Annotated in this window: 113 protein-coding genes, 3 tRNA genes and 3 pseudogenes (1 of these 119 only partly in view); 71 read left to right on the top strand and 48 right to left on the bottom strand. The window is 61.2% G+C overall.

Annotated elements, in window-relative coordinates; genetic code table 11:
• Positions 1 to 720, top strand: the 3' portion of a protein-coding gene (locus tag F3H96_RS16205) for an acyltransferase (protein ID WP_149802725.1). The gene continues 303 nt to the left of window position 1, outside the view; the window shows 720 of its 1,023 coding nt (coding positions 304–1,023); the start codon falls outside the window, past its left edge; it ends in the stop codon at positions 718 to 720.
• 42 nt (positions 721 to 762) lie between these two features.
• On the opposite strand, the gene F3H96_RS16200 is transcribed toward F3H96_RS16205, so the two are convergent.
• From F3H96_RS16200 to F3H96_RS16190, 3 genes are read right to left on the bottom strand one after another with little or no spacing between them, the layout of a single operon-like run.
• The gene (locus F3H96_RS16200) at positions 763 to 1,296 is read right to left on the bottom strand and encodes an SRPBCC family protein (protein WP_244620038.1); all 534 of its coding nucleotides are present in this window, start codon (positions 1,294 to 1,296) and stop codon (positions 763 to 765) included.
• 38 nt (positions 1,297 to 1,334) lie between these two features.
• Positions 1,335 to 1,844, bottom strand: a complete 510-nt coding sequence (locus tag F3H96_RS16195; protein WP_244620037.1) for a GNAT family N-acetyltransferase — start codon at positions 1,842 to 1,844, stop codon at positions 1,335 to 1,337.
• Entirely contained in the window at positions 1,844 to 2,641 is a 798-nt protein-coding gene (locus tag F3H96_RS16190) for a copper homeostasis protein CutC (protein WP_149802724.1), read from the bottom strand. Before F3H96_RS16190 ends, F3H96_RS16195 begins: the two co-directional genes overlap by 1 nt.
• Before the next feature lie 149 nt (positions 2,642 to 2,790).
• Between F3H96_RS16190 and F3H96_RS16185 the strand changes: the two genes are divergently transcribed.
• Positions 2,791 to 3,246 carry a carboxymuconolactone decarboxylase family protein gene (locus tag F3H96_RS16185; protein WP_149802723.1) on the top strand — a complete coding sequence of 152 codons (456 nt, stop codon included), beginning with the start codon at positions 2,791 to 2,793 and terminating at the stop codon, positions 3,244 to 3,246.
• A gap of 154 nt (positions 3,247 to 3,400) precedes the next feature.
• Here F3H96_RS16185 and F3H96_RS16180 read toward each other — a convergent pair whose 3' ends face one another.
• From F3H96_RS16180 to F3H96_RS16170, 3 genes are all read right to left on the bottom strand, one after another.
• A complete protein-coding gene (locus F3H96_RS16180; protein WP_149802722.1) occupies positions 3,401 to 3,832 on the bottom strand; it encodes a cupin domain-containing protein in 432 nt (143 codons plus the stop codon).
• A 69-nt stretch (positions 3,833 to 3,901) separates the two neighbouring features.
• On the bottom strand, positions 3,902 to 5,500 hold the full coding sequence (locus F3H96_RS16175) for a DHA2 family efflux MFS transporter permease subunit (protein WP_149802721.1): 1,599 nt from the start codon (positions 5,498 to 5,500) through the stop codon (positions 3,902 to 3,904).
• Entirely contained in the window at positions 5,497 to 6,579 is a 1,083-nt protein-coding gene (locus F3H96_RS16170) for an HlyD family secretion protein (protein ID WP_244620036.1), read from the bottom strand. The genes F3H96_RS16175 and F3H96_RS16170 overlap by 4 nt, the downstream gene beginning before the upstream one ends.
• A gap of 445 nt (positions 6,580 to 7,024) precedes the next feature.
• Here F3H96_RS16170 and F3H96_RS16165 point away from each other — a divergent pair, with 445 nt between their 5' ends.
• A complete protein-coding gene (locus F3H96_RS16165; protein WP_188131423.1) occupies positions 7,025 to 7,534 on the top strand; it encodes a MarR family transcriptional regulator in 510 nt (169 codons plus the stop codon).
• A complete protein-coding gene (locus F3H96_RS16160; RefSeq protein ID WP_149802718.1) occupies positions 7,518 to 8,120 on the top strand; it encodes a gamma carbonic anhydrase family protein in 603 nt (200 codons plus the stop codon). The genes F3H96_RS16165 and F3H96_RS16160 overlap by 17 nt, the downstream gene beginning before the upstream one ends.
• A gap of 281 nt (positions 8,121 to 8,401) precedes the next feature.
• Here F3H96_RS16160 and F3H96_RS31520 read toward each other — a convergent pair whose 3' ends face one another.
• Positions 8,402 to 8,536 (bottom strand): hypothetical protein, encoded by a 135-nt coding sequence (locus tag F3H96_RS31520; RefSeq protein WP_280177779.1) that lies wholly within the window; start codon positions 8,534 to 8,536, stop codon positions 8,402 to 8,404.
• A gap of 116 nt (positions 8,537 to 8,652) precedes the next feature.
• On the opposite strand from F3H96_RS31520, the gene F3H96_RS16155 reads away from it, so the two are divergent.
• The 4 genes from F3H96_RS16155 (at position 8,653) to F3H96_RS30585 (ending at position 11,550) form a co-directional block, all read left to right on the top strand.
• Positions 8,653 to 8,973, top strand: a complete 321-nt coding sequence (locus F3H96_RS16155; RefSeq protein WP_149802717.1) for a putative quinol monooxygenase — start codon at positions 8,653 to 8,655, stop codon at positions 8,971 to 8,973.
• 77 nt (positions 8,974 to 9,050) lie between these two features.
• Entirely contained in the window at positions 9,051 to 9,926 is an 876-nt protein-coding gene (locus tag F3H96_RS16150; protein ID WP_149802716.1) for an NAD(P)-dependent oxidoreductase, read from the top strand.
• Between the two features lie 67 nt (positions 9,927 to 9,993).
• Positions 9,994 to 10,809 carry a helix-turn-helix domain-containing protein gene (locus F3H96_RS16145; protein WP_149802715.1) on the top strand — a complete coding sequence of 272 codons (816 nt, stop codon included), beginning with the start codon at positions 9,994 to 9,996 and terminating at the stop codon, positions 10,807 to 10,809.
• Positions 10,810 to 11,391: 582 nt separating this feature from the next.
• On the top strand, positions 11,392 to 11,550 hold the full coding sequence (locus tag F3H96_RS30585) for a hypothetical protein (RefSeq protein WP_188131422.1): 159 nt from the start codon (positions 11,392 to 11,394) through the stop codon (positions 11,548 to 11,550).
• Positions 11,551 to 11,598: 48 nt separating this feature from the next.
• Here the strand turns inward: F3H96_RS30585 and F3H96_RS16140 are convergent, their stop codons facing one another.
• The 3 genes from F3H96_RS16140 to F3H96_RS16130 all read right to left on the bottom strand — a co-directional run bounded on the left by F3H96_RS16140 (position 11,599) and on the right by F3H96_RS16130 (position 12,945).
• The gene (locus F3H96_RS16140; RefSeq protein WP_149802714.1) at positions 11,599 to 11,898 is read right to left on the bottom strand and encodes a hypothetical protein; all 300 of its coding nucleotides are present in this window, start codon (positions 11,896 to 11,898) and stop codon (positions 11,599 to 11,601) included.
• Between the two features lie 6 nt (positions 11,899 to 11,904).
• Positions 11,905 to 12,408, bottom strand: coding sequence for a hypothetical protein (locus F3H96_RS16135; RefSeq protein ID WP_149802713.1), 504 nt, complete (start codon positions 12,406 to 12,408; stop codon positions 11,905 to 11,907).
• 207 nt (positions 12,409 to 12,615) lie between these two features.
• Complete coding sequence (locus F3H96_RS16130; RefSeq protein ID WP_149802712.1) at positions 12,616 to 12,945, bottom strand: hypothetical protein; 330 nt, start codon at positions 12,943 to 12,945, stop codon at positions 12,616 to 12,618.
• 597 nt (positions 12,946 to 13,542) lie between these two features.
• On the opposite strand from F3H96_RS16130, the gene F3H96_RS16125 reads away from it, so the two are divergent.
• The 4 genes from F3H96_RS16125 to F3H96_RS16105 all read left to right on the top strand — a co-directional run bounded on the left by F3H96_RS16125 (position 13,543) and on the right by F3H96_RS16105 (position 16,446).
• Positions 13,543 to 14,454, top strand: coding sequence for an ankyrin repeat domain-containing protein (locus tag F3H96_RS16125; protein WP_149802711.1), 912 nt, complete (start codon positions 13,543 to 13,545; stop codon positions 14,452 to 14,454).
• A 29-nt stretch (positions 14,455 to 14,483) separates the two neighbouring features.
• Positions 14,484 to 14,903, top strand: coding sequence for a thermonuclease family protein (locus F3H96_RS16120; RefSeq protein WP_188131421.1), 420 nt, complete (start codon positions 14,484 to 14,486; stop codon positions 14,901 to 14,903).
• A gap of 895 nt (positions 14,904 to 15,798) precedes the next feature.
• Positions 15,799 to 16,035, top strand: a complete 237-nt coding sequence (locus tag F3H96_RS31135; protein WP_244620035.1) for a hypothetical protein — start codon at positions 15,799 to 15,801, stop codon at positions 16,033 to 16,035.
• Between the two features lie 174 nt (positions 16,036 to 16,209).
• Complete coding sequence (locus F3H96_RS16105) at positions 16,210 to 16,446, top strand: hypothetical protein (protein WP_244620034.1); 237 nt, start codon at positions 16,210 to 16,212, stop codon at positions 16,444 to 16,446.
• A 298-nt stretch (positions 16,447 to 16,744) separates the two neighbouring features.
• Here F3H96_RS16105 and F3H96_RS16100 read toward each other — a convergent pair whose 3' ends face one another.
• A complete protein-coding gene (locus F3H96_RS16100; protein ID WP_244620033.1) occupies positions 16,745 to 17,281 on the bottom strand; it encodes a cupin domain-containing protein in 537 nt (178 codons plus the stop codon).
• A 417-nt stretch (positions 17,282 to 17,698) separates the two neighbouring features.
• Here F3H96_RS16100 and F3H96_RS16095 point away from each other — a divergent pair, with 417 nt between their 5' ends.
• The 4 genes from F3H96_RS16095 to F3H96_RS16080 all read left to right on the top strand — a co-directional run bounded on the left by F3H96_RS16095 (position 17,699) and on the right by F3H96_RS16080 (position 19,702).
• Positions 17,699 to 18,097 (top strand): hypothetical protein, encoded by a 399-nt coding sequence (locus F3H96_RS16095; RefSeq protein ID WP_149802707.1) that lies wholly within the window; start codon positions 17,699 to 17,701, stop codon positions 18,095 to 18,097.
• Between the two features lie 132 nt (positions 18,098 to 18,229).
• Positions 18,230 to 18,490, top strand: a complete 261-nt coding sequence (locus F3H96_RS16090) for a hypothetical protein (RefSeq protein ID WP_149802706.1) — start codon at positions 18,230 to 18,232, stop codon at positions 18,488 to 18,490.
• Between the two features lie 248 nt (positions 18,491 to 18,738).
• Entirely contained in the window at positions 18,739 to 19,110 is a 372-nt protein-coding gene (locus F3H96_RS16085) for a hypothetical protein (RefSeq protein ID WP_149802705.1), read from the top strand.
• Between the two features lie 310 nt (positions 19,111 to 19,420).
• Complete coding sequence (locus tag F3H96_RS16080) at positions 19,421 to 19,702, top strand: GYD domain-containing protein (RefSeq protein ID WP_244620032.1); 282 nt, start codon at positions 19,421 to 19,423, stop codon at positions 19,700 to 19,702.
• 166 nt (positions 19,703 to 19,868) lie between these two features.
• On the opposite strand, the gene F3H96_RS16075 is transcribed toward F3H96_RS16080, so the two are convergent.
• A tRNA-Asn gene (locus F3H96_RS16075) sits at positions 19,869 to 19,943 on the bottom strand.
• A gap of 208 nt (positions 19,944 to 20,151) precedes the next feature.
• On the opposite strand from F3H96_RS16075, the gene F3H96_RS16070 reads away from it, so the two are divergent.
• The 6 genes from F3H96_RS16070 to F3H96_RS16045 all read left to right on the top strand — a co-directional run bounded on the left by F3H96_RS16070 (position 20,152) and on the right by F3H96_RS16045 (position 27,183).
• A complete protein-coding gene (locus F3H96_RS16070) occupies positions 20,152 to 20,412 on the top strand; it encodes a hypothetical protein (protein ID WP_149802704.1) in 261 nt (86 codons plus the stop codon).
• Positions 20,413 to 20,589: 177 nt separating this feature from the next.
• Positions 20,590 to 20,663, top strand: a tRNA-Cys gene (locus F3H96_RS16065).
• 89 nt (positions 20,664 to 20,752) lie between these two features.
• The gene (locus F3H96_RS16060; RefSeq protein ID WP_149802703.1) at positions 20,753 to 21,427 is read left to right on the top strand and encodes a protein-L-isoaspartate O-methyltransferase; all 675 of its coding nucleotides are present in this window, start codon (positions 20,753 to 20,755) and stop codon (positions 21,425 to 21,427) included.
• Between the two features lie 187 nt (positions 21,428 to 21,614).
• Positions 21,615 to 22,994: a TolC family outer membrane protein gene (locus F3H96_RS16055; RefSeq protein ID WP_149802702.1), complete on the top strand. Its 1,380-nt coding sequence runs from the start codon at positions 21,615 to 21,617 to the stop codon at positions 22,992 to 22,994.
• 263 nt (positions 22,995 to 23,257) lie between these two features.
• Positions 23,258 to 24,082, top strand: coding sequence for a PopZ family protein (locus tag F3H96_RS16050; RefSeq protein ID WP_149802701.1), 825 nt, complete (start codon positions 23,258 to 23,260; stop codon positions 24,080 to 24,082).
• 317 nt (positions 24,083 to 24,399) lie between these two features.
• Entirely contained in the window at positions 24,400 to 27,183 is a 2,784-nt protein-coding gene (locus tag F3H96_RS16045) for a valine--tRNA ligase (protein WP_149802700.1), read from the top strand.
• A 72-nt stretch (positions 27,184 to 27,255) separates the two neighbouring features.
• On the opposite strand, the gene F3H96_RS16040 is transcribed toward F3H96_RS16045, so the two are convergent.
• Positions 27,256 to 27,462, bottom strand: a complete 207-nt coding sequence (locus tag F3H96_RS16040) for a hypothetical protein (protein ID WP_149802699.1) — start codon at positions 27,460 to 27,462, stop codon at positions 27,256 to 27,258.
• An 80-nt stretch (positions 27,463 to 27,542) separates the two neighbouring features.
• Between F3H96_RS16040 and F3H96_RS16035 the strand changes: the two genes are divergently transcribed.
• The 3 genes from F3H96_RS16035 (at position 27,543) to F3H96_RS16025 (ending at position 31,628) form a co-directional block, all read left to right on the top strand.
• Positions 27,543 to 28,799 carry an OmpP1/FadL family transporter gene (locus F3H96_RS16035; RefSeq protein ID WP_149802698.1) on the top strand — a complete coding sequence of 419 codons (1,257 nt, stop codon included), beginning with the start codon at positions 27,543 to 27,545 and terminating at the stop codon, positions 28,797 to 28,799.
• Positions 28,800 to 29,089: 290 nt separating this feature from the next.
• Positions 29,090 to 30,814, top strand: coding sequence for a dihydroxy-acid dehydratase (gene ilvD, locus F3H96_RS16030; protein WP_149802697.1), 1,725 nt, complete (start codon positions 29,090 to 29,092; stop codon positions 30,812 to 30,814).
• Entirely contained in the window at positions 30,801 to 31,628 is an 828-nt protein-coding gene (locus F3H96_RS16025; RefSeq protein ID WP_149802696.1) for a tetratricopeptide repeat protein, read from the top strand. Before ilvD ends, F3H96_RS16025 begins: the two co-directional genes overlap by 14 nt.
• A 161-nt stretch (positions 31,629 to 31,789) precedes the next feature.
• Here F3H96_RS16025 and F3H96_RS16020 read toward each other — a convergent pair whose 3' ends face one another.
• From F3H96_RS16020 to erpA, 3 genes are all read right to left on the bottom strand, one after another.
• Positions 31,790 to 32,080 (bottom strand): hypothetical protein, encoded by a 291-nt coding sequence (locus F3H96_RS16020; RefSeq protein WP_149802695.1) that lies wholly within the window; start codon positions 32,078 to 32,080, stop codon positions 31,790 to 31,792.
• Positions 32,081 to 32,155: 75 nt separating this feature from the next.
• Positions 32,156 to 32,950, bottom strand: a complete 795-nt coding sequence (xth, locus tag F3H96_RS16015; RefSeq protein ID WP_149802694.1) for an exodeoxyribonuclease III — start codon at positions 32,948 to 32,950, stop codon at positions 32,156 to 32,158.
• 151 nt (positions 32,951 to 33,101) lie between these two features.
• Positions 33,102 to 33,449 (bottom strand): iron-sulfur cluster insertion protein ErpA, encoded by a 348-nt coding sequence (gene erpA / locus F3H96_RS16010; RefSeq protein ID WP_149802693.1) that lies wholly within the window; start codon positions 33,447 to 33,449, stop codon positions 33,102 to 33,104.
• A 70-nt stretch (positions 33,450 to 33,519) separates the two neighbouring features.
• Here erpA and F3H96_RS16005 point away from each other — a divergent pair, with 70 nt between their 5' ends.
• From F3H96_RS16005 to F3H96_RS15945, 13 genes are all read left to right on the top strand, one after another.
• On the top strand, positions 33,520 to 34,749 hold the full coding sequence (locus tag F3H96_RS16005) for a deoxyguanosinetriphosphate triphosphohydrolase (protein WP_149802692.1): 1,230 nt from the start codon (positions 33,520 to 33,522) through the stop codon (positions 34,747 to 34,749).
• Positions 34,750 to 34,809: 60 nt separating this feature from the next.
• Positions 34,810 to 36,567 (top strand): arginine--tRNA ligase, encoded by a 1,758-nt coding sequence (gene argS / locus F3H96_RS16000; protein WP_149802691.1) that lies wholly within the window; start codon positions 34,810 to 34,812, stop codon positions 36,565 to 36,567.
• Between the two features lie 103 nt (positions 36,568 to 36,670).
• On the top strand, positions 36,671 to 40,096 hold the full coding sequence (locus F3H96_RS15995) for an SPOR domain-containing protein (protein WP_149802690.1): 3,426 nt from the start codon (positions 36,671 to 36,673) through the stop codon (positions 40,094 to 40,096).
• A gap of 134 nt (positions 40,097 to 40,230) precedes the next feature.
• Positions 40,231 to 41,250 carry a beta-N-acetylhexosaminidase gene (gene nagZ, locus F3H96_RS15990; RefSeq protein ID WP_149802689.1) on the top strand — a complete coding sequence of 340 codons (1,020 nt, stop codon included), beginning with the start codon at positions 40,231 to 40,233 and terminating at the stop codon, positions 41,248 to 41,250.
• A gap of 63 nt (positions 41,251 to 41,313) precedes the next feature.
• Entirely contained in the window at positions 41,314 to 42,114 is an 801-nt protein-coding gene (locus tag F3H96_RS15985; protein WP_149802853.1) for a ScpA family protein, read from the top strand.
• Positions 42,111 to 42,866, top strand: coding sequence for an SMC-Scp complex subunit ScpB (scpB, locus tag F3H96_RS15980; protein ID WP_149802688.1), 756 nt, complete (start codon positions 42,111 to 42,113; stop codon positions 42,864 to 42,866). Before F3H96_RS15985 ends, scpB begins: the two co-directional genes overlap by 4 nt.
• Before the next feature lie 179 nt (positions 42,867 to 43,045).
• Positions 43,046 to 43,267 carry a twin-arginine translocase TatA/TatE family subunit gene (locus tag F3H96_RS15975; RefSeq protein WP_010909892.1) on the top strand — a complete coding sequence of 74 codons (222 nt, stop codon included), beginning with the start codon at positions 43,046 to 43,048 and terminating at the stop codon, positions 43,265 to 43,267.
• 29 nt (positions 43,268 to 43,296) lie between these two features.
• Entirely contained in the window at positions 43,297 to 43,980 is a 684-nt protein-coding gene (gene tatB / locus F3H96_RS15970; RefSeq protein WP_149802687.1) for a Sec-independent protein translocase protein TatB, read from the top strand.
• Positions 43,977 to 44,840: a twin-arginine translocase subunit TatC gene (gene tatC / locus F3H96_RS15965; RefSeq protein ID WP_149802686.1), complete on the top strand. Its 864-nt coding sequence runs from the start codon at positions 43,977 to 43,979 to the stop codon at positions 44,838 to 44,840. The genes tatB and tatC overlap by 4 nt, the downstream gene beginning before the upstream one ends.
• A gap of 141 nt (positions 44,841 to 44,981) precedes the next feature.
• Positions 44,982 to 46,286, top strand: a complete 1,305-nt coding sequence (gene serS, locus F3H96_RS15960; RefSeq protein ID WP_149802685.1) for a serine--tRNA ligase — start codon at positions 44,982 to 44,984, stop codon at positions 46,284 to 46,286.
• A gap of 3 nt (positions 46,287 to 46,289) precedes the next feature.
• Positions 46,290 to 47,048, top strand: coding sequence for a 5'/3'-nucleotidase SurE (surE, locus tag F3H96_RS15955; protein ID WP_149802684.1), 759 nt, complete (start codon positions 46,290 to 46,292; stop codon positions 47,046 to 47,048).
• 13 nt (positions 47,049 to 47,061) lie between these two features.
• Positions 47,062 to 47,715: a protein-L-isoaspartate(D-aspartate) O-methyltransferase gene (locus F3H96_RS15950; protein ID WP_149802683.1), complete on the top strand. Its 654-nt coding sequence runs from the start codon at positions 47,062 to 47,064 to the stop codon at positions 47,713 to 47,715.
• A 315-nt stretch (positions 47,716 to 48,030) separates the two neighbouring features.
• Positions 48,031 to 49,560 carry a peptidoglycan DD-metalloendopeptidase family protein gene (locus F3H96_RS15945; RefSeq protein WP_149802682.1) on the top strand — a complete coding sequence of 510 codons (1,530 nt, stop codon included), beginning with the start codon at positions 48,031 to 48,033 and terminating at the stop codon, positions 49,558 to 49,560.
• A gap of 93 nt (positions 49,561 to 49,653) precedes the next feature.
• Here the strand turns inward: F3H96_RS15945 and F3H96_RS15940 are convergent, their stop codons facing one another.
• On the bottom strand, positions 49,654 to 50,526 hold the full coding sequence (locus F3H96_RS15940) for an ATP-binding protein (protein ID WP_149802681.1): 873 nt from the start codon (positions 50,524 to 50,526) through the stop codon (positions 49,654 to 49,656).
• A complete protein-coding gene (locus F3H96_RS30580; protein ID WP_188131429.1) occupies positions 50,523 to 50,882 on the bottom strand; it encodes a hypothetical protein in 360 nt (119 codons plus the stop codon). Before F3H96_RS30580 ends, F3H96_RS15940 begins: the two co-directional genes overlap by 4 nt.
• On the opposite strand from F3H96_RS30580, the gene yajC reads away from it, so the two are divergent.
• The 5 genes from yajC (at position 50,791) to F3H96_RS15915 (ending at position 56,191) form a co-directional block, all read left to right on the top strand.
• The gene (gene yajC, locus F3H96_RS15935) at positions 50,791 to 51,129 is read left to right on the top strand and encodes a preprotein translocase subunit YajC (protein ID WP_149802852.1); all 339 of its coding nucleotides are present in this window, start codon (positions 50,791 to 50,793) and stop codon (positions 51,127 to 51,129) included. The two genes, F3H96_RS30580 and yajC, sit on opposite strands and share 92 nt — an antisense overlap.
• A 52-nt stretch (positions 51,130 to 51,181) precedes the next feature.
• Positions 51,182 to 52,186: a hypothetical protein gene (locus F3H96_RS15930; RefSeq protein ID WP_149802680.1), complete on the top strand. Its 1,005-nt coding sequence runs from the start codon at positions 51,182 to 51,184 to the stop codon at positions 52,184 to 52,186.
• 89 nt (positions 52,187 to 52,275) lie between these two features.
• Positions 52,276 to 54,825: a protein translocase subunit SecDF gene (gene secDF / locus F3H96_RS15925; protein WP_149802679.1), complete on the top strand. Its 2,550-nt coding sequence runs from the start codon at positions 52,276 to 52,278 to the stop codon at positions 54,823 to 54,825.
• Positions 54,826 to 54,952: 127 nt separating this feature from the next.
• Positions 54,953 to 55,342 (top strand): Mth938-like domain-containing protein, encoded by a 390-nt coding sequence (locus F3H96_RS15920; RefSeq protein WP_149802678.1) that lies wholly within the window; start codon positions 54,953 to 54,955, stop codon positions 55,340 to 55,342.
• Entirely contained in the window at positions 55,343 to 56,191 is an 849-nt protein-coding gene (locus F3H96_RS15915; RefSeq protein ID WP_149802677.1) for a phytoene/squalene synthase family protein, read from the top strand.
• Between the two features lie 12 nt (positions 56,192 to 56,203).
• On the opposite strand, the gene F3H96_RS15910 is transcribed toward F3H96_RS15915, so the two are convergent.
• The 4 genes from F3H96_RS15910 to F3H96_RS15895 form a co-directional block, all read right to left on the bottom strand.
• The gene (locus tag F3H96_RS15910) at positions 56,204 to 56,386 is read right to left on the bottom strand and encodes a hypothetical protein (RefSeq protein WP_188131419.1); all 183 of its coding nucleotides are present in this window, start codon (positions 56,384 to 56,386) and stop codon (positions 56,204 to 56,206) included.
• Positions 56,387 to 56,388: 2 nt separating this feature from the next.
• Positions 56,389 to 57,798: a methylenetetrahydrofolate--tRNA-(uracil(54)-C(5))-methyltransferase (FADH(2)-oxidizing) TrmFO gene (gene trmFO / locus F3H96_RS15905; protein WP_149802676.1), complete on the bottom strand. Its 1,410-nt coding sequence runs from the start codon at positions 57,796 to 57,798 to the stop codon at positions 56,389 to 56,391.
• A 384-nt stretch (positions 57,799 to 58,182) separates the two neighbouring features.
• Positions 58,183 to 58,323, bottom strand: a complete 141-nt coding sequence (locus F3H96_RS15900) for a DUF1127 domain-containing protein (protein WP_084508100.1) — start codon at positions 58,321 to 58,323, stop codon at positions 58,183 to 58,185.
• 51 nt (positions 58,324 to 58,374) lie between these two features.
• The gene (locus F3H96_RS15895) at positions 58,375 to 58,515 is read right to left on the bottom strand and encodes a DUF1127 domain-containing protein (protein ID WP_006335194.1); all 141 of its coding nucleotides are present in this window, start codon (positions 58,513 to 58,515) and stop codon (positions 58,375 to 58,377) included.
• 233 nt (positions 58,516 to 58,748) lie between these two features.
• On the opposite strand from F3H96_RS15895, the gene F3H96_RS15890 reads away from it, so the two are divergent.
• Both F3H96_RS15890 and F3H96_RS15885 read left to right on the top strand, forming a co-directional pair.
• Positions 58,749 to 59,867: a DUF2157 domain-containing protein gene (locus F3H96_RS15890; protein ID WP_149802675.1), complete on the top strand. Its 1,119-nt coding sequence runs from the start codon at positions 58,749 to 58,751 to the stop codon at positions 59,865 to 59,867.
• Complete coding sequence (locus F3H96_RS15885; protein WP_149802674.1) at positions 59,864 to 60,445, top strand: GDYXXLXY domain-containing protein; 582 nt, start codon at positions 59,864 to 59,866, stop codon at positions 60,443 to 60,445. Before F3H96_RS15890 ends, F3H96_RS15885 begins: the two co-directional genes overlap by 4 nt.
• 32 nt (positions 60,446 to 60,477) lie before the next feature.
• Here the strand turns inward: F3H96_RS15885 and F3H96_RS15880 are convergent, their stop codons facing one another.
• A complete protein-coding gene (locus F3H96_RS15880) occupies positions 60,478 to 61,410 on the bottom strand; it encodes a hypothetical protein (RefSeq protein ID WP_149802673.1) in 933 nt (310 codons plus the stop codon).
• Positions 61,411 to 61,741: 331 nt separating this feature from the next.
• Positions 61,742 to 61,826: transfer RNA gene (locus tag F3H96_RS15875), tRNA-Leu, on the bottom strand.
• A 445-nt stretch (positions 61,827 to 62,271) separates the two neighbouring features.
• Between F3H96_RS15875 and tig the strand changes: the two genes are divergently transcribed.
• The 4 genes from tig (at position 62,272) to F3H96_RS15855 (ending at position 66,385) form a co-directional block, all read left to right on the top strand.
• A complete protein-coding gene (tig, locus tag F3H96_RS15870) occupies positions 62,272 to 63,771 on the top strand; it encodes a trigger factor (RefSeq protein ID WP_149802672.1) in 1,500 nt (499 codons plus the stop codon).
• Positions 63,772 to 63,963: 192 nt separating this feature from the next.
• Complete coding sequence (locus F3H96_RS15865) at positions 63,964 to 64,476, top strand: hypothetical protein (RefSeq protein ID WP_149802671.1); 513 nt, start codon at positions 63,964 to 63,966, stop codon at positions 64,474 to 64,476.
• 225 nt (positions 64,477 to 64,701) lie between these two features.
• A complete protein-coding gene (locus F3H96_RS15860) occupies positions 64,702 to 65,082 on the top strand; it encodes a cytochrome c family protein (protein ID WP_149802670.1) in 381 nt (126 codons plus the stop codon).
• 484 nt (positions 65,083 to 65,566) lie between these two features.
• A complete protein-coding gene (locus F3H96_RS15855; protein WP_149802669.1) occupies positions 65,567 to 66,385 on the top strand; it encodes a DUF2189 domain-containing protein in 819 nt (272 codons plus the stop codon).
• 39 nt (positions 66,386 to 66,424) lie between these two features.
• On the opposite strand, the gene F3H96_RS15850 is transcribed toward F3H96_RS15855, so the two are convergent.
• From F3H96_RS15850 to F3H96_RS15820, 7 genes and pseudogenes are all read right to left on the bottom strand, one after another.
• The gene (locus tag F3H96_RS15850; protein WP_149802668.1) at positions 66,425 to 66,898 is read right to left on the bottom strand and encodes an aminoacyl-tRNA deacylase; all 474 of its coding nucleotides are present in this window, start codon (positions 66,896 to 66,898) and stop codon (positions 66,425 to 66,427) included.
• 117 nt (positions 66,899 to 67,015) lie between these two features.
• A complete protein-coding gene (locus F3H96_RS15845) occupies positions 67,016 to 67,420 on the bottom strand; it encodes a cytochrome C oxidase subunit IV family protein (protein ID WP_149802667.1) in 405 nt (134 codons plus the stop codon).
• Positions 67,421 to 67,429: 9 nt separating this feature from the next.
• Positions 67,430 to 68,149 (bottom strand): heme-copper oxidase subunit III family protein, encoded by a 720-nt coding sequence (locus F3H96_RS15840; RefSeq protein WP_149802666.1) that lies wholly within the window; start codon positions 68,147 to 68,149, stop codon positions 67,430 to 67,432.
• Positions 68,150 to 68,159: 10 nt separating this feature from the next.
• Positions 68,160 to 68,864 carry a cytochrome c oxidase subunit 3 gene (locus F3H96_RS15835; RefSeq protein ID WP_149802665.1) on the bottom strand — a complete coding sequence of 235 codons (705 nt, stop codon included), beginning with the start codon at positions 68,862 to 68,864 and terminating at the stop codon, positions 68,160 to 68,162.
• Positions 68,861 to 70,630, bottom strand: a complete 1,770-nt coding sequence (gene ctaD, locus F3H96_RS15830; protein WP_149802664.1) for a cytochrome c oxidase subunit I — start codon at positions 70,628 to 70,630, stop codon at positions 68,861 to 68,863. Before ctaD ends, F3H96_RS15835 begins: the two co-directional genes overlap by 4 nt.
• 24 nt (positions 70,631 to 70,654) lie before the next feature.
• Positions 70,655 to 71,539, bottom strand: coding sequence for a cytochrome c oxidase subunit II (locus F3H96_RS15825; protein WP_149802663.1), 885 nt, complete (start codon positions 71,537 to 71,539; stop codon positions 70,655 to 70,657).
• Positions 71,540 to 71,793: 254 nt separating this feature from the next.
• Positions 71,794 to 71,955, bottom strand: a pseudogene (locus F3H96_RS15820) (JAB domain-containing protein); the annotation flags it as partial.
• A 319-nt stretch (positions 71,956 to 72,274) separates the two neighbouring features.
• On the opposite strand from F3H96_RS15820, the gene F3H96_RS15815 reads away from it, so the two are divergent.
• On the top strand, positions 72,275 to 72,991 hold the full coding sequence (locus tag F3H96_RS15815; protein ID WP_149802851.1) for a pentapeptide repeat-containing protein: 717 nt from the start codon (positions 72,275 to 72,277) through the stop codon (positions 72,989 to 72,991).
• Between the two features lie 160 nt (positions 72,992 to 73,151).
• On the opposite strand, the gene F3H96_RS15810 is transcribed toward F3H96_RS15815, so the two are convergent.
• On the bottom strand, positions 73,152 to 73,367 hold the full coding sequence (locus F3H96_RS15810; RefSeq protein WP_149802661.1) for a helix-turn-helix domain-containing protein: 216 nt from the start codon (positions 73,365 to 73,367) through the stop codon (positions 73,152 to 73,154).
• Between the two features lie 698 nt (positions 73,368 to 74,065).
• On the opposite strand from F3H96_RS15810, the gene F3H96_RS15805 reads away from it, so the two are divergent.
• Entirely contained in the window at positions 74,066 to 74,683 is a 618-nt protein-coding gene (locus F3H96_RS15805) for a hypothetical protein (protein ID WP_244620031.1), read from the top strand.
• Positions 74,684 to 75,107: 424 nt separating this feature from the next.
• Here the strand turns inward: F3H96_RS15805 and F3H96_RS15800 are convergent, their stop codons facing one another.
• The gene (locus F3H96_RS15800; protein WP_244620030.1) at positions 75,108 to 76,754 is read right to left on the bottom strand and encodes a hypothetical protein; all 1,647 of its coding nucleotides are present in this window, start codon (positions 76,752 to 76,754) and stop codon (positions 75,108 to 75,110) included.
• Between the two features lie 642 nt (positions 76,755 to 77,396).
• On the opposite strand from F3H96_RS15800, the gene F3H96_RS15790 reads away from it, so the two are divergent.
• From F3H96_RS15790 to F3H96_RS31125, 8 genes are all read left to right on the top strand, one after another.
• Complete coding sequence (locus F3H96_RS15790; protein ID WP_149802658.1) at positions 77,397 to 77,723, top strand: hypothetical protein; 327 nt, start codon at positions 77,397 to 77,399, stop codon at positions 77,721 to 77,723.
• A 77-nt stretch (positions 77,724 to 77,800) separates the two neighbouring features.
• Positions 77,801 to 79,060 carry an alpha/beta hydrolase gene (locus tag F3H96_RS15785; protein ID WP_244620049.1) on the top strand — a complete coding sequence of 420 codons (1,260 nt, stop codon included), beginning with the start codon at positions 77,801 to 77,803 and terminating at the stop codon, positions 79,058 to 79,060.
• A 46-nt stretch (positions 79,061 to 79,106) separates the two neighbouring features.
• Positions 79,107 to 80,519 (top strand): DUF1254 domain-containing protein, encoded by a 1,413-nt coding sequence (locus F3H96_RS15780; protein WP_149802657.1) that lies wholly within the window; start codon positions 79,107 to 79,109, stop codon positions 80,517 to 80,519.
• A gap of 54 nt (positions 80,520 to 80,573) precedes the next feature.
• Positions 80,574 to 81,008, top strand: a complete 435-nt coding sequence (locus F3H96_RS15775; protein ID WP_149802656.1) for a hypothetical protein — start codon at positions 80,574 to 80,576, stop codon at positions 81,006 to 81,008.
• 267 nt (positions 81,009 to 81,275) lie between these two features.
• Complete coding sequence (locus tag F3H96_RS15770) at positions 81,276 to 83,702, top strand: arylsulfatase (RefSeq protein WP_149802655.1); 2,427 nt, start codon at positions 81,276 to 81,278, stop codon at positions 83,700 to 83,702.
• A 234-nt stretch (positions 83,703 to 83,936) separates the two neighbouring features.
• A complete protein-coding gene (locus tag F3H96_RS15765) occupies positions 83,937 to 84,887 on the top strand; it encodes a formylglycine-generating enzyme family protein (RefSeq protein ID WP_244620048.1) in 951 nt (316 codons plus the stop codon).
• Positions 84,888 to 84,997: 110 nt separating this feature from the next.
• Positions 84,998 to 85,597, top strand: coding sequence for a hypothetical protein (locus tag F3H96_RS15760; RefSeq protein ID WP_149802653.1), 600 nt, complete (start codon positions 84,998 to 85,000; stop codon positions 85,595 to 85,597).
• 416 nt (positions 85,598 to 86,013) lie between these two features.
• Positions 86,014 to 86,424 (top strand): hypothetical protein, encoded by a 411-nt coding sequence (locus F3H96_RS31125; protein ID WP_244620029.1) that lies wholly within the window; start codon positions 86,014 to 86,016, stop codon positions 86,422 to 86,424.
• 696 nt (positions 86,425 to 87,120) lie between these two features.
• On the opposite strand, the gene F3H96_RS15750 is transcribed toward F3H96_RS31125, so the two are convergent.
• Positions 87,121 to 88,965, bottom strand: a complete 1,845-nt coding sequence (locus F3H96_RS15750) for a mechanosensitive ion channel domain-containing protein (protein ID WP_244620028.1) — start codon at positions 88,963 to 88,965, stop codon at positions 87,121 to 87,123.
• A gap of 1,171 nt (positions 88,966 to 90,136) precedes the next feature.
• Between F3H96_RS15750 and F3H96_RS31120 the strand changes: the two genes are divergently transcribed.
• Positions 90,137 to 90,475 carry a tyrosine-type recombinase/integrase gene (locus tag F3H96_RS31120; RefSeq protein ID WP_244620047.1) on the top strand — a complete coding sequence of 113 codons (339 nt, stop codon included), beginning with the start codon at positions 90,137 to 90,139 and terminating at the stop codon, positions 90,473 to 90,475.
• A pseudogene (locus F3H96_RS31115) lies at positions 90,474 to 90,778 on the top strand (IS110 family transposase); the annotation flags it as partial. The gene F3H96_RS31120 and the pseudogene F3H96_RS31115, both read left to right, overlap by 2 nt.
• Positions 90,779 to 91,355: 577 nt before the next feature.
• On the opposite strand, the gene F3H96_RS15735 reads toward F3H96_RS31115, so the two are convergent.
• On the bottom strand, positions 91,356 to 92,939 hold the full coding sequence (locus F3H96_RS15735) for a 4-hydroxyphenylacetate 3-hydroxylase N-terminal domain-containing protein (protein WP_149802650.1): 1,584 nt from the start codon (positions 92,937 to 92,939) through the stop codon (positions 91,356 to 91,358).
• Between the two features lie 230 nt (positions 92,940 to 93,169).
• On the opposite strand from F3H96_RS15735, the gene F3H96_RS15730 reads away from it, so the two are divergent.
• The 7 genes from F3H96_RS15730 to F3H96_RS15700 all read left to right on the top strand — a co-directional run bounded on the left by F3H96_RS15730 (position 93,170) and on the right by F3H96_RS15700 (position 98,613).
• Positions 93,170 to 93,775, top strand: a complete 606-nt coding sequence (locus tag F3H96_RS15730) for an FAD synthetase family protein (protein ID WP_149802649.1) — start codon at positions 93,170 to 93,172, stop codon at positions 93,773 to 93,775.
• Entirely contained in the window at positions 93,762 to 94,286 is a 525-nt protein-coding gene (locus F3H96_RS15725) for a flavin reductase family protein (RefSeq protein WP_149802648.1), read from the top strand. Before F3H96_RS15730 ends, F3H96_RS15725 begins: the two co-directional genes overlap by 14 nt.
• Before the next feature lie 40 nt (positions 94,287 to 94,326).
• Positions 94,327 to 95,196: a dioxygenase gene (locus F3H96_RS15720; protein ID WP_149802647.1), complete on the top strand. Its 870-nt coding sequence runs from the start codon at positions 94,327 to 94,329 to the stop codon at positions 95,194 to 95,196.
• A 59-nt stretch (positions 95,197 to 95,255) separates the two neighbouring features.
• Positions 95,256 to 96,434: a muconate/chloromuconate family cycloisomerase gene (locus F3H96_RS15715; protein WP_149802646.1), complete on the top strand. Its 1,179-nt coding sequence runs from the start codon at positions 95,256 to 95,258 to the stop codon at positions 96,432 to 96,434.
• 77 nt (positions 96,435 to 96,511) lie between these two features.
• Complete coding sequence (locus tag F3H96_RS15710) at positions 96,512 to 96,835, top strand: hypothetical protein (RefSeq protein WP_244620027.1); 324 nt, start codon at positions 96,512 to 96,514, stop codon at positions 96,833 to 96,835.
• Positions 96,832 to 97,701, top strand: coding sequence for an alpha/beta hydrolase (locus F3H96_RS15705; RefSeq protein WP_149802645.1), 870 nt, complete (start codon positions 96,832 to 96,834; stop codon positions 97,699 to 97,701). Before F3H96_RS15710 ends, F3H96_RS15705 begins: the two co-directional genes overlap by 4 nt.
• Before the next feature lie 9 nt (positions 97,702 to 97,710).
• Positions 97,711 to 98,613: a LysR family transcriptional regulator gene (locus F3H96_RS15700; protein ID WP_149802644.1), complete on the top strand. Its 903-nt coding sequence runs from the start codon at positions 97,711 to 97,713 to the stop codon at positions 98,611 to 98,613.
• 225 nt (positions 98,614 to 98,838) lie between these two features.
• Here the strand turns inward: F3H96_RS15700 and F3H96_RS15695 are convergent, their stop codons facing one another.
• From F3H96_RS15695 to F3H96_RS15670, 4 genes are all read right to left on the bottom strand, one after another.
• Positions 98,839 to 99,099 (bottom strand): conjugal transfer protein TraD, encoded by a 261-nt coding sequence (locus tag F3H96_RS15695; RefSeq protein ID WP_149802643.1) that lies wholly within the window; start codon positions 99,097 to 99,099, stop codon positions 98,839 to 98,841.
• Position 99,100: 1 nt separating this feature from the next.
• Positions 99,101 to 99,454 (bottom strand): conjugal transfer protein TraD, encoded by a 354-nt coding sequence (locus F3H96_RS15690; RefSeq protein ID WP_244620026.1) that lies wholly within the window; start codon positions 99,452 to 99,454, stop codon positions 99,101 to 99,103.
• A 170-nt stretch (positions 99,455 to 99,624) separates the two neighbouring features.
• Positions 99,625 to 99,915: a class II aldolase/adducin family protein gene (locus F3H96_RS15680; protein WP_244620025.1), complete on the bottom strand. Its 291-nt coding sequence runs from the start codon at positions 99,913 to 99,915 to the stop codon at positions 99,625 to 99,627.
• Positions 99,916 to 101,094: 1,179 nt separating this feature from the next.
• On the bottom strand, positions 101,095 to 101,388 hold the full coding sequence (locus F3H96_RS15670) for a hypothetical protein (protein WP_149802640.1): 294 nt from the start codon (positions 101,386 to 101,388) through the stop codon (positions 101,095 to 101,097).
• A gap of 652 nt (positions 101,389 to 102,040) precedes the next feature.
• Between F3H96_RS15670 and F3H96_RS15665 the strand changes: the two genes are divergently transcribed.
• A complete protein-coding gene (locus F3H96_RS15665; protein ID WP_149802639.1) occupies positions 102,041 to 102,379 on the top strand; it encodes a hypothetical protein in 339 nt (112 codons plus the stop codon).
• A gap of 895 nt (positions 102,380 to 103,274) precedes the next feature.
• Here the strand turns inward: F3H96_RS15665 and F3H96_RS15660 are convergent.
• From F3H96_RS15660 to F3H96_RS15620, 9 genes and pseudogenes are all read right to left on the bottom strand, one after another.
• Positions 103,275 to 103,589: a hypothetical protein gene (locus tag F3H96_RS15660; protein WP_149802638.1), complete on the bottom strand. Its 315-nt coding sequence runs from the start codon at positions 103,587 to 103,589 to the stop codon at positions 103,275 to 103,277.
• A gap of 148 nt (positions 103,590 to 103,737) precedes the next feature.
• On the bottom strand, positions 103,738 to 104,187 hold the full coding sequence (locus F3H96_RS15655) for a BA14K family protein (protein ID WP_149802637.1): 450 nt from the start codon (positions 104,185 to 104,187) through the stop codon (positions 103,738 to 103,740).
• Positions 104,188 to 105,310: 1,123 nt separating this feature from the next.
• Positions 105,311 to 106,378, bottom strand: coding sequence for a histidine kinase dimerization/phosphoacceptor domain -containing protein (locus F3H96_RS15645; RefSeq protein ID WP_149802636.1), 1,068 nt, complete (start codon positions 106,376 to 106,378; stop codon positions 105,311 to 105,313).
• Positions 106,379 to 106,680: 302 nt separating this feature from the next.
• Positions 106,681 to 106,904: pseudogene (locus F3H96_RS31625) on the bottom strand (hypothetical protein).
• The gene (locus tag F3H96_RS15635; protein WP_188131418.1) at positions 106,901 to 107,197 is read right to left on the bottom strand and encodes a hypothetical protein; all 297 of its coding nucleotides are present in this window, start codon (positions 107,195 to 107,197) and stop codon (positions 106,901 to 106,903) included. The pseudogene F3H96_RS31625 and the gene F3H96_RS15635 overlap by 4 nt, the downstream one beginning before the upstream one ends.
• Complete coding sequence (locus F3H96_RS15630) at positions 107,194 to 107,430, bottom strand: hypothetical protein (RefSeq protein ID WP_149802635.1); 237 nt, start codon at positions 107,428 to 107,430, stop codon at positions 107,194 to 107,196. The genes F3H96_RS15635 and F3H96_RS15630 overlap by 4 nt, the downstream gene beginning before the upstream one ends.
• A gap of 32 nt (positions 107,431 to 107,462) precedes the next feature.
• Entirely contained in the window at positions 107,463 to 107,606 is a 144-nt protein-coding gene (locus F3H96_RS30575) for a hypothetical protein (protein WP_188131417.1), read from the bottom strand.
• Positions 107,599 to 107,901: a hypothetical protein gene (locus tag F3H96_RS15625; RefSeq protein WP_149802634.1), complete on the bottom strand. Its 303-nt coding sequence runs from the start codon at positions 107,899 to 107,901 to the stop codon at positions 107,599 to 107,601. Before F3H96_RS15625 ends, F3H96_RS30575 begins: the two co-directional genes overlap by 8 nt.
• Positions 107,898 to 108,158: a hypothetical protein gene (locus F3H96_RS15620; RefSeq protein WP_149802633.1), complete on the bottom strand. Its 261-nt coding sequence runs from the start codon at positions 108,156 to 108,158 to the stop codon at positions 107,898 to 107,900. Before F3H96_RS15620 ends, F3H96_RS15625 begins: the two co-directional genes overlap by 4 nt.
• A 483-nt stretch (positions 108,159 to 108,641) precedes the next feature.
• Here F3H96_RS15620 and F3H96_RS15615 point away from each other — a divergent pair, with 483 nt between their 5' ends.
• Positions 108,642 to 108,956: a co-chaperone GroES gene (locus F3H96_RS15615; RefSeq protein WP_149802632.1), complete on the top strand. Its 315-nt coding sequence runs from the start codon at positions 108,642 to 108,644 to the stop codon at positions 108,954 to 108,956.
• Positions 108,957 to 109,093: 137 nt separating this feature from the next.
• Positions 109,094 to 110,175, top strand: a 1,082-nt coding sequence (groL, locus tag F3H96_RS15610; protein ID WP_149802631.1) for a chaperonin GroEL, incomplete at its 3' end; no start/stop codon positions are given.

The following is a 110,175-nucleotide window of genomic DNA, read 5'->3' as shown; positions in this document are numbered from 1 at the left end:
GTCGGGCTTGCCGGCACCTTCATCGCGTACAAATGGAAGGCGGCGCTGACGGCGCTGACTTTCACCTACAACTACGCGGGCGTCCTGGTCACCCGCGCCGGCGCGCTCGACCATATCTGGTCGCTCTGCGTCGAGGAGCATTCCTACATCCTCTTGGCGCTGATCAGCGTGGTGGTAACCGGAAGGACGAATGTCGTGCGGCTGCTTTTGCTGCTGGCGCTGCTGGCGATGGCCAACGGGGCCATTTCCTACGGGGTTCTCGGCATCGGCTACGAGACCACCTACTGGCGCACCGATGTGCATATCGCCTCGATCCTTTTGTCCGCCGCGATCTGCCTGCTCAAGGCCGACGGCCGCCTGCCGGCTGCCTTGCAAAGCCGGCATGTGGCATTTGCGGCCGCGGTTAGCGGCGTGCTGCTGTTCCTCGATCCGGTGCCGACCCCGATCCACTATCTTGTCAGCGTGCCGCTGCTGGCGCTGGCCGTCAACGCGCTCGACTTCGCCGGCGGCTATGCGACAGGGCCGCTGTCATCGCGGCCGATGGTGATGCTCGGTCTGTGGTCCTATTCGCTCTATCTCTGGCAGCAGCCCTTCTACAAATTCGTCGATGAGCGCGGCAGCGCGTCGATCCCGATGCTTGCGGCCGTGTTCGCCTGCGCGCTCTGCAGTTATTACGTGATCGAGAAACCGGCCCGCGGTTGGCTCAATCGAAACTGGTGACCAGAACTCTTCGTTCGACGCAATTCCGGAGGGAAAACCGTGTCACGCTTTTCCTGGAATTGCTTCGGTTTTGCCGCTCTTCTGTGTGGCCAGGTAACGGCGAAGCCCGGCTTCGCCGCGTGGCGTCGTCCAGCGGTGGTTCCAGGCAAAGGCAGGCCTGAGCAGCGGCGCCAGGAGTTTGAGAATCGGCCTCTCGACCGTGACTTGCCAGATCAGGTCGACATGCGTGCCGGTTCCGGACGGCGACAGTTCGGCCCGCCAGAGCCCGTCGAAATCGCCGAAAGTCTTCACGACCACCAGCCGGCCGGGTTCGAGCTCGGCGGCCTCGATGATGAAGTTCAGCTCATAGGGCAGGGCCCCGCGTGCCCTGGCCCTGGCCCGCGCGCCGACGACGCCCTTGCCCTTGTTGTCGAGCGGCTCGACCTCCTTATAGGCATCGCCCCACCAGAGCGGCAGCAGCTTGGCGTCCGACAGCACGTCCCATACCTCCTGAGGCGTTCCCTCCGGGATGTCCCAGCTCTCGTCGAAGCGGAAGACGTTGCTCGCCATGATGTCGCGCCCCAGCCAGCGGAGCATCCATATTAGCTTTGGCTTGTTCTTCAGGCCAGCAGCGTTCAGCCGGCGATCGGCTTGGCATAGTAGCACACCGACTTCTTGCCGCCATGGATCACCGCATCGCCGATCTCGGCAAAGCCGAGGGCGGCGTGGAAGGCGTCGGAAGCCGGGTTGGGCGGATCGGCGTTCACCTCGCAGGTGACAACGGCGTAACCGGAGTCCCGGGCATGCTCGAACAGATCCTCATAGAGCCGGCGGGCATGGCCGCGGCCGCGCGCTTCGGCGGCGACGACGACGCGGTCGACATAGACGAAGCGTGGATAGCGCTCGCGGAACCAGAGGAAGTTCGGGCTGTCGTAGCGCGCGTCCTGGTCGAAGCACATGATGAAAGCCTCGAGCATACCGATACGGCGAGTGTAGAAAGCTTCGCCGAGCAGGAATGAAAGCCGTTCCGGCTCGAGCCAGGACAGTTCCGCCGCATGCTCGTTGTTGAGCGCGAGGATGGCGGCCTCGTCGGCGGGCGAGACGCGTTCGATCGGCAGTACTTCCTTGGTCATCGTCCCGGCCATCAGGCTCTCGCGGCCGCGATCGTCGCCGCCACCAGCGTCTCGTCCGTCACCGTGTTGCGGTATTCGCGGTCGAGGTCGGTGCCGCCCATGCCGACGTTCGGGTTGCGGTAGCGCATGGCGCTCGGCACGTCCGCGAGCGCGGCGAAATGCATCTCGGTCAATCCGGTCCGCCTACGCACTTCGCCGATGGTGTCGGGCGCCAGGGCGCCGCAGCCGAGGATGATGATGCGCTCGCCCGCCTGGCGAACGAGCTGCGCCAGAAGCTCGATACCTTCGATAGCCGTGTCGCGCTGGCCGCTGGTCAGCACGCGGCCGACCTTGCAGCGGATCAGGGCTTCGAGCGCCTCCGACGGGTCGCGCGTCATGTCGAAGGCGCGGTGGCAGGTGACGTTGAGCGGACCGGCGGCTTCTACCAGCGCGGCCATGCGCTGCTCGTCGATGACGCCGTCGGGGGTCAGGCAGCCGACCACGACGCCGGCCACGCCGAGCTCGCGAAGCGCTTCGACATCGGCGAGCATCGAGCGGTATTCGGCCTCGCTATAGAGGAAGTCGCCGCCGCGCGGCCGTACGATGACATGGAAGGGGATGGTCGCTCTTTCCAACGCGGCGCGCACCGTGCCGAGGCTCGGAGTGATGCCGCCCTCGATGAGGCTGGCGCAGAGCTCGACCCGGTCGGCGCCGGCCGCCTGCGCGGCAAGCAGCCCGTCAATGCCTTCGACGCAGATTTCGATCAGGGGTTTTTGCGTGTCCGCCACTGGTTCCGTCCGTGCTTTCAAGGAGATGGTCAGCCCTAGCATCGGGCGGGTCGCCGCGAAAGCCGCAACGATCGGTCCAGCCGCAGAAGCCGCTTGACAATGCATAACTGCAAGGTTATGGGTTATTCATAACCAAATGGTTATTGATTGAAGCGAGGCCTGTCGGCCGCGACGACTCGAGGAGACGGATTATGGAAGCAAGATTGAAGAACCCGGTGATGCTCATTCCCGGCGCGCTGCAGGCGCTCCTGGCGCTGGACAAATCGACGGAAGCCGCAGACGTGCCCTATGTGACGCGCAAGCTCATTCACCTGCGCGCCAGCCAGATCAATGCCTGCAGCGTCTGCGTCGACATGCATGCGCGCGAGCTGAAGAAGGCGGGCGAGACCGACGAGCGGATCTTTGCCGTGTCCGCATGGCGCGAAACGCCATACTTCACCGCCGCCGAACGCGCAGCGCTTGCGCTCGCCGAAGCCGCGACGCGCCTGGCCGACCGCTCCGACGCGGTGCCGGACGAAGTCTGGGACGAGGCCGCGCGCCACTATGACGATAAGGCGCTCGCCGCCCTGGTGATCCAGATCGCGCTGATCAATGCCTTCAACCGGCTGAACGCGACCACGCGACAGCCAGTGGGCGTCTGGGGCTGAGGCAACGGCCGGGCGTCCGCTAGAGCCGGGTGATTTCAGGTCGAGTCGACCTGAAATCTGAATCCGGCTCTAAATCAAAGAGATAGAGCATGATGTCGTCCGGAAATGCTTCACACTTTTCGGCATCGTGCATTAGAGGCGGACGCCTTGCCGGCTACTGCTTCAGGATCGTGTTCTTGGCGCCCTGTTCGACCTGGTCGATCACCAAAAGCTTCACCGGATCGGTGCCGATGTTGGTGGCCTGGTGCCACTGGCCGATCATCTCGACGATGAAGTCGCCGGTCTTGTAGGTGTTGCTGGCACCCGTCTCGACATTGGTGACCTTGAGCGTGCCAGCTTCGACATAGGCATAGCGGGGGAAGGGGTGCTGGTGCACCGGCAAGGTCGCGCCCGGCGCGATCTGATAGGAAGAAACCTGAACCTCGACGTTCTTTTGCGGCAGCGTGATCGGCTGGCCGGAAGCGGTCGTCGTCTTCGATGCCAGCGGCGTCACCACCACCGATGTGGCGGAGCTGTCCAGCGCGCTTGCGTTGGTCGAGAAGGATGCCGCCGCCAAAAGCAGTGCCGATGCCAGGATGTTGCGCATGAGGTTCCTCCGCAGGCCGCCAGCTTGGCGCGCCGAGCGCGCTGGCGCAAGCGCCGGGTGACCGAATAGCTAACGTTTGGCCGGCGCGGATCTGGGCGGCCGCAGCAGCAAAGCGAGCGGCACGAGAATTGCCGTCGCCACCGCGCAATTGAAGAAGACATCGACATAGGCGAGCAGCGATGCCTGCCGGCCGATCTCCTGTCCGATCCAGCCGACGGCCTGCTGCCTGGCCTCGACCAGCGGCGAGCCTTCGGCGACGAAATGGTCCGTCACCTGGCGAAGCGTCTGTTGGTAGGCCTCGCTCGACTGCGCCGTGTGGCCGACCAGCACCGACTGGTGGAGCTGGGCGTTCTGGGCAATCACCGTGTTCGACAACGATACGCCGATGCTGCCGCCGATGTTGCGCGCGACGTTGATCAACGCGGATGCCTGATCGGTCTTCTGCGGCGCCAGGCCGACATAGGCAGCGGTCGAGATCGGGATGAAGAGAAACGGCAGTCCGATCATCATGAAGATGCGCGCATAGGCGAAGAAGCTGAAGCTGGCGTCGGGCGTCAGCGAGGTCATGTGCCAGAGCGCTACCGCGACGACCGACATGCCCATCATGATGAGATAGCGCGGCTGAACGATGCCGGCCGCAAAGCCAGAGACCGGCATCAGCATGAGCATGGCGATGCCACCCGGCATCATCGACAGGCCGGAAAGGGTGGCGGTGTAGTCGAAGGTGGTCTGCTGCAGCTGTGGCACTAATTGCGTGCTGCTGAAAAGCACCGCGCCGACCGCCATCATGACCAGGAACGACATGCCGAACTGCCGGGTGAAAAGCAGGCGGACGTCGACGATGGGATCGCGCCGGGTCCACTCCCAAGGGACGAGCAGCAGGAACGACACCGCCGAGACCACGGCGAAGGTGGCGATGAAGGTCGATGCGAACCAGTCGTTGCGCTGGCCTTCGTCGAGGAACACTTCGAGGCAGCCGAGCGCCATCGCCACCAGGATGAAGCCGATCCAGTCGACCTTAAGTCCGTTGCTCAATCGCTGGCGGCGCTCGCGTTCGAGAATGTCGGGTTCGATCACCAGCCATTGCACGAGTGCCAGCGACATGACGCCGAACGGGACGTTGATGAAGAAGATCCAGTGCCACGAGAAATTGTCCGTCAGCCAGCCGCCGATGGTTGGCCCCACCGTGGGCGCGACGATGACCGCGATGCCATAGAGCGCAAAGGCCTGCGAACGTTTCTCGGGCGGAAAGGTATCGGCGAGGATCGACTGCTCGCTTGGCGCCATGCCGCCGCCGCCCAACCCCTGCAGGATGCGAAAAGCAATCAGCGTCGGCAGATTGGGAGCGAGCCCGCACAGCAGCGATGCGAGCGTGAAAGTCGCCACGCAGATCATGTAATAGCGTTTGCGGCCGATGACGCTGGCCAGCCAGCCACTGACCGGGATGATGACGGAGGTGGCAACGAGATAGGTGGTGATCACCCAAGTGCTCTCGTCCATGCCGGCCGCCAGGCTGCCCGCGATATTGCGCAGCGCGACATTGGCGATCGAGGTATCGAGCACCAGCATGAAGGTCGCGATCGAGACGACGATCGCGATCAGCCAGGGATTGCGGCCGCCGGCTGCCGACCGGCTCTCGCCGCCAGGACTTACTACGGCATCCGTCATCGCACCTTGACCGTCGGCACCACCGACATGCCGGGACCGAGATAGACGCCGGGCGGCTGGTCGAACACGATCTTGACCGGCACGCGCTGCACCACCTTGACGAAATTGCCGGTGGCGTTTTCGGCCGGAAGCAGGCTGAACGCCGTGCCGCTGCCGGCCTGGACGCTGTCGACATGACCGTGGAAGGTCTTTTCGGGATAGGCGTCGATGACGATGTCGACGGGCTGGCCCGGTCGCATCAGGTCGAGTTGCGTCTCCTTGAAGTTCGCCTTCACCCAGACGTCCTTGGGCACGAACATCATCAGCACCTGGCCGGGCTGCGCATAAGTGCCTTTCGCCGCCGTGATGTTGGTTGCATGGCCGGCGACGGGGGCGGTGATGGTCGTGCGGGTGAGGGTGGTCCTGGCCTGGTCCTCGGTCGCCTGCGCCTGCTGCAGCCTGGCCTCGGCGCTTTTGACTTGTGCCTGCAGGACTGCAATCTGGCTCTTGGCGGCCTCGGCATTCGCATTGGCGGTATCAAGGGCCGCCTGGTCCTGGCGCAAGGTCGACGCGGCCTGCTGCGCCTGCTGTTGCGTCGCCGTGCCCTTGGTCAGGAGCTCGCGGTTGCGCTGGTCCTCGGACCTGGCGAATTCGAGCGCCGCCTGCGCCTGTGCCACCTGCTTCTCGGCGGCATCGATCTTGGCGTTCTGCGCCTCGGATTGGGCCTGCACATTGGCGATCTCTGCCCGCCCAGCCACCACGCCGGCCTCGGCCTGCTTGAGCGAGGCCTGATAGTCGCTGTCGTCGATGCGCAGAAGCACGGCGCCGGCCTCGACCGGCTGGTTGTCGGTGACGGCGACGTCGGTGATACGACCGGAAATTTCGGCGCCGACCGTCACCGTACGTGCGTCGATGAAGGCGTCATCGGTCCATTCATACTGACGAGCGTCGATCCACCAGATCACCACCGCCGCGACGCACAACAAAACGAGGATCGCGACAGCCGCCGCTACAAAGGGATGGCGTCTCAGCGGGCCGGGCCTGTTGCAATCCGACCGGCTGTCGTTCGCGCGCGTCTCATCGGTTCGGCTGTCATCCACCGCCTTGTCATCGTCCGGTGGGCGGTGCTGCCGATCGGATCGCGGCAGAGCCCGCGATTCTTCGGTTGGAGCGATTTCGCGCTCGTTTCTTTCAGATTTCGCATACAAGGCAACGAATCCAGATGTCGTCGACACCCTCGAAGCTGGGTCAACGGGCGGTTTCCGCAAAAGTTCCTGTCGCCAGATCGGCGCAGCGGCGCGCCTTGTCGACTGTCAGCCCGCAATTCAGCCGCCGTCCACCATCAGGTTTATGACCCGATATTGATCATGCGGCTCGCCAGGAAGCGCGGGAGGCCGCGTCACGGCTGGCGGAAGACCTACTGTCGCGCGCAACAGAGGCGATCGCATGATTTTGAAGCGCTTGCTGCGGACGTCCGGTCGTCTTGACGCGAGTGTAAAAGATGCATAGCCTATGCATATGTTAGATGGAAACAAACTTGGCGTCATGGGACTGCTCGTCGTCGACGCGATCGAGACATCGTTCGGCGATTTCTCGCGCAGTGCCGCGGCACTTCTGCTGACCTTACACTATCACGGGCCAATGACGGCGACAGAGCTCGCCATGATCGGTGGGGTCACGCAGCCAACCGCGGTCCGTGTCGTGGGTGGCCTGATCCAACGTGGCCTTGTCGTGCGCGGAGGACGATCGGGGCGGACAGCGCCGCTGGCCCTTACCCGCGAAGGATCGGAAAGTGCCAATGCTCTACAGGCAGGTCGGTTGGACGCCATGGAACGCCTGCTGGCAACACTGCCGAAGGCCGAACGTGTGCAGTTCGAGCGGTCCCTCGATCGCCTGCTCGCGTCGGCAACCCGGTCGCGGACCTTCGCCCGTACGACCTGCCGGCTCTGCGATCACAGGGGCTGCAGCGGGCCGCTCTGTCCGATCGGCACCCGCGCGAACGAACTCGAGCACGCCGCCGGCGCTAAAGGAGAACCATATGTTGTTCACCCATGACAACAAGAGCCCGCAGGTTGACCCCACAGCCTGGATCGCCGCCGACGCGACCGTCTGCGGTGACGTGACCATTGGAGCCGGCGCGCGCATTCTGCACGGAGCACGGGTGATCGGCGAAGCAGGCGGCTCCATCCAGATCGGCTGCGACTGTATCGTGATGGAGAACGCGGTGATCCGCGCCAATCCTCGTCACGGCTGCATCATAGGCAATCACTGCCTCATCGGGCCGAACGCCCATGTCATTGGCGCAACAATCGAGGACGAAGTCTTCGTCGCGACCGCCGCTGCGATCTTCCACGGCGCGCATCTCGGCCGCGGCACGGAAGTACGCGTCCATGCAACCGTCCACCTGCGCACCCGCCTCGCCGCCGGCAGCACGGTGCCGATCGGCTGGGTGGCTGTCGGCGACCCGGCTCGCATCCTGCCGCCCGACCGACACGACGAGATCTGGGCGGCGCAAGAGCCGCTGAACTTCCCGGAGTGGGTCTATGGCTACGACCGCGCCGCGCCGGATCTCATGCGACACGTCACCCGGCGCCTCTCCGAGAGCTTGGGATCACACCTCGGCGACACGGTCATCGGCTAATGCCGAAAGGCGTCACCGATGATGACAATCAATGCGTCCAGTGTGTCGCGTAAATAAGCGATAGCGAGCCCACAGCCATTGGTCCTGGTGCAAATTTCGCTAAGGATTACATCGGCAATCAAGCTTGCGCCCGGGTAATTTCGAGCGGCTTGTCCGTTGCAAACGTACCCGCGATCACCGGGAATGGCACAAACAGCTGGGCTCGCCCGCAACATTACCATAGCTGTGGGTCTGCTTGGGGCTGCGGACCTCTGTTTCCGCCTTCCCCGTGGGGGGCTTTTTCATCCCCAAATGAAGCGGGTGAATGTGTCGCGATCGACAATCCTAAGCTTCATCTGCTCGGCATAGCGTTTTCCGAACCAGCCTTCGTAGCGAATGCGAATTGGGAATTCAGCCACATGCTTCCAGAACTGCATCTACAGTGTTGCTGACGCGTCCGGCACCGCGGCGTGATTTCGCTGCCATTTCGCATTTCTACAATGCGACGCAGCTTCGCCGACCTAAGATTCCAGCACCAACAGGGAGTTTGCCAATGATGTTCATCGCGAATCTTCTCGCCCGGGCCGAGACCGTCGATCAAGTCCGTGACATCCTCATCGATCTCACGCGGCAGACATCGGCCGAGCCGGGCGCGGTGTCGTATCACGCCGCTCAGAGCACGTCCGACCCAACGCATTTTAATGTCGTGGAACAATACCGCGATCATGCCGCTTGGGAGTCTCATATGGCCTCTCCCCATGTGCGTGATGCGCTATCGGCGTTCAATTACCTGCTTAGAGAGCCGCCCGCGGCAACCGCGTTCGAGGTCTTTGCTGAATACATGGCCGCGCCGGCGGACAGCCGCGCGATCTAAGCGTGTTCGCCATTTAGCTGGCGAGCACACAACTGGATTGGCTTCATACAACCTACGATGGACGGAAAGGATTTCCGATGGCTGAAGTGGCAGTTCTGGGACTTGGGGCGATGGGTTCGCGCATGGCAGCCAATCTGCTCAAGGCAGGGCACCGTTTGACGGTGTGGAACCGATCAAAAGGGGCGGCGGATCAGCTCATTGCTGCAGGAGCGCATCTCGCCGGCTCGCCGCGAGAGGCCGTGGCAGAAGCAGATTTCGTGATCGCCATGGTTCGAGATGACATTGCATCGCGGAAAATATGGCTCGATGAGGACACGGGAGCGCTTGCCGGGCTCAAGACGGACGCGGTGGCGATCGAGAGCTCGACACTGACGCCGGTTTGGATCCGCGAGCTCGCCAAGGCCGCATCGGCTCGCGGCGTTGCTTTCCTGGAAGCGCCGGTGGCAGGCGGACGCCCGCAAGCGGAGGCGGCCCAGCTGATCTATCTCGTCGGCGGCGAGAAGGAACTTCTCGCGCGAACAGAGCCGCTGCTCAAAGCCATGGGGACGGCAGTACATCACGCTGGGCCGGTCGGGGCAGGCGCCATGGTGAAGCTCTCCGTCAACTCTCTTCTCGCTATCCAGGCCGGCGCAATGGCCGAACTCATTGGCCTGCTGCAGCGGCTGGGCGCCAATGTCGATCGAGCCGTCGAGATTATTGGCGCGACGCCGGCCAGCAGCCCAGCGGCGAAAACAATGGCCGCCTCCATGCTCGCGGGCACGTTCGAACCATTGTTTCCGGTAGAACTCGTGGACAAAGACCTTGGATATGCAATCACTATGGCGGGCGCCGGCTCCTCAAAGCATATGCCTGTGGCTACCGCGGCCCGCGAGGTCTTCCGGCATGGGATTGATCGCGGCATGGGCGACGACAACATAACCGGCATCGTGCGCCTGTACACTGAGCCCAGATAGTCAGTGTATGCGATGGCGACTGCGGAAAGTGGCGTAACAAACAATTCATGGATTTCGAGAGGCTTGGATGCTGAGCATCTCCTATCGCCCGATCGAATCGATAGGTCACGTGGTTGATCGCTACTGGTCACGTTCGACCAATCCTGGCGAAAACATCGAATTCATGCCGTTCCGGCCAAGCCCAGGCGGAGTTGAGCTATTCTTTCACGTTGCACAAGGCTTTCTGCTTAATGGGAAACAACCGCCGCGGGCCCATGTTTTGTGCTGCCGTAGCCAGCCCATTCACCCGAAGGCCGTGCCGGGATTTCACTTTCTTGCTGTCCGCATTCGGGCGGGCATGGCAGAAAATCTGCTGGGAGTACCTGTTTCCGAACTCGCAGACAGAATTGTTCCGCTCGAGGTGATCTGGGGACAAGAGGCAACGGTACTGACGGAGCAAATCGCAACCACGGCGCTTGACAGCACGCGGATCCACCTGCTGAACCATTTTCTCCAGCAACGTCTCAATCCCCGAGCAGAGCGGCGCACCCTCGATGCCGCCTTCCGACTTCTCGAGACGGGAACATTATCGATCTCCAAAATCTGCGATCTTGTGGGACTGAGCGAGAGACAGATTGAGAACCGTTTCAGGAGAGCGACGGCAAATTCGCCGGTCCGCTTTCGCCAACTTGCGCGGTTGAGACGAACTATCAAAGCGATATTGCAAGATCCGAACGAGAAATTTACGCAGCTTGTCGATGAGGCCTACTTTGATCAATCGCAGGCCGTTCATGACTTCCGCCGTTTTACAGGTTTGACACCAACGGAATTTTGCGAACTGGCGAGACGGTCCGCTCACTTCTACGAATTGAGATCGCCGGCTTTGGCGCGCCAAAGTCGCTAGTGGGTTGAGCCGGCCGAGCAACGCGGCGGAGGCGCCGCCGCAATGATCAATGCGCCCTTGATTGCTGGAGCCATTTCGCGAGCGATTTACGCGACCTGAAGTTTCCCGACAGCGCGTTCCCGCATCCTCAACACCAGCAGGCGCGTCGCGGCGAACGGCGCCAAGACGATAAAGGTCATCGCAATGCTGACGAACACCGATGCAAGGCAAATCCCGCCTGGGAGATAGCAAACGGATTCCATGACGTTCCCCTTTTCCACCTTAGCGTTCGGTCGCCAGTTAGGATGCTCCGGGTGGGACAGAAATTCAAGCGTTTACTAATTCGCGCAGAGGTTTAGATGCTGCATTCTCGTGCAGTTGCGGATTGTTTTATGTAGCGCTAATAAGACATTACCCTCGGCCAACAGCCGTGGTTGTATGGCCCGGCTTGCGAACCCCATGTCTCTTTTGAGACATATCAGGCCGGGCCATAACCAGCCGACCAAAACGCCTTCAGGCATCCGACGCTGACTGCCACGGCGAGGACGGCCGGCGCCTGTACAGCTAATAGCGCTGGCGCAGGCCGACGACCGGGGCCCAAGAATGGGCGAAACGAATTCGACTAGCGCGGCAATCATCGTCGTTTTCATCGCGGCGCTGCTCGTTGTCATCGTCAAGCGTATTGCCGCATTAGCCGGCGAAGGCGCGAACGATCGCGAAGCCCACGCCGATTGCAAGGCCCGTGGCGTAGCTTTCGGCTAGGCGGAGCACAACCGACCCGCAAACGTGCTCGCGAGGCTCTCCGTGGATCTATCCATACATCAAATGAAACAGGAAATTCGCTACCAGGATGACACAAATCAATATCAAAACAGCGACACGAGATTTCCTCACTACGTGCACGTTTCTCTGCCCCGGGAAGGCGCGGCCGATGGAGATCTTATTTTGAATAGCTACCATCCCAAACATTCCTATCACGACTAGGAAGGCCAAGGGGAGCGCATACGGTTTGAACCAAGCAGCAAAGAACGGTCTGCCCACCAAAAGCGAGAAGCCCAGAGCTGCGCCGATAAAAACCGTCATATTGCGAAAGTCGAACTTCTTGGCCACGCGTTTCTATACCGGAGAAGGGTTGATGCCGGCGGCCTTCAGCTTCGCGCCCAACTTTACCTTCGTAGCACAAGCCGTCTTGTCGCCGGCGATGCACTTTTTGTTGGCGTCCGACCAGTCTAGCAGGGCCGTGTTGATCCAACTGCCAGGCGCGCGAGCTACCCCGTAGGGTGTCGGCGTGACGCCGGCAGCAACGGCCGCGGCTGCCGCTGGCGCGCCCTGGCCATGCGGTGCACGTTTCCATCCGTTCAGGATGAGGCAGTTCTTCATGTACTGGTCTTCAAGGGCCAAGTTGCCCAACGCATTGCCGATGCCGGCACCTGCAACAAACCCCGGGGAACCGATAGCAATATAGCCTTGGTCAGCCGACCCCTTTTGCATCTCGCATTGAGCATGGGCGACGTCGAAACTCGGCCCGTACCCGATCTGAACGTAGTCTGCTTGATTGCTTGTTTGACAGCCGCACAGCGCGGCAGTGGCACACAGTGCCATCAACGCCTTTACTCTCATACCCCAGCCCTCCCACGGCTTAGGGTTAAGCATCTCTTAAAGCGAATATTTGCGCAAGGGGCAGTTCTGTTCTCGGTAAACGTTGGTGGCGGCTGTTGGGACGGGGCTCAATTTAGATATAGGCGGATATTACTTTCGCGATTACGTGGCCAGCGGCGTTTTCCGCTTCGGCGGCACATAGCTTGGACGCCTTGCCCCTGACCTTCGTTAGTCAAAGATGATTTGGCTGCGCAATCCGTCCACGGTGACGAAATTGATGTGTCGGCGATCTCGGTCGATCTCACACATGCCGACCGAACGTCCTGGGGCATGCAGCTTGTTGCGGGTCTCGTATTCGATCGTGACTTGCGGCGGATCGCCCTCCAGCCTGGTACTGATGAGCCGGTATTTCAGACTAAAAAAGGGGAACTCGAATAGCCGCAAAAAGGCATTGCAGCGGGCGATCGGCGTCTGCCCCGGCTCCGAGCGGGCCGGAGATAGCATCAACGCATATGCACATAGGGCTGCCATGAGAAGGCTTGCCGCCATGCCGATCATTTCCCGCTGCCGGTAGAGCGATGATGCCGTCGCTGAAGGATTTCCGGGAGGCGTGAGGAGCCCAACCTGCGCAGCTCTGTCGGGGTCCCTACCTACATCGCGTCGGCTGGTGCGAAGAAGCAGTTTTCGTCTTCTTCCGTGGGATGCAGACATATGTGAAAATAGTCGTCGCCTGATGGGATTACTGCATCGTACGGCACGAAGTAGCGGTTCTGATGCGTGACTTTTTGATGGTCGCCTGGACGCAGAATAATCACGTAGCCATCTGGCCGGGGCGTCACAGTGGCGCTCGGAATTTTCCCGCAGTCGCCAGTGACTGGATCGCCGTGGCAGCAAGCTGGTGGATAGCCCCAATTCCGATCCGGGCCGTGGGCTAACGCCGCGCCTGCCTCAATCGCCGCGGCCGTGACTATCACGCCTGCAAAGCACGTCACCTGCCCTGTTCTGACCGCGTGCACTGGAATAGGCCCCCAGCGGCGACTGGTGTCGTCAACGTCACTATATACCTTTAGCTTGTGCTAATGTAAGTTGAAGGCACTCATGGATAAGGGCACTTATCGGGTGCATCTTCATCCGGATCGGCAAAGGGATGCCGAAATGCGGGGTTTGCTCGGAAGCTTGCTGATCTTGCTAGGTGCCGTCACAACAGCGCATGGCGGTGCGCTCCACGACGCGGCCAAGAGCGGCGACCTCACGGCAATCACGGCGGCGCTTGATGCCGGCGCTGACATCGAGGAGCAGGAGAAGGGGGCAACGCCGCTCTTCTTGGCCGTGCGCAGCGGCCACGTCGAGGCGGCGGAACTGCTGATCAAGCGTGGTGCCGATGTCAACAAGGAAGCGGTGCTCGGCCTACCGATGACTGTCGCAGTGCTGAAGAACGCCGCCGACATGATCCGCCTGCTGCTAGCGCATGGTGCCGACGCCAACGGCAAGACGCGGGGAGAGCCGATGCTGACCCTTGCGGTCGCCAATGGCTGCCTCGATTGCGTCAAGGTGCTGGTTGAGGCGGGCGCTGACGTCAACGCGATATGGGTCCAAGGCGATCCAAATCGACTGCCGGGCATCATCACGGCCTTCCATCTCGCAAAGCACGACGACCATGAGGACATCGCCGTCTACCTTTTGGCGCATGGCGTCGTCATCCTGAAGCCGGAGCCGATTTCCGCCCGGTTGGCGAAGGGCGACCCCACTAAAGGGGCGGCTTTCTTTGCCTCAACCTGTGCCTCCTGCCATGTCATACGGCCAAACGAACTCCCGACCATCGGGCCGAACCTTTGGAACGTCGTCGGGCGCGACAAGGCATCGACGAAATTTGATCGCTACTCCAAGACCTTGCTGGCCTGGGAGGGGACATGGACCTATGAGGACCTCAACATCTTCCTCGCCGGGCCGACGCTGACGACGCCCGGCGTCAATATGGATTTTCGCGGAGTGCCCGAAGAGCCTGATCGGCTGAACATGATCGCCTATCTTAGAACGCTCGCCGACACACCCGTGCCGCTGCCGTAGGGGGTGCGTATAGCACGGCCATGTGTAGGTTGATCCTCACCCTTGCCTTCGTGCTCACCTGTGGCCCTGTGTGCGCAGCAGAGCATTGGTTTGCTGAGGATGGCGACACGCTGTGGCATGACAAGAAACGAATTCAATTGCTCGGTTTTGATGCCCCCGAACTTTGGCAGGCGTGTTTTGATGCCGCTGGCAAAATCTGGCCCTGCGGCAAGTATGCGCGTGACCACGTTCAACATCTTATTGCCTCGGGCGATATATCCTGCATCATCGAAGGCAAGGACCGTTATGACGACGACGTCGGCGTCTGCTTCGTGGGAGGCATCGATCTCGGACGGGACCTGGTGAAACACGGATTGGCGGTAGCCGACACTCGATACCTTGCCGAGGAGCAAGAAGCCCGCATTGCCAAACGCAACTTGTGGGCAGGGAGCTTTATCAAGCGGCGATAGCAGCTACGGGCGTCTCACCCCCCGATCCATACCCCAATGCGATCAGTCTCATGGCTTCCTCAACCCCACACCCGCGCCACCACCATTCTCGGCAATGAACTCAACGCGAAGACGACGGGAACCTGGCCTTCAGAGCGTGCTTCGGGTCCTACCAGCCGGACCCGCGAAGCCCCTCAAACCGCCCCACCGGACATAGAACAGGGCCTATTGGCTTTTGCCAGTCAGCCCCAGGGCAGCTTTGAGCGCCCGCTGGCTACTTCCAGCATAGCGTCTTGTCCATGACCATAGTCCTCTCCGACCCTCCCCGACGAGTGGCCAAGCACGATGTCTTGATCCGCCTTTGAGACACCAGCCAGCCGAAAGCGGTCCTTCATAAGGTGGCGAAGGGAGTGCGTAGTGACTTTCGGATCGGTGACCACTGCCCGAACGTGCTTGCCAAGGGCAGCGGAAGCCGAGGATGCACCGTTAGGCCGCCCGTAGGCCGGGAACAGCATCGCCGCACCGCCCGCAGCCTTCTCAAGCCCGGCGAAGTTACTCCTGATCCCATCAGGAGTCCGGTGGAGGAGTACCGGCAATCTCTTAGATGCAAGGCGGATGCCAGCATTTTAGTCCCGAGGTGGGACAGCGAGTGCTCTATGTGTGCCGCCGCCGACCGTTCAGCTATCCATTTCCAGCGGCTCATGCGCCGGCTGCTCATGCCACATGACTTGCCGCAGGTCGCGCCGATCAACCGCCTGGCCACACACCGGGCACCTGTAGAAATGGTCGCGCTCGTCGTCGGGCTGTTTCCCACGCAGACGGCCGATGATCGGCGGTCCTAGATCAGACAGCTTGGTCATCGGGGCTGATAAACAAGCTTTCGCGCCTCCCTCTCCAGTCGGGCGTGGTTGTTGCCATGCTGCCGCATGAGCATTCTCGCCTCCGGCATCGTGAGGTGAAACTTCCGGGCGAAGTGAGCGACCTCGCAGGCATCTTCACTCAGTATAGGCTTTCGATCGTCGGGGTGGTGTTCGTTCTGGCGCTCGACCATGGCCGTTTCCTCCTCGTAGAAAAAACAGCGGCAATCCGCGAATGTTCCGCCTTGCTTTTTAAGCGCCGGCTAACGGAACGGAACCTGGCATACTGTATTTGAATCAAATTGTTGGGTCGGAGTGCCTGTGCGTGTCTAAGTCCGCCGGCGGGGGCCGGCTATCATTTATTCCTCCATTGATGCCGACCTTGGTCGACAAGCCGCCGGAAGGCCCCGACTGGATTCACGAGGTGAAGTTCGACGGCTAGCGAGCCCGGCAAACCGGCTTTCGCACTGATGGCCGAGCGCGGCACGGGGCGCTACGTCGGCAGCGCCTTCATCACCTTGAATCGGGAGATGCGCGAACGGCTCTGGCAACGCGTCCAGGAGCACGCAGGGCCGGCGCCGAAGGGAATGAAGCGGCCCGCAACGCAATGGGTTAAGCCGGGGTTGATCGGCCGCGTGAAGCACCTGCGCGGCGAGGAAGACCCGCGCCACGCTTCTTTGCAGGATTTTCGCGAGGAGCCGGCTTGAACGCACTCGCGACCGGCCTTAGATCACGCTTCGGTGCGGCGACCCTTCCACCAACGAGGATCGCCAATGTCGAACAAGTTCCCATTCGTTGGAGACACGCTCGGCCGGAAACTGGAGGCGGGCACAGGCTTTTCGGTCGATTGCCTTACATGTAAGCGTCGGGCCACCTTGGACGTTGCCGATCTGGAGCGGGCCCTCGCCCACGACGCCCCTAGATCAAAGGCACCCGTAAGCAAGCTGACGCTTCTGTTCCGACCTACAAGGGCACGAGGGACAAAGTAGCCGGCTCAGCCGCATTTCACTTCTTGCGCGGATCGTCAGCGGGGTTGATGTAATTGATCCCTCCCGGCCCGACAAAATGAACTTCGATGATACCCTCTTCGTCTCCTGTCCAGACGTAATGTGCGTGATTTGCTGGCTGCGCGTAAAAGGCGCCCGGTTTGAGCAGATCACCATTCTTTTCGACCTTTTCGCCAACACCAAAGCCGACGCTACCGCTGATCAGGGTAACGGTCTCGGCATACGGATGAGTGTGGGGCGGAACCAGATAGTTGGCTGGAAACTTGGCGCGCAGGACGACGACGTCGCCAGTTTTCGTCGGGTCGCCCACCAAGATGGCGATTTGAGCCCCTTTCGGGAGGCTCGGATTATCCTTCCATACCAGCTTATCAGGCGTAAGCAGGGTTTCGGTATGTTGCGCGAATGCCGAGCCTCCACAGCAGGTTAAAGCTGCTGCAACGGAAATACCGAAGGCAAGTGCGGATCTTCGATTAATAGAGTTCATCGCTTCCTCCATCTCGTCGACGCGATTGCGCACCGTGGCCGTTATCGCCACTTCGTCTCTAATGCCAATTCGCCGCGCCTTGGAATTGAGTCTGGAGCGGCCTTGGTGGTCGTCAAGATGTTGCTAATATACAGCACTGACAGCGCTCAATGAACGGCCTCGCTCGGAACCGCTACCTCCGCTATATCGGCGCCATGGCAACGGCTGGACGCTTCAGAAACTTATCGATGATGGGATGACGGTCACTGCCGGTTGTCTTGACTGCCACCGCCATCAACCTCTTGACCTTCCGGCGCTCCGGGATCGGTACGGGCCAGACGCTCCTGTGATGGAATGGTATCTTCGACCCAAGATGAAATGTGCCATTTGCGGCGGCAAGCGCGTGTCACGCTCACCTATTCGCCAGACACGAGCCCGAAGCGCTTGGTCTAACCAGCAAACGCCGTCCCCAGGCCGATGCCAAGGCCGATGGCGACGCCCAGGAAGAGCTTGCCGGCCATGGGCGGCCGGCCGCTTCGTCAAGAGCTTGCTAATATTCGACTGGAGGCGCAGAGTTTCAGACAGATGAGGCTCTTGCTAATCGCACTCGCCGTCGCTCACAGCTGGTACACCGGCTACCACGATCCGGTCACCGGCTATGAATGCTGCGACGACAAGAAAGATTGTGGAGTCATCAGCCCGCGCTATGTCGAGCCGTTGCCGGGCGGTGGATTCAATGTCCGCACCGGATCGGGGCCTAAGAACCGATATTTCATCCCCAAGAACCGCGTCATCGAGAGCGAAGACAGCCAGTATCATATCTGCTTGTCGCCGCCGTTTTCCTATATCCGCTGCTTCTTCGCGCCCCATACTGAGGCGAGCCGATGAGAGGTCCGATCCGCCGCCCCGCGCCTTCGCTAATACAATGACAATCCCGCCATGGTGATCCACACTTGCCAGCGTCAGCTGAATGAGGAATATAATCCTCCCGGTGCGGCGACCCCATCACGAGGATCGCCAATGTCGAACAAATATCCCTTTACCGAAAATACGCTCGGCAAGAAGCTCGAAGCCGGCACAGGCCTTTCGGTCTATTACCTAACCTGCAAAAGGACCGCCGCTCTCGATGTCGCCGAGCGGCGATTCGGGGCGGATCAGCCCTGCATGCATTGGGATCTCATAAAGATCATCTATTGCCATGAGTGCCGCGCCGCCGGCCGTGACGATCGGAACCTGCAGTTCACAAACCATGCACTGGCGCCTGAGAAGCGGAGGCGGTGATATATGGAAAAACTCGCCGGGCGAGGCCCCCAGACCTTCAAGCCCGGCGAGATCAGTTATCCTGGCCCCCGACCAGGGCCGGCGGGAGGAACGGCCGGCAAACTCCTTGACGCAAAACTGGTGCCAACATTTTCGGTTCTGAAATGACACATGGATGGGGACCAGCGCTATGCGCTCGGGGTCAAACCTTGCCTATAAGCCGTGACTTATGCAAAATCCGCGACACCTTCCGGCGAGAGGTGCCCACCATGCAAGACCACCAGCTTGTCGAGCGGCCAGGCAAGGGATGGACGAAGTGGGAGCGAGGTCACGGCGAGAGCGACATCGACAAGGTTTGGTGGATGGCGCGGTGCCTGCACTTCCCCAAGCTCAACGTCTCCTGCTGGTTCGATGGATCCGAGCTCGTCGCAATTGCCCATTGGGGCTTCTGCGGCGAGAAGTGGTGCATGAAGCGGCCGCCGGCGGATCATCCTCCGCTGCCCGAAATCTACAGGCTCGAGCGCGAGCGTGAGCGGCAGGAAGCGCTCGATCGAATCCGCATTGCCGCCCAGACACGAACGCTTGCCGCAATTGAACGCATTGGAAGGCGCCAGAGCGCGCCGGACGTTTCGCCGGCGTAGGAGAGCGGCCAGCAAGAACGCGCGCTTGGCGAGGCGCGCAGCGGGCCTATTCCTTCAAAGCCCCGAGGATATAGCTGGCCGCGACGACACAACCCACGCACACCACTGTCCCGCCAACCAGCAGGGCTCTTAGTCCGCCGTCCCGGGGCTTGCAATGCGGGTCGGGCTCACCCAAACGCTCGTCCAACGCCAAGATTTGAGATATTTTGAATATTCGGCAGATCACCCGATCTGCCCGATTATCGAGGGAGGATGTCCTATGCCAACGTTCATAGTCACAGGGTCCTATTCAGCCACGGCTGCGAGTGGAATGATCGACAGTCCATCGAACCGAGAAAAGGCGGCCCGTGCCATCTTTGAAGCAGCAGGCGGGAAACTGCATTCTTTCTACGTCACGACGGGCGAAACCGACTGGATGGCAATCACGGAATTCGGCGATGGTGCTGACCTGCTCCCCGCACTTCTCGTCGTCGGCGCATCGGGAGCAGTATCGAATGTCAAAACCGTGCGAGCATACACGGGCGCGGAGTTCAAGGCGGCCCAAGAGAAGGCGGGCAAAATCGCTTCTTCCTATAAATCCCCGGCAAAATAAGCAGGCCACTGGTGCCCATAACGGGCCGGCAACACCTGTAAATTTATCACGCTGATAAGTCTGGCCCGCTGCCTCGGTAGCGGGCTTTTTCATTGAAGCAATCAAGTCGAGCGTACCTATCGCCAAAAATGGCGATTTTGAAAGTTCGGTAAGTGCTTGGAAATGTTGGCTCCCCGGGCCGGATTCGAACCAGCGACCAACCGGTTAACAGCCGGTTGCTCTACCACTGAGCTACCGGGGAACGGAGGCTCTGACGTGAGTGGCGCAGCCTATAGCAAACACCTTTCGGCTTTGCAAAGAAGCATTTCGCAATTTTTCTCCAGTTTTTAATGCGGCTATTTGTGGCATCGCTTCGGCGTGCCCACATATGAAGGGCTTCATACCGGCGCGGAACAAAGCGGTCGGTCATCGCCTTCATATGGTTTCGGCAGCAGATGGGATTGGTTTTAATGGCGGCAGCCGACGATAACAGCGCCCCGGCGCGGAAGATTTCGGTCTTCGGCCGCGAGTTCGCCATGCCGCGCTCGCGCGGCTTGCGAATCGCGATCGGCGTGCTGCTTACGATTGGCGGGATTCTGGGCTTCCTGCCGATTCTCGGTTTCTGGATGATTCCGCTCGGCCTGCTGGTGCTGTCCTACGAATTCGCGCTGGTGCGGCGCCACCGGCGGCGTTTCGTCATTTGGTGGGAACGTCGGCGGCGGCCCGACTGAGGAGCTTGCTACGGCAGGCCGGCGGCCGCGCGACAGCGATGCCCGAACACGTCACAACCGATTGGGAATCACCACTTTCGCCGCCACGCGTGAAAGCGTCGGGAATGACGCGCGAGCGCTTGACGACCTGTGAGCACCAACATAATGAGTTCGCTCGGAACGCCGGGAGCATTGCGAGGCCTCGTGGCGGAGTGGTTACGCAGAGGACTGCAAATCCTTGCACCCCGGTTCGATTCCGGGCGAGGCCTCCAGATGCTTGCAGGCTCCAGCGCGATCGCGCCGGGGCGGGGTTCCTGTCGAAGTTGAGCCGCGCCTGGCGCGGGGAGCGGATTGTTGGGACATGAACGCTGATTTCTCCGAACGCCGCGTGAAGATGGTCGATGGCCAGGTCCGCACCACCGATGTAACCAGCGCGCCTCTCATCGAGGCGATGCTGACCGTCCCGCGCGAGGCCTTTGTCGGCGCCGAACAGCAGGATCTCGCCTATATCGACGAGGACATCCGCATCTCGGACGGCGCCAATGGCGGCGGCGCGCGCTATCTGATGGAGCCGTCACCACTCGCCAAGCTTTTGCAACTGGCCGAAATCGATGCCGGCGATTCGGTGCTCGATGTCGGATGCGGCACCGGCTACTCAGCCGCATTGCTGTCCCGGCTCGCGCGTCACGTCATAGCGCTGGAGAGCGATCCGGCGCTGGCTGAGATCGCGAAATCCACGCTTTCTAGTCTTGGCTGCCAGAACGTCACGGTGGTGACCGGGCCGTTGCCGCAAGGGCAGGCCGGCAAAGGGCCTTACAACGTCATCTTCATCGGCGGCAGCGTCGAGGAAGTGCCGCCGGCACTGCTCGACCAGCTTGCGGAAGAAGGACGCCTGGTTGTGGTCGAAGGGCAGGGCAACTCTGGCGTGGCCCGGCTTTTTTTCAAGGCAGGGGGGGTTGTAACCGGAAGACGGGCCTTTAATGCGGCAATTAAGCCACTACCGGGCTTCGAACGTGCTCACGCGTTTGAATTCTGAGCGTTTTTGCCTTGCAGCGAAGCCGCTGTCATGATCGCTTGCGCCTAACAGTCGTTGCTGATTGGTTAACCGAGAGTTTCCGTGAGGCTGTCAGCGGGGGAACGATAAGACAACGCGGCGCCGGCTGATCCGTAAGGGTGGGCTGACGTGGCGTGGTTCCCATGCAAAACGAATGAGGGAAATAAACGTGCCGTCCGTACGCAAAAAAGTTTTAGCAGCTATCCTCGTTTCCGCCACCGCGCTGTCGCCCCTGGCCGCCTCCGCCGAGACCATCACGGGCGCTCTCGCCAAAGCCTACCAGTATAATTCCCAATTGAACGCGGCCCGCGCCGGCGTGCGCGTCACCGATGAGGGCGTGGCCATCGCCAAGTCGGGCTGGCGCCCGACTGTCACCGGTTCGGGCAGCATCGACTACGCGAGCACCCATGCGCAGGGCGCCACCCAGAACATAACCACGGGCAGCTTTGGCGTGCAGATCAACCAGATGCTGTTCGACGGCTTTCAGACCAAGAACAACGTCGCCGCCGCCGAATCGCAGGTGAAAGCCTCGGTCGAAAGCCTGCGCAATACCGAAGAGAACATCCTGTTCAACGCGGCGAGCGCCTATATGGACGTGATTCGCGACCGCCAGGTCGCGGTGCTGACCGAGCAGAACCTGCAGTTCCTGACCGAGCAGGCGCGCGCCGCCCGCTCGCGCTTCGAGGTCGGTGAAGGCACCCGCACCGACGTCGCCCAGGCCGATGCCTCGCGCGCCACGGCCGTGGCGCAGTTGAGTGCCGCCCGCGCGACGGCACTGGCGAGCGCCGCCACCTATCACCAGATCGTCGGCGACGAGCCGGGCAAGCTCAAGGCCGCCTCGCCGCTGGGTAAGCTGTTGCCGGGCAACCTCGATTCCGCGTTGACCATTGCTTCCGCCGAGCATCCGGCCATCCTTGCCACGCAGCATCTGGTCGACGCGGCGGCGTTTTCGGTGAAATCCTCTGAAGGCGCGTTGCTGCCGCAGGTGACGGCGTCCGCCGGCGTTTCGGACAACTACAACCACTCCGTGCCCGATTTCAGAGGCACCAACGGTACTACGACCTCGGCCAATATCGGCGCTTCGCTTACCATTCCGATCTATTCGGGCGGGCGGACTTCGGCGCTGGTGCGGCAGAACAAGGAATCGCTGAGCGAGGCGCGCATCCAGGTCGACGTCAGCCGCGACCAGGTGCGCCAGGCCGTGGTCTCGGCCTGGACGCAATATGTCGCCGCGCGCGAAAGCGTCGATGCCAACAGGCAGGTTATCGATGCCGCGCAACTGGCGCTCAACGGCGTCATCGAGGAGCGCAATGTCGGTCAGCGTACCACGCTGGACGTGTTGAACGCTCAGAACGCGGTCATCACCGCCAAGATCAATCAGGCGAGTTCCGAACGCGACGTGGTCGTGGCGAGCTACGCCATCCTGTCGGCGATGGGCCGGCTGTCGGTTGATCGCCTGGGCCTGGCGGTCACCAAGTACCGGCCGGAGGAGCACTACAACGCCGTCAAGGACAAGTGGATCGGATTGCGCACGCCTGACGGGCGCTGATTCCAATACTGGCTTACCGGCAAACGCCGCGTGTCCGATGGATGCGCGGCGTTTGTGTTTCCAGGTGGCCGATCGGGCTGCGCACTGCCTAATCTGTTGAAATCCAACAAGTCCCCAGATTGGGGATTCTCGGATGGCGATCGGTCGGTTACGCTGTCGGCATTGATTCGAATTCCGGCCCGGGCAGGAACGGAATTCTTGAACGGGTCAAGTTCTTGGACGGGTCAGTTCTTGGACAGGTCACTAGGGCGGCGGATGTGACGATGGCGACGGCAAGCAGCGCGCAGCGCGAACCTTCCATGGAAGAGATACTGGCTTCCATCCGAAGGATCATCGAAGACAGCGACACCGGGCGCAAGCAGCCGGCCGACGCCGGCGAGCTGCGCCAGGACCTGGAACCGGCCGCGGTTGGCCCCGCTGCTTCGCCAAGTGTCGAGGTCGACGCCTTTCGTTCCGAATTGCAGGCCGATGCCGGTCTCCGCAAGCCGGTGACGCTGGCGGATGTCCAGGCCCAGCTTGCAGCGGCCGATCCGGCGCCCGAGCGCGCCGAGGCGCGCCTCGATCAGGTGAAGGTGGGACCTACGCCAACGAGCCCGCCGGAAGTCGCTGCGAGGAATGTCGTCGAGCCGAGCGTGCCGGCTGCCGCGAGCAAGCCCGCCGCGGCAAATGCGCCGCAGAATGCCGAGACGATTGTCGCCGATTGGCGGCGCGACATGGCGGCGGCCGGCGGCAGCACGGTCACCGCGAAGCCGGCTGTTCGTGCTCTGGAAACCGCGCCGCGGCTCGAGATCGAAAAAGACGAGCCGGCGGTTGAAGCTTCCGTGCATGCCGGCGCTCCGCAAACATCCCCGCCGGAGGCTCAACCGGCCCGGCCTGCGATCCTTTCCGAGCATACGGGCAGGCAGGTCGCCGCGGCTTTCGGCGAGCTGTCCGATGTTTTTGCCAGCCGCGGCAAGAAGAGCTTCGACGAGATGGCCGAGGAAATGCTGCGGCCGATGCTGCAGGATTGGCTCGACAACAACCTGCCGACGCTGGTCGAAAGGCTGGTGCGCGAGGAGATCGAGCGCGTGGCGCGCGGGGCGCAGTAACCTGCGGGAACACCTGGGCTGAAAGCGCGCCGCCTTCGGGGCGGCGCTTTTGTTTAAGTCGCGTAAAGCGCGTCGAGCTGAAACGGATTCAGGCAATGCGCTTTTAAGTCTTTGTTTTGATGCATGTCGTTGTCCTAGAGCCGCTGGGCGGTTCCGGGCGACATGCGTCAGCGGAGCGTGGCGTTGCCCGATCGGCCGGGATTGTCGCCGCCGGCGGCAGTCCTATCTGCAAGCGTGATCGCTGCTCTCGCGGTTGACTCGGCCAAGACCTTCCGATTTACACCGGACGCTTGTTCCCGACAGTTCGGACTTCCTCCATGCTTGAAAAGACCTACGACGCCAAAACCGTCGAGCCGAAGATCGCCAAAATCTGGGAAGAGGCCGACGCCTTCCGGGCCGGCGCCGGCGCGGAGGAGGGGGCCGAAGCCTTCACCATTGTCATCCCACCGCCGAACGTCACCGGTTCGCTGCATATGGGGCATGCGCTCAACAACACGCTGCAAGACATTCTCGTGCGCTTCGAGCGCATGCGCGGCAAGAACGTGCTCTGGCAGCCAGGCATGGATCACGCAGGCATCGCCACGCAGATGGTGGTCGAGCGCCAGCTCATGGAAAAGCAGATCCATCGTCGAGATCTCACACGTGAGCAGTTCATCGAGAAAGTCTGGGAGTGGAAGGCCGAATCCGGCGGCGCGATCTTCAACCAGCTGAAGCGGCTCGGCGCCTCGGCCGACTGGTCGCGCGAACGCTTCACCATGGACGAAGGCCTGTCCAAGGCGGTGCTGGAGGTCTTCGTCACGCTCTACAAGGAAGGCCTGATCTACAAGGACAAGCGCCTTGTGAACTGGGACCCGAAGCTGCTGACCGCCATTTCCGACCTCGAGGTCGAACAGCACGAGGTTAACGGCAATCTCTGGCACTTGCACTATCCGATCGAAGGCGAGGCGTTCGACCCCGCGAATCCGAGGACCTTCGTCACGGTCGCGACGACGCGTCCCGAGACGATGCTGGGCGACACGGCCGTGGCCGTGCATCCGGACGACGAGCGCTTCACCGATCTGGTCGGCCGCAACGTCGTGCTGCCGATCGTCGGCCGCAAGATACCGATCGTCGCCGACGAGTATTCCGATCCGGAAAAGGGGTCGGGCGCGGTCAAGATCACGCCGGCGCACGACTTCAACGACTTCGAGGTCGGCAAGCGCCACAAGCTGCCGGCGATCAACATCCTGACGGCCGAAGCCGCGATAAAGCTGACTGACAATGAGGATTTCCTCGCCGGTCTCGAGGTCACGCCGGAGCGCCAGGCCGTGTGGGACGAGCTTGATGGGCTCGACCGTTTCGTCGCGCGCAAGAAGATCGTCGAGCTGATGGAAGCCGGCGGGTACCTCGACAAGGTCGAGCCGCACCGGCACACCGTGCCGCATGGCGACCGCGGCGGCGTGCCGATCGAGCCGTTCCTGACCGACCAGTGGTACGTGAACGCAGCCGAACTCGCCAAGCCGGCGATCGCCTCGGTGCGCGAGGGCCGCACCAACTTCGTGCCCAAGAACTGGGAAAAGACTTATTTCGACTGGATGGAAAACATCCAGCCCTGGTGCATTTCACGCCAGCTCTGGTGGGGTCACCAGATCCCGGCCTGGTACGGACCGGACGGGCATGTCTTCGTCGAAAAGACCGAGGAAGAGGCGCTCGCTGTCGCTGTCGAATACTATCTGGCGCTGGAAGGGCCGTGGAAGGCCTGGGTCGAGGACAAGCTCGAAAACTTCCAACCGGGCGAGATCCTGACCCGCGACGAGGACGTGCTCGACACCTGGTTCTCGTCCGCGCTGTGGCCGTTCTCGACGCTCGGCTGGCCCGACCAGACGCCCGAGCTGAAGACCTATTACCAGACGGACGTGCTGGTCACCGGTTTCGACATCATCTTTTTCTGGGTCGCCCGCATGATGATGATGGGCCTGCACTTCATGGACGAGGAACCGTTCCACACCGTCTATGTGCATGCGCTGGTGCGCGACAAGAACGGACAGAAGATGTCGAAGTCGAAAGGCAACGTCATCGATCCGCTCGACCTGATCGACGAATATGGCGCCGACGCGCTGCGCTTCACCCTAACCGTGATGGCGGCGCAGGGCCGCGACGTGAAGCTCGACCCGGCGCGCATCGCCGGCTACCGCAATTTCGGCACCAAGCTGTGGAACGCGACGCGTTTTGCCGAGATGAACGAGGTCGCGCGCAACGACGAGTTCTGGCTGAACGACGCCAAGCTGCCGGTCAACCGCTGGATCCTGACGGAATTGACGCGGGCGGCGCGCGCGGTCACCGAAGGCATCACCAGCTACCGGTTCAACGAGGCCGCGGGCGCCGCCTACCGCTTCGTCTGGAACCTGTTCTGCGACTGGTACCTGGAACTCTTGAAGCCGGTGTTCATGGGCACGGACGAGGCCGCCAAGGCCGAGAGCCGGGCCTGCGTCGCCTTCGTTCTGGACGAGATCTACAAGCTTTTGCATCCGATGATGCCGTTCATGACCGAGGAACTGTGGGCCGAGACCGCGGGTGAAGGCAAGGAGCGCTCGTCGCTGCTTTGCCATGCCGCCTGGCCGTCGCCCGACTTCGAGGACGGTGAGGCGGCCGCCGACATCAACTGGCTGGTCGATCTCGTCTCGGGCATCCGCTCGGTGCGCTCGGAGATGAACGTGCCGCCGGCGGCGATCGCGCCGCTTATGGTGATCGGCGCCAACAAGCTGACGCAAGAGCGGCTGGAGCGCCACGCCCAGGCGATCAAGCGGCTGGCGCGGGTTGGCGACATTGCGCTCGTCGACGCGCCGCCCAAGGGCTCGGCCCAGATCGTGGTCAACGAGGCGACGGTGAGCCTGCCTCTCGGCAGCCTGATCGATCTCCAGGCCGAGGCCGCGCGGCTGCAGAAGGAACTGGCCAAGGTGACCGAGGAGATCGCCCGCCTGCACAAGAAGCTTTCGAACGAAAAGTTCGTCGCCAACGCGCCGGAAGAAGTGGTCGAGGCAGAACGCGAGAAACTCGCCGAATATCGCGAGGCGCAGGAGAAGCTTTCCGTGGCTTTGACCAGGGTGCGCGACGCCGGCTGAGTGGCAAGATTCGCCCCCGCGGAAAGCACCTTCCGGTGCGTTAGCTGCCTCGAAAGCAGGCGTGCCGCCACGTTAATTTTGACGTAAACGGAAAGTTTGCGCCCCATTGTTGCCATAATGTAACAATGAGGCCCGCCGAACCAAAAAATGGCTGTTTTTGCCCTGTTTTTTGGTGCTTTCCCCGGATTTTTTCGACCGTTCAACGCCGGCTGGCCCGATTTGCGCGCCGATTGTGGCGCCGATCGCCATGGCAAAAATACGAGCTGTCAAGGTGTACATGTACAGCTCCTGAAAACGTTGTTGCGTCGTTAACCTGAAATGGTTCTAGCTTGACCCACTTGTATTGGGGAGGGATTTCCATGACCAATTTGCGGCTCAAAGCACTGGCGGGGGCAGGCTGCTTTTCGATCGCTCTGATCGGCGCCGCAATGCACCCGGCGCATGCCGGCGGACTGGAGCGCGGCGGCTACGACATCGATCTGCTGTTCGATCCGGCACCGGTCGCGACGGAGGCGGAAGCCACCTATGTGATGCCGGATCGCAAGTACAAGAATGCGAAGGGTCCAGGAGGGGCCGACTTTAGTCCCTTCGGCTTCAGCACCACGGCCGATGGCGCGGAGCCTTATTGGGTACCGCGCATCGGCGTCAAAGCCCAAGTTGTCCAAGGCGTCGACTGTATGGTCGACTATTCGCAGCCGTGGGGCGCGCACATCGCCCCTGGCGCGTCGTGGAATGGCGCGTTTTCGAACGTCGAAACGGACATCAAGAGCAATAACTACGCCGGTACCTGCTCATACAAGTTCGATGCCGGTAAGGGCCAGCTTCGTTTTATTGGCGGCGTGTTCTATCAGGACATTTCAGGCTTCAAGGAAAGCTTGGTGGGTTTCAATCCATTTGGGCCGTCACCGATTGGCCGCGTCGACCTAGAGGCCAGCGGCTGGGGCTGGCGCGCCGGTGTTGCCTACGAAATCCCTGAGATCGCGCTTCGGGCCAGCTTGGTCTACAACTCGCAGGTCAAGCTCGACAACATCTCCGGCTCGCTGACTTTGCCGGACGGCTTGGGAGGGACCGCGTCCACGCCTATTTATGGCTCGACGCAGCATATGCCTGACTCGGTTGAGTTGAAATTGCAGTCGGGCATCGCTCCCGGCTGGCTCGCCTTTGGTTCGATCAAGTGGGTTAACTGGAGCACTCTGCAAAGTGTTCCGATCTGTTCCGAGCAGACCAAAGGTTTGGCTGCGTGTACAACGGTTTCCCCCTTCCCGGTCCGGCTTACCTCTCTTGACCTGATGTATCGCGACGGCTGGACCGTTTCCGGCGGCGTAGGTCACAAGTTCAACGATCAATGGAGTGCCGCTGGTCAGCTTACTTGGGATCGCGGCACTTCGCATGGCTACGGTGTCCAAACCGATACATGGACGCTCGGCGGCGGTGTTGCTTACACGCCTCGACCAAACATCGAGCTACGCTTGGCCGGTGCTATCGGCGTCATGACTAGCGGCCATTCCGGAACGCTTGCCGACGAGAATGGTTATATCGCGGGCGAGGACGCCACTTATGACGTCGGCAACGATCTGATCACCGCGATCTCGGGTGGTCTCAAGATCAAGTTCTAAACTACTGAAAAGTCATCGAAAAGGCCGGGCCACGCCCGGCCTTTTTTGTTGCCCGGCTGCCGGCCCAACCTGGCTCGCCGGCCCGCTGTCGCAAATTCGCCGCGCAAATAGGGCCTGCTACGATTGTGACGTTTTGGCAACAGTTTATGAACAACCCCCGCGCTAAGAGACTTGCTGAGGGAACTGCCTATTTCCCGCCATAAACCCGGAGCACCCGAGATAGGTCTCGGGATGCGTGCCAGGTTGGCCCGGCGATGGGACCGGCCGCGGGGTGTGCGGCAAGGACGAGTATGAACGCCAGGGTAATCTCCAAGGCCAAGCTGCCCAGCCGCCATGTGACCGAAGGTCCGGCCCGTGCGCCGCATCGCTCGTACCTTTATGCCATGGGATTGTCGGCCGCCGAGATCGCGCAGCCTTTGGTCGGCGTCGCCAGCTGCTGGAATGAAGCGGCGCCCTGTAACATCTCGCTGATGCGCCAGGCGCAAGTGGTGAAGAAGGGCGTCGCGGCCGCCAACGGCACGCCACGCGAGTTCTGCACCATCACCGTCACCGACGGCATCGCCATGGGCCATCAAGGCATGAAGTCGTCGCTGGTGTCGCGCGAGGTGATCGCCGATTCGGTCGAGCTCACCATGCGCGGCCATTGCTATGATGCCCTTGTCGGGCTGGCCGGCTGCGACAAGTCGCTGCCCGGCATGATGATGGCGATGGTTCGCCTCAACGTGCCGTCGATCTTCATCTATGGCGGCTCGATCCTGCCCGGCAGCTATCGCGGCCGGCAGATCACCGTGCAGGATGTTTTCGAGGCGGTCGGCCAGCATTCGGTTGGCGCGATCAGCGATGCCGATTTGCTAGAGATCGAGCAGGCGGCGTGTCCGTCGGCCGGCTCCTGCGGCGCCCAGTTCACCGCCAACACCATGGCGACCGTTGCTGAAGCAATTGGTTTGGCGCTGCCCTATTCCTGCGGCGCGCCGGCACCCTACGAAATGCGCGACCGCTTCAATTTCGCCGCCGGCGAGAAGGTCATGGAGCTGATCGCCAAGAACATCCGGCCGCGCGACATCATCACGCGCAAGGCGCTGGAGAACGCGGCGACAGTGGTGTCCGCCACCGGCGGTTCGACCAATGCGGCACTTCACCTGCCGGCGATCGCGCATGAGGCCGGCATCAAGTTCGACCTTTTCGACGTGGCCGCGATCTTCGAGAAGACGCCCTATATCGCCGACCTCAAGCCGGGCGGCAAATATGTCGCCAAGGACATGTTCGAGGCCGGCGGCATTCCGCTGCTGATGAAAACGCTGCTCGACCATGGCTATCTGCATGGCGACTGCATGACAGTCACTGGCCGCACTTTGGCCGAAAATATGGAGCACGTTTCCTGGAATGAAAGCCAGGATGTTGTGCGTCCCGCCAATCGGCCGATCACCAAGACAGGCGGCGTTGTGGGCTTGAAGGGCAACCTTGCCCCCGAAGGCGCGATCGTGAAGGTCGCGGGCATGTCGGAACTGAAATTCTCAGGTCCGGCGCGTTGCTTCGATTCGGAAGAGGAGTGCTTCGAAGCGGTCACGCAGCGCAACTACAGGGAAGGCGAGGTTCTCGTCATCCGCTACGAGGGGCCGCGCGGCGGTCCCGGCATGCGCGAGATGCTGTCGACGACGGCCGCACTCTACGGCCAGGGCATGGGCGGCAAGGTGGCGTTGATCACCGACGGACGCTTCTCCGGCGCCACGCGCGGCTTCTGCATCGGCCATGTCGGGCCGGAGGCGGCGGTCGGCGGGCCGATCGGGCTGATCAAGGATGGCGACGTGATCTCGATCGACGCCGTGAAAGGCACGATCAAAGTGGCTCTGTCCGACGCCGAACTGGCGGCCCGGGCAAAGAATTGGAAGGCGCGCAAGACCGACTATCAGTCGGGCGCGATCTGGAAATATGCGCAGACCGTAGGGTCGGCCCGCGACGGCGCGGTGACCCATCCGGGCGCGGCCAAAGAAACGCACTGCTATGCGGACATCTGAGGTGTTGAGGTCATCTGTCTTTTCGGCACTGGTCGCTCTTGCGACCTTGGGCGCCGCCGGGCAGGCCATGGCCTTCGACGACAAGGTGTTCGACGACAAGACCGGCGTGAAGCCGCAGTCGAGCCCGTGGGCGGTGTTCCAATTCGGTTTTTCGGCTTACAAGAGCGGTCATAAGGACCAGGCGGTCGAGGCCTATAAATACGCCGCCGAGAACGGCCAGATCGGCGCCACCTGGAAGCTCGCGCGCATGTATGCCGAAGGCGACGGCGTGACGCGCGACGACTATGCCGCCTTCAAGTTTTTTTCGGAGATCGTCGACCAGGATGTCGAGCCGGGCTCGCCGGAAGAAAGCTATGTGTCGGACGCCTTGGTGGCGCTCGGCGATTATCTGCGCAAGGGCATTCCCGGCACGCCGGTCGAGGAGAACGACGTCGCGGCGCAGGAATATTACATGCGCGCCGCCGCCAACTACCGCAATCCGAACGCCCAGTTCGAGATCGGCCGGATGTTCCTCAAGGGCGAGGGCGGCGTGAAGGCCAGCGTCAAGCAGGCCGGCCGCTGGCTGCAGCTGGCGGCCGAGAAAGGCCATGCCGGCGCGCAGGCGACGCTCGGCAACCTGCTGTTCCAGAGCGGCAAGGTCGTGCGCGGCCTGGCGATGATGACGGCGGCGCTGGAGCGGGCTCCGCCCGCCGACCAGCCCTGGATCCGCAACATGCAGGAAGAGGCTTTCGCCGCCGCCGGCGAGGCCGATCGCCGTACCGCGATCTCGCTCGCCGACGATATCCTGACCAAGGGCAATAACGGCGATCAGTAAGCGCCGGACAATCTCCCCGCTCGAGGGGGAGATGGCCGCGAAACGGCCGGAGGGGTCGTTTCGCGTGAAGCGCCAGCCCGGTTCAAGGATGCGGCAGCTGAAGTGACCCCCTCTGTCGCCTTCGGCGACATCTCCCCCTCAAGGAGGAGATCAGCAGCGCCTCACTTCTCGGTCGGCTCCGTCGGCGCCGGGCCGGGCGTCGGGGACATCGACGTCGGATGCGGTTTTGGCGCGTTTCCCGGACAGTCGTCCTTGATCCTGGTCCAGGACGTGTTGTTGAGAACCATGTCGCAGCGGGCGAGATGGCTCTCGCCGGCCAGCGTCAGGCATGCCGTTTCGCCGACATTGAAGGACTTGCCGTTGGCAAGACAGGTTGGTGCGGCGAGCACCGCCGTTGGCGCGGCAAGCGCCAAAGCAAGGCCGACCGGCAAGACAAGAAATCGGATCGCCATTCAACCCCCACAGCATCCATATCAAAGACGGGATTTGTGGCGATATCTGGGTCCAGTGTAGAAGCGCGAAACTTCTCAGGCCGGCTGCAGGCTGAGATCGATCGCGACCGGCACGTGGTCGGAAGGCTTTTCCCAGGCGCGGACGTGCTTTTCCACCGACGCCGACGAGAAACGGTCGGCGGCTTCCGGCGAGAGCAAGAGGTGGTCGATGCGGATGCCGTTGTTCTTCTGCCAGGCGCCGGCCTGATAATCCCAGAAGGTGTACACGCCGGCCGCGTCGGTGACGGCGCGCACCGCTTCGGTGAAGCCGAGATTCTTCAGCCGGCGGAGGGCCTGCCTCGTCTGCGGCTGGAACAGCGCGTCACGGACCCAGTTCTCGGGAAAGCGGGCGTCGACGGGCTCCGGAATGACATTGTAGTCGCCGGCCAACACCAGCGCCTCTTCCAGGCGCAGCCGGTCTTCCGCCCACCGCTCCAGCCTGTCCATCCAGGCCAGCTTGTAGGAAAACTTCCGCTCATCGTCGATCGGATTGCCGTTCGGCAAATAGAGCGAAGCGACGCGCAAGGCGCCCTTGTCGGTCGAAAAGACGCCTTCGATGAAGCGGGCATGATCATCCGCGTCGTCGCCGGGCAGGCCGCGGTTGACCTCGTCGAAAGGAAGCTTCGACAGGATGGCGACGCCGTTGAAGCTCTTCTGGCCGTTGGTCTCGACATTATAGCCCAGCGCCTCGACCTCGGCGCGCGGGAACTGGTCGTCGACCGTCTTGATCTCCTGCAGGCACACGATTTCCGGCGCGCTCTCGGTCAGCCAATGAGTAAGGTTGCCGATGCGGGCGCGAACGCCGTTGATGTTCCAGGTGACGATCTTCATGCAGGCCTCGATGCTGTTCGGACAAAAGGCGTTCGACGAAGCCGATCGTATTGCCTGCGCCGGCCTTTAGAAAGGTCGTCCGTCCGCATTCCTGCCATGGCACATGCGGCGGGGCGTTTGCGCCGTTGCAAGCCCGGGAAGTTTCAGCCGGTCAGATGGAGAAGCTGGTGCCGCAGCCGCAGGAAGCGACCGCGTTCGGGTTCCTGATCTGGAAGGACTGGCCCATCAGGTCGTCGACGAAGTCGATCACCGAGCCGCCCATATAGACCAAAGACAGGTCATCGATCAGGATAGTCGCGCCGTCCTTCTCGATGGCGACGTCGTCATCGTTGCGGTCGCCAACGAGGTCGAATTTGTAGGAAAAGCCAGAGCAGCCGCCGCCTTCGACCGAGACGCGCAGCGCCGTCTTGCCCGGTTCGCCGGCAACAATCCTGGCGATCCGCTTTGCCGCGGCGTCGGTCATATCGACCTTCATGGCAGTCTTTGCATCCGCGCCCATCGGCGTCACCTTGCTTTCGGTTTCACATGATAGGTATGAAGCAGGCGGGGCCAAGTCAACTGGTGGGTCAATGGACGAGCGGCACGGCAAGGATGCTCTCGGCGACATCGGGTTCGGCGATCGGCCCCGCGCCGTCTATGCCTGCGACCCGGCGCGCTCTCGCGGTCGCCTGTTCGATGAGGCCGAAAGCCCGACCCGAACACCGTTCCAGCGCGACCGCGACCGCATCATCCATTCCACCGCCTTTCGCCGGCTGAAGCATAAAACTCAGGTGTTCGTCGCGCATGAGGGCGATCACTACCGCACGCGGCTGACACATTCGATCGAGGTTGCCCAGATCGCGCGCGCGCTGGCGCGGGCAGTGCGCGGTGACGAGGATCTCGCCGAGGCCGTGGCCCTTGTCCATGATTTTGGCCACACGCCGTTTGGCCATACCGGCGAGGACGCGCTCAACGAAAAAATGGCCGCCTGGGGCGGCTTCGATCACAACGCGCAGTCGCTGCGCGTGGTCACGCGGCTCGAGCGGCGCTATGCCGAATTCGACGGGCTGAATCTCACCTGGGAAACGCTGGAAGGGCTGGTCAAGCACAATGGTCCGCTGACCGACGCCAGCGGCAAGGGGCTCAAGGGTCCGGTGCCGCAAGCGATCCGCGACTATTCGGAGCTGCATGACCTCGAGCTCGACCGCTTCGCCGGCATCGAGGCGCAATGCGCCGCGATCGCCGACGACATCGCCTACAACACCCATGACATCGACGACGGCCTGCGCGCCGGCCTGCTGACGCTGGACATGCTGGGCGAGGTCGGCCTGCCGGGTTCGATCCTGCAGGGCGTGCGCGCCCGCTATCCCCAGCTCGACGACGTCCGCACCGGTCACGAGCTGCTGCGCCGGCAGATCACCTTGATGGTCGAGGACGTCATCGCATCGACCGCCGCCAATATCGCGCGCCTCAAGCCGGACAGCGCCGATGCGGTGCGGACGGCGGGCGAAACCCTGGTCACCTTTTCAGCGGGCATGGCTGCGGCCGAAAAAGAATTGAAGGCTTTTCTTTACAAGCATCTTTACCGCCACCCCGAGGTGATGCGGGTGCGAGCCGACGCCGAGCGCATTGTTCGTGAGCTGTTCGACGTTTATTTCGCCGATCCGCGCGCCATGCCCGACGGCTGGCGCGAAGGGCTCGACAGGGCCGCGGATCGCATCAAGGCGCGCAGCGTCGCCGACTTCCTGGCCGGCATGACCGACACCTACGCGCTGAAGGAACATCGGCGTCTGTTTGACCATACGCCCGATTTGAGCTAGGGCGGGCCTCGATTTTGCCGGCCATGCGGCCGGTCGCCTCTTAAGCCCAGAGCATTTCCAATGAATATCTTCGCCGATTTCAACGCGCGGATCATAAAGGCCGTCGAAGCCCTCGACCTGAAGGACAAGGATGGCGCCTCACCGGATCTGGCGCGCGTCACCGTCGAACCGCCGCGCGACGCCAGCCACGGTGACCTCGCCACCAATGCGGCAATGATGCTGGCCAAGCCCACCGGGCAGAACCCGCGCGCGCTTGCCGAGAAGCTGGCCGAAGCGTTGCGCGCCGATGCCGACATCGCTTCGGCCGACGTCGCCGGGCCGGGCTTTGTCAATCTCAGGCTCAAGGACGCATTCTGGCACAGGCATCTGGCAGCAATCATCGGCGAGGGGCGCGACTATGGCCGCTCGGCGATCGGCGGCCGCCGCAAGGCCAATGTCGAATATGTCTCGGCGAATCCAACCGGTCCGCTCCATGTCGGCCATTGCCGCGGCGCGGTGGTCGGCGACGCGCTGGCAAACTTGATGGCCTTCGCCGGCTACGACGTGACCAAGGAATATGTCATCAACGACGCGGGCGGTCAGATCGACGTGCTTGGCCGCTCGGTCTTGTTGCGTTACCGCGAAGCGCTTGGCGACGACATCGGCGAGATCCCGTCCGGCTATTATCCGGGCGATTATCTGATCCCGGTCGGTCAGGCGCTGGCCAAGGAATTCGGCCGCGGCCTGCTGCAGATGCCGGATGAGGAGGCGCTGGCGATCGTCAAGGATCGCGCCATCGATGCGATGATGGCGATGATCCGCGAGGATCTGGCGCTGCTCAACGTGCATCACGACGTGTTCTTCTCCGAGCGCACGCTGCATGCCGACAATGCGAAGAAGATCCGCGCGGCGATCGCCGACCTGACGCTGAAGGGTCACATCTACAAGGGCAAGCTGCCGCCGCCGAAGGGCGAGAAGCCGGACGACTGGGAAGACCGCGAGCAGACGCTGTTCCGCTCGACGGCGGTCGGCGACGACATGGACCGGGCGCTGGTAAAGTCCGACGGCACCTTCACCTATTTCGCCGCTGACGTTGCCTACCTGAAGGACAAGGTCGAGCGCGGCTTCGTCGACCTGATCTATGTGCTGGGCGCCGACCATGGCGGCTATGTGAAACGGCTCGAGGCGCTGGCGCGCGCGGTTGCCGGCGATACGGTCAAGCTCACGGTTCTGCTGTGCCAGCTGGTGAAGCTGTTTCGCGATGGCGAGCCTGTGCGCATGGGCAAACGGGCCGGCAATTTCGTCACATTGCGAGACGTGATCGAAGAGGTCGGCCGCGATGCGGTTCGGTTCATGATGCTTTACCGCAAGAACGACGCGCCGCTCGATTTCGACTTCGCCAAGGTCACCGAGCAGTCGAAAGACAATCCGGTGTTCTACGTCCAATATGCTTCGGCGCGCTGCCATTCGGTTTTCCGGCAGGCGAGCGAGCAGCTTGGCGAGGCGAATTTCGATCGCAACCGGCTCAAGGCCTCCGTCGCGGCGCTGACCGACGAAGGTGAAATCGCGCTGATCCGGAAGCTGGCTGAATACCCGCGGCTGATCGAATCCGCGGCGCTTTCGCTGGAGCCGCACCGGCTCGCATTCTACCTCTACGACCTGGCTTCCGGCTTCCACGCGCAATGGAATCGCGGCAACGATAACCAGGACTTACGTTTTGTTAAGGTTAACGACCGAGAATCAACTTATGCCAGACTAGGGCTGGTGCAGGCTGTTTCGGATGTTTTGACCTCCGGCCTGACGCTGATCGGGGCAGACGCGCCGATCGAAATGCGTTAGGTTTAACTAAAACACCTGTCACCTTTTGCCCACATTGCGCTGGTAAGGGCCAACCCTGCGCGACGTCCATGGCGTCCGACTTTGTGCGAGTTCGGGAACAATAATGGCAGACAGAACCCCGCTGAAAGTAGCCGGCCATAGCGACATCGCCGATGATGATCCGTTCGCGGAACTGACCCGGATCATGGGCTTCGACCCTCGCCAGCCCGTAAGGCAGCCGACCCCTGCGGTCGAGAAGGGCACGCCGGCCGATCAGGCCGCGGAGGAGAATGACTTCGACATCGACCTCGAGAAGGAGTTGATGGGCGATTTCGATTCCGCCGAGGAGAGCGCGCCGGTCCCTCAGCAGGCTATCGTGCACCAGATCAGCAAAGAGCCGACCTTCGAGGCCGCCGGCGTCGCCGCGAATGACGACGAGCTTACAGCGTCCTTCGAACAGGATTTCGTGTTCGACGATGCGGCGGATCACGCCGATTTCGCCGTGGCTCGCGCACCGGAGCCGGATTTCGCTCCCGCGCCGCAACCGTCGCCAGAGCCGGAATTCGCCTCTGAGCCGGAAGTCGCTTTCGACGACGATTTCGACAAGGCGATCGCCAGTTCGCTCGATGTCTCGGCGCCCGAAGACGATCTTGCGATCGATCAGGAAATGGCGGCTTCGCTGGACCAGGATTTCCAGCTCGACGACGACGAGCCAGCCGACCTTGAATATCGCGAACCGGCTGCCGCCCGCCAGGACGCCGTCGAGGCTGTGCAGGCGGCGAGCGAAGAGGCGTTCGACGCCGATTTCGACAATGCGGTCCAGATGTCGCTCGAAGACGAGCTGTCGTTCGAGACCCACAAGCCGGAGCAGCATGCGCAGGCCGTCGAGCCGGTCGAAGCTTACGCGACCGATCCGATGATTTCCGAAGATGATTTTGCCGGTCATGCCGACCAGGCGGCGACCGATGCCGATATGGATATCGGCGAGGACATGGATCACGGCAAGGACCAGGATTTTCATGAGCCGGAGCTGTCGCTCGAAGACGAGCGGGCACCGATGGTCGAGGCGCCTGTGGAGACGGCGCACTTTGCCGCCGAGCCCGAGTTCGTCGCGCCCGAATATGCCGCCGCGCTTTCGCTTGAGGATGATTTCGAACTGAGCTTCCGCGATGCGCTGAACGAGGAGCCGCAAGCTCCGGCCGTCGAGCCCGCCGCCGCGTCGCAGCCCACCGTGGCCGAGCCGGCTCCCGTCGTCGCTGCTCCGGTGCCGCCGGTCGCCGCCGTCGAGCCGGTCAAGCCGGCCGCCAGCGAGCGCAGCCTCGAAGACGAGCTCAATGCGCTGCTCGGCGCCATGACCGCGCGGCCGATGCCGACCGTCAAGGAGCCCGTCCCGGCGCCACGGCTGGTTGCGCAATCTGACAGCTACCCAAGCGAGAAGCCCGCGGCCGACGATCTCGACTGGGACCTCGACGAGAACCAGGTCGCGCAGAACGGCCAGGACATTCAGCCGATCGAGAGCGGCCTGGACGGCCTGCTCGCCGGCGAACTCGATCATCAGGATTTTGCCGTCTCGCCCAAGACTGAGTCTTCCCGGACTGAGTCAGGCAAGACTGTGTCCGCCAAGACTGAGTCCGGCATTGAATTCGACGACGACGCTTTCGGAGCCGCTTTCGCCAAGAGCATCGAGGCCGAGCAAGCGGCCGCTAGGGCGAAGTCTGAGGCAAGTTCGTCCGATTGGCTGCATTCGCAGTCTACGGGACCGGCCAAGTCGTGGAGCCGTTCGACCCCGACCTCCGCTCCCGCGGTGCAAGCTTCCTTTGCCGCACAGCCGGCGCCCTCGGCGCCCGCGCAGATGGCCGCGCCTGCCTATCGCAGCGAACCGGCAATCGATCATTCCGCCTATGCCAAGCCGGCGCAGACCACTCCGCCGGAGCCCCGCCAGCAGGACGACATGCCGGATGTCGAGACGGTCGACGTGCCGGAGCGCGTGGTCGCGCTCGCGGACGACCTAGACATTCCGGAGCTCAGCTTCGAGGAGGATCAGCCGTCGGCGGCCGCCTACGACGATCTCGATGCGGAATTCGCCACCCTGCTCACCGACATGAACGCGACCGAGATCGCGTCGGCGCCGGTGCAGAACCGGGGCTATGACGACGAATCCTACAGGGGCGGCTTCAACGGCTACGACCGCCGCGACTTGCGCGCCGAGGCGCCGGCCGCTCCGGTCGCCCCGGCTTCGTTTGCCGCCGCGAACGGTTACGACGCCGACGACCTGCCTGGCAGCCGGCCGGTTTCGCAGGCGGACGCTTTCGCCACCGATGAGCTCGATTACGATCCCGAGCTCGAAGAGGCGATGGCGATCCCAGGGCTTGCCGAGCGCGAGGCGGCGCAGCCACGCCGGCGCGGAACGACGATGGCGGCACTGGTCGGCGCAGTGGTGGTTCTCGGCGGCCTTGGCGCCCTGGCCTTCTCCTTCGGCGGCAAGGGCGGCAGCGAGGCTCCGGTGATCGTCAAGGCCGACAATTCGCCGATCAAGGTGAAGCCCGAAAATCCGGGCGGCACGGTGGTGCCCAACCAGGACAACAAGGTTTATGACGCGGTCGCCAAGGGCGGCGGCGCAACCAAGCCCACCGAGCCTGTGCAACAGAAGCTGGTGAACACGACCGAGCAGCCCGTGGACCTGGCATCGAAGGAACCGCAGCAGAGCCGCGTGGTCGATCTTTCGCCCGGCAACACCGACGCCGCAGCCGGCGCCGATACCGCCGACAATCCAGGCTCAGCGTTGCCTGGCGTCGCGCAAGCGGCTGCGCCCGAAAGCGCTCAGCCAGCCGCGCCGGCAAGCGCGCAGCCGGCAGCATCGGCGCCGAAGTCGGAAGACCGCATTGCCCAGGTGCTGCAGCAGGATGCCGACAACGGGGCCAACAACGACGTCGTCGCCGTCGCGCCGCGCAAGGTGAAGACCATGATGGTGAAGCCTGACGGCTCGCTGGTGCCGCGCGAGGATCCGGCCCCGGTCGCGCCGAAGGTCGCGGCGGCCGAGCCGAGCGATCCGGCGCCGCAGCATGTCGCGCCGACCTCCGACGGCCAGCAGACGGGAACCCTGGCTTCCGACGCCGACCAGGCCGATGCCGCGACCGTCAAGCCGGTGAAGCCCGCAAAGAAGACAGAAGCCAAGGCGCAGTCGGCGGACACGCCGGCAACGGTGCCGGTGGCGCCGGCGCGCCCGTCCGACCAGCCGGTCGACATCGTCGGCGAGGTCAAGCCGGACCAGGTCGCCTCGATCGATCCGGCAGCGGCCGCCGGCAGCGGCTCATGGTCGATGCAGATCGCCTCGCAGCCGACGGTAGAAAGCGCGCAGTCGACCTATCAGGATCTACAGCGCCGCTACGCCAGCGTGCTTTCGGGCCGTACCGCCAGCATCGTCAAGGCGGAAGTCGCGGGCAAGGGCACGTTCTACCGTGTTCGCGTTCCGGCGAAGTCGCGCAACGACGCCATCGCGCTCTGCACCAGCTACAAGGCGGCCGGGGGCAACTGCTTCGTCTCGCGCTGATCGATCCAGACTTCGAAAAGCCGGCGCCGCCGCAGGGCCGCGCCGGCTTTTCGTTGTGGACCGTCGATGGGCTTGCGGGCGTCTGGGGCCGGGGGTGATTCCCTTTGCTCGGCCAAAGCCTTAAGCTCGCCTGCATGAGCGAATCAAAATCCATGATCCTCGGCTGCGCCGGGAAGTCCCTCACCGATGACGAAATCCGCTTCTACCGCGACGAACGTCCATGGGGCTTCATCCTGTTCGCGCGCAACATCGGCGAGGCCAGGCAGATCCGCGACCTGGTCGCCTCTATGCGCGACTGTGTCGGCCGCCCGGACGCCCCGGTCTTCATCGACCAGGAAGGCGGCCGGGTGCAGCGCCTGCGTCCGCCTCTGGCGCCCAACTATCCGGCCGGCGGCGCGCTAGGCGCCCTGTGGCGCGATGATCGTGAAGCCGGCCGCCGCGCTGCCTGGCTTCTGGCGCGGCTGCATGCCTTCGATCTCTCCCGCCTGGGCATCACGGCCGACTGCCTGCCGGTGCTCGACGTTCCGGTCGAGGGCGCCAGCGACGTCATCGGCGCGCGCGCCTATGGCAAGGAGCCCAATGCCGTTATCGAGCTCGGCCTGGCTTCGGCCAAGGGCCTGATATCCGGCGGCGTGTTGCCTGTGATGAAGCACATCCCCGGCCACGGCCGCGCCTTTGCCGACACGCATTTCGCGCTGCCGACCGTCGATACGCCGCTCGACGAATTGCGCCGGCATGATTTCGCCCCGTTCAAGGCGCTCAACGAGCTGCCGATGGCGATGACCGCGCATGTCGTCTACAGCGCCGTCGATCCCGACAATCCGGCGACGACGTCCGCCGAGGTCGTCAATCAGGTGATCCGCGGCGAGATCGGCTTCGATGGCCTGCTGATGAGCGACGACACCTCGATGAAGGCACTTTCTGGGGATTTCCCGACAAAGGCGGCCTCGATCCTTGCGGCCGGCTGCGATCTCGTCCTTCACTGCAACGGCGTTTTCGAGGAGATGTCCGGGATCGCGTCGCGCACGAGGGCACTGTCCGGCAAGTCCTTGCAACGCGCGGAACGGGCGCTGACCTATATAAAGGGCCGCGACATCGCCGACGAAGCCGCGATACGCGCCGAATTTGCCACCTATTTCGAAGCGGTGGCCTGAACCAAAGGGGATAAAAGGCAGGTGGCGGAGACATTGGAAAGCAAGGCCCCGAAGGCCGCACCGATGGACCGTCTGTGGGCCGAAGACGACGATTCACGCCTGACCGGCGACCCGTCGCTGGTCGTCGACGTGGCGGGGTTCGAAGGTCCGCTCGATCTCTTGCTGCATCTCGCCCGCAACCAGAAGGTCGATCTGGCTCGCATTTCCATCCTGGCGCTCGCGGAACAGTATCTGGCCTTCGTCGAAAAGGTGCGGGTACTCAGACTGGAGCTTGCCGCCGACTATCTGGTGATGGCGGCTTGGCTCGCCTTCCTCAAGTCGAAGCTGCTGATCCCGAAACAGCCAGGTGAAGAAGGCGAAAGCGGCGAGGAACTGGCGGCGGTGCTGCAGTTCCGGCTGAAGCGGCTGGAAGCCATGCGCGACGCCGCGGCGCGGCTGGTCAACCGCAACCGTCTCGGCCGCGATGTCTTCGCGCGCGGCATGCCGGAAATGGTCATCATCGAGAAGCGCAACAGCTTTTCAGCTTCGCTCTACGATCTGCTTACCGCCTACGCGCAGCAGCGCCAGCGGCAGGCGATCAACAATGTGACGATCGCCCGGCGCGCCGTGTGGTCGCTCAAGGACGCGCGCGAGGTGCTGGCACGGCTGATCGGCTCGGTCAGCGACTGGACGACGCTCGACAGTTTCCTGATCGAATATCTGGCGGCGCCGGAAGAGAAGCGCACGGCGATGGCCAGTTCCTTCGCGGCGACGCTCGAAATGGTGCGCGAGGGCAAATTGGAAGTGCGGCAGGATCAGGTGTTCGCGCCGATCTATCTGCGCAGCCGCGCGCAAGATGTCAGGGCAGTCGAGGTGGTATCATGAGCGAACGCGCCAACGCTTCGGTCATCCCGTTCAAGGTCGAGAACGAGCCGGAAGACGAGATGGCCGAGCAGGGCTCAATCGAGAACCCCGCCGAGCGGCTGCAATTGTCGGAGGCCGTGCGGATGGCCGAGGCGATCGTTTTCGCCAGCGCCGAGCCGGTGAGCGAAAGGCAGCTTGCAGCGCGCCTGCCGGAAGGCGTCAACATTGCCGCCGCCATGGCGGACCTGCAGGAAATCTATGCCAGGCGCGGCGTCAACCTGGTGCGGGTCGGCGATGCCTGGGCCTTCCGCACCGCGGGCGACCTGGCTTTCCTGATGAGCCGGGACTCCGTCCAGCAACGAAAGCTCTCTCGCGCCGCGCTAGAGGTGCTGGCAATCATTGCCTATCACCAGCCGGTAACGCGCGCCGAGATCGAGGACATCAGAGGCGTCGAGACCTCGAAGGGCACGCTGGATACGCTGCTGGAGACCGAATGGGTACGGATGCGTGGTCGCCGCCGCACGCCCGGCCGCCCGGTGACCTATGGCACTACGGATGCCTTCCTCGATCATTTCGCGCTGGAAGAGATCCGCGATCTGCCCGGCATGGAAGAGCTTAAGGGCGCTGGGCTGCTGTCGACGCGCATGCCGGCCAATTTCTCGATGCCGGTGCCGCCCGCCGATCCGGACACGCTGACCGAGGATGAGGACGCGCTGACCGATATCGACCTCGAGGAGCTCGGGCTGCTGACGCCGCGCGTCACCGACGAGTGACCATCAAATCGCCGCGAATGGTCTATTAGCAAAGGCTGCGCGGATTGGTAGCAAGCCGCTCACGCCGAAAGTGCGTGACATCCGCGAGCCATTTTATCAACTTCGTGGCGGTTGTGTTTGAATCCCCGAGCGAAAGCGCATAGATCATCGCCAGGGAAAACATTCGAGAGAGATTGGCAATGGGTTCATTTTCGATTTGGCACTGGATGATCGTGCTGGTCATCGTGCTACTGGTGTTCGGCCGCGGCAAGATCCCCGAACTGATGGGCGACATGGCAAAAGGCATCAAGAGCTTCAAGAAAGGCATGGCTGACGACGACGTCGCGGACGACAAGCGCACCGTCGAACACCGCGCCGACGAGACTGTTTCGGCCGTGAAGGAAAAAGCCAGCAAGAGCTGAGCCAAGCGCTGTCGCCGGAATAGATTGCCATGTTCGAAGTCGGTTGGAGCGAACTGCTGGTGATCGCGGTCGTCATGATCGTGGTCGTCGGGCCCAAGGATTTGCCCAACATGTTGCGCACCTTCGGCCGTACCGCGGCCAAATTGCGCGCCATGGCCGGCGACTTCCAGAAGCAGTTCAACGATGCGTTGAAGGAGGCCGAACTCGACGACGTCAAGAGCTCGATCGATAGCCTTCGCGGCCTCAATCCGATGAACGAAGTGCGCAAGCAGCTCAATCCGTTCGAGCAGGCCGCGGCCGATGTGCGGGCCGGCGTCGATACGATGATGAAGCCCAAACCGGCCGCCGATGCGGCGACGCCGGCAGCATCGGATCCGCAGGCCGCCGAGCCGCTCAAGAATGGCGCGACGGACATGCCTGGCGGCAACAACGGGACCGAGGCTGCCCCGGTCACGCCGATCTTTCCAGCGATGACCGACGCCTCCGTCACCGGAGCGGTGTCGGGACCCGTCGCGCCGGCCCAGCCGGCGAAGAGGGCGACGGCAGCCAAGGCGAAGGCCTCCGGGTCGGCGAAAACAAATTCGGCCAAAGCCCCGACGGCAAAAGCGCCGGCCAAGAATATGATCTCCAAGGCTGCGGCAAAGCCCTCAGCGAAGAAGCCGGCCGCCAAGAAGACAACCGAAACCAAGAAGTCGGCGGGAGCCGCCAAGTGAGCGTTTCGGATAAGGAAAAGGAAGAGATCGAGAAATCGTCGGCGCCGCTGATCGAACATCTCATCGAACTGCGCCGCCGTCTGATCTGGTCGCTGGGCGGCTTCTTCGTCGCCTTTCTCGTCTGCTTCTTCTTCGCCAAGCGCCTGTTCAACCTTCTGGTCGTTCCCTTCAAATGGGCGACGCAGTGGGCGGGGCTCGACCCGCACAAGGTCGAGCTGATCTACACCGCGCCGCAGGAATTCTTCTTCACGCAGGTGAAGCTCGCCATGTTCGGCGGCATGGTGATCGCGTTTCCGCTGATCGCCACGCAGATCTACAAGTTCATCGCGCCGGGGCTCTACAAGAACGAGCGCAGCGCCTTCCTGCCGTTCCTGATCGCGTCGCCCATCCTGTTCCTGATGGGCGCCTCGCTGGTCTATTTCTTCTTCACCCCGATGGTGATGTGGTTCTTCCTGGCTATGCAGCAGACCGGCACCAACGACCAGGTGCAGATCTCGCTCCTGCCGAAGGTGTCGGAATATCTCAGCCTGATCATGACGCTGATCTTCTCCTTCGGCCTGGTGTTCCAGCTGCCGGTGGTGACCAGCCTTCTGACGCGTGTCGGCCTCCTGTCGTCGCAGGCGCTGGCCGAGAAGCGCAAATGGGCGATCGTGCTGTCCTTCGTCGTCGCCGCGGTGCTGACGCCGCCCGATCCAATGAGCCAGTGCGGCCTCGCCATCCCGACCATCATTCTCTACGAGGTCGCAATCTGGTCGTCGCGCATGATCGAGCGCGCTCAGGCGCGCGACCGCCTGGCGCGCGAGCGGGCGGAGGCGGGGAGTTCGGCCGCGGGCAACACGCCGGACGCCTCGTCCACCTAGAGCACCGCTCTACCTCTTTATTCTGACGCAATTCCTGACGGAAAACCGTGTCCGCACTTTTCCTGCAATTGCTCTAACCCGCCGTCTTGCATCGATGGCGGATGCGGTTTACGCCGTCGACCCTTACTTTGAGGATCGGCCATGCTTGATATCAAATGGATTCGCGACAACCCGAAGGCCCTTGTCGAGGCGCTGGTGAAGCGCTCCTGGTCGGCGGACGAGGCGCAATCGACGGTCGACGATCTGGTCGCCAAGGACGAGGTGCGGCGGTCGCATCTCAGCGAATTGCAGGTCAAGCAGGAGCGCCGCAACGCCGCCTCGAAGGAGATCGGCAATGCGATGCGTTCCGGCGATGCCGCTCTCGCCGAAAAGCTCAAGGCCGAGGTCGGCGACATCAAGGCGTTCATCCAGAACGGCGAGGCGCGCGAGCGCGAGCTCGACAAGGCGCTGAATGACGCGCTTGCCGTCCTGCCCAACGTGCCGCTGGAGGACGTGCCGGTCGGCAAGGACGAGCATGACAATGTCGTCAAGCGCATCGTCGGCGAGGTGCCGACGCGCCCGAACTGGGTGAAGGAACATTTCGAGATCGGCGAAGCGCTCGGCATGATGGATTTCGAGCGGGCGGCGAAACTGTCCGGCTCGCGTTTCACGGTGCTGAAGAGCCAGCTGGCGCGCATGGAGCGCGCGCTCGGCCAGTTCATGATCGATCTGCACACCATCGAGCACGGCTATGAGGAGATCATCCCGCCGCTGATGGTGCGCGACGAAGTGCTTTTCGGCACCAACCAGTTGCCGAAATTCGAGCAGGACCTGTTCTTCACGTCGCATGGCGACGGGCGCCTAGGCTTGATCCCCACCGCGGAAGTGCCGCTGACCAACCTCGTGCGCGAGGAGATCACGGCGCATGAGAAGCTGCCGCTGCGCTACACCGCGCTGACGCCGTGCTTCCGCTCGGAAGCGGGCTCGGCCGGTCGCGACACGCGCGGCATGCTGCGCCAGCACCAGTTCTACAAGGTCGAGCTGGTGTCGATCACCGACCAGGAAAGCTCGCTCGCCGAGCACGAGCGCATGACGCAATGCGCCGAGGAGGTCCTGAAGCGGCTCGGCCTGCCATTCCGTACCGTGACGCTCTGCACCGGCGACATGGGTTTCGGCGCGCGCAAGACCTATGACATCGAGGTCTGGTTGCCGGGCCAGAACGCCTATCGCGAGATCTCGTCCTGCTCGGTCTGCGGCGATTTCCAGGCCAGGCGCATGGATGCGCGCTACAAGGACAAGGACGGCAAGGGCAACCGCTTCGTCCACACGCTCAACGGCTCGGGCACCGCGGTCGGCCGCGCTCTTATAGCCGTCATCGAAAACTACCAGAATGAGGATGGCAGCGTAACCATTCCTGAAGTGCTGCGGCCCTACATGGGTGGTGTCGCGAAGATCGGTCCGAAGTAAACCATGCGCATTCTCCTGACCAATGATGACGGCATCCATGCCGAGGGACTGGAGTCGCTCGAACGCATCGCGCGCACGCTTTCGGATGACGTCTGGGTGGTCGCGCCGGAGCAGGATCAGTCCGGCTACGCGCATTCGCTGTCGATCTCGGAGCCGCTCCGGCTGCGCAAGATCGGCGAGAAGCACTATGCGGTGCGCGGCACGCCGACCGACTGCGTCATCATGGGCACGAAGAAAATCCTGCCGGGGCCGCCGGATCTCATTCTGTCCGGCGTCAATTCCGGTGCCAACATCGCCGACGACGTGACCTATTCGGGTACCGTGGCGGGCGCCATGGAAGGCGCGCTGCTCGGCGTGCGCTCGATCGCGGTGAGCCAGGCCTATTCCTATGTCGGCGAGGATCGCGTCGTCCCTTACGAGACGACCGAGGCGCTGGCGCCGGCGCTGCTCAAGCGATTGGTGGAAACGCCGCTGCCGGAAGGCATTCTGCTCAACGTCAATTTCCCGAACTGTACATCCGACGAAGTGGAGGGCACCGTCGTCACGTCGCAGGGCAAGCTGGTGCACAGCCTGTGGGTCGACGAACGGCGCGACGGGCGCGGCTTGCCTTACTACTGGCTGCGCTTCGGCCGCGAGCCGGTCGAAGGCAAGAAAGGCACGGACCTCTACGCGCTGCGCAACCGGCTGGTTTCGGTGACGCCGCTGCAACTCGACCTGACCGCCCACGAACTCCGCGACCAATTGACCAAGGCGCTGTCATGACTAGGGTTTTGGCATGAGCATGGCCATCGACGACCGCGAAGGTTTCGCCGCTTTCCTGCTGCGGCTGCGGGGCAGGGGCACAGCGCCGAAGGCGCTGGTCGCTGCCTTCGAGGCGACACCGCGGCGCGGTTTCCTGTCGGCCCAGTTCCACGCCATCGCCTGGTCGGACGGCATGCTGCCGATCGAATGCGGCGAAGCGATCGAAGGCGCGGATCTGCAGGCGGCGGTGATCGCCGCGCTCAACATCGAACCGGGCAATCGCGTGCTCGAGATCGGCACCGGTTCGGGTTACACGGCTGCGGTGATGTCGCGGCTTGCGGCGCGTATCATCACCATCGACCGCTACAAGACCCTGACCGAACAGGCCAAGCAGCGCTTCGAGGCGCTCGCCATCAGCAACGTCATCGCCCGCCAGGCCGACGGCTCCAACGGCCTGCCCAATGAAGGGCCGTTCGACCGCATCGTCGGCTGGGCGGCCTTCGACAGCCTGCCGCGCTTCCTGCTCGACCAATTGTCGAGCGGCGGTGTCGTCATCGCGCCGATCGGCCCGGAGGAGGGGGAGCAGGTCCTGGCCAAGCTCACCAAGGTCGGCAGCCGCTTCGAGCGCGAAGACATCGGCATAGTCAGGCTGCAGCCGATCCTGCGCAGCGTCGCGGCGGTTATCTAGCCCTACCTCAACCGTTCCAGCGGAAATTCAGGCGCAAGCCGACCAGATCGACGTCCTGGGCGGATGCGATCCGCGCTGAACGGGAAGGGCGGGCCGACGGTCGTGAACGACGCCTGGTCGGCGGCCTTGAGAGCCGGGCGCAATTCGCCGCAAAGCCGACTTGCCCGCCCCAGCCTCACCCGAATTTCGACGGCGCCAAAATTTTCTCCAATGTTTTAAGAAAATTTTCGTCGGATTCTAATGGGTTAACCGGCCAGTAACATTAACGCGCTTTAATCATGACCAGTTTGTACCGGGTCTGTGCGGGTTAGTGCGATGCAATTCAATCACTTGAAGGCAAACAGACGCAATCTGGCGCGCGGTTGCGCGGTGCTCATGATTGCCGGCGCGGCGGCCGGGTGCAGTTCCCAGTCGATGCGTTTCAATGGTGTCGACGATGTCTTCACATCGTCCACCAACAATCAGCGCGCCATCATCAACAAGCAGAATGTCGACCAGCCCTATCCGGGCGACACGGTCGCGCCGGCGCCGGTCGACGGCACTCATACCCAGTCGGTGAGCCGCTCCAGCCTCGAGCCGGTCACGGCGCAGCAACTGCCGCCGCCCTCGCAGCCAGCCACCGCACCGGCCAGACCGATGCGCACAGCGTCGGCCCCGGCCCTTGCTCCAGCTCCGGCGCTCGCCCCGGCGCCGCATGTCGACCGCACGACCACCAGCACGGTAGCGCCGGCCAAGCCGTTCAAGACCGCCGAGCCCGATGCCGTGCGCAGTGCAAGTGCTGCCCCGCACGCGACCGAAATCGTGGTCAGGGAAGGCGAGACGCTTTCCGGCCTGGCGCAGCATTACCACGTGCCTGCCGATGCCATCGCCAAGGTCAACGGGATCGATCCGAAGAAGGGCATCCGCAGCGGCCAGAAGATCGTCATCCCGGCCTATGCCTATTCGAGCAAGACGGAACCGAAAGTCGCCGAAGGCAAGCCGGTGAACACTCCGAAGCAGCCTGCCGGCGCGCCGGAGAAGGTCGCGGTGCTGCCGCAGCAGCCGAAGGTCAAGGACGGCAAGCCGGCGGCCCAGGTCGACGCGTCCGCCGCAGACAGCGGCTCGAAGAACCCCAAGCCCGCGCCGCAGGTGGCCACGGCCGGTGCCGGAGGCACCTATACCGTCCAGCAGGGCGACTCGTTGTCGTCGATCGCCAGGAAGACCGGTGTCAGCGTCGTGGCGCTGAAGCAGGCCAATGGCATGCAGGCTGGCCTGCTCAAGATCGGCCAGACGCTCAAGGTCCCGACCGGCGGCACCGTCGCTGTCGCCTCGGCCAAGCCTGCGGACGCAAAGCCCGCCGTCGACCCGGTGACGACGGCGACGACGCAGCCGCCGACGAAGACCACGCCGTCGCAGACGCTCGCCTCCTACACGCCGCCGAAGAAGGACGCCAAGGTCATCCAGCAGGCCGAGGACGAGGATGCGGTGGCGCCCGACGCGACCGGTATCGGCAAGATGCGCTGGCCGGTGCGCGGCCGCGTGATCTCCGGCTTTGGTTCCGGCAAGGATGGCGTCGACATCGCGGTGCCGGAAGGAACGCCGATCAAGGCGGCCGAGAACGGCGTCGTCATCTATGCGGGCGACGGCCTCAAAGAGTTCGGCAACACCGTGCTGGTGCGCCACGAGAACGGCCTGGTAACCGTTTATGGCCACGCCAGCTCGATCGAGGTGCAGCGCGGCCAGAAGGTCAAGCGCGGCCAGGAAATCGCGCTTTCCGGCATGAGCGGCACGACCGACTCGCCGAAGCTGCATTTCGAAGTGCGCAAGAATTCGGCCCCGGTCGATCCGGCCGGCTTTCTCGAATAGAATAAGAACCTTTGCGGGCCGCCTGACCTCCAGTCCGGCCCGCCGTCTTCAGCCCGCTCCGCCAGGAGCGGGCTTTTTCAGTTGTTTTGCCGGTCAGTCCTTCAGCGGCTTGCCGAGGCGGCCGGCGAGGTCCTGCGTGAACTGCCAGGCGACGCGGCCGGATCGGCTGCCGCGCGTCGTTGCCCATTCCAGCGCCTCGGCGCGAAGCTGGTCTGGGTCGATCGCCAGGCCGTGATAGCGGACATAGCCGTCGATCATGTCGAGATATTCGTCCTGCGAGCATTTGTGGAAGCCGAGCCAGAGGCCGAAACGGTCGGAAAGCGAGACCTTTTCCTCGACCGCTTCCGACGGGTTGATAGCGGTAGAGCGCTCATTGTCGATCATGTCGCGCGGCAGGAGATGACGGCGGTTGGACGTGGCGTAGAAAATGACGTTGGCGGGCCGACCCTCGACGCCGCCTTCGAGCGCCGCCTTGAGCGACTTGTAGGAGGTGTCGTCGTGGTCGAAGGAGAGATCGTCGCAAAACAGGATGACGCGGTAGGAGGCCGCCTTCAAAACACCCATCAGTTTGGGCAGGGTGTCGATGTCCTCACGGTGGATCTCGATCAGCTTCAGGGGCCGGTCGAGCTTGTCCGAGGCGTTGACGGTGGCATGCACGGCCTTGACCAGGGACGATTTTCCCATCCCGCGCGCGCCCCACAGGAGCACGTTGTTGGCCGCATGGCCCGACGCGAAGCGCTCGGTGTTGTCGAGCAGGATGTCGCGCACCCGGTCGACGCCGCGGATCAGGCCGATGTCGACGCGGTTGACCTTGCGCACAGGTTCCAGAAAGCCGGGATCGGCCTGCCAGACGAAGCAGTCGGCCACGCCGAGATCGGTCTCCGGAACCGGCGGCGGGGCGAGGCGAGAGACCGCCTCGATCAGGCGATCCAGTTTGTTGTTCAAGGCTTCCAGGCTGTCGGTCATTTTGGGTCTTTTTGTTGAGGTATTTCAGGATGCGGAGCAGCTCCCATGACATCGCTGCAAGAACCAGCCCCAAGCTTTTGTTGGAGCATCATCTTTTCGGTGGGCTCGCAGCCGCTTCCGCTGCGACGCTCTAGCACGCCGCAAACGGCTGGAAAAGCAACGGATTTGGCGGGTCGCGCAGTTGCATTGGCAACGTTACCGACTATATTCCGGCCAAATTTCGCGGGGCCGCCCAGGCGGTATTTCATATCCAGGAGTTTCTCGATGTTCGTTACACCGGCATACGCCCAAGGCATCGGCGCCTCGCCAGACATGTTCATCAGCATTTTGCCGTTTGTCCTGATTTTCGTGATCATGTATTTTCTGATCATCCGGCCGCAGCGCGCGCAGCTGAAGAAGCGTCAGGAAATGCTGTCGGCGGTGCGCCGCGGCGATACGGTGGTGACCGGCGGCGGCTTCGTCGGCAAGGTGACCAAGGTGATCGACGACAATGAGCTGGAGATCGATCTTGGCGGCGGAACCAAGGTGACCGCGCTGCGCTCGACGATCTCGGATGTGCGGGTCAAGGGCGAGCCGGTGGCGAACCAGAACGCCAAGAAGTAGGCGAAATTCAAGCGGCGATGGCCGCGGGCAGAGTTCTGACGAACGGCGGCATATGGTCTATCTTTCGCGCCTGAGGGTCATCTTGATCGGGCTTGCCCTGGTCTCAATGGTCTTCGGCACGTCGAATGCTTTCGCATCGGTATCGGGCACGCATATTTTGCTTCACCTGGATATGGACGCGCTGATCAACAGCCGGCTGAAGACGATGCGCGACCAGATCGGGACGTTGCTGCGCGGCACCGAACCCAGGATCAACTATAGCGGCCTTGTCGTAGAGGGCCGCGCGGCTCAGGTGCGCATAAGTGATCCGGCGCAGGTCGAGGCCGCCAAGGCTGCGCTCAAGACCCTGCTTGATCCGATCGCCGGCAAGGATGGGCCAATCCAGGAAATTGCGCTGGACGACAGTGAGCCCGGCCTGCTGAAGCTCACAATGACGGACGCCGGCGCGAAGTATAGAACGTCGGCAGCGCTCACGCGGTCGATCGAGGTTCTCAAAAAACGCCTGGACGAACTTGGCATCGCCGATTCCGCGATCCAGCCGACGGACGACGGCATATTGGTTCAGCCGCCAAGCGTCGCGGATTTGCACAGCTTGGCACAAACCCTCGTCCGGCCAGGCCGACTGAGTTTCCAATTGGTCGACACGTCGATGCCTGTGGACGATGCAGTCAACGGTCGGCCGCCTGTCGGTTCAACGGTGCTTTACACGCTGGATGATCCGCCGGTTCCCTATCTGATCGAAAACCGGGTGGTGGTTTCGGGCGAAAATGTGCTGGAGGTCAACGCGACCTCGGCCGGCGAGCCTGTCGTCGCATTGCGGCTCGATTCCAAGGGTACGGAACGTTTCAAACGGGCGACCACGCGGAATATCGGCAAGCCCTTTGCCGTGATCCTTGACGATCACGTGATTTCGGCGCCGATCATCCGCGAGCCCATCGAGCATGGCACAGTCCAGATATCGGGCAATTTCACGGCTGAAAGCGCCAACGAACTTGCCCTGCTGTTTCGCACCGGTGCATTGCCGGCGCGATTGACAATCGTCGAGGAAGCACGATAGGGCCGGCCGTGGTTGAAATGACGACGATAGACGACAACCGAGCCGATGGCGGAACGCTGCCGCTTGTACGCCTGAACGGATAAGAACGAATGCTCTATTTCTCGCGCCTGAAGATGATCCTGATCTGGCTCGCCGTGGCCATCACAGTGATCCTCGCCGCGCCCAATCTTTTCCCGGCAAGCATGCTGGCGCAGCTGCCGAATTGGGTACCGAAGCGGCAGATGACGCTCGGCCTCGACCTCCAGGGCGGCTCGCACATCCTGCTCCAGATGGATCAGAACGACCTGATCAAGGACCAACTGGAGACGACGCGCGATGAAATCCGGACGCTGCTGCGCGATGCCAAGATCCAATATACCGGACTTGGCGGAACGGGCCGCACGGTGCAGGTGCGCATCAACGACCCGAACCAGGTCGAAGCCGCCAAGTCGGCGCTGAAGCCAATAACCAATCCGGTCGCGGCCGGCCTCTTTGCCGGCGGTTCCGTCCAGTCGATGAACCTGGACGATTCCGAGGCCGGGTTGCTGAAGTTCACAGTCACCGATGCCGGCATCAAGTACCGCACATCGACGGCATTGTCGCAGGCGATCGAAGTCGTCGAACGGCGCGTCAACGCACTCGGCACGACCGAGCCGATCGTGCAGCGGCAGGGCGACGACCGCATCCTGGTTCAGGTGCCCGGGCTTCAGAATCCGCAACGGCTCAAGGATATCATCGGCCAGACCGCCAAGCTGACGTTCCAGATGGTCGACACCTCCGTGCCGGTCCAGGATGCGATGAAGAACCGGCCGCCGCCGGGCGATTCAGTTCTCTATTCGCAAGACGATCCTCCGGTTCCTTATCTGGTCGAGAACCGCGTCATCGTGTCGGGCGAAGACCTGTCGCAGGCGACCCCGACCTACAATTCCCAGACCAACGAGCCGGTGGTTTCGTTCACGTTCAATTCCCGCGGCGCGACGCGCTTCGGCCAGGCGACGCAGCAGAATGTCGGCAAACCGTTTGCCATCGTTCTCGACAACCAGGTCATTTCGGCGCCCGTGATCCGCGAGCCGATCCTTGGCGGCAGCGGACAGATCTCCGGCAATTTCACCGCCGAGAGCGCCAACGACCTCGCCGTGCTGCTGCGCGCGGGCGCCTTGCCGGCAAAGTTGACCATCATCGAGGAGCGCACGGTCGGTCCGGGCCTCGGCCAGGACTCGATCCATGCGGGCAAGATCGCGGGCGTGATCGGCTCGATCCTCGTCGTCGCCTTCATGTTCGTCGCCTATGGCTTCCTTGGGTTCCTCGCCAATATCGCGCTCGCGGTGCACGTGGCGATGATCGTGGCGCTGCTGTCACTGCTCGGCGCAACGCTTACGCTGCCGGGCATCGCCGGCATCGTGCTCACCATCGGCATGGCGGTGGACTCCAACGTTCTGATCTATGAACGAATCCGCGAGGAGCGGCGAAACGGGCGCTCGGTGATCCAGGCGATCGATACCGGCTTCTCCAAGGCGCTGGCGACGATCGTCGATTCCAACGTCACGTCGCTGATCGCCACCGTGGTGCTGTTCTGGCTGGGCACGGGGCCGGTCAAGGGTTTTGCCATCACCTACGCCATCGGCATCCTGACGACTGTCTTCACCGCCTTCACCTTCACCCGCATGCTGGTGTCGATCTGGCTGCGCCGCGCCCGCCCGAAGGAACTGCCGCGCGCGCCTGTCACCTTCATTCCGCCGGGCACCAAGATCCCGTTCATGGGTATCCGCCGCTGGACGTTCGCCTTGTCGAGCCTGTTGTCGATCCTGTCGGTCGTCGGCTTCCTGACCGTCGACATCAATTACGGCATCGACTTCAAGGGCGGCTCGATGATCGAGGTGCAGTCCAAGCAGGGCGACGCCAACCTCGGCGATATCCGCAACAGGCTGTCCGAGCTCAACATCGGCGAGATCCAGGTGCAGCAGTTCGGCGCGCCGAACGACGTGCTGATCCGAGTCGGCACGCAGGACGCCGGCGAGAATGCCGAGCAGACCGTCATCGACAAGGTGCGGGGCGAACTGCAGGACCAGTATGATTTCCGCCGCGTCGAGGTGGTGGGACCGACGGTCTCGGGTGAACTCGCCAAGCAGGGCACGATCGCGATGCTGATCGCGCTGGTCGGCATCCTGCTCTATGTCTGGTTCCGTTTCGAATGGCAGTTCGCGGTCGGCGCCATCATCGCCACGGTGCACGATGTGGTGATGACGATCGGCTTCTTCGTCGTGACAGGGCTGGAGTTCAACCAGTCGTCGCTGGCGGCGATCCTGACCATCATCGGTTATTCGCTGAACGACACCATCGTGGTCTATGACCGCGTCCGCGAGGATCTGCGAAAATACAAGAAGATGCCGCTGCCGCAGCTCTTGAACAATGCCATCAACGAGACCCTGTCGAGAACGACGCTGACCTCGGTGACGACAATCCTGGCGCTGCTGGCGCTGGTGCTGTTCGGTGGCGAGGTGATCCGCTCCTTCACGATGGCGATGCTGTTCGGCGTGATATTCGGCACCTACTCGTCGATCTTCATCGCTGCGCCGCTGCTGATCCTGTTCCGGTTGCGTCCACAGTCCGCAACAGCGGATGAGGAAAAGCCGGTGAACGGCAAGGCCGTGGCGACCTGACGCCGCTAGAGCCGGATGATTTCAGGCCGAGTCGACCTGAAATCTGAATCCGTTTCTAAATCAAAGAGATAGAGCATGATGTCGCTCGAAGACCGCTCCACACTTTTCGGCATCATGCTCTAGACCCATGGCCAAAGGCATCATCATCCGCGAGGCGCATTTTCCGGGCAAGGCGCCGATCGAGGCCTATGGCAATAGCGGATTCCGCTTTGCCGACATGTCGCATCGCGGTTCGCTGCTCGTCCTGCCGTCGGGCATCCATGGCTGGGAGCCGGCCGATCCGCTGGCGCTGACGGTCTCGGACTTCGACCGGCTGTTTGCCGAGGCCGGCAAGGTAGAGATCCTACTGGTCGGCATGGGCAAGGATCTCCGGCCGCTGCCGGCCGCGTTGCGCGCCGCGCTCAAGGAGGCAGGCATCTCGGCCGACCCGATGTCGACGGGAGCGGCGGTGCGGACCTACAATGTGCTGCTGGCCGAGGACCGCGCCGTGGCCGCGGCGCTCATCGCCGTCGATTGAATGGCCGGCACTTCCAACATCGTCACGGATGCGGTGCGCGCCGCCGATCATGACCGGTATCTGTCGGCGCTCTACGCGCCGGCCGACAAGCGCGGAGCACTGTTTGCGCTCTACGCCTTCAACTCCGAGATCGCTGGCGTGCGCGACCGCATCCATGAGCCGCTGCCGGGCGAGGTCCGGCTGCAATGGTGGCGCGACGTCATCGCGGCTGATGGACAGGCCGAGACCGGCCACCCCATCGCCGATGCGTTGAGGGCGACGATAGCCGTCAATCATCTGCCGAAGATCGCTTTCGAGAACATGCTCGAGGCGCGGATATTCGACCTCTATGACGATCCGATGCCGTCGCGGACCGACCTCGAGGGCTATTGCGGCGAAACCGCCGCTGCGCTGATCCAGCTTGCGGCGATGGTGCTTGACCCCATCGCAGCGCCGGGCTTTGCCGAACTGGCGGGCAGGGCCGGTTGCGCGCAGGCGATCACCGGCCTGCTTCTTTTGCTGCCGCTGCATCGCCGACGCGGACAGTGTTTCGTCCCCACCGAGATCTTGTCGGCAGCCGGCACCACGCCGGAAGACTTCGTCAAAGGCGAGGGCGGGGCCGCCGTGGAGCGGGCGCTGGCGGCGATGGTCGCGCTGGCGCGAGAACATCTCAACGCGTTCGAGCAAGCTGCGCCGACGCTTCCCGTTTCACTGCGGCCAGCCTTTCTGCCGCTGGCGCTGACGCGCGCCTATCTCGACAAGATGGAGAAGCGAGGCAGGTCGCCGCTCCACGCTACTGCGCCGCTCTCCACCTTGCGCCGGCACTGGTTGCTCTTGGCGCATGCGATGCGGGGCTGGACGCCCCTTTGACGTAAACGTCAATCAGCCGCCATGTGGCTGGCCGATCAGCGCCTCAAGCGCCGGTATGTGGACCTCGCGTAATTTTTGCAGGCTCTTGCAGCGAATATAGATGCTCCAGACAATCTCGTAGTCGCCCGCGAACGGCTCTTCGCTTGCCGGCAAACCTGGTGGCAGAAGCTGGGGCAGCCTGGAGGCGCCAGCCATAGCTACTCTGCCGCCTCGGCCCGCGCCGGCAGCCCCAGCCATTGCCTACAATCGGCCAGCGCGCGCGAGGTAATGGCGTGCCTTTTGGCCACCGTCTTGTCCTTGCCGCGCAGGCGCTTGCCTTCGACCTTGGGCGCTTCCACCGGCGGGAAAAGGCCGAAATTGACGTTCATCGGCTGGAAGGAGCGCTTTCCGGGCTCGTCATCCGATACGATGTGGCCGCCGGTGATGTGGTTGAGCAGCGCGCCAAAGGCCGTGGTCGACGGCGGCGGCGCGGGCGCCCGGCCGAGCCGTTCGGCGGCGGCGAAGCGGCCGGCGAGCAGGCCGATCGCGGCGCTTTCGACATAGCCTTCGCAGCCGGTGATCTGGCCGGCGAAGCGCAGGCCAGGCCGCGATCTCAGCTGCAGCGAGGCATCGAGGAGGGTCGGCGAGTTGATATAGGTGTTGCGGTGCAGGCCGCCGAGCCGCGCGAACTCGGCGTTTTCAAGCCCCGGAATGGTGCGGAAGATGCGCACCTGTTCGCCATGCTTCAGCTTGGTCTGGAAACCGACCATGTTGTAGAGCGTGCCCAGTGCGTTGTCCTGGCGAAGCTGCACGACGGCATAGGCTTTGACCGTCGGATTGTGGACGTTGGTCAGCCCCATCGGTTTCATCGGCCCGTAGCGCAGGGTCTCGACACCGCGCTCGGCCATCACCTCGATCGGCAGGCAGCCGTCGAAATACGGCGTGCCTTCCCACTCCTTGAACTCTGTTTTCTGCCCGTCGAGCAATGCCTGGACGAACGCGAAATACTGCTCCTTGTCCATCGGGCAGTTGATGTAGTCCTTGCCGGTGCCGCCGGGGCCGACCTTGTCGTAGCGCGACTGAAACCAGGCGGTGTTCATGTCGATCGTGTCGAAATGCACGATCGGGGCGATCGCGTCGAAGAAGGCCAGCGCATCGGCGTGGGTGGCCTCTGCGATCGACTGCGCCAGCGAAGGCGCGGTCAAGGGACCTGTGGCGATGATCGCCTGGTCCCAGTCCGCCGGCGGCAGGCCCGGAACTTCCTCGCGCTGGATGGTGATAAGCGGGTGCGCCTCGATCTTCTTCGTCACCGCATCGGAAAAGCCGTCGCGGTCGACGGCCAGCGCGCCGCCTGCCGGAACCTGGTGCGCATCGCCGGCGCTCATGATCAACGAGCCGGCCAGCCGCATTTCGGCGTGCAGCAGGCCGACGGCGTTGTTTTCGGCATCGTCGGAGCGGAAGGAATTGGAGCAGACGAGCTCGGCCAGCCCATCGGTCTTGTGGGCGTCGGTGCCGCGCACCGGGCGCATCTCGTGCAGCACGACCGGGACGCCGGCTTGCGCGATCTGCCATGCGGCTTCGGAGCCGGCGAGGCCGCCGCCGATGACATGTACGGGATTTTTGCTCATGAGCGTCGGAATAATCGCTTGGCGGCCCGATTGCAATTGCCGGCCGGCAACGGGCGCGTCGGAAGCCTGCGCCAAAAACAACAACACCCGCCGGGGGAGGAGGTCCGGCGGGTGTCGTTTTGGCGGTCAATCCTCGGGAGGAGGTGAAGATCGACCATATTCGCCATCGCCGGGGAGGAGGTCGGCTTTGACGAAATCTCTTTCGCCGTTTGAGGACGAAAATTCTTTTCGCCTTTGAGAAGGGGCGAAACCTTCTGGAGAACAACGCCCGCCGGGGGAGGAGGTCCGGCGGGCGCCGTTTCAGTGGTCAACCCTCGGGAGGAGGTGAAGGTTGACCGTATCCGTCAGGGTCGGGGAGGAGGTCGACCCTGGCGAAATTCCTGGCTAGATCGCCTTGCGGGCGACCATCTTGATCTCGTCGCGAACGATGCCGAGATCATGGAGCTGGCGGTTCGAAAGCCGACCCAGCTCGGTAACGGTGTCGCGGTAGACGCGCCAGTTACGATAGCTGCGGATCAGGTTCATTGGCGTTACTCTCTTCAAAACTGGTTCGGACCATTTGCGGTCCGAAGCGGATTAGACCGCCTTGCGGGCGACGTAGTGGATGTCGCTGCGGCTGATGCCGAGGTCGGTCAGTTCACGGTTCGACAGGCGGCTCAGCTCGGAAACGGTGTCCCGGTAGCGGCGCCAGTTGCGGTAGTTGCGGATCAGGTTCATGGTAGTTCTCGTTTCGTCTTTGGTTCGGATCATTCCGTTTGTGTACGAACAGAAAATAGGTGGGGTCATATCGATTTAAAAGTGCCGTTGGCGCATGGCAGCAATGCAAATTGTGCAATGCAACATTAACGGCCGTTCACGCCTGCGCCACAAAGAAGGCCGAATCGGAAAATGCCGCCGCGTCAACGGTTTGGCAGTTCCGGCCAAGGAATTGACCAGGTTCTGGGGAAAGCATGGCGGGCTACGCGACACGGGTGAAGGCAGATATCGCGCGCTGGCGGGAGGCAGGGCTGATCGATCCCGCCACGGCGGAAGCCTTGACGCGCGACGTCGCCGCCAACGAGCGCGCGTCGCTGAGTTTCGGCTCCATCCTGGCGATGATGGCGGCGCTTCTGTTCGGCGCGGCGATCCTGATTTTCGTCGCCGCCAATTGGGAGGCCATCCCGCGCCTGGCGCGGGTTGTGGCGCTGTTTGCCGTCATTGCTGCGGGCTATGTCGGCGGTGCGGTCATGAAGACGCGCGACCATGCCGCGATCGGCGAGGCGCTGTGGATCGTGGCTGCCGCAGCCTTCGGCGGATCGATCGCGCTGATCGGCCAGATATACCATCTTTCGGGCGATGAGGCCTCGGCGCTGGTCACCTGGTGCGCCGGCGCGGCGCTGGCGGCGGTGGCGCTGCGCTCGAACCCGCTCACGGTGGCGGCGGTAGGCATCGCGGATGCCTGGTTGTTCCTCAAGGGCTTCGACTTTTTTGGTCGCGCCGAATTTCTGCATTTCTTCATCGTCATGGCGATCGTACTGTTTGCCGTTTCGTTCTGGACACGCAGCCAGGCCTCACGTCATCTGATCATCCTGTCGGTGCTTTTCTATCTCGTGCTCCTGGTTGGAGATTACGACACGTTGCGGATTGCTGTCCCGCTGCTTATCGGTTCGGCGCTGCTGTTTGCCGCGGCGGTGTTTGCGGGCGATCCGATAGACAGGATCCTTCAGCTCGGTGGCCGGCTGCCCTTGCATGCCTTGCTCGGCTTCCTCACCGGCATCGCGATGATCCAGTTCGAACTGGCGGATGAAAGCACATACGCCAGCGGTTTCGCCGTCGCCTCGATCGTCGCGCTGTCCGGCATCGTGGCGGCAATCATGCTGGCGGGCCGCGAAAGCAGGGGGCTGCGCTGGCTGGCCTATGCCGGCTTCGCCTTCGAACTCGCCATCATTTACAGCGTCACCTTGCAGTCGATGCTGGATACGGCCGGCTTCTTCCTGGCGGCGGCGCTGCTGCTCGGTATTCTGGCGCTGGTCATCATTCGCGTGGAAAAGCGCATGAGGGCGGCTGCCCACACGGGAGCAGCGGCATGACCGGCAAGAAACTGATCGTCTCTGCGCTGGTGCTGGCGCTTGTCCAGATCGGCTTTCTCAGCTGGATCATCGCGGGCCGCGCGGCGATCCTTCGCAGCGGCAAGGAAGTGCTGTTGAAGGTCGAACCGGTCGATCCGCGCGATCTCCTGCGGGGTGACTATATCTCGCTCAACAACAACATTTCGCGGATCCCGGCGAAGCTGATCGCCAACGTCCCGCAGGGCATGCTTTCCACCGACGACAGCTCGATCACGGTGCGGTTGAAGAGGGGCGGCGACGGCTACTGGCAGCCGACGGCAGCCTGGTTCGGCAAAGCGCCGGCCCCTGCGGGCGCGGACGAGGCGGATATCGCCGGACACGTCGCCGCGGGATGGGACGTTCGCAGTCCCGATGTGACGATCGCGCCGGACTATGGAATCGGACGATTCTATCTGCCGGAAGGCGAGGGCATGGCGATCCAGAACGACATGCGGGTGCGACCATTCGGCATCAAGCTTGCGCTCGCGGCCGACGGCACGGCGCAGATCAAGGCGCTGATGGATGGCAATAAGACGCTGTTCGAGGAACCGCTGTACTAGAGCATCTCGCCGTTTCACAGAAACGGCTCCGGTTACCGCTGAATATTGCCGGTCTCTGCGATGATTTTGGGATAGGGACCGATCGATATCGTGTAGCTGAAGTTTGCGGCGCCTTTCTCCTGCTTATGTATGGAGGCACTGCGCACAACCCAGTCATAGACCCCGGAGACCATGCAGCGATCGTTAGCGCAGGTGACCACAATGCTCTCATTGCGGACGTTATATGCGCGTTCAGGCCATCGCTTGTAATAGTTCCTCTTGTCCTGAACGATCGCCCTCAAGTTCGTCAGCTTGCCATAGTAGTCGACCTTTGGTGCGTAGGACGCCTGAACCTGGGCAAGAGCGAAATCGTCGTTGTCGCCATGATGCTCGATGATATCCTTGACGAAGGCGACCGCAATGCTCTCCGGCTGTTGCCTGGCGTCGGGTGCAGGCACAGGTACGAGGGCAGGATTTGGCCTCGTTGGCACCTGCGATGTATCTGCGGGCGATTGGTTCGCTGTGACATTGGTCACACGCAACTCAGCCATTTCGCCGGCCGACAGGTATCTTATGTCATGCTTGCCATAGCTCGAAGCCAATTCTATCAGCTTGGGGTCCACTCCCATCTCGACTACGTAGGATGTGATTGCGACCGTTCCGAGCTGGACGCGGGCCGCCGCTTCTTGGGTGGACATCCCGTCAGCCGGTTTGAGAAACGCCCGGTGAATGCCGATAGAACCTGGTTCGGCAACGCGGTGGATGCCCCCGAGGAAGGCCAGTGAGCAGGCTGAAGCGCACTGCAATTGGCGAAGCTGAAGCGTATCCAACCCCGCTGCGCGGATCATACGCCCCAACCGAATGGCACTGCCGACGTTGCCACCAGGGGAGTTGAATACAATCACCTTGGCCCCGCTGCTCACAACCGCGCGGCCAAAGCCGTTCAAGGACTCATTGGCGCCAAACTCACCGGAGACAACGAGCATTGGCCGCTGACCCGGAGGAGAAGCCGGAGTGTACTCCAAAGCCTCAGCCTGAGACGTCGCCGCCGCAACAACCGACCCGACCCCCAGAAATAGAGAAAATACGCGCACAACCTGACAGAGCCCCAACCTGCCAGATGCAACTTAGAACCTGTTGACGGGCTGTTTCAAGTGTATCGGGTGCGCAAAAGCGGTATTGTCTCCGCGGGCATAAGGGCCTCGTTCGCGCCGTCAGGAGTTGATGTCTACGGTCCTCCTTAGCCGAGGCTTCGGAAAGGCCCTTCATCTGCTGATTTTCAAGTGGCTCGCCACCCGAAGCTCGAAGAGCGAAGGGTGGTGCGGATGAAGGGACTCGAACCCCCACGCCTTTCGGCACTGGAACCTAAATCCAGGGCGTCTACCAATTCCGCCACATCCGCTTTCCCCGGCAATCCCATGTAGCCATCATTCTGTCAATGTCGGCGCTCAAGCGATGCTTGTTCGGCTAAGCGCGTCGTGTCGAAACGGGTTCGGGCGACGCGTTCTAAGTCTTGTTTGGATGCATGCCGTTCTCGCAAAACCGCTGCGCACTTTTGGGCGACATGCATTGGTGCGAAGATAGTTGAAAATTAGCCTAGCCTGTGACAAAAGGCGTGTCGAATGTGACGGAACGTGAAGTTCTGCTTCTGCAAGATGTGAAAAGTTATAGGAAAAACAAAAACTTATTCGCATTTGGCAAGGCGCAGTTCGGGAGAGTTTGAACCGCACCAGCGGTCAAATCGCCGGGTTCCGTACAAAAAGCCATTTCCGGCAAGATCATACCGGCAGGCTGTAAACGGCTAAAAACCGTTTGGCAGTCTCATTGGTGAAAACAAAGGTTCTAGGATGCAGGTCACCGAAACGCTCAACTCCGGTCTCAAGCGCGAGATCAAGATCACCGTGCCGGCCGGTGACATGGAAGCCAAGCTGATGGCGCGGCTGACCGATGCCCGCGACAAAGTGCGCATCAACGGCTTCCGCCCGGGCAAGGTGCCGGTGCAGCACCTGCGCAAGGTGTACGGCAAGTCGTTCATGGCCGAGGTCGTCAACGAGATCCTCAACGACTCGACCCGTTCGATCATTTCGGGGCGCGGCGAAAAGGCCGCCATGCAGCCCGAAGTGATCATGACCGAGGACGAGAAGGAGGCCGAGAAGATCCTGGCCGGCGGCGCCGATTTCGAATTCAGCCTCAATTACGAAGTCATACCGGCAATCGAGATCAAGGATTTCTCCGACATCAAGGTGACGCGTCAGGTCTATGACGTGCCGGAATCGGAAGTCGACGATCAGGTCAAGCGCGTTGCCGAATCGGCGCGTAGCTATGAGCCGAAGACCGGCAAGGCCGCCGAGGGCGATCGCGTGAGCATCGACTATGTCGGCAAGATCGGCGGCGAGGCTTTCGCCGGCGGCGCCGGCACCGATCAGCCGCTGGTGCTCGGCTCCAAGGAGTTCATCCCGGGCTTCGAGGACCAGCTGATCGGCACGAAGGCCGGCGATGAGAAGCAGGTCACCGTCACCTTCCCCGAAAACTACCAGGCCGCGCATCTGGCCGGCAAGGAAGCGACCTTCGACGTCACCGTCAAGGAAGTTTCGAAGCCCGGTGAACTGGAAATCAACGACGAGACCGCCAAGAATCTCGGCCTGGAATCGCTCGAGCGCCTGCGTGAGATCGTGCGTGGCCAGATCGAGAACCAGTTCGGCTCGATGACCCGCCAGAAGGTGAAGCGCCAGCTGCTCGACCAGCTCGATTCGGCCTATTCCTTCGAAGCGCCCTCGAAGCTCGTCGAGGCCGAGTTCAACAACATCTGGGCCCAGGTCAACCGCGATCTCGAAGCCGCCGGCCGCACTTTCGCCGACGAGGAGACGACGGAAGAAGAGGCACGCGCCGAATATATGCGCCTTGCCGAACGCCGCGTGCGCCTCGGCCTGGTTCTGGCCGAGATCGGCGAGAAGGCCGGCGTCACCGTATCGGACGAGGAGCTGCAGCGCGGCCTGCTCGAGCAAGTGCGTCGCTTCCCGGCCAACCAGCAGCAGGAAGCCTTCGAGTTCTATCGCAGCAATCCGGAAGCCATCAATGCGCTGCGGGCGCCGATGTTCGAGGAGAAGGTCGTCGATTACCTGCTGGGCCAGATCTCGGTCAACGACGTCAAGGTCGGCAAGGACGAACTGATGGCCGATGACGAGGAGGCCGAAACCACGGCCAAGGCGAAGCCGGCCAAGAAGGCTGCCTCGAAGAAGGCCGAAGCCAGGCCGAGTGAGGCAAAGGCGGGCGAAGCCGCCGACGAGGCCGAAGAGCCGAAGAAAAAGGCCGCGCCGAAGAAGAAGGCCGCCAAGGAAGCCGAGTAACGGGTTACAGTACCATCGTTTCGAAAGGCCGCCTTCGGGCGGCCTTTTTCATTCTGGCATATTTTATTGTGGCAGCGCGGCAACACTGGCAAATTGTCTTGATGACCCGCTGCTGGCGATACCAACCGTTGAACATTATCTGCGCTTCATCCCATTCCAGGGCGTTTGGAGGCAAAGGTGAGGCTGGGGTTGATGATGAGAGACGTGGTCGTCGCCGCGGCGCTCTTGTTTGCCGCAGCGGTCGGCGCCGCGCAGGCTGAGCCGCAACTCGGCAACTGGAGCGTCGGCGCCGGCAGCGATGGCCAGATCACGGCATCGCTCCATGCCAGCAACAAGCTGATCACCGGCGGCGGCGCCTTGGGCTACAGCCCGGTGCTGACATTGGCGTGCCGGCCCGATGGCGAACCACGCTGGAGCGAGTGGCTCCAGCTCAGCGATGCCGTCTCCGCCAGCCGCAAGATCACCGTCTCCGTCATTGTCGACGGCGGGGGCAAAACCGATGAGAGCTGGTCGGTCGGCCCGCGCGGCAGGACGCTGGTCAGGGATGGGGACGACGGCATCAAGCGCCTGGCTTCAGCGAACCGACTGACACTGTCATGGCGCTTCGGCCTTCTGTCGGGACGGGGCGAGGCCGATTTCGAACTCGCAGGCCTCTCCGAAGCGATCGGCCAGATCGCCGCAAGCTGCAAAACCGATCCGCCGTGAGCGCTGCTGCCTAAGGCGCGTCGCGCTGAATATCCGCCCATCGCTCATGGCCTAAACCTTCGCGAAGGCTGATTTTTTTATCCATCGGGATCATTCTGTGGTATGTAGGTGCCGCAATTCCACTGAAGAAACGCGAACAATCCGCTGAACCCGTGCAGGACGCAACCGCAAGACCGGTGTGAAGTGGATCCGTCCGACGTAAGTGACCATCAGAGAGGAAATGCGATGCGTGCAATTGCGCTTTTCGTCGTCTTGTCCGCTACGACCTCCTTCGTGGGCTCATCGCAGGCGCAGGATGCCGCCGCGGGCGAGAAGGTCTTCACCAAGTGTAAGGTCTGTCACGTCGCAGATCAGGACCAGAACAGGGTCGGCCCGTCCCTGCTTGGCGTTATCGGGCGCACTGCCGGCACGCATCCCGGCTTCACCTATTCCGCGGCCATGATCGCGGCCGGCAAATCCGGCGTCAAATGGGACGAGCCGACCCTGACGACCTACCTTCACGCCCCCCAGGCGATGGTCAAAGGGACGAAAATGACGTTTCCCGGCCTCAAGGATGACAAGGACATTGCCAACGTCATCGCTTACCTGAAGCAGTTTTCCAAGTAGGCGCCCGTTGCGGGCCCCATTTGGTGGTCACCCGCCGAAGGACGAGGGCCGGCAACTGCGCTGTTGAGATGTCGCGACCCGTGCCGTTACGCCGGCAGCGCAAAGAATCCCAACAGCAGCAGAATGACTATGCCAAGGCCGAGTATGAGAAGCGTCCGCGTATCCATGACGTTCACCTTCGCGCCCTGAGAATACCGAAAAAGAATCTCTGGAGCCAGCTTCCTGCTGCGGCTGACCGTTAGAGCACTTCACCGTTTCACGGAAACGGCGAAACGCTCTATCTGTTTGTTTTGACGCAATTCCTGACGGAAAACCGTGTCACACTTTTCCTGGAATTGCTCTAGCCGGTGCCGCCAGAGGGCGACAAATCGGGCGTAAAGGGGTATGTTGGCGTCGGTGCAGGTCGCGGTTTGCGTGGCCAGTCACGCAGAGCGGAAGCACCGTGAAATCCGCGACCTTGCCGGACCTTATCTGGAGGAAGGCCATGGCAAGCTTTCACGTGATTGCAGGCGCCAGCGAAACGCTGGAGCATACCAGGGTGAGAAAGATCGGCGTCTCCGATCTTTTCGATGCGCTCAGACGCGGTGTCGATGACTTCATGGTCAAACCCTCGCACATCGTGTTTCTGTGCATGATCTATCCGGTTGTCGGCGTGGTGCTTGCCACCTGGACATCGGGAGCAAACGCGTTGCCGCTGCTGTTTCCGCTCGTGTCCGGCTTTGCGCTGATCGGTCCATTCGCAGCGATCGGACTCTACGAAATCAGCCGCAGACGAGAGGCGGGGCTGGATGCGTCCTGGCGCCACGCGTTCGAGGTCAGGAATTCCCCGGCGGTGCCGGCCATCGCTGCGGTCGGGATCATGTTGTTCGCGATCTTCATCACGTGGCTTTTGACCGCGAAGCTTTTCTACGAGCATCTGTTCGGGCCCGAGCCGCCAGCGTCACTGTCAAGTTTCATAACCGAGATATTCGCCACCGGGCGCGGCTGGACGCTGATCGTGCTGGGTCACGCGATCGGGTTTGTATTCGCCGTGGTGGTGTTGTGCACTAGCGTGGTCGCTTTCCCGCTATTGCTCGATCGCGATGTTGGCGCCTACGAAGCCGTCCACACGTCGGTGCGCGTGGTCCTGGCCAACCCGATTACAATGGCCGTCTGGGGACTTATCGTCGCCGTTGGGCTGATCGTCGGCTCGCTGCCCGTGTTCGCAGGGCTGGCGGTAGTGCTGCCAATCCTCGGCCATGCCACCTGGCATGTGTACCGCAAGGTGGTGGAGCCGCCGGCCGCCCCGAGACCAGCGACCTGAGCGAACCCTGTGTGAGCACCGGCAGGCGCGCCCGTGCGCTCACAGGGCCGGGTGGCTGAACCGCGCCTGACGCGCGCCCGTGGTCAGGTCGCGGAAATCCTTGCCGCTGACATGCACGAGCGTCTTGTGGTCGCCGCCCTCGAAATAGATATCGGCGGCATCGCGCAGACTTTCGTCCAGGATGACCGGCACGTCATAGGCCGCGCCGATCGGCGGTATGGCGCCGATGTCGCAATCATCGAAGATCGACACGACCTCGTCCTCGGAAGCGAGCCCGATGCGCTTGTCCATGACGTCCTGCAGCTTGCCGAGCTCGATCCTGTGGGTGCTTGGGACCACAGCCAGCGCATAGCCGAGTTCGTGGTGAACGACCACGGACTTGGCCATGATGCTGCCGGGCACATGCGCGGCAATGGCGGCCTGCCTGCTGGTGGCGGTCCGATGGTGGGCGACTGTGTCGTAGGGGATTCCCTTGCCGTCGATAAAATTCCTCAGTCTGTTTGCAATCGTCATTTTCCGCGTCCTTCGCTCGAGTTTCACGACGCATACCAAACGAAGCCGCTGGCTTCTTGTTTCAAGGCATCGGCCATTCCCGGCTGGTTTTGCTGCGGCGGTGTCCGAACCCGTGCGTCAGGGGCCGGGTCCGAAAAATGCGATGCGGGTCAGCAACGTATAGTCGGCCTCGAAGACCATCATCGTCACGAAAACCAGCACCAATATCGGCGGCAGGATGATTGCATACATCATTGCCAGCCGTTCCCAGGCCATGTGCATGAAGACGGCGACGATCAGTCCTGCCTTGAGCATCATGAAGATCAGGATCAGCGACCATCTGAGGTAGCCGTGGATACCGAAATAGTCGACCAGATAGGAGCAGGTGCTGAGAATGAACAGCCACGCCCAGACCACCAGGTAGAGCTTGATCGGGTGCTCCTGATGGACCTCGGCGTGAGCGACCGCTGTCGCAGCCGCTTGCTCCGCATGAGTGGCGTGCAGCGCGTGTTGTCCGAGACCGTTTGCGGTTGCTTCAGCCATGTCTGCCTCTCACCAAAGATAGAAGAAGGCGAAAATGAACACCCAGACCAGGTCGACGAAGTGCCAGTAGAGTCCCATGATCTCGACATTCTCGTAGCGGCCGCGGCGACTGGTGAAAAAACCGGGTCGCCCGATGTCGAAATCGCCGCGCCAGACTTTTCGCGCCACGATGATGAGGAAGATCACGCCGATCGTCACGTGTGTGCCGTGGAAGCCGGTGATCATGAAGAAGCATGAGCCGAATTGCGCGGCTCCCCAAGGGTTGCCCCAGGGTCTGACCCCTTCGGTGATCAGCTTGGTCCATTCGAACGCCTGCATGCCGACGAAGGTCGCGCCGAGCGCGGCGGTCAAAAGCATCAGGATCGCGGTTTTGCGGCGGTCGCGGCGGTAGCCGAAATTGACCGCCATGGCCATGGTTCCGCTGCTCGAGATCAGCACGAAGGTCATGATGGCGATAAGGATAAGCGGGATCTCTGAGCCGCCGATGCGAAGGGCAAAGACCTCGCTCGGGTTCGGCCAGGGCACGCGTGTCGACATGCGCGCGGTCATGTAGGAGAGCAGGAAGCAGCCGAAGATAAAGGTGTCGCTGAGCAGGAAGATCCACATCATGGCCTTGCCCCAGGACACGTTCTTGAATGCGCGCTGATCCGAGGACCAGTCGGCGGTAATTCCCCGCCAGCCCTTGGGGCGATCCAGTTGGCCGGTATGCGTCAGGGTCGTCTCCGTCATCGCCTGCCTCCTAGGTCAGCAATTGCCGGCAAATGTCGATGAACGTCGCTGCCCAGCCGGCCAGAACGGCGAAGATGCAGAGCCAGACGAAAAGCAGGAAATGCCAATACATGGCACAGAGCTCGACGCTGAGGCTGAGCCGCTGCGGCCGCGCTCCGCTCCAGGCGCTGGCGCTCGTCCTGCCAAGGCCGATCAGACCGCCCAATATGTGCAGGCCATGCATTGCGGTGATCAGATAGAAGAAGCTGTTGGCCGGGTTGGACGCCAGCAGGTAGCCATCCTCGGTCAGCTGCCGCCAGGCCATCAACTGGCCGGCAAGGAAGGCGAGGGCGGTCAGTCCGGCCGTTGCAAGACCGAGCCTGGCCATGTCTATCTGGCCTCTGCGCGCGGCGATCACCGCGCATTGCAGCGCGACGCTGCTCAACACGAGCACACCGGTGTTCAGCCAGAGCAGGCGTGGCAGTGGCAGCGGTCGCCAATCCGACAGGCCCATGCGCATGAAATAGGCGCTGGTGAACAGTGAGAACAGGCAGCCGACGACGGCGAGGAAGACGCCTAGACCGATCTTGGCGGTAGGCAGGGCCGATCGGTCGAAGCCGACATAGTCCCCGGCCATGCCTTGCTCGAGCCATGGCTTGGCCATCAGCCGCTGGTGCGAAAGCCACCATCCGGCAAAGCCGGCAATCACAGCCAAGAAGACCAGGATGACGCTCATGCCGGCTCCCTGGAGGGCGCGAAGGCGCCCGGCACGTTCTGCGGGATGAAGTCCTCCTTGGCGCCCGGCACGCTGTAGTCATAGGCCCAGCGATAGACGATCGGCAGCTCCTTGCCGAAATTGCCGTGCGCCGGTGGCGTCTGCGGGGTCTGCCACTCGAGCGTCGTCGCACGCCACGGGTTGCCGCCGGCCTCGCGACCATGGCGGATGCTCCAGATCAGGTTGAACAGGAACACCATCTGCGCGAAGCCGACGATGAAGGCCATGATGCTGATGAACGAGTTCAGATGATGGGCCGATTCCGTCATTATGGTCATGTCGGTCAGCTCGGCGTAACGCCGCGGAACGCCCATCAGTCCGAGATAGTGCATTGGGAAGAAGATCAGGTAGGCGCCGACAAAGGTAACCCAGAAATGGAAGCGGCCGAGTGTTTCATCCAGCAATCGTCCAGTGACCTTCGGGTACCAATGATAGATCGCGCCGAAGATCACCAGGATCGGCGCGACGCCCATGACCATATGGAAATGGGCGACGACGAACATCGTGTCGGAGAGCGGCACGTCGACGACGACGTTGCCGAGGAAAAGGCCCGTCAGCCCGCCGTTGACGAAGGTGACGATGAAGGCGAGTGCGAACAGCATGGGGATGGTCAGATGGATATCGCCGCGCCACAGCGTCAGCACCCAGTTATAGACCTTGATCGCGGTCGGCACGGCAATGATCAAGGTGGTGGTGGCAAAGAAGAAGCCAAAATAGGGATTCATGCCGCTGACATACATGTGGTGCGCCCAGACCACGAAGCTCAGCGCGCCGATGGCGATGATGGCCCAGACCATCATGCGATAGCCGAAGATGTTCTTGCGCGCATGCGTGCTGATCAGGTCGGACACGATGCCGAAGGCCGGCAGCGCCACAATGTAGACTTCCGGGTGGCCGAAGAACCAGAACAGGTGCTGGAACAGGATCGGGCTGCCGCCATTGTGCTGCAACTGCTCGCCCATCTCGACGATCGCCGGCATGAAGAAGGAAGTGCCGAGCATGCGGTCGAGCAACATCATCACGCACGCAACGAACAGCGCCGGGAAGGCGAGCAGCGCCATTACGGTGGCGGTGAAGATGCCCCAGACGGTGAGCGGCAGGCGCATCAAGGTCATGCCGCGCGTGCGGCCCTGCAGCACCGTCACCACATAGTTCAGGCCACCCATGGTGAAGCCGATGATGAACAGGATGAGCGAAGACAGCATCAGGATGATGCCCCAGTCCTGGCCCCCCGGCGTTCCGGACATGATCGCCTGCGGCGGGTAGAGGGTCCACCCGGCGCCTGTCGGCCCGCCCGGTGCGAAGAAGCTCGACACCAGAACCAGAACGGCCAGCAGATAGATCCAGTAGCTCAGCATATTGACATAGGGGAAAACCATGTCGCGGGCGCCGACCATCAGCGGGATGAGGTAGTTGCCGAAGCCGCCAAGGAAAAGCGCGGTGAGCAGGTAGATCACCATGATCATGCCGTGCACGGTGATGAACTGGTAGTAGGCTTCGGGGGTGATGAAGTCGAACGTGCCGGGGAAGCCGAGCTGCAGCCGCATCAGCCAGGAGAGCACCAGCGCCACAAGGCCGATTGACGTTGCCGTCGCCGAATACTGGATGGCGATGACCTTGGCGTCCTGCGAGAAGACGTATTTCGTCCACCAGCTGTGCGGATGGTAGAGTTCCACCTCCCCGACTTCGGCGGGCGGAACGGCATCTGCGGGTGTGACGTCGACCATGGGAGCAGCACCTCCGTGCCCTGTTCAGCGGGCCTCGAGCGTTTCGAGTTTTGCCGCGACGTCCAAAGCGGACGCCATCGTCTTTCCTGACGGTTGGTTCGCCGAGCCCGTTTGCTTGGGCGTCGACAATTGCGCAAAGGTCTGCTGCTGGCCGAGCCAAGTCAGATAGTCCTGCTCGGTGTCGACCATGACCACGCCATGCATCAGCGGATGTCCCTGGCCGCAGAGCTCGGCACACAAAACCTGGAAGGTTCCGGTCCTCGTTGGCGTGAACCAGAAATAGGTGACAGATCCCGGGATCATGTCCATCTTGGCGCGGAATTCCGGGATGTAGAAATCGTGCAGCACGTCGATCGAGCGCAACAGCACCTTGACCGGCTTGCCGACCGGAAGGTGCAGATCGGCGGCCTCGACCACGACGTCGTCCTGGCCGTCTGGATCTTTGGGGGCGATGCCCAAGGGGTTGTCAGCGGCGACGTCGCGAGTGTCCGAAGTACCGAGCTTGCCGTCCTTGCCGGGCAAGCGGAAGCTCCACTGCCACTGCTGGGCGACGACCTCGATCTCGGTCGCATCGCCTGGGACGGTGACGAAACGGCTCCAGACGAACAGGCCGGGAACCAGCAAGGCAGTGACGCCTGCCGCGGTGACGACCATGAGCCACCATTCGAGCCGCTTGTTCTCCGGTTCATAGGCGGCGCGATTGCCTTGCCGATGCCGGAAGCGGAAGACGCAATAGGCCATAAAGAGCACGACAGCCGCAAAGACGATGCCGGTGATCCAGAAGCTGATGATGATGGTGTTGTCGATATAGTCCCAGTTCGAGGCAATCGGCGTCCACCACCATGGGCTCAGGAGGTGGAACAACACCGAGCCCACGACGATCAAAACGAGTACAAGCACAACGGCCATGTCCCGTCCTCCAGTATTTCATCGGAGCGCGAAGCACCCAACCGAAATACCAAGCCGCATCATGCTCGATTTCCGGTTGAAATTCCAGAGCCGACTATCTGATTGGCAAAACACTGCTTTTGCGCCCGTAGCTCGGGCGGTGGGCGGGCCTTGAAGCGCGTCGCGCTGAAACGGATTCAGGCGATGCGCTTCAAGTTTTTGGATTTGCGCATGTCATTTTCCCAAAACCGCTGCACACTTTTGGGCGACCTGCGTCAGATCAAGAGCAGCCCTTTCATCGAGGCGTTGCCCTTGCGACCGATGATGATGTGATCATGCACGGCGATGCCCAGGGGCTTCGCCGTATCGATGATCTGCTTGGTCATCTCGATGTCGGCGCGCGACGGCGTCGGGTCGCCGGAAGGATGGTTGTGCATCTTCATAGTGGCAGCAATTTATCGTTGTTTTTCAATTGGCTATCAAGATCATGAAATGTGCGGGGTCGTTAACTGGGGTAGGCAATACGTGACCTGCCGAGATGAAGAACGTACGATTATCATCGATCCCATTGGATACTTCCGCGGTTCCGGGCACATCGCCGAGGCCGAATCGCCTCACTTCCCGCCGCGTCGGGCTGGATTGCGTGGAGGCCCATCAACCTCGTTCACATCAACTTTGACGGCGGTCGTCACCGTGGCTCGAGTGTCAGCAGCTGTGGTAAGGTTGATGTCGGCGAGCAGCAGAGGCCCAGCAACAATGACTTTGAGACGAACCAGAGCTTACGGCGCATCCGGCTTGGTTCTAGCGGTTTGCATTGTATTTGCTTGGCAGAACGCCACTGCCGCTCAAAATTGCGACGCAGCCGCGACGCCTGGCGTCAATTGGCAGGACTGTGACAAAAAGCTTCTCATCCTAAAAGGACAGGACCTGAGCGGGGCGAACCTGTTCGGTGTTGATTTCACTTCGACCGACCTCAGGAACAGCAATCTCCTTGCGGCAAATTTTGAGAAGGCAACGCTTGTGCGTGCTTCCCTGGCCGACTCGACCGCCAAAGGCGCCCGGTTCGACAAAATCGAGGCCTACAGGACCGACTTCAGCCATATGGACGCCCGGGGCGCTGTGTTTGCAAGCGCGGAAGTGCAGCGCTCGAATTTCCAGGACGCCAATCTGACCAATGTTGATTTCACAAAGGCGGAATTGGGGCGAGCGCAGTTCCATGACGCCGATATCAGCGGCAGCCGCTTTTCGTTTGCCAATCTCGCGCGGGCGGACTTCCGAGGAGCGACGTTCACCGCGCCGATAGATTTTGACCGCGCTTTTTTCTTTCTGACCCGTATCGAGGGCCTCGATCTTTCCAATTCGACGGGTCTGTCCCAGTGGCAGCTCAACATGGCTTGCGGAGACGCCCGGACCGAGTTGCCTTCTGGCTTGACGAGGCCTGAAGAATGGCCCTGTCAATTCCAGCAGGAATAGTTGTCGGCAAGCCGGGTGCAGGGAGGGATTGACTATCCCTGTCCGCGGTTGTCAGCATGCCTGAACATCAACTCGGACTTGACCACAATCCGGTCGTCTTGACGCTTAACTGACGTCCGTGTTTGGGGCGGTTTTGTGTGCTCTTGCGTGATCATCGAGCTCACTCACTCGCGTCCGGTGTAAGTCGCTTTGAACCACGGCACACCACAATATTTTTGTTATCCCATAGCTCAAGTTCGTCGATCGGATACAGCACGGCTTTTCCGATTTTGATGTAGGCCGGTCCAATCCTCATGGCTCGCCAGTTTCGTAGCGTCCCAAGAGAGATGCTACCACGGTAACGTTCCGAGACTTCCTCGGCCGTCAGATATTTCATTAGGGCCTCCAAATATTCCCCGGGTTCCGCACTGCTGGTGGAAGCCGAACTGCTGCCTGCGAGCAGGATCGCACACACTCCCGAACCGTTGATCATGCAGTTGCACGGCTATGACTGAGGTCTGAGCGCCAGAAATGGAAGGCTCGGAGGAGGGGGATAGTAACAACGGATATGGCCGGATAGAAATCGGACGGCCTGCTGACCAAGATCGAAAAACCGTGACGCTCGATCGACTCGGTTAGCCCCGAAGTGCAACTTGCCATGACTGATGGGCATAACTTCTTTTCGTTCCGCAGTGGAGCCGCCGATAGCCCTTCGGACGCTCTTAGGTTCACGATCGCGTTCGTTAATTCCAGAACCCGCCATTCATATGCTAGAATTGGGGTGCCGAACGAAGTGGAATGTGGCATTCCACCAGCGCGGGACCAAGACAGCTGCGCCGGCTGCCAGCGCCCTTCCGGACGGTCCTCGCGCAATGTGCGGGCCCACTACGAACCTTCGGACTGTGACGAGGAACTCGCTGAGGCGGGGCGTGTCACTTAGGAATCAAAAGGATGGTGAAGGCGCTATCCTTTACGGTCTTTCGGGGGCGATGCGTCGCATCACAAGCCTTAGCTGTTCTTACCTGACTACGTGCTTGCCCACGTAACTTACCTTCTGCCCTCGGGCTCATAGCGATAAGCCCTTGAAGGCATCCGATGAAGTTTGCCCGCAAGGGGAAAGACCCATGCTGGGACAGCAGCGCGGACATTCATAAGCAAAGAAGCGCTAACAAGGAAGGCACCACCATGCGAAACTTCATGACACTCATCGCGGCAACTTCAGTAGCACTTTCATCTGCGACAGCAGCCTACGCGCAAACACAAAATCCCCTTCCCAAGGCTAGCGATGTGCTTGTCCGATATGGAGACGACGTGGAGGGCTGGACGGTCTATGCAAATCAAACCCGCGGAGATTGCTTGATCGTGCGCCAAGATGGGCCAAGTGCAGTGCAAATGGGCGTTACGGCAAATCAGGAGGTCGGATATCTTGGCGTGTTCACGAAGGTGGATATCGGGCTTAAGAACGGGAACACATCGGAAATCTTCGTCTCTCTCGACGGCCATCTCTATAAGGGTGTGGCCACCAGCACGAGCGGCGAACTCAAGGGCGGATATTCCGGCGGTTACATCTTGACCGACGACCCGAAATTCAAACGCGACGTGGCGAAGAAATATAAAATGACCGTGTTTCCGGACACCAAGGGAACCTTCGTCGTCGATTTGAAGGGGACATTCAAGGCTATGGCAGTGGGCCGCAAGTGCCTCCAACATTGACCGCCAGGGAATATTCCCACCCCATCTCCGCCACTGGCTTCGGCCAGCCGACAAAGTTTCGCAAAGCGCCGGCGTGTGAGATTGTGCGACGAAGCGCGCATGGCGGGCACCCATCGCGTTCATAGGCAGCCAGGGACGGGGAAAGCGGATGGTTCTGTTCTGCGGCTAGATGGTCTCCCACCCGATGTGGGAGCGCATCACGCCGAAGTCAAAGGGACCGCCGCCCGTCTAACCTGCGCGGCGGTATCATACGCTGTTGGTCGCAGCGCCTGGACCGGGTCCCTGCTTATTGAAGCAACGGTTTGTCACGGGCTGGGCGCGTTTCAAGGCGGACGAGCCAATTGCGTCGGGTCGCCGCCCTGGACACGCACGCGGTCCTCCATATGTCCCAGGGGCCTGTCGTCTTGACGGCGACGAGCGTCAGTCAGTGCGGCACGTCAAGGCCAGCCTTCCTCAGTGAGCCGAGGACGAATTCGACATCTTGCGACCGGAGCAGCCGCATCGAAAGGTCTTGCCGTATGTTCTTCACCAAAGCTGGTTGATTTTGATCAAGCCAGGCGCGTTCGCGCTCAGCAGCGACCTTGTCTCCGCCTTCGCCGAAAATCGCGGCTGCAAGCATGTGGTAGACCGGATTGGATGGGATCGGCGATTTTTTGATCCATATGGCTGCCTGCACATAGTCGCCGAGGAAATAAGAGCACATGGCCAGATCAATGTCATAGTAACCCACGGAACTCGGATTGCGTTGACGTGCTTGCCCAATCAGCGCGCACCCTTCATGCCAATTTCCCGACATCGCCAAGCGATCGCCATATTCGCCCAGAAGTTCGGTATCGTTAGGATTGACGGCCAAAGCCTCCTTGCCCACGCTCAATGCGGCATCAATTTCCTTCCTGTAATAGAGGGCGAACATTTCCGCTTGGCGTCCCCGGATGTTAAGTGGATCGAGTCCCACGGCCCGCCTGGCTGCGGTAAAGGCATGCGCGAGCGCGGCTGGCGACGAGGCGCGATCTGCCGAAAAGTCGAATCGATAGTCATCGATATAGATCAGCGAAAGAAGTCCCCAGGCGGTGGCGTAATTGGGGAAGCGATCGACCGACTTTTCGAGGCAGGTGCGTACCGATGATCGGGTTTCTGGATTGAGGTCGACCCGGTACGCATAAAAGGAAAGCGTGCAAGAATAAGCGGCCCAGTCATCGGGCGGGTTCTCGACGTGGTGGAATGCATCAGCCTGGAAGATGACGCCGTAGGTTTGAGCCAGGGTCGTCGTCACTTTGCGGGCAATGTCGGCTTCAGCCTGGAGCAGATCGGCAACCTTCATTCCGCCATCGTAGCTTTCGGCCCACAGAACCGAGTCGTCGCGCCGATTGATAAAGCGAACCTGAAGGCGAAAGGCATCGGTCGACAGGTTGACGCTTCCGGCAAGGATAAATCGCGGCGACGCAACCGATGTATCGTCGGCCTTTGCGGTCGACTCCATGACCACGATGTCCTTGAACTTGGAGAGTTGGCTGATGACCTCCTGCTTCAAGCCGCTGGCAATGGCAGCCGAGGCCGTCGTGCCCGCCTGATCCTCAAAAGCCTGCACAAGCACGCGAGGTCGTTCAGGCATATCGGGGCCGGCGCCAGGCAAGTGCCACCACCATACGATCGGGGCCAAGGCCACAAGGAGCGCCACAAGCACCCAGATCAGACTGGACCTCCTCCTCCGGACTGCCGGAGCAGGCACGACGAGGGATGCATCAGGAGTAGTCGGAAGCTCTGCAACGGGCGTTGGCGATCGCCGGGAGAAGACTGGAACATAGCCCCCTTTTGGGATCGTGATCAGGATTAGGTCGGCCTGCCCGGAGGTCAGATAGTAACGCTCGAGCGCGCGCCTGAGGTGGCCAGCCTCGATACGGACGATGGGATCCGTCTGCGCGTCGAACGACTCGCCGCGGCCGAATACCTCGGTCGCGATGGTATACGCCTTGATGCGGTCGCCACGCCCTGCCAGCGTTTCCTCCACCACATGGGTCAGGAAGCGGCGCTCGCGCCCGGTTGCATCGAAGTCCGCACTGGTGACGATCAAGGCAAGTTGGGCACGGCAATCCTCAACAGGGAGGTCATGCCTCCCAGTTGCGGATACACCCGCCTGTATCACCATACCCTCGCTAAATCCCGCACAACCGCGGTTTTATAATTATAACGGTTACGTGCTTGCCCACGTAACTTACCTTCCGCAGCCAACTCTTTGCAATACGATTGTATCAGCTCGATGAATTAGCGTCATGGCAACAGAAGACGGATCGTTTGACAGACAAAGAGCGATTTCGGCGGCAGTGCGCCGATTTCCTCAATTCGAATTGGCGATCCATCGGCTGATGGATCGGAGTGAGAGTTTTCGCGACATATGCGAGGAACTCGCGGACGCAGAGTTTGCGCTTTCAAAGGTCGATGAGGTCGCACCTGCACTACGCGGGGCCAGACGAGCTGAGTGGCAGGAACTGGTGGATCGGTTGGTTGGTGAGGTGGAAACAGTGCTGAACACAGATGCCGTCCGGAAGTCGGCTACCACTCCGTGGCCGCCACGATGAACGACCACGTAAAGAGCGTGGAAAACGGACCGATGCAGAGCGGATCTGGCGCATAGCTACTCGCCCTCATGCCGAGGGCGTGTCTGCGGGAATGGGGCGCTTAGACCTGATCAATGACTAAAACAATGGAGGAAATGATGACAACGAAGTTCACATTGCGCAACTCTATCGTCCTGGCCCTGACTTTGGCCACCTTCGTCCAGATAGATCCGATCTCGCTGGTTACGACAGGCTCACTGTCGACTGATGCGAACGCAAGGGTTGGTCGGCCGCTCACACCCGGAAGCGCAGCGGGTGTCGCGCGGCGCACGACACGGCGAACAATCCACAGAACACATGTCTATATCCGGACACTTCCTGCTGGTTGCGTCAAAACTGCGGTCAACGGAACGGCGGTCTGGCATTGCGGCGGCAAGTACTATCAGCACTCCGGCTCCCAGTACGTGGTTGTTCACATCAACTGATTGTGTGCATCGGCGGTATGAGGGGGCTTTGAGTGCTGTTGGTAAGCAATTCGAGAATCGGGCCTATTAATAGCCTCTTGTTGGCATTGGCATTTATCGGCTTGCTATCGGGCTGTGCGACCCGTCCGACGAACGTGCTTTTGCCGGTGGCTGATACGTCGCCGTCATCCAGCAAGATCGAGATGCTGGTAACGACGACCCGCGCGCGCTCTGCCAATCCGGCCGAGATGTATACGGGGGAACGCGGAAGCGCTCCCTCGTTTGCGGACATAACAGTGTCGATCCCTCCGGCATCGGTCCGCCAGGTGGGCGAGGTCGCCTGGCCGAAGAAGCTGCCATCAAACCCTGCGACCGATTTCGCGGTTGTGAAAGCCGAAGAACTAACACTGCAGACAGCGAAGGGATGGCTTCACGCCTCCGTCAGGAAGAGCCCGGATCACAGCGTTCTGGTCTTTATCCATGGGTTCAACAATCGGTTCGAAGACTCTGTTTACCGCTTTGCGCAAATCGCCAAGGATACCGGAACGGACAGCGTTCCGATCCTAGTCACATGGCCTTCACGAGGCAGTACGCTGGCTTATGGGTACGATCGCGAAAGCACCAACTACACCCGCGACGCCCTCGAACTGCTGTTCCAATATCTGGCGCGCGATCCCGACATAAAAGAGGTTTCGATCCTCGCTCATTCGATGGGCAATTGGCTGGCGTTGGAATCCCTGCGTCAGATGGCCATCCGCAATGGCGGCCTGCCGGCGAAGTTCAGGAATGTCATGCTGGCTGCGCCTGACGTCGATGTCGACGTGTTCCGCACGCAGATTGCAGATATGGGCAAACGGCACCCGCAGTTCACCCTTTTTGTCTCGCAGGATGACCGCGCCCTTAAAGTTTCGCGACGGGTTTGGGGCAATATCCCCCGGCTCGGCTCTATCAATCCGGAAGAGGCTCCATACAAAGAAGAGCTCGCGAGCGAGAACGTAACCGTCATCGATCTGACGAAAGTCAAATCCGGAGACCGTCTGAATCACGGCAAGTTCGCCTCATCACCGCAGATCGTGCAACTGATCGGGGCACGGATGGCCGGCGGTCAGAGCCTCACTGACAGCAGGGTCGGCGTTGGCGACACAATCGTACAAGCGACCACCGGTGCGGCGGCGGCAGCGGGCAGCGCTGCAGGATTGGTGATTGCGGCGCCCGTTGCAGCAGTTGATCAGAACACCCGAGAAAACTACGGCAACGAGGTCGAGAGTTTGACCGGCCCGCAGGGCCGCAAGAAAGCGGATGCTGGCGGCAAGAATTGCCCCCTGCCGACTCCGCCCACAAAAGGATGCAAGACATAGTGCTTGAGGGGACCGCTCACGCAAATTCGACACTGGGAGAAACGCGATGAGACTGACTCGCCGCAACTTTACGACAGGTTGTGCGCTTGCGCTGGGGCTCGCAGGACTTGGCTCTAAAAGCGCTAAGGCTGCGGACATAACTCCGTCTGAAGCGCGCGCGATCGCCAAGCAGGCTTACATCTACGGCTACCCGATGGTTGACGGCTACCGAATCCTTCACGCCTATTTCATCAACAGAAAGAGCCCCGAATTCAAAGGTCCCTGGAACCAGCTCGTCAACATTCCTCGTGTCTACACGCCCGATGACAAGGCAGTCCAGACGCCCAACTCTGACACGCCCTATTCCATGATAGGACTCGACCTACGGGCTGAACCGATCGTGCTTACCGTGCCGTCGATGGAAAAGGACCGCTATTTCAGCATCCAGCTCGTCGATCTATACACCTATAATTTCGACTACATCGGCAGTCGTACGACCGGCAACGATGGCGGCAGCTTCCTCATCGCCGCGCCGGGCTGGAAGGGCAAGCCGCCCAAGGGTGTCACAAAGGTGATCCGTTCGCAGACCGAGCTTGTGCTCGGTATTTATCGCACGCAGCTTTTCAGGCCGGGCGATCTCGACAACGTCAAGAAGATTCAAGCTGGCTACAAGGCTGAGCCGCTGTCGGCGTTTCTCGGTCAGCCTGCTCCGGCTGCGGCACCGGCAATTGATTTCACCAAGCCGCTGGTACCGGACCAACAGAAGACGTCGCCCCAGGTTTTCAACATCTTGAATTTCGTCCTGCAGTTCTGTGCAACCGACCCCTCTGAGACCGACCTTATGGCGCGTTTTGCCAAGATTGGTGTGAGCGCAGGGAAAGCCTTCGACGTGAACACTCTCTCGTCCAACATGAAGACTGCCATCGAGCAGGGGACGGCTGACGCTTGGGCTGAGCTCGCTAACCTTAAAAAGAAAATAGACGCTCGGGAGGTGACGTCTGGCGATCTGCTCGGCACCCGGGAGCATCTGAAGAACAACTATCTTTACCGCATGGCCGGAGCGGTGCTCGGCATATATGGCAACTCGAAGGAGGAAGCCATGTACCCGGTGTATACCGTGGATTCCGAGGGGCAGACGCTCGATGGTGGTAACCGTTACACGGTGCACTTTACGCCCGATCAGCTGCCGCCTGCCAACGCCTTCTGGTCGCTTACGATGTACGACTTGCCCTCAAGCTTGCTTGTCGCCAACCCGATCAATCGCTACTTGCTTAACAAGTCGATGCTGTCGCAATTCGTCAAGGATGCTGATGGCGGCCTGACGTTTTATATTCAGAATCAGTCGCCAGGTGATGCCGAGGAAGCGAATTGGTTACCCGCGCCCAAAGGTCCCTTCATGGTTGTCATGCGGCTCTATTGGCCGAAGCCGCAAGCGCTCGACGGATCGTGGAAACAGCCACCAGCGATGAAGACGCATTGAGATGCACGGGACTCTTTGCAGCGTGCGGCGGATCGCGATGGGTAAGGTCAACAAATGAACGCGAAACGCAAGCTATTCCTGATCGTAGTCGCGGCGATCGAGGCAGCGACGGGCCTCGGTCTTCTGTTGCTGCCTTCCGTTGCATTTGCTCTCCTGCTTGGATTGGAAAGCGCCGCAGTTGAAGCACTTTTTGTCGGCCGCATTGCGGGCGCTGCGCTGCTTGCCATCGGCGTCGCAAGCTGGATGGCGAGGAGAGACAAGGTAAGTCATTCACTATTCGGATTGCTCATTGGCATTATGATTTACAACACGGCCGTATCAATTCTCCTCGTCTATGCGACCGTGCTCTTAAAGATGGCTGGCCCCATGCTTTGGCCCACGGTTGTATTGCACGCGCTTCTTGCCGTCTGGGGTGGTCTGCTTTTAGGGGGGATTCCCAGCCAACTCCGTGGAGAAGCCGGTGACAGCCGGAGGATCCTTGAAAAGTAGGAAACGTCCACGTGGGCGTGTGGCACATCGCGTGAATCCGCTGCGATGCAATGCCGCCCGGGCACATTACGAGTTCGTGCCCTGCTACGACAGCGGCTCTGTAGCGCGATTACACGCTTGCCCCACGTAACTTACATTCCAGCGCCGGCCCATTGGGGCGTACCATTTATGAGTGTGCGCAGGCAGCAGTCATCGAGAGAGTCAGTGTCACCCTCGATGGTGGGTCGTTGGTTGAACGATACCGCGAGAAAATGGGAGGAATTAAATATGATGCGTAAACTCACTCTGGCGTTGCTTCTGACCGCTTCGTCGGTCGGGTTGTTGCTCCCATCTAGCGCCATGGCACAGGACGCCGCGCTCGATCGCACGGTCCTGCCGATCGCACAACCGCAAGTGCCGCCGGTCACCGAACTTGATGCCCGAAACGCCACTCCGCCGCCACCTTTCGCGGTGAAGGCGCCATCCATGGCACCCAACGTGCTCATCATACTCCTTGACGACATGGGCTTCGGGCAACCGAGCGCTTTCGGCGGCCCAATCCACATGCCGACGCTGGAGCAGCTTGCTGGTCAGGGGCTTAAGTACAACACGTTTGAGACAACGGCACTTTGCTCGCCAACACGGACAACGCTTCTGACCGGCCGCAATCACCACATGAACAACATGGGTGCCGTCGCCGAAGTGGCGACTGCCTTTGCGGGCAACACCGGCGTGCGTCCCAACGCTATTGCCCCAGTCGCGGAAATCTTGCGTTTGAACGGCTACGGCACGGCCGCCTTTGGCAAGTATCATGAAGCCCCGCCTTGGGAGATCAGCACCGCCGGCCCGTTCGATCGCTGGCCCACACACTCCGGCTTCGACAAGTTCTACGGCTTCATGGGCGGGGAGACCAATCAATGGGCGCCGCTGATCTATGACGGAACGGCCAAGGTCGAACATCCGCTTGTTCCCACCTACAATTTCATGACCGACATGACCGACCAGGCGATATCCTGGGTGAGCTCCGTGAAGACCCTCGCCCCCGACAAGCCCTTCTTCATTTATTTCGCGCCGGGCGCGGTCCATGCACCGCACCATGTGCCAAAGGAATGGATCGACAAATACAAGGGTGTCTTCGACCAAGGCTGGGACAAGCTGCGCGAACAAACCCTGGCACGACAGATCAAGCTCGGCGTGGTCCCGGCAGGTACTAAACTCGCCCCGAAACCAGATTTCATCAAGGACTGGAACGCGCTGACGCCTCAGGAGCAAAAGCTCTTCGCGCACCAGATGGAAGTCTATGCTGGCTTCGGCGAATACGCCGATCACGAGGTCGGCCGTCTCATACAGGCCCTTCGTGATAGGGGCCAACTCGACAACACCCTTGTGTTCTACATGGCTGGCGACAACGGGGCCAGCGCCGAAGGCGGGGCCAACGGCGTATTCAACGAGAACACCTACTTCAATGCAGTCCCGGAACCGTTGGAGGTCCAGCTCCAGCATATGGACGAGCTTGGCGGCCCGATGACCTATAATCATTATGCTTCCGGTTGGGCTGTCGCCGGCGACACGCCCTTCACCTGGACCAAACAGGTCGCGGGCAGTTACGGGGGCACGCGCAATGGAATGGTCGTGTCCTGGCCGAATGGCATCAAAGCGAAGGGTCAGGTACGCTCGCAATGGTCCCATGTAGTGGACGTCGCACCGACCATCCTCGATGCTGCCGGCTTGCCGGAGCCGAAGTCGGTGAATGGGACCGTCCAAATCCCCATGCAGGGCGTCAGCATGCGCTACTCCTTCGACGATGCTTCAGCGAAGGACCGGCACTTGACGCAATATTTCGAGATCCTCGGTAACCGCGCCATCTACAATGACGGCTGGCTGGCTGGGACCGTTCACAAAGCGCCCTGGGAACCAAAGCCGCGAGCCGCACTTGCCGCTGACAAATGGGAACTCTACAACACTCGTGCCGATTTCAGCCTGGCGAACGACCTCGCCGCCTCGAATCCGGCCAAGCTGAAGGACATGCAGGCACTGTTCATGAAGGTGGCTGCCGAGAATCACGTGCTGCCCATCGACGATCGCAGCCTTGAGCGGTTCAACGCGGCCCTCGCCGGACGGCCCGATCTTATGGGCAAACGCACATCTCTCGTAGTCTATCCCGGCATGATCGGAATGATGGAGAATGCCTTCATCAACGTGAAGAACAAGTCTTTCTCTGTCGAGGCAACGGTCGCGAACCCGAAGGGAGATGCGAGCGGAGTGATCGTTGCACAGGCGGGACGATTCGGCGGTTGGAGCCTGTGGCTGAAGGGCGGGCGCCCGACATTCACTTACAACTGGTTAGGTATTGAACACTACGACATCGCCAGTGATCAGCCGATCCCGACGGGCAATGCTACCATCCGCTTCGAGTTCGCTTATGATGGTGGCAAGCCCGGCTCCGGCGGCACCGGAACCATCTTCGTAAACGGCAGCAAGATTGCGCAGGGCCGGATCAAACGCACGCAACCTTATTTGTTCTCTGCAGACGAGGGCGCCGACGTTGGCATGGATGAAGGCACTCCGGTCAGCGAGGATTATCAGGTGCCGGCGATGTTCACTGGCACGATCGAACAAGTCACCATCGATGTGAAGCCGATTGCAGCTGCGGACCAGCCGAAGGTCGATCAGAACAATGCGGCCGGAGCCGCGAAGGAAGCCGACTTCGATTAGGGCGCGCTCTCGGAGAAGGTGCCTTTGGGCCCAGGCCGGACATTCTCCATTTGGCGGCCTCGACATCTCCCGAGGCCGCTAGTGTGGGCTCCAATTGGGTGAAAGCGTTTTCGTTCGAACCTTGAGTTGGCCCCACGAGGCATTGCATCAGATATGGCACAGGCTATGGCAAAAATTGCCGACACCGAACGAAAACTAGAGAGCTCCGTGCCGGACGATACACCGCGCAATAACATGGTGTGGATACCCGGCGGCACGTTTCTCATGGGTTCAGACAAGCACTATCCGGAAGAGGCACCAGCGCATCGCGTGACAGTGAGCGGCTTCTGGATGGATGTTTGTACCGTCACCAACCGTGACTTTGCTCGCTTCGTCGAGGAGACCGGTTACGTCACGATGGCCGAGCGGCCAGCGAACCCAGATGACTATCCTGGCTTGCAGCCGGACAAGCGTATCCCTTCGTCCGCGGTGTTTATCAGGCCCAAACAACGTATCGACCCGCGCGATCACTACAATTGGTGGGTCTATGTGAGCGGTGCCAACTGGCGTCATCCGCGCGGCCCGGCGAGTTCGGTCAAGAAGTTTGCCGCCCATCCGGTGGTACATATGGCGTATGAGGACGCCGAAGCCTACGCAAAATGGGCCGGCAAGAAATTGCCGACCGAGGCCGAGTGGGAGTTCGCGGCACGTGGCGGGCTCGATGGTGCCGAGTTCGTCTGGGGCGACAAGATGACCCCGGACGGCGAGCATATGGCCAACATTTGGCAGGGTGAATTCCCTTATCGAAACACGCTTGACGACGGGTTCGAGTACACCGCGCCGGTCGGTTCATTCCCGGCTAACGGTTACGGTCTCTACGACATGGCCGGCAACGTCTGGCAATGGACGACCGACTGGTACCAGGAGCACGGCAAGATCGACAGCCCATGCTGCACGATCGAAAACCCCCGAGGTGCGAAACGGGAGGACAGCCTCGATCCGGGACAGCTGCAGACGAGGATCCCCCGCAAGGTGATGAAAGGCGGATCGCATCTTTGCGCCCCAAACTACTGCCGACGATACCGCCCTGCCGCGCGGATGGCCCAGCCGGTCGACACGTCGACCAGCCATTTGGGCTTTCGCTGCGTTGCGTATTCACGCGGACCGATGCTGCCGCGCGGCGCAAAGTGGGAAGAAACACCATGACCCGACACGCTTTTTGCGACCGCCGTCATGTGGACGCAATGATTGCTTGCGGAAGTCGATACTACGGCAGGCGGATCGTGCGCCGCCTAGCAAGATAGCAAGGCTCAAACATGCGACAAACGTTCTCGTTCCTCAAGACGACCCTAATCGGCGGTCTGGTTGTCGTGTTGCCGGTCTGGCTGGTCGGGTTTGTGCTCATTCGCGGGCTAGGTCAGATCAAGTCGGCGATCGAACCACTGACGAACAATGTCACCCATGCATTTGCGCCGCCTATTGCGATCGCGGCGCTGGTGCTGCTGTTCTCGTGTTTCGTGATAGGCCTTCTCATCCAAACAGCGAGCGGTGGCAGGCTTGTGGGCACGGTCGAGAAGCGGCTCGCGGAAAGCCTGCCAGGTTACGGTCTATTCCGCGGCTTAACGCTGGGAGTGACGGGCGGCGGTGCCGACCACGCCGTGAAACCGGCACTCGTCGGTAGCGAAGACGATATGGCGTTTGGCATCATCATAGAGCGGGCAAACGGCTTCAGCACGATCTTCATCCCGTCTGCGCCATCTGCAACCTCCGGATCCGTTCGCATCATGCTGGACAGCAATGTACACCCACTCGATGTTCCCCTGCGAAAAGTGCTCAGCAGCATGTCGCATTATGGGGAAGGCGCGATCAGCCTGGCTGGCGCAGCGTTAGGGAAGCCTGTGTCAATTGATCGATGACTTTGGGCGCAACCCCGCGGCGCCAAAAGGCTGAATTCGGAAGGACAGGGACGTATGAAAACCCGGATTTTGCTCGCTGTTGGTTTGGTTACCTTCGGCCCGGTCGGCGTCGCCACTGCGGCAGACCAAATATATCCGGGCGCGGAGAGTGTCGAATACAAGGACGCTTCCGGTTGGACTTTCACGATTGCCGCATATGGTTGGCTTGCTGGTCTCAAGGGCAATGTCGGTGCCGGGGGGAGGACGGCACATGTCGACGCCAGCATTGGGGACGTACTTTCCAAATTCGACATAGGGGTCATGGGATTGGCGGAGGCGGCGTCTTTACAGACTTCAACTATGTGCGGCTGTCAGCGTCCTCCGATACCCCATTCGGCATTCTCGCCAGCAGTGCAGACGTCACGGCCCACAGCTTGATGTGGACAGCGGCGGCGGAATATCGGTTTGTCGAGACACCGCAGGCAAGTGTCGACGCTTTTGCAGGCTTCCGACTCTATTCGCTCAAGAACGAGCTCGATTTCAATGGTCCGGGCGTGCTGGCCGGCGTCTCGCTGTCTGACCAGCAGACATGGGCTGATCCCATCGTCGGGGTGAAGGCCCGCTACTCCATCACGCCGCAGCTTTATCTTACCGGTTGGGGAATGGTGGGTGGGGCAGTTTCTGCCGATGTGACCTGGGACGTGATGGCCGCTGCGGGCTATCAATTCAGCGACAAATTCTCTGCAGTACTTGGGTATCGCGCTTCCGGTGTCGACTACGAGAAAGACGGATTCGTTTACGACACCGTTCAACAGGGGCCTATCATCGGCGCCGTATGGCGCTTCTAAATTCGAGAATTTGAAGTCGCCTTTCTTGCGGCTTCCGGGGGTCGGCGGCCGGTAGAGCTTCGACGGGTCTGATGGGAGCAAAAAATGAAACGAGGCGATTTCGTCAAAGGCTTGGCTCTGCTTGGCCTATGCCCTCTCTGCGCCAAGCCCGGCTTTTCTTCGGAAAGTGCGCATTGGAGCTACGAAGGTAAAGCCGGACCTGCTCATTGGGCGACTTGGGTAGGGCAGATGCTGTTTGCTCGACCGGCACGCATTCTGAGCATCGTTTCTGAATGCCGAAGGATGTTCAACCCCTGCACCGAGACGGCCACCTGTGAAGAAACCGTTCGACCTAGGTAGCAGTTCTCGTACCGCAAGGTCTGGGGCACGGCAGCTGCAGCGTGCCCGCAGTCGAATTATCGGCGGGGTGTGTTCGCTTGCGCTTGCAAGCGCATCCGAAGTCTCGCGGCCGGGGAAGACGCCGCCGGAAGGCATCCACCCCAAATCGTCAACATCATGTCGATCGGTCTCTGACTGGGCGGATCACTGCTTGCCGGCTTTGGCATGGCCGCAGCCGCACGCCGCTCGATTCACATGGTGATGTTAGCCGCTACTGGCGCGATCAAGGCATCCCGCTCAGGCAGCATTGAAGGACAGACTCCGCCCGGCGTGATCAGCATACATCTGCGCGTCGTAGCCGCGACCTCTGCGGAATGCTCAGCCAGGTGCCGCTGATCCGGTCAGGGGCTTTGGGACGGCCTGAATGCCGTTTTCCTGAAATGCCTGGTGCACGGCGGTCAAAGCGGCGCGGCGGATCATGGACTGTCTGCCCGCTTTTGCCTTGAATTTGGCTCGGATGACCAGCGTGCCGTCCTCAACCTCGGCAATCCCCTGGCTCTTGAACGGCTCGAGCAGATCTCCAGCAAGTTCCGGGTTGGCCGAAATGTCCTGGCCGATCTTTTTGAAAATCTTGCGGACTTTTTCGACATCGGTGTTGAATGCAACGCGAAAAGTCAGTTTCTCGATCATCCAGTCGCGGCTGAAATTCTGGATCTTGCCGATCTCGCCATAGGGGATTGTCGCCAAGGCACCCCGCTGATGGCGCAGGGAAACCGACCGGACCGAAATTTTTTCCACGGTCCCCTTGGCGCCTGACGTTTCGATATATTCGCCGAAGCGGAATGCATCGTCGATCAGGAAAAACAACCCGGAGACTAGGTCCTTCACTAGCGTCTGCGAGCCGAAGCCGATGGCGAGCCCGAACACGCTCAAGCCGGCGATCAGCGGCCAGACATTGATCCCGATCGACACCAGGATCGAGAGCAGCGCCAAGGCCAGAATGCTCGATTTGCCGACCGCGCTGAGCAGCGGCACCAGCGTGCCCAGGCGTGAACGCGGCGCACCCGGCACCTCCTCGTCACCACCTACTACGTGCAACTCCGCGCGCAAGGCGCGAGCCGTCCCCGTGCCGACCACGTTCCACAGAAACGCCGCCACCAACGTGATCAGCGCCACACCGGAGGCGCCCTTGGCGAGCTCTCGCAGATCTATGCCGAACCCTGCAGCCAGCGGGGTCGCCCATAGCGTTCCCAACGTGGCAATCATGATAGCCACGATTGTGAAGCGTGCGGTCTGTCGCCCCGCCGCCGCCAAGATCGAGATGTCGGGAGACTCCAAACCGCGCTGCGCCCAGTTCCCGATCATTGCGTCGAGATGTGGCGCGGCGAGAAACATCAACGCGGTCAGTAGAACGGCCGACCCACGAAGCGATGCTCCCAGGGTCAGCGCGGCTTGAGTGCTGACAAAGGTGACGATCAGGAACGCTATCACGATTGCCGGCCACTTTTTGGCGAGATGGGTGCGCCAGCGGCTTCTGGGGCGCGGACCGGCGACGGCGACTGCCATCGTGCGTCTGTGCCGCCATACTGCCCATGCAAACAGAAGGTAGATCGGAATTGCCGAGCCTGTTCGCAGCAGATCCTCCAAGGCCGGCCCGACGCTCCAGATCCGCGACGTCCCGAGCAGCGTGACGCCGATGAGCGCAAAGCCAATAGCAAACGAGAGATCGCGCACGAGCGCCGTCAAATGGGCGGAGCACTCCGCGAACTCCGTTCGCCGCGATGCCATTAAGAGTGATCTGACGGTGGCGAGGATGATAAGGCCGAGCACGGTCGCTATGGTCCAAAGGTGAAGGGTTTGCAAAGGCAGGCCCGAACCGGCCAGCAGCCGCGCAGCAATGAAACCGATAACCAGCGCCACCACAGCAGCCGCCAAGCCCGCAAAGAATCTGCGCCATGCGCTGCTCTTGGCTCCCGCCTTCTTGAACCGCCGGGCGAGCAGGATGAACCCGCCCGCGACGAGCGCAACAACCAACACAATCTCGAACATCAGGGCTAGGAGAGACGTTCCCTCGGCCGCAAGCGAGGCCTTTAGGTTTTCAAGTTCGACGGAGGCGCCGCTTAAAGCGGCAAACCGCTCGGACAGTCCGGAGACGAATCGCTCGGCGAGCTGGTCGAAGCCCGAAACCAACGAAGTAACGTCTGTTTCCGCCGTCTTGTCCACGATTTCTGCCCTTTCAACCCCTCGGAAGCCAGGTCAGGCGGTCGGCCGCCGTCTCGCTATCCAACCGTCGAACAATTCAAGCTTTTCTGCCCGGCTGCCCTTGCCCCCGCGCGGTCGGAGCATACTGAACTTTGTCGGCCCAGAGCAAAACGACAGCGTCGTGTCATGGGTGTGATGTGCCATCAGGCGCGTTCTGACCATCACCAGGAAGACCTCCGGCCAGAGCCACAGGGAGCGCCCAACGCGATGAAACGATGACAGCTCAAAGCCCTTCCTTCTACGCCACGTCCCCCAGTCGTTTTCTGAACACCGCAGCTAATTGGCAATCGGACACACTCAACGGATTTGACGTTGCCTTGGTACCTGCGTTGCCGGCACACCGTCGGGCTGAGGTCCACGGTCTTGCGCCCGTCAACGTTTTTCTTGACGAGTGAATAGATTGTCGCGACCCATGAGACCCGAAGGCTGAGGCATGACGCAGTGGCCTCCCACTTCCGTGCCAACCGCGGACTGCTGAAATCCCTTCGCCTGTAAGCCTGCCGCGATCCTTTTGTTGCGCCGTTCCGAGTTCCAAAGCCAATGTAGAATAACGGAACGAGCCAGCAGTGGAACGTAAGTTACGTGGGCGGCGACGGACTCCTGATCACAACGCGCGCCGAAGCGGTTCGTGAACATAGAGATTTCTCTACTTCGATCCGGACCGTAGTGACAGGCCTAGCGCAGGAAGGCTCAAAGGGGCGCAGCTACGGCATTGGACCCTGAAAGTTCAACGGCCGCTATCGTCTTTCCCTTAATCACGAGCGGAAATACTGCTTGCTGCGCCTAAGCGCCGAAGCGGCTGATGCCGTTTTTCCTCCGGCCAATCACGGCCGAGGAGAACTTACATGGGCCATTCCCAATACGATGATGCCAGTCGCGAGCGCGCAGCTTGGAACGCTGGAGAAACGGTAGGGACAAAGCGTCCGCTCACACAGAAACAGATCTGGGCTGTTCGCTTCTTTCTCGATTGAGAGAGACGCATTCATGACCGCGCCCTGTTCGACTGGCGATCGACAGCAAGCTTCGCGGCTGCGATGGTCTGGATCAGGATTCGAGATCTGGTCGCCGGGCAGGAAATCCGGACAGTGCGGTCGTCGTGCAGCAGAAGACAGGTCGTCCGGTTCAGTTCGAAATGACCTGCGACGTCCGAGCGAGTATTCTGGCTTGGCTCGAAAGGCGCAGAGGAACGGTCGGGGACTATGCGTTCCCGAGCCGCATCGATGGTGCGAACTACATGAGCACGAGCAGTATGCCCGCTTGGTCGACGAGTGGGTGTGCGATCGGATTGCGTCCAGGAGAGTATGGCACTCACTCGCTTCGGCGCACGAAGGCATCAATGATCTATAAGGCGACGGGTAATCTCCGCGCGATCCAAATCCTGCTAGGTCACTCCAAGATCGAGAACACTGTCCGATATCTCGGCGTCGATGTTGAGGACGCGCTCCTGCTCGCTGAGCGAACCGAGATCTGACATTGGCGGTCAGGGTCGCACATCGAAGGCTGGCGATGCTGATATGAGACGCTCGCTTTACGAGGCGGCTTCGGGGCTGATGACGCGCTTCAAGGGCAGAGACGACGTAAAGAGCTGCGGTCGGCGATCGCCAAACGCTCTTGCCTCCGCAAGGCCTGTGCCGCTGTGGCGCGCAAGCTGGCAGCGATAATGCACGCCATGTTGGAGCGACGGAGCGTTGTATGTCCGGCGATGCCGCTGCGAACCGATGCTGCCCGGTGCGCTCACCAGAAGCATCGCAGGCTGCTGGGAACTCATCGATGAACGGCGCAACGGGAGTTGAAACGCATGGCACCCGCACGCTGACGGACGCCAACTGAGACAAGGAGATCCACTCCGGCGGATGAGACCGATGCAGACCAGGAACGACGAAACGCACGTTATCTTGCCTGTGGCCGCGCCGATCGAAAGACGGCCGGGCCGCGCTCGATTGCCTGTCACGCTGCTCCATCACTCCGATGGAAGAGTGCGCCACGACGGTTCCAGCGCTGCACGATTGCCGCCAAACACACCCTCGCAAAGCGCGGAAGACTGCACGGCGCATCGGGACTCGGCTGTCTGGTATCCGCCTCATATCGGTTATTGAGCCGACTACGGCCCGCATCCGAAAAGCGGACATCCGATCAGTCAGGCGATGGTTCTAATGGCCTTTGCGCGCAGATGTGCCTTGAGCTTGGCGAAGGTGCCGGGCGTGGTGGAAGTGGAGTTGGTTTAGGCCAGCTCGCCCTGGAGCTTCAGGTCCCACGGCAAGCATTTTTCCTCCGGTTCCCGCAGCCTTGTCATACGGCCTCCGAGAGGAGGGGCTGGGACCGCTCCTTCACGAGGGAACGGTCCCACCATTCTATTCCGCCTGCACGGTGCCTCGGCCGACGAGGCTGATGTCGTCCGGATTGATGAGGTCTGAACTCGTCCAGCCGGAAAGGTCATATTCGCTCATGCAGTCCTTCACGATCGATTGCATCGAGGCCAGATCTCCGGTCGCGGTGGCGGCGTTCAGGGTTTCGATCCTCAGGTTCTCGTAGTTGCCGGCATAGTTTCGTTCATACAGTTCGTGGCGTCCGCCGAATTCGGTTCCGATGGCGTCCCAAAGCAGTTTAAGCAGCTTGACGCGATCGAGCGCTGCATAACCGTTCGAACCGCGCACGAAGCGGTCGAGATAGGGCCGGATCGCCTCGCTCTCGAAATCGGCCGAACTCGACGGCAGGTAGATCAGGCCGCTGGCGACGTGCCGTTCAATAAGCTCCTTGATCCTGGGGTAAGCCATCGGTGCCAGCACGCGGTAGGCAAGGCCGGCATTGAGGTTGGGGAGGTTGTAGCCGTCGGTACCGTCCCATGGAACCGGCGATTTGACCATGGCGTCGCCGAGCGCATGGAAGGTGTTGCGCCATGCGATGACTTCGCCGACGCCTGCCTGGACGCCGCGGAAGTCCTTTGATCCCGTGGCCTCGACAGCCATCGAAAACAATCCGGCGATGAAGTCCAGTTTCACCGACAGGCGCGTCAGGCCATGCAGGGTGAAGCGCGGGACGAAGCCGGATGCCGGGAAGAACTGGTTGATCTTGTCGACGTCGCCATAGATGAAGATGTTCTCCCACGGAACCAGAACCTTGTCGAAGACCAGGATCGAGTCGTTCTCGTCCAGACGGCTGGAGAGCGGATAGTCGAAGGGCGATCCGGTTGCCGCCGCGTTGAACTCGTAGGACGAGCGGGCGATCAGCTTGATGCCGGGCGAGTCCATGGGCGCGGTGAAGATCAGCGCGAAGGACTTGTCCTTGATCGGGATGCCGTAATGGGCGATGAAATTGTAGTGGGTCAGCGCCGAGCCGGTCGCGACGACTTTCGCGCCCGACACCACCACCCCCTTGTCCGTTTCCTTGTCCACATGCATGAACACGTCGCGGACTTCCTCGATCGGGCGGTCCCGGTCGATCGGAGGGTTGACAATGGCGTGGTTCCAGTAGTCGAGACGTTCCTGGGTACGGGCATACCAGTTGCGGGCATTCCCGGCATAGTCTCCATAGAAGGCCGAATTGGCGCCGAGCGTGCCGAGGAAAGAAGCCTTGTAGTCGGGCGAACGTCCCATCCAACCGTAGGAAACCTTCTGCAATTCGGCGATCGCATCGCGCGACCTGACCAGATCCTCGGTGGTCTTGGAGCCGAGGAAAAAGGGGTGCGTCAGCTTCCCCGAGCCGGTGTCCGTCAACACGCCGATCTCGTTCTTCTTTTCGTGGAAGCGGTCGTACCAGCGCGCAACCATGCGGGCCGAGTTGCGGAACGCCGGATGTTGGGTGACATTCTTGACGCGCTCGCCATAAATATAGATTTCACGGCCGTCCTGGATGCTCTCCAGGAATTCGGAACCGGTGTAGGCATCGGTACCTGGTGCTTGGGTATCAAGCACCGGCTTGGCAGCCAGATTATGCATATCCTGTACTCCTCCATTGGGCCGGACCAGGCATTCGCTAGCCGGCGTCGGGCTTAAAAAAGGGTTCCTCTTCCCTTTCGAGGCCGGAGGCTACGCGCCGATTAAGTGCTAATGATAGGTATCATGCGATACCGGATCGGGTATCGCTGGCGCCTCCGCCTAGCGTTAGATTTCGTTCGTCGACGGTGCCGAGACGATGGCGCCCCCGGTCGCGAACATGGGAGGAGACCATGATTCACCGCAGACAGATCCAGACGTCCGTCCATCGTGAGGACGTACTCAGGCTTTCCGCCAGCGTCCTGACGATCGGGTCGTTCGACGGCGTGCATCGCGGGCATCAGGAACTGATCGGAACGGCGGTCGTCATGGCCCGCAAGCTCGGTGTCGCGTCGGTAGTCTACACGTTCGACCCGCCTCCCAAGGCGCTGCTGTGCGGCGTCCGGCCGCTGACGTCGATCGAGGACAAGGTGGCGAGGATCAGCCTGCTGGGACCGGACCACATCATCGTTGCTCGCTTCGACGCGGCGTATCGGGCCCGCACGGCAGGTGACTTCGTCGGCGAGATCGGCGCATTGACGCCGCGGGTCATCTGGGTCGGAGCAGACTTCCGGTTCGGTTCCTGCAAGAGCGGCGATCCGCTGCTCCTCGCTCGCTACTTCGACACCCGCATCCTTCCGGCCGTGCGTTGCGAGGCCGGAGAGATCATGTCGAGCTCGCGTATCCGCGCCCTGAGGGCCGCGGGACGCTCCATCGAGGCCGAGATCCTCGAAGGTTGGTCCGGCCGGTCATATGCGCGTGCTGTTCATGCAAGCGGAGGATCACATGTCACAGCTTGAGCAACGGACGTTCCGCGACGCATGCGGGCTTTTCGCCACGGGGGTCAACGTCATCACCACCCATTGGGATGGACACGACCACGGGATGACCGCCAATGCATTCATGTCGATCTCGCTCGACCCGCCGCTGATTGCGATCTCGATCGCCGAGAAGGCGCGCATGCTTAGAAAAATACAGGCCTCAGGCCGATTTGCGGTCAGTGTTCTGGCGTCCGGCAAGGACAAGATCGCCTGGCATTTTGCAGGCAAGCCCAATCCCTCGCTTCACGGTCTCTTCGATTCACTCGACGGGCTGCCGGTGGTCAGCGGCGCGCTCGCTACCTTTTCGGCGGAAGTTCGCGACGAGATCCTTGCCGGCGATCACACGATCTTCGTCGGCCACGTCCGGGCGCTCAACTGGGACAGCAATGCCGATCCGCTGCTGTTCTTCAAAGGCAAGTTCGGCGCGCTCGAAGACGCCCGCAAGGCCCCTGCAAGCATGCCGCAGATCGAAACTGAACTCATGTGGTGACCCCAAAAACAATCCTACGCTGCCATTCAAGGAGGAAAATATGCGCAATGTGACCCAGCAAAACATCTCGGACGTTGTGATCGCAGCCTTGTCTTCGGACATCCTGGCGCGCAATCGCCAGATTCTCGAGAATCTGATCCGGCACATCCATGCGTTTTGCATCGAAACCAAGGTGACGCATGCCGAACTGATCCAGGCCTGCCAGTTCCTGGTTCGCGCCGGCCACATCTCGGATGACGCCCGCAACGAATTCATCCTGCTTTCCGACATCCTCGGAATAGAGGTTCTCGTCGACATGCTCGACCACACCGTCACGGACGGTGAAAGCGAGTCGACCGTGCTTGGGCCGTTCTATCGCGAGAATCCGCCGGTGCTGCCGAAAGGCGCCTCGATCGTCCAGAAGAGCTTCGAAGGCTGTCAGAGCGTGCGCGTCAGCGGCACAATCAGCGACACGTCGGGGCGGCCCATTCCGGGCGTCATCATCGATGTGTGGGAAGACGCGCCGAACGGTCTCTACGAACAGCAGGATCCGGACCAGCCCGATTATAATTTGCGGGGCCGTTTCCTCACCGATGAAGAGGGCCGGTACGAATTCGTCGGTATCCGCCCGGCGCCGTATCCAATTCCCTACGATGGGGCGGCCGGCGAGTTGCTGAACTATATGGGCCACCATCCGTGGCGGCCGGGGCATATCCACTTCATGATCCAGAAGGACGGTTATCAAAGCCTGGTCTCGCAGATCTACGACGCCGACACGAAGTACCTCGACAACGATGCCGTCTTCGCCGTCAAGGAAAGCCTGATCGGCAAGTTGCACAAAGCGCCTGCCGGATCGGACACGGACCTGGTGATGGAATTCGACTTCAAGCTCAAGCCAAAGGCTGCCGAAATCGCCGTCGCGGCCGAATAACAGTCAGCAATCGACCCGCCTGGTGCTTGCCCAGGCGGGTTCTCCCGAGGGCAGCCGGTATGTCGATCAACGTCACCGAGAACATTCCACCCCGCGCCGCTCCCATCGAGCTTGGGCGCGACACGCGGATCAGATCGATTGCCGCGACCATCATCGAGGCGCCGACAGTCCGTCGCCACAAGCTTTCGAATACCGAGATTGCGCACCAAGGATTCGTCCTCGTACGCGTCCAGCTTGAAAACGGCGTTACCGGGATTGGTGAGGCCTCCACGCTTGGAGGACCGCGCTGGGCCGAAGAAAGCGTGGAATCCATCTGGGCCGCCATAGCGAACTACCTCGAACCTGTGCTGGTTGGTCAGAACGCCATGCTCTTCGAAGCCAATGCCGTGCGCATGTCCAAGGCCGCAACGCGCAATTTCGCGGCAAAAGCAGCGGTGGAGTCGGCGCTCTTCGACGCCGTCGGCCATACGCTCGGCCTGCCCGTCAGTGCCTTGCTTGGCGGACAGGTCAGAGATCGGATGGGTGTCATCTGGGCGCTTGCTTCGGGTGATGCCGGGCAGGAACTCGAGGAGGCGAGGGAAAAGCTCCGCCTGCGCCACCACAAGGATTTCAAGATTAAGCTCGGCTTCAACTCGCCGGAGGCCGACATCGTGCGCTTGCAACATCTTCGTGCCGGCCTGGGTGACGACGTGAAGCTGATCGTCGATGTCAATCAGGCGTGGACCGAGGCGCTTTGCATCCGGCTTTTTCCTGCGCTTGAGGAACTCAATGTCGCGTTGATCGAGCAGCCCGTTCAAGCAAGCCAACGCGAAGCGATGGCGCGCGTCGCGGCCCGCACGCGCATTCCGCTTCTCATTGACGAGGCCGCGTTCACCAATTCGGAGCTGGCCAGCGTGGCGACGCAGGCCTGCGGCAGCGTCTATTCGCTGAAGCTGGTCAAGAGCGGCGGCCTCCTGGAGCTCAAGCGGGCCGCCGGCATTGCCCAGGCGTTCGGAATCGAGCTCTACGGCGGTTGCCTGCTGGAGAGCAGCATCGGCGCCGCGGCCCACATGGCCGTCTTCTCGACACTGCCTCGCCTCGAATGGGGAAGCGAACATTTCGGCCCGCGAATACTGGTCGAGGATCTCGTCGCTACGCCGCTGGTGTTTGAGGACTTCGAAATACGCGTGCCGGCCGGGCCGGGGCTCGGTGTGACGCTAGACGAGGACAAGGTGCACATGATGGCGCGTAAGATGTGAGACCGACCATGCCGCGCGTTCGAAACTTACGCCAGCGACTCGACGACATGGCGGCCGCCCTCGAGCGGAGACCCCATTTGCTGCGGCTTGGCCGCCTCTTCAACGAAACCATCCTGATCGAGGTCGACCAGGACGAATTCTACTTGACCTTCGAGAAGGGAAGGGTTGTCGAGATCAAGGAAGGTCCGAGCAAGAAGCTTCCTTGGCGGTTTGCGCTGCGAGCGAAGGGCGATGCATTGCTCGAATTCTGGCAACCTCTGCCTAAGCCGGGTTTCCATGACATTTTCGGGCTGGTGAAATACGGAAATGGCAGCATCGATGGCGATATCCTGACGCTGGTCAAGAACTTGCGGTACTTCAAGGAATTCATGGCGTTGGGACGCAAGGAGGGTTTCTCATGAAATCTTCGATCGAGCCGATCGTCGGCCGCTATGTCAATGTGACGGTTGGAAATGCCCGGCAGCGCATCTACTTTGAGGAAGTCGGCCAGGGCCGTCCGGTCGTGTGCCTTCACACGGCGGGCGCCGACACGCGGCAGTGGCGGTCCGTCCTGAACGACGAGGCGTTCACCAGGTCCCACCGGTTCATCGCCTTCGACATGCCCTGGCACGGAAAGTCGCTGCCGCCGGAGGGGTTCGAGACCGAGGAGTATCTGCTCTCGACCGAGACCTACATGGAGACGGTGCTGGCATTCTGCCGTGCGGCAGGGCTGGAAAAGCCTTTGCTGGCCGGATGTTCGATGGGTGGGAGGATTGCGCTGCAACTGGCAGCCCTCCATCCTGAATCCTTTTCGGGTTTCATCGCGATCGAGGCGTCCGATTTCCAGCCGGCATGGTATGACATCGACTGGTTTCACCGGCCCGATGCGCATGGCGGCGAAATGGGCGCCGCCCTGGTCTCGGCCAACATCGCGCCGCAGGCGCCTGACGCAGAACGTTGGACCACACTGTGGATGTTCATGCAGTCCGGGCCTGGCGTTTTTCGGGGAGACCTCAGCTTTTACACGTCCGATGACAGCCTCGTCGGCCGGCTCGGGTCCATCGACACGCGGCGCACGCCCGTCCATATCATGTGCGGCGAGTACGACATGACCTGCGCTCCTGAAGACGCGCAACGCACGGCAGCCGCGATCAAGGGTTCCACTCTTGCGATCATGAAGGATCTTGGTCATTTTCCGATGAGCGAGAACCCCGCTGCCTTCAGGGTCTATTTCAAGGAGGCACTGGAAAGGGTCACGCGGGTGCCTGTGCGCCTGATGGATGCCTGACGGACGGCGATGGACTTCAAACGGCTGAGCTATTTCCTGGCAGTGGCCGAAGAACTTCATTTCGGGCGCGCCTCGGCGCGCCTCGGAATTGCTCAGCCTCCATTAAGCCGACAGATCGCCCAGTTCGAAAGGGAGATCGGCGCGGCCCTGTTCGATCGCAGTCGCAGCCAGATTCGGCTCACCCAGGCAGGCGAATTGCTGCTGGAGCGGGCGAGGGAAATCCTCGAACGCGTCGACCAGACGGAACGTGAGGTGATGCGGATCGGGCAGGGCGTCGCGGGACGCCTGCGGATCGCGTTCGTCGGAACGGCAACCTTCGGTGTTCTGCCCAACATCATCAGGGCTTTCCGCGCCGCGCATCCGGATATCGAACTGGCGCTTTCGGCCATGAACAATGCCGAGTTGCGACGAGCCCTGATCCAGCGGGAAATCGACATTGCGGTGGCGCGCCCGTCGATCGAAGACGCGGAGGTCAAATCCGAAACGCTCATGAAGGAACCGCTCGTGCTGGCGCTTCCCGACGGCTATGCCAATCGTGAGCAAACATTCCATCTCGCAGATTTCAAGAATGCTACTTTCGTCCTCTTTCCGCGGCGCCCACGGCCAAGTTACGCGGACTATGTACTCGACGTATGCAAGGTTGATGGCTTTGTTCCTGCCTTGCAGGTCATGGCCCAGGACTATCTTACGGCGATGAGCCTTGTTTCGGTTGGCGTCGGCATCTCGATCGTGCCAGCATCGGTCAGCGAAAATCAGCGACCCGGTATTGTTTATCGGAAATACGAAGGCCACAATCCGGGAACCGAGCTTTCACTCAACTATCGACGAGACAACCGCTCGCCGCATTTATTCGGCTTTCTTGAATTGGCTCGGAAAATAGCGCGGGCTTCGCACTCGGGTCCGCCGGTCTGAACACATCGCGTTGGCAATGCGATGATCGCGGACATGACCGAAGTGGAACTGGTTTAGCTCAGGGCGTCGCCGCCTTGGCTTACGCTGACCTGTGGCGTCTAGCGCTGGAGGTTGCGCAGGTTGCCGGCAAGGATCAGCGCCGCGCCGCCAGTGTGAAATACCCATTTGAACACTGAAGCGTTCTTGGCCGGGTGTGACCAAATGCACGGCCTTCCATCGCGTCGCTCAGCGGCCACCGCTATGTTCGCTTGTTTTGTCGTCTTCATGCCATTCCGCAGCGAACGCCAGCTTCCCTTTCGAAGCCCAGGTGTCGCGCGCGTGCACGGCTTCATGGCTGCGCAGCTCGGCCGCAATCCAAAGTAGTGCGCCGTAGATGATGGGGCGATCTTCATTGGTAAGTTCGACGATCCCTGCCTTGACGACGAGACCACCGAGCTCGATCAAATGTCGGGTACGCTTGCGGCGCTCCACCTGCCAAGTGCGCATGTCATTGCGAGCTCGAGTTGCCTGATGGCGATTGCGCGCTGCCTGGTTGCGCCTGAGCGCTACGCAGGTTGCGCTGAGATCCCGGCACAGCTCGCTGTGGCCTGCTCTCGAAAAACATCGCTCCACGCTTGGCCCATGCTTCTCGCTTGGCGGTGTCCTTCGTCTCGGCGATTGCGACCAATGCGCCGGCCAGTTCGTCGGTGCTAAGTTGGTCGGCGCCAGTGGCGATCACCAGCTCTCCAAGCTGCTGCACCTTTCGCGTTTTGAGTTCCCGCGCCTTTTCTTCCAGCGCCTTAAGATCGGCATCCGGGGTCTTCTCCACGAGCCTGCGCAGGTTCATCATGTCGTCGGTCATCGGTGGTCCTTCCGAAATGGGTTGGCGTCAACAACCAAACCCTACCGGAAAGCGCCAATGACCACCGACACGCCGCTCACTCGCTACTGGGCTACTAACGGCGCGCTCGCGAGCGGCTTCGCCACCGCCGAGCTACACCACCTCGCGGGACACGACCTTCTGGGTGCGCCTCAGCCCGAATTGCGTGTGCTTATAGCGCAAATTGGGACACTAGAGTCGGCTTTGGGAAGAATTTGAGGAGACTTCAACTTTCTGGCGCGCGCGCTCACCCGGTCGTGGACGTCAGCGCAGGATTTTCGGCGTTGGTTGAGTTCCGCAACCAAATCGTCGGATAAGCGACGTACGGACATCTGTCTCGTCAGCAGGACTAGCTTTGCCGTCTCCTCGAGTCCCTCCGCAGCGAAGACCGCGTCTCGGAAACTGCGGCCTGATACAACCGGACCATGATTGGCCAAAAGCACCGCTGCATGGTCGGGCGCTCGTGTCCTTACGAGGGCACCTGTGTCGAGTGTAGGGTATGAGAGGCACACGTCCGACCCGCATCACGACATAAGGCGTGATGGGCGGGATCATATCCTGCCTCGCTCCACGTCAAAGCAAGACGTTCAAATTTGAGCCTCTGCACTCATGCTTTGTCGAGAGTATCTCCAATAGTCTTTTAAACCTGCTGCGCCGTAAGTTTTAGCCGTTTTGATTCGCCGCGGCGACGATGACGACGAAATAGGAGAACGCAAATGACTCGCAGTCATGTTGAACGTCTTGGAGAGTTCAGGGAAATCCTGGTCGCGACTCGACGCGAAGGAGTTCGTAACGTGCACCATACTCGCGACGCAATGCGGGCAAGTGGCTTTCAGATCGGAGACAGCGATGGCTCCAGCTATGGAGTCCAGCTGAAGGCGCTCCAAGAGGAAATTGAGGCAGTCGATCGCGCCATCGAAGACGAGAAGCGATTGGCCGCAGCCCTCGAGAGCGCGGCTCAATCCCGCCGACCGACAAAGCCGAGAATCGTGAAGGGAACTTAGAGTCACGTACGGCCGTTGGTGCACGTCGCGTCGATTGTCGAGCTCGTCCCACCGAGGCGAGCGTCCCGAACATTATCCGTCATCAACCTTCGGGAAGGAACGGCTGAAGCCGCCCTGCCAATGTCGCTGGCTGATCAGCCTTATCTTCCTCGTCGATTTTGCCGTTTCCATCGTTGTCGATGCTTCGCTAATCTCGTGAACGGCCTTCTGCAGGTGTCCGAGTACGATCTGAAACGCGATATTTGGACATGGGATCACGAGGGCCAGCTTCTGGCGCAAAGCGGTCGGCACTACCACTGGAGATGTAAAGAGCGGCTTTCTAGCCCATCATCCCGAAAGCGGAGCGTTCCGCTTCCGGCCTCGGAGTGACATGGCAGCTTTGCGCCGCAATGTGGTCATTCCGGCCGACTTGCCGCCTACCAAAAGCGGCCATGCTTTTGCCGACACTGGGGTCGCGCGCCACGCTCGGAGCCGGCTGGGTACTCGACTTCGTACGGTGTCATCGTTCATTTCGTCTCCTCGAAGCAGCAACTGCCGGCAGCCCCCTTTGCCATTTTATTTATTCTCGCTAGAGAAAAATGGCGAGCCAAATGACCCGCCACCGTCCACTATATGCAGTCAGCCCGCTCCGCCGACCTGTTTGGTCATTTTGCAGAAATTGCTATGCGACTTGGCGAGTGTCTCATCGCCGCATTCCTTCATTATTCCGGCGCGGGCATTTTCCTTCATCGCGAACCACGCGACCTTGAATTCCTTCTCGGATTTCATGGTCTTCATGCCTGCATCGGTGAAGAAGGGCGACATTTTTGCCGGATCGTCGAGCGCCGAGGTTCCGTTGTTGCCGCCGGCCAGTGATGCGCCGGTCATCATCGTGAGCGCCAGAGCACCCATGGAAAGCATCTTGATGTCCATAATCAATTCTTCCTTTTGACTTTCAGATCGTCAAAGCTACGACCACGGGAATAACGGGTCACGACAAAAGTAGTTCCAAATATTTATTAAAATAAAGTCAGCTATTATTGTAAGATTATGTACGGGAAGCTCTTTCTTCCATGACCTCAATATTCCCGGGCCAAGCGGGCGCTTAGCCAGGAAATTTGGCGGCGCGGCGAAGCAGGGACCATGGTGAGGCTGTCAAGCCAGCCCTCGAAATATAGGCAGCACCTAGATCCGGATATGTGGTACGGGTCTCGCCGGGCGCTAACCTCATCGTGGGGAGCCGGCGACGGGGCTGGTGGTTGTGGGTTTGGGGCCCGACACTGCCAGCCTGCCCTCAGAGGCACTATCACATACGGCAAGACTTTTGGACTGCCGGTTAGCAGGGCGATGAAGAATGGGCGTGGTCTGCCATTTCTAGCGGTCATCCCCCAGTCGGGCGGTTCGATACAGCTGAGGACGCCGCCGCCTCAACAAGCCGATGGCAGCGGCTGAGCCCCAGGCAAGGGTACGAATTGACTCGCTAAGCGATCGTCGCAGGAGTAGCGTCAAAATCGTCGCTCGATCTGGCAAGGCAACGAGTGCTTGGAAGAGTCGATCACGCTTTCGCCCCATGAGGGAAAAGCAGATGCAATTCGACGCTTCGCTTGATTCCGAGCAACTTTCAATGCTCGCCACAGTTCTCGACGATTACTGCGATAAGGCTGGAATTCCCCAAGACCACCCGGCAAAGCAACACTTCGGGCGGCGGCTCTTGAGTTTGTTCCGGTCTGGAGTCATCGAACCGGCGCGCCTGACAGCCAAGATGAATTCTGGGTACGAGGAATGGCTGGGTGAGATCGGCGCAACCGGTCACTTCAAACCGCCCAAGCTATCATCGGACGACCAACTAAAAGGCGACAATATCTTGCCGGGATCCGACCGCCGAAGCAGGCCTGCACCTAGGACTCGCGGATTTTCCCACTAGGTGGCGATTCCGGTTTCATGGAATATTTCGTAGGTAGGTGGCTGCGCACAAAAAAGGCTCCGCGCAGGGCTGGCTCGCTAGGTGACGGCCTTGCCGGTCACCTTTTTGACCGCCTCCCATGGAGTTATAGCCCGCCGTCACGCAGTGGATCACAACCATGTCCCCCCATCTCTTCTCCCCTGCAGGTCTTCATCTGATCGCTCCTTGGAGCGCTTCTTGTTCGTGTGAGTTGGTTCCACAGCGGCTCTCAGGCAGCTCGCTTTCCAAAAAGGAAGGCCGGTAGTCATGACAAAGAGAGGGCTTAGAAAATGTTCGAAGTTTTTGCCCTGTTCATGCTTTTTTGCGCCTGGATTTCGCAATCTCTTCATTAACCACTTGCGCCGAGAAGATGGAGCCAAAAGCCGCAAGAAGAGTTACGCCTGCATGGAAAATTACCGACATAGATTCTACTGCCACATTGAGGCCGGTGGCACGTGGGGTGTCTGGGACCGCATCGCCAACAAGCCGGCGAGATTGGGAGGACACGATCTCCTCGGCTGCACGTCCCAGCGAGCTGAAGCTGCCGAAGGCGTTCTGACTCGGATTTATGACAGCGGATTGGAAGCGCTCGTTGTTCGCATACGCTAGAACCGCTTGTCAGATCGGCGCGTGTTGAGCGCTTTGTAGCGGAATGTGAAAAACCCGACACGGATAGCATCATGGCGTTTCATTATTCTGGGCGCTGATCAGGCTCGACCGGAGCGATGGCGCGGGACGCAAGTCTAAACAGGCCGTCGACCATTGGCTCAAGCCTGAGCAACTGGGTGAGGTGGTTCGACCGATGCCGGCTGCTCCAACTAGGCAGTCGGTCATAGACTCCGGAGAAAGCTACGGTCGGGTCGAGCGTCTCTAACCTTCAGATCCGATAGGCATTCGTTCTCGCGCTCTGCATGATCAGGTTGAGCTGTTTGCGAAGGGCCGTGCCCTCCATCTGCTTGAGATCATAGTCTTCAGCTTTCAGCTTTGTTCGCAGCTCGTCGAAATTGGCGTAAACCCCAGATTTGGCGAGTTCGAAGGCGCGCTCAAGTGTCGTTTTGTTTTGATCCATGACGCCAAGCTTATTGGGATTCGGCGTGTGGCGCGACAGGCGGGTGACGGCGGAGGACAGGTGGCCAATGTCAAAGATGTGCCGCCTGTTCGCTTTCCGCGGCTCGCATTGCGAGCCTAACAATCGACGATGGCCTGCAGACTGGGTAGGCCGCGCCGTTTACCTCCGCCGCCTGCATGGCTCGATCTGGGCTATGTGCAGGAAAGCCCGCCACCTTGCGGTAGCGGGCTTCCGAGACACGCGGCGCCATCGTCAGCACCGGACGCCGTTTTCAGTACGGCGAATTGCACTGCTGACGAGGACCGTAATTGGGCTGGAACGTGTTGTCCGAAGCGCGATAGCTCCGGTACCGGTCGTAGCACCACTGCACATGCGGGTTGCCGCGATACACGCGGTTGTTCTCGCTGTTGACGATGGCGCCGGTGATGAGCGCGCCGGTGGCGAAGGCCGCTAGCGGGAACCAGTAGTCGCCGTGACGGCGATAGCCGCGATGGTAGTCACGGGAGCCGCGATGGCCATTCCAGTATGTGCCGTCATTCTCGGAGAAACTGCGATTTCGGTTGATGTTCCGGTGCTTCATCCAGGGCTTGTAGTCTACCGATTGTATGTTGGCAGAAGACGGTTGCGGCTGGGATATCCGCGCAGCAGCGGCGGGCACGGCGGCGGCGGCAAACGACACTGACAATGTGGCCGCCAGCAAACTCGCTACGATGTTTTTCATGGTCTTTTTCCTTAAAGGGTGGTTGACGTTCCCTATGGATTTGAAACGACCCAAAGAGACTTTCGTTCCATCATAACTTCGCAATACAAAGAAAAAACAGGCCTATTTTGAAATACATGGCGACAGCATGGTTATTAACGGGTCGATTTATTTACGATTAACTTTCTCTTTTTTGATCGAAACGACCTTATTTCGGACAATATTCATGAATCGCTATGTAATAGCTCGCATATTGGGATATGACACCTTATGTGTGGAAGGGGCCCGCGTCTTTCCTGCAAGCTGGGCTTTGAGAGATTTTCTCGCGCGTTTGCACACCTTAAGGGAGAAGCGTAATGGCCTTCAAAGGCTCGGTGGATCCAAAGCGGCTTTCGCTACTTACCAAAGTGCTCAATGATTATTGCTGCCAGGCTGGCATAGCGGTTGGGCATCCGGCCAGGGAACGTCTTGGCCGTCGGATCGTAGAACTGTTCCAGAGCGGAATCCACAACCCAGACGAGCTACTCGGGGCCTTGAACTCCGGCTACGAAAAATGGCTCGGCGAAGTTGGCTTACCGTCTTCTTCCTCCGAACACGCTGCGTCATTGGCCTCGCACGCCGCACCGCCGGCACCATGCTCACCCATGCCAGTTGAGGCTCGTGGCGGCGGAGCATCGCGCTTTGCTCAAGCAGATTTGGTGGATCGCTCCCCTACAACGCCGCCACGCTCCACCGGACTAAATACCGCCCGGAATGAAGTTTCTGGGAGCATGAATGGGAGGTCTTCGGAGACTGGGCCAAGCCCAAGGACTCCAGAGCCCCGCCTGCGGGACGGTGAAGCCGGCATTATCGAAAACAACGAAATGTAGGCAGGGGGTGGGGCTTCTCGTCACGTACTGCACGATTGTCCGCTTTGATACCAGCTGCACGGCTGGCCGCGGGCGCGTCTGTCATTTTGTGCTCAGCGAAGAATGAAGCCGGCTAGGAAGATCGTACCGAGAAGTGACAGCGGAACGGCAAGAAGCCAGGAAGCCTCCAAGATCGTGGTTTGCCAAGAGTGCATTTAGGCCTTCCATTTGGGTTGCTGTTTCATAACGGACAGACCCAGTTGGTGGTTCCGAGTGCTCAAGCGGCAGGCTGTTCCCTATGCCGCCCGCGGTATGCGCGACGTGAATGTCGCCCTGGTGATCGACACACTGGTGCCGCTGCCGTCGCTGATGATGTCCATTCGGGCCTCGAGCTGCTTCACCAAAGCCTGGACAATAGCCGTTCCGAGGCCAGCACTTGAAGTTGCGGCGGCCTTGCCGGCGCCGTTGTCCGACACCGTTAGCTTCCAGTCGCTGCCGTCGGTCTCGTAAGACACCTGGATCAGCGCCTTGGCCTTCTCCATCGGAAAGGCGTATTTGATCGCGTTGAGAACGAGTTCGGTGACGATCAGGCCGAGGCTCACTGCCTTTTGGGAGTCTAACCAGCCACCTTGAGCCGTGACGTTGACCGCGATCGGTTGGTCCTCACCGACCATCGAGGAGGCTAGGCTGCTGCACAACTTTGACAGATACGACACGACGTCGATCTCTTCGACACCAGCCGAGGTGTGGAGATGGCGTTGCACCTCGGCGACCGAAAGCACCCTTTGATGGGCGTCCTTCAGATGCTGGCGGGTTTCCTCCGAGGTGGCGGAGCGGGCCTTCAATAGAAGGATGCTGGCGATGATCTGCAGGCTGTTGGCAACCCGGTGCTCCATCTCGCGCAACAGCACATCCTTCTGCCGCACCAGGTCTTCTGTGCGTCCAAGAAGTTCTTCCTTTTCCCTCTCTATGACGCGGCGGGCCGTTATGTCGTTGAAGGCAAGCAGGATCGTCACAGCCGAACTGTGGTCGTAGAGAACCTTTCTGGCGTTGAGCAGCATCGTGCGGCGGCCGATAGCCGGGAAATCATGCTCGACCTCGAAACCATCCATGGCAGTCTTCTCGGGAATGATCGTCTCCAGGAGCAGTCGCAGCGCCGGAATGTCCCACTGGCCGCCGCCGAGAGCGTAGAGCAACGAGCCGAGCGTCTGTTCCGGGTCAACCTTGAAAGTCTCATAGAAAGAGCGGCTGGCCGCAAGGACATGAAACTTCTCGTCCAGCACGAGCAAGGGCTCGGCGATCGTATTGACGATGGCCTGCGCCAGTGTCTGAGCATCGTCGAAGTTGGCAGTGGGATGGAACAAGGCGTGAAGCCGATCTGAAGGCGTTTTGCCTTCCTATGCGGCAGCCTACACCGTCGCCGCCTCTGTGTCGCGAATTGAATCTGCCTCGGCATGAGGTTCGTCAGCGTCGCGGGCGCGGTAAAGCTCGATCAAGATTTTCGTCGTCCTTACCCGTTGCGACGTCTGGTTCAGGCCGTCAACTCCTACCCATGGGAACCGAAGCATTGCCGTTCGCGGCGAGCTTGATCGGGTTGCCGACCCCGCTTTCAGGTACCTTTTCCTTCTTCGGCTTTCCGATCTCGCGATTGCTGTGTTTCTGTCCCTTAGCCACGGCCGAATGTCCTTTCGATGAGGGTTGCGCCGTCGTCGGATTGCGAAACGCGGACGGGTTCGAGGTTGTCCTGTGTCGTGACCCGCTCATGACGCTCGTCATCGTTGCGGATCCGATACGGGGAATCTTCCCTCGGTGGCAGCGTGCCGGTGATGCGATAGACTTCCGAGGTGCTCGCGAATGTGCCGAAGCTCCCGCGATGGACAGCCTGACTATGGCAAGAAGATGGGTTGCAGCGGCAGCTCGGATAGGGCGGCCGCCGTGTTAAGACGCAACATTCCGCTGGTCGCGTCCAGCAGGCTCAGACCGGTCATGGCATCGCCGTCGCAACGCGCCGGAATGCCGGTAAAGACTTGAAAGATGGTCCAGGAGCGGTCGGCTTCGATACGACGGCCATATTGATGGTGCATGGAATCCTGGCTGGGTGCACCGCCCTCGTTTTCCCAGGTGCTGATCGCGGCGGAAATCGGCTTCCGTTCGGTCTCCTTGAGGTGCGCATTCATCGTCATTGCCTTCCTTCGTTCATCGCTTCCGAACCGATGATGCCAGAGTAGTGCATTACGCCGTTCGCGTCGGTGATCGTCATGGAGTCGGCGCACTGTGGCATGTCGAGGGTCCGCGCCAACAGCCGCCCGGCTGCGATGGCGCCGTCAAGATCGTCGATCTCCACGGTTTCACGACCGATGACGGCATGGGCATCGTCGGCGTCACGGGTCTTGTAGAATTCGATCACGATCTTCATCGTTCTGCCCACCGGTCTCCCCCTCGCAGTCCTCAGGCCCTGCCATTGCCACGCGAAGCCTTGCTGTTTGTGGCGAGCTTGATGGGATCGCTGAAGGCGCCTTCAGGCTTGGGCAGCACCTTTTCCTGCTTTGGCTTCCTGATTTCGCGATTGCTGCGTTTCTGTCCCTTAGCCATGGCCGAATGTCCTTTCGATGAGGGCTGCGCCTTCGCCGGATTGCGAAAGGCGGACGGGTTCGAGGCTGTCCTGCGTCGTCCCCCGCTCATGCCGCTCGCCATCGCTGCGGATGCGATACTGCGGCGAATCTCCCATTGGTGGGAGCGTGCCGGTGATGCGGTAAATTTCCGAGGTCTTTGGGAATGTGCCGAAATTGCCGCGCAGGCGCACAGCCTGGCCGACTGCAAAAAGATGGGTTGCGGCGGCAGGCCGGATCGAGCGGGCGCCGGGTTGCCGGGCGGTTGTAAAAATCATGGTTGTCTGTCCTTTTCGAGTGCGGCCTCGAGGTCCGCCGGATTGATCGGCACCATCTGGTGCGTCGATCCGCGCATCCCGATGCCAGGTAAGTGGATGAAAGCGCCGACACGTCGCCAGGCAAGCCAGGAGGCGCCCTCGATCGCTTCCTCGTCATGGTCGACGCGATAGTCTCCAGCTGGTTGCAGCGTATCGAAGTCCGGCAGCCGGAACGGCGCGGAGAAATGAACGAAGGTCTGTGTGGTACGGCTGGTCATGGTTGCGACTTTCGCAGGAGCACGCGAAGGCGCCTCCTGCATTCCCATCGGAACCGGAACGATGCCGATGCTGCCAGTACATCCGTGGTCAGCGCCGGCGTCTATTCCAGGGTTCGAACGGAGCGGCGCGGGCGCCAGCCGCTATCGAGAATTCGGTGGTGAATGGCGGGTCTCTGACGCCGCAAAAGCCAAATCGGCCAAATCAACGAGCATCTTATGTGCGCTTCAATTAAGTTGTTAACAAGGCACGACGGCAATTTTATTTTCGACCCTGAATTAAAAAGCTAGAATCATACAAAATAATCATTCGTCTTAAACGAACGATGAATGACAAAAATCGCGTATTTCTTGGTTCTGATAGATTGAGCTCGGAGGTAGTTTTCGAGATAAGCGAGAATAATTTTAGCAGTCCTATCAATCGAGTGCCAAACGCACTATGTTGGTGAGGTGGTCGCCCTATCGCCGGCCGCAGAAAGACCTCCCATGAAATTCCGGCCACTTCACGACCGCGTCGTCATTCGCCGCGCTGAAGGCGACACCAAATCCAAGGGCGGCATCATCATCCCTGACAATGCCAAGGAAAAACCGCAGGAAGGCGAAGTCATTGCCGTCGGAACGGGCGCGCGAGACGAAAGCGGCCTGCTGATCGTGCCTGATGTGAAAGCTGGAGATTTCATCCTGTTCGGCAAGTGGTCGGGAACCGAGGTGAAGATCGGCGGCGAAGACCTTCTGATCATGAAGGAGGCCGACATCCTGGGTATCATCGACAAGACCGTGGCTGCCAAACAGGCAGCCTGATCGGAGCGCCGCGTGTCTTCGGACACGCAATGGACGCACCTAGATTCGTATCGCGAGCCGTGCCCCTCCGAAATTTTCGCCGATGCTTTCAAACGGCGCCGCACGCCTCGCCCTAACCAACCGAACTGGAAAAAATCGTGTCTGCCAAGGAAATCAAATTCGCCGGCGATGCGCGCGACCGCATGCTGCGTGGCGTGGAACTCCTCAACAACGCGGTAAAGGTGACTCTCGGCCCCAAGGGCCGCAACGTGGTCATCGACAAAGCCTATGGCGCGCCGCGCATCACCAAGGACGGCGTCGCCGTCGCCAAAGAGATCGAGCTCGCCGACAAGTTCGAGAACATGGGCGCGCAGATGGTGCGTGAGGTCGCTTCGAAGACCAACGATCTGGCCGGTGACGGCACCACGACGGCTACCGTGCTGGCGGCCTCGATCCTGCGCGAAGGCGCCAAGCTGGTCGCCGCCGGCATGAACCCGATGGACTTGAAGCGCGGCATCGACCAGGCCGTCGCCGCCGTAGTCGTGGAAATCAAGGCGAAGGCGAAGAAGGTCAAGTCCTCGGCCGAGATTGCGCAGGTCGGCACCATCGCCGCCAATGGCGATGATGCCGTCGGTGCCATGATCGCCAAGGCGATGGACAAGGTCGGCAATGACGGCGTCATAACCGTGGAGGAAGCCAAGACGGCCGACACTGTACTCGACGTGGTCGAGGGCATGCAGTTCGACCGCGGCTATCTCTCGCCCTATTTCGTCACCAACGCAGACAAGATGCGCGCCGAGCTGGAGGAGCCTTACGTCCTCATCCACGAAAAGAAGCTCGGCAATCTACAAGCGCTCTTGCCGATCCTGGAAGCCGTCGTGCAAAGCGGCAGGCCGTTGCTGATCATCTCCGAGGACGTCGAGGGCGAGGCGCTGGCGACGCTGGTCGTCAACAAGCTGCGCGGCGGCCTCAAGGTCGCGGCCGTCAAGGCGCCAGGCTTCGGCGACCGCCGCAAGGCGATGCTGGAAGACATTGCCGTGCTCACCGCTGGCCAGATGATCTCGGAGGATCTCGGCATCAAGCTGGAGAACGTCACCATCGATATGCTCGGCCGCGCCAAGCGTGTGCTGATCGACAAGGACACGACAACGATCATCGACGGCGCCGGCGCCAAGGCCGCCATCCAGACGCGCATCGCCCAGATCAGGGGACAGATCGAGGAAACCACATCCGATTACGA

The organism is Mesorhizobium sp. NFR06, assembly GCF_900115245.1.
Lineage (GTDB): Bacteria > Pseudomonadota > Alphaproteobacteria > Rhizobiales > Rhizobiaceae > Mesorhizobium.
This window is presented reverse-complemented; position numbering and strand designations above follow the sequence as displayed.

Excerpts from the sequence above, each read along its gene's own strand:
- F3H96_RS16155 (WP_149802717.1), top strand. The coding sequence starts at position 8,653 with ATGATGTTCATCGCGAATCTTCTCGCCCGGGCCGAGACCGTCGATCAA.
- F3H96_RS15850 (WP_149802668.1), bottom strand. The coding sequence starts at position 66,898 with ATGACGATTGCAAACAGACTGAGGAATTTTATCGACGGCAAGGGAATC.
- F3H96_RS15790 (WP_149802658.1), top strand. The coding sequence starts at position 77,397 with ATGACAACGAAGTTCACATTGCGCAACTCTATCGTCCTGGCCCTGACT.
- F3H96_RS31520 (WP_280177779.1), bottom strand. The coding sequence starts at position 8,536 with ATGCAGTTCTGGAAGCATGTGGCTGAATTCCCAATTCGCATTCGCTAC.
- F3H96_RS15735 (WP_149802650.1), bottom strand. The coding sequence starts at position 92,939 with ATGCATAATCTGGCTGCCAAGCCGGTGCTTGATACCCAAGCACCAGGT.
- F3H96_RS16195 (WP_244620037.1), bottom strand. The coding sequence starts at position 1,844 with ATGGCCGGGACGATGACCAAGGAAGTACTGCCGATCGAACGCGTCTCG.
- xth (WP_149802694.1), bottom strand. The coding sequence starts at position 32,950 with ATGAAGATCGTCACCTGGAACATCAACGGCGTTCGCGCCCGCATCGGC.
- F3H96_RS30585 (WP_188131422.1), top strand. The coding sequence starts at position 11,392 with ATGGGCGAAACGAATTCGACTAGCGCGGCAATCATCGTCGTTTTCATC.
- ilvD (WP_149802697.1), top strand. The coding sequence starts at position 29,090 with ATGAACGCCAGGGTAATCTCCAAGGCCAAGCTGCCCAGCCGCCATGTG.
- F3H96_RS31135 (WP_244620035.1), top strand. The coding sequence starts at position 15,799 with ATGCTGCCGCATGAGCATTCTCGCCTCCGGCATCGTGAGGTGAAACTT.
- F3H96_RS15815 (WP_149802851.1), top strand. The coding sequence starts at position 72,275 with ATGACTTTGAGACGAACCAGAGCTTACGGCGCATCCGGCTTGGTTCTA.
- tig (WP_149802672.1), top strand. The coding sequence starts at position 62,272 with ATGCAGGTCACCGAAACGCTCAACTCCGGTCTCAAGCGCGAGATCAAG.
- F3H96_RS15865 (WP_149802671.1), top strand. The coding sequence starts at position 63,964 with ATGATGAGAGACGTGGTCGTCGCCGCGGCGCTCTTGTTTGCCGCAGCG.
- F3H96_RS16045 (WP_149802700.1), top strand. The coding sequence starts at position 24,400 with ATGCTTGAAAAGACCTACGACGCCAAAACCGTCGAGCCGAAGATCGCC.
- F3H96_RS15625 (WP_149802634.1), bottom strand. The coding sequence starts at position 107,901 with ATGATTTTTACAACCGCCCGGCAACCCGGCGCCCGCTCGATCCGGCCT.
- F3H96_RS15995 (WP_149802690.1), top strand. The coding sequence starts at position 36,671 with ATGGCAGACAGAACCCCGCTGAAAGTAGCCGGCCATAGCGACATCGCC.
- F3H96_RS31125 (WP_244620029.1), top strand. The coding sequence starts at position 86,014 with ATGTGGACAGCGGCGGCGGAATATCGGTTTGTCGAGACACCGCAGGCA.
- F3H96_RS16175 (WP_149802721.1), bottom strand. The coding sequence starts at position 5,500 with ATGACGGATGCCGTAGTAAGTCCTGGCGGCGAGAGCCGGTCGGCAGCC.
- nagZ (WP_149802689.1), top strand. The coding sequence starts at position 40,231 with ATGAGCGAATCAAAATCCATGATCCTCGGCTGCGCCGGGAAGTCCCTC.
- F3H96_RS15705 (WP_149802645.1), top strand. The coding sequence starts at position 96,832 with ATGAAATCTTCGATCGAGCCGATCGTCGGCCGCTATGTCAATGTGACG.
- F3H96_RS16050 (WP_149802701.1), top strand. The coding sequence starts at position 23,258 with ATGGCGACGGCAAGCAGCGCGCAGCGCGAACCTTCCATGGAAGAGATA.
- F3H96_RS15975 (WP_010909892.1), top strand. The coding sequence starts at position 43,046 with ATGGGTTCATTTTCGATTTGGCACTGGATGATCGTGCTGGTCATCGTG.
- F3H96_RS16145 (WP_149802715.1), top strand. The coding sequence starts at position 9,994 with ATGCTGAGCATCTCCTATCGCCCGATCGAATCGATAGGTCACGTGGTT.
- F3H96_RS15780 (WP_149802657.1), top strand. The coding sequence starts at position 79,107 with ATGAGACTGACTCGCCGCAACTTTACGACAGGTTGTGCGCTTGCGCTG.
- secDF (WP_149802679.1), top strand. The coding sequence starts at position 52,276 with ATGCTCTATTTCTCGCGCCTGAAGATGATCCTGATCTGGCTCGCCGTG.
- F3H96_RS15900 (WP_084508100.1), bottom strand. The coding sequence starts at position 58,323 with ATGAACCTGATCCGCAGCTATCGTAACTGGCGCGTCTACCGCGACACC.
- F3H96_RS15670 (WP_149802640.1), bottom strand. The coding sequence starts at position 101,388 with ATGGACATCAAGATGCTTTCCATGGGTGCTCTGGCGCTCACGATGATG.
- F3H96_RS16150 (WP_149802716.1), top strand. The coding sequence starts at position 9,051 with ATGGCTGAAGTGGCAGTTCTGGGACTTGGGGCGATGGGTTCGCGCATG.
- F3H96_RS16020 (WP_149802695.1), bottom strand. The coding sequence starts at position 32,080 with ATGGCGATCCGATTTCTTGTCTTGCCGGTCGGCCTTGCTTTGGCGCTT.
- F3H96_RS16130 (WP_149802712.1), bottom strand. The coding sequence starts at position 12,945 with ATGATCGGCATGGCGGCAAGCCTTCTCATGGCAGCCCTATGTGCATAT.
- F3H96_RS15615 (WP_149802632.1), top strand. The coding sequence starts at position 108,642 with ATGAAATTCCGGCCACTTCACGACCGCGTCGTCATTCGCCGCGCTGAA.
- F3H96_RS16040 (WP_149802699.1), bottom strand. The coding sequence starts at position 27,462 with ATGTACACCTTGACAGCTCGTATTTTTGCCATGGCGATCGGCGCCACA.
- serS (WP_149802685.1), top strand. The coding sequence starts at position 44,982 with ATGCTTGATATCAAATGGATTCGCGACAACCCGAAGGCCCTTGTCGAG.
- F3H96_RS15775 (WP_149802656.1), top strand. The coding sequence starts at position 80,574 with ATGAACGCGAAACGCAAGCTATTCCTGATCGTAGTCGCGGCGATCGAG.
- yajC (WP_149802852.1), top strand. The coding sequence starts at position 50,791 with ATGTTCGTTACACCGGCATACGCCCAAGGCATCGGCGCCTCGCCAGAC.
- F3H96_RS16165 (WP_188131423.1), top strand. The coding sequence starts at position 7,025 with ATGGGACTGCTCGTCGTCGACGCGATCGAGACATCGTTCGGCGATTTC.
- surE (WP_149802684.1), top strand. The coding sequence starts at position 46,290 with ATGCGCATTCTCCTGACCAATGATGACGGCATCCATGCCGAGGGACTG.
- F3H96_RS16060 (WP_149802703.1), top strand. The coding sequence starts at position 20,753 with ATGAACGCTGATTTCTCCGAACGCCGCGTGAAGATGGTCGATGGCCAG.
- F3H96_RS15945 (WP_149802682.1), top strand. The coding sequence starts at position 48,031 with ATGCAATTCAATCACTTGAAGGCAAACAGACGCAATCTGGCGCGCGGT.
- F3H96_RS15620 (WP_149802633.1), bottom strand. The coding sequence starts at position 108,158 with ATGACCAGCCGTACCACACAGACCTTCGTTCATTTCTCCGCGCCGTTC.
- F3H96_RS15635 (WP_188131418.1), bottom strand. The coding sequence starts at position 107,197 with ATGACGATGAATGCGCACCTCAAGGAGACCGAACGGAAGCCGATTTCC.
- F3H96_RS15840 (WP_149802666.1), bottom strand. The coding sequence starts at position 68,149 with ATGACGGAGACGACCCTGACGCATACCGGCCAACTGGATCGCCCCAAG.
- ctaD (WP_149802664.1), bottom strand. The coding sequence starts at position 70,630 with ATGGTCGACGTCACACCCGCAGATGCCGTTCCGCCCGCCGAAGTCGGG.
- F3H96_RS15825 (WP_149802663.1), bottom strand. The coding sequence starts at position 71,539 with ATGGCCGTTGTGCTTGTACTCGTTTTGATCGTCGTGGGCTCGGTGTTG.
- F3H96_RS15880 (WP_149802673.1), bottom strand. The coding sequence starts at position 61,410 with ATGCTCGTTGTCTCCGGTGAGTTTGGCGCCAATGAGTCCTTGAACGGC.
- F3H96_RS15910 (WP_188131419.1), bottom strand. The coding sequence starts at position 56,386 with ATGGCTGGCGCCTCCAGGCTGCCCCAGCTTCTGCCACCAGGTTTGCCG.
- F3H96_RS16080 (WP_244620032.1), top strand. The coding sequence starts at position 19,421 with ATGATCGACAGTCCATCGAACCGAGAAAAGGCGGCCCGTGCCATCTTT.
- tatB (WP_149802687.1), top strand. The coding sequence starts at position 43,297 with ATGTTCGAAGTCGGTTGGAGCGAACTGCTGGTGATCGCGGTCGTCATG.
- F3H96_RS15890 (WP_149802675.1), top strand. The coding sequence starts at position 58,749 with ATGGCGGGCTACGCGACACGGGTGAAGGCAGATATCGCGCGCTGGCGG.
- F3H96_RS15760 (WP_149802653.1), top strand. The coding sequence starts at position 84,998 with ATGCGACAAACGTTCTCGTTCCTCAAGACGACCCTAATCGGCGGTCTG.
- argS (WP_149802691.1), top strand. The coding sequence starts at position 34,810 with ATGAATATCTTCGCCGATTTCAACGCGCGGATCATAAAGGCCGTCGAA.
- F3H96_RS15915 (WP_149802677.1), top strand. The coding sequence starts at position 55,343 with ATGGCCGGCACTTCCAACATCGTCACGGATGCGGTGCGCGCCGCCGAT.
- F3H96_RS16190 (WP_149802724.1), bottom strand. The coding sequence starts at position 2,641 with ATGCTAGGGCTGACCATCTCCTTGAAAGCACGGACGGAACCAGTGGCG.
- F3H96_RS16095 (WP_149802707.1), top strand. The coding sequence starts at position 17,699 with ATGGCGACGCCCAGGAAGAGCTTGCCGGCCATGGGCGGCCGGCCGCTT.
- F3H96_RS15715 (WP_149802646.1), top strand. The coding sequence starts at position 95,256 with ATGTCGATCAACGTCACCGAGAACATTCCACCCCGCGCCGCTCCCATC.
- F3H96_RS15895 (WP_006335194.1), bottom strand. The coding sequence starts at position 58,515 with ATGAACCTGATCCGCAACTACCGCAACTGGCGCCGCTACCGGGACACC.
- F3H96_RS16180 (WP_149802722.1), bottom strand. The coding sequence starts at position 3,832 with ATGCGCAACATCCTGGCATCGGCACTGCTTTTGGCGGCGGCATCCTTC.
- F3H96_RS16035 (WP_149802698.1), top strand. The coding sequence starts at position 27,543 with ATGACCAATTTGCGGCTCAAAGCACTGGCGGGGGCAGGCTGCTTTTCG.
- trmFO (WP_149802676.1), bottom strand. The coding sequence starts at position 57,798 with ATGAGCAAAAATCCCGTACATGTCATCGGCGGCGGCCTCGCCGGCTCC.
- F3H96_RS16085 (WP_149802705.1), top strand. The coding sequence starts at position 18,739 with ATGCAAGACCACCAGCTTGTCGAGCGGCCAGGCAAGGGATGGACGAAG.
- F3H96_RS15730 (WP_149802649.1), top strand. The coding sequence starts at position 93,170 with ATGATTCACCGCAGACAGATCCAGACGTCCGTCCATCGTGAGGACGTA.
- F3H96_RS15810 (WP_149802661.1), bottom strand. The coding sequence starts at position 73,367 with ATGAAATATCTGACGGCCGAGGAAGTCTCGGAACGTTACCGTGGTAGC.
- F3H96_RS16160 (WP_149802718.1), top strand. The coding sequence starts at position 7,518 with ATGTTGTTCACCCATGACAACAAGAGCCCGCAGGTTGACCCCACAGCC.
- F3H96_RS15665 (WP_149802639.1), top strand. The coding sequence starts at position 102,041 with ATGCAATTCGACGCTTCGCTTGATTCCGAGCAACTTTCAATGCTCGCC.
- F3H96_RS15720 (WP_149802647.1), top strand. The coding sequence starts at position 94,327 with ATGCGCAATGTGACCCAGCAAAACATCTCGGACGTTGTGATCGCAGCC.
- F3H96_RS16090 (WP_149802706.1), top strand. The coding sequence starts at position 18,230 with ATGTCGAACAAATATCCCTTTACCGAAAATACGCTCGGCAAGAAGCTC.
- F3H96_RS16105 (WP_244620034.1), top strand. The coding sequence starts at position 16,210 with ATGGCCGAGCGCGGCACGGGGCGCTACGTCGGCAGCGCCTTCATCACC.
- F3H96_RS16070 (WP_149802704.1), top strand. The coding sequence starts at position 20,152 with ATGGCGGCAGCCGACGATAACAGCGCCCCGGCGCGGAAGATTTCGGTC.
- F3H96_RS15950 (WP_149802683.1), top strand. The coding sequence starts at position 47,062 with ATGAGCATGGCCATCGACGACCGCGAAGGTTTCGCCGCTTTCCTGCTG.
- F3H96_RS15805 (WP_244620031.1), top strand. The coding sequence starts at position 74,066 with ATGAAGTTTGCCCGCAAGGGGAAAGACCCATGCTGGGACAGCAGCGCG.
- F3H96_RS15725 (WP_149802648.1), top strand. The coding sequence starts at position 93,762 with ATGTCACAGCTTGAGCAACGGACGTTCCGCGACGCATGCGGGCTTTTC.
- F3H96_RS15700 (WP_149802644.1), top strand. The coding sequence starts at position 97,711 with ATGGACTTCAAACGGCTGAGCTATTTCCTGGCAGTGGCCGAAGAACTT.
- scpB (WP_149802688.1), top strand. The coding sequence starts at position 42,111 with ATGAGCGAACGCGCCAACGCTTCGGTCATCCCGTTCAAGGTCGAGAAC.
- F3H96_RS15845 (WP_149802667.1), bottom strand. The coding sequence starts at position 67,420 with ATGGCTGAAGCAACCGCAAACGGTCTCGGACAACACGCGCTGCACGCC.
- F3H96_RS15920 (WP_149802678.1), top strand. The coding sequence starts at position 54,953 with ATGGCCAAAGGCATCATCATCCGCGAGGCGCATTTTCCGGGCAAGGCG.
- F3H96_RS16025 (WP_149802696.1), top strand. The coding sequence starts at position 30,801 with ATGCGGACATCTGAGGTGTTGAGGTCATCTGTCTTTTCGGCACTGGTC.
- F3H96_RS15985 (WP_149802853.1), top strand. The coding sequence starts at position 41,314 with ATGGACCGTCTGTGGGCCGAAGACGACGATTCACGCCTGACCGGCGAC.
- F3H96_RS16125 (WP_149802711.1), top strand. The coding sequence starts at position 13,543 with ATGCGGGGTTTGCTCGGAAGCTTGCTGATCTTGCTAGGTGCCGTCACA.
- F3H96_RS30580 (WP_188131429.1), bottom strand. The coding sequence starts at position 50,882 with ATGATCACGAAAATCAGGACAAACGGCAAAATGCTGATGAACATGTCT.
- F3H96_RS15860 (WP_149802670.1), top strand. The coding sequence starts at position 64,702 with ATGCGTGCAATTGCGCTTTTCGTCGTCTTGTCCGCTACGACCTCCTTC.
- F3H96_RS16135 (WP_149802713.1), bottom strand. The coding sequence starts at position 12,408 with ATGAGAGTAAAGGCGTTGATGGCACTGTGTGCCACTGCCGCGCTGTGC.
- F3H96_RS15690 (WP_244620026.1), bottom strand. The coding sequence starts at position 99,454 with ATGACCGACGACATGATGAACCTGCGCAGGCTCGTGGAGAAGACCCCG.
- F3H96_RS30575 (WP_188131417.1), bottom strand. The coding sequence starts at position 107,606 with ATGGCTAAGGGACAGAAACGCAGCAATCGCGAAATCAGGAAGCCAAAG.
- F3H96_RS15630 (WP_149802635.1), bottom strand. The coding sequence starts at position 107,430 with ATGAAGATCGTGATCGAATTCTACAAGACCCGTGACGCCGACGATGCC.
- F3H96_RS15695 (WP_149802643.1), bottom strand. The coding sequence starts at position 99,099 with ATGCGCACTTGGCAGGTGGAGCGCCGCAAGCGTACCCGACATTTGATC.
- F3H96_RS15885 (WP_149802674.1), top strand. The coding sequence starts at position 59,864 with ATGACCGGCAAGAAACTGATCGTCTCTGCGCTGGTGCTGGCGCTTGTC.
- F3H96_RS31120 (WP_244620047.1), top strand. The coding sequence starts at position 90,137 with ATGACCTGCGACGTCCGAGCGAGTATTCTGGCTTGGCTCGAAAGGCGC.
- F3H96_RS15835 (WP_149802665.1), bottom strand. The coding sequence starts at position 68,864 with ATGAGCGTCATCCTGGTCTTCTTGGCTGTGATTGCCGGCTTTGCCGGA.
- F3H96_RS15940 (WP_149802681.1), bottom strand. The coding sequence starts at position 50,526 with ATGACCGACAGCCTGGAAGCCTTGAACAACAAACTGGATCGCCTGATC.
- F3H96_RS15855 (WP_149802669.1), top strand. The coding sequence starts at position 65,567 with ATGGCAAGCTTTCACGTGATTGCAGGCGCCAGCGAAACGCTGGAGCAT.
- F3H96_RS15930 (WP_149802680.1), top strand. The coding sequence starts at position 51,182 with ATGGTCTATCTTTCGCGCCTGAGGGTCATCTTGATCGGGCTTGCCCTG.
- F3H96_RS15770 (WP_149802655.1), top strand. The coding sequence starts at position 81,276 with ATGATGCGTAAACTCACTCTGGCGTTGCTTCTGACCGCTTCGTCGGTC.
- F3H96_RS16200 (WP_244620038.1), bottom strand. The coding sequence starts at position 1,296 with ATGCTCCGCTGGCTGGGGCGCGACATCATGGCGAGCAACGTCTTCCGC.
- F3H96_RS16005 (WP_149802692.1), top strand. The coding sequence starts at position 33,520 with ATGGACGAGCGGCACGGCAAGGATGCTCTCGGCGACATCGGGTTCGGC.
- F3H96_RS16185 (WP_149802723.1), top strand. The coding sequence starts at position 2,791 with ATGGAAGCAAGATTGAAGAACCCGGTGATGCTCATTCCCGGCGCGCTG.
- F3H96_RS15765 (WP_244620048.1), top strand. The coding sequence starts at position 83,937 with ATGGTGTGGATACCCGGCGGCACGTTTCTCATGGGTTCAGACAAGCAC.
- erpA (WP_149802693.1), bottom strand. The coding sequence starts at position 33,449 with ATGGGCGCGGATGCAAAGACTGCCATGAAGGTCGATATGACCGACGCC.
- F3H96_RS15655 (WP_149802637.1), bottom strand. The coding sequence starts at position 104,187 with ATGAAAAACATCGTAGCGAGTTTGCTGGCGGCCACATTGTCAGTGTCG.